Raw genomic sequence first — 112,863 nt, 5'->3', positions numbered from 1 at the left:
CAGGCGCCGAGGCGGCTGCCCAGCGGTCGCACCTGATAATAGGCATCGGACTCTTCAGGCGTGACCTTCACTACCCGGCCTTCGATGCGCACCTGGCGCTCGAGGGTCGGCCAGAAGAAGGTCATGGCGGCAAACGGATTGGCCGCCAGATGCTGGCCCTTGGCACTGTCGTAGTTGGTGAAGAAGGTGAAGCCCTGCTCGTCCAGGCCCTTGAGCAGCAGAATGCGGCAATGCGGACGCCCGCCCGCATCGACCGTGGCCAGGGTCATGGCGTTGGCTTCCACCGGCGCCTGTTCGGTTTTCACCGCATCGGCGAACCATTGGTGGAACAGCGCGAACGGCTCGGCCGGGGCCTGCGCCTCGGTCAAACCATCCCGGGTGTAATCACGACGCATATCTGCCAGAGCTTGGGTCATGGCGCAGTCCTTTTCGTTAGCGGATCACTTTTTGGTGGCGTCGGCAGCGGCGACTTTCTTGTCGGCCGCAGCGGCTTTGGCGGGTGCGGTTTTCTTCGCCGGAGCCTTGGCTGGCGCTTTCTTCGCAGGTGCTTTGGCAGCGGCTTTCTTGGCGGGTGCCTTTTTGGTGGCCGGTACGGCAGCTTTCTTCGCGGCTGGCGCCGGGGTGACTGGTTTGGCCACTGGCTTGACGTCCTGCGCAGCGACCATGGTCACTGGCTTCGGCGCCGGCATGTTGTATTTGCTCAACAGCGCAACCATGGTGTTCTGCGGGGTCACCAGCATTTCCACGCGACGGTTCAGGGCACGGCCTTCAACGCTGTCGTTGGCGGCACGCGGGGCTTCGGAGCCCATGCCGCGCAGCATCAGGCGATCACGCTGCAAGCCGCTGAGGCGGAAGATCGCCGCAATGGCCTGGGCACGTTCTTGACTCAGTTTGATATTGGCTGGCGCAGCACCGCTGGAGTCACTGTGGCCAAGTACCAACACCGCAGTTTTCGGGTCGGCTTCGAGGATTTTCGCCACGCGGGTGAACGGGCCGAGGGTCACTGGCAGCAACATCGCCGGGCGATCCGGGTTGAACGAGCCTTCTACCGGCGCGGTCACGACCAGCACGTTGTCACGGCGTTCGAGTTGCAGATTGCTGTCCTGGATCGCGGTACGCAGGCGTGGTTCGTAGTCGTCGAGCCAGGCTTGAGTGACTTTCGGGTCCGGCATCGGCACGACCTTGGCGGTGTCCTGATCCTTGCCGCCGAACGGCCACCACCATTTGCCGCCCTTGTCGGCCTCGGCTTTGGCCACTTCAACCGGTTTGGCTTCGGGCTTCACTTCCGGCTTGGTGTCGGCCTTGGCGGTCGAATCGTCCGAGCCAAAAGGCCAGTACCATGGGCTGCTGCTTTCAGCCTTGGCTACCGGAGCGGCGGCAGCGGGTTTCAACGGAGCCGGGGCAGGCTCTTTGGCCGCCACCTTGTCGGAAGACCCGAACGGCCACCAGCTACCGCCGTCGGCATCGTTTTTCGGAGTCTGTGCACAACCGGTGATCGCAACACACAGGGCCAGGGCGAGAGTCGTTTTAGCTGACATTGAAAATCCACAAAATGAAGTAATGAAAAATCAGAGCACTTTCGCCCGGATAAACAGACGCTTTGAATCGAAAAACCTGTCGAGGTTCCGGCCCTGGAACCTCTGATGACGCTTTACAGACAAGTGGCAAGCACCCGCGCGAGCTTCTGCGCACGCGGATCCATCAAGACGTACGGCCCTAGGGTATTTGTCACAAAACCAAACGCGACATCATGCTCAGGGTCAGCAAAACCGATCGAACCGCCTGCGCCCGGATGGCCGAACGCCCGTGGGCCGAGGCCGTAAGTGGCGTTGGGCACGTCCGGTTGATCGAGCATGCAGCCCAGACCGAAACGGGTGCGGGTCAGCAGGGTCTTGTCTTCGCCGAGGCTATGCTCGCGGGTCAGCTCTTCGAGCATGTCGCTTTCAAGCAGGCTGCCGTCGAGCAGACCGGCGTAGAAACCAGCGAGGCTGCGCGCGTTGCCGTGGCCATTGGCTGCCGGTTGTTGCATGCGCCGCCACTCCGGTTTGTTGGTGCTGGTGAGCACCGACGGTGGGTTGGTGAAGGCGCGGGTGGTCATGGCGGTCGGTTCACGCATGGTCACTTGCAGAAGACGCTGAGCGGCGGCGTCACCCGCATTGCCCTTGCCCCGGGCGATATGCGCGACACGGTGAAACTCTTCGTCGGCCAAACCGACATGGAAATCCAGACCCAGTGGCTTGGCGATACGGGCGACGATGGATTCACCCGGTCCGCGACCGTCGGCGCGGCGCAACAACTCACCGATCAGCCAGCCGTAAGTGATCGCGGCATAACCGTGGCCAGTGCCCGGCGTCCACCACGGCGCCTCAGCCGCGAGAGCGTCGACCATGGTTTGCCATTCATAAAGGGCTTCAGGCGCCAGCAACTCGCGCAGGGCCGGCAGACCGGCCTGATGGCAGAGCAATTGGCGCAGGGTCACGGCCTCTTTGCCGGCGGCGGCGAACTCCGGCCAGTAGCGGGCGACCGGAACATCCAGTTGCAACTTGCCCTCGGCGACCAGTTGCAGCGCTGTCACGGCGGTGAAGGTTTTGGTGCAGGAGAACAGGTTGGCGATGGTGTCGCTGTGCCAGGCCTCGGCGCCGTCCTTGTCGGCAGTACCGGACCAGAGGTCGAGGACGGTTTCTCCGCCGACCTGAATGCACAAGGCTGCGCCGCGTTCCTGGGGATCGTCGAACAGTGCGGCGAAAGCTTCGCGCACCGCTTCGAATTGAAGCTCGTAATGTCCCTGAATCTGCACCCGCAACTCCCCCGCGAAAACGCTCTACAAAGTGGCCCGCATTGTTCCAGCCCTTGAGGGATTTGGGAACAGCTGCGGGCTGGACGGTTGAATCGGATTTTTGGGTGTGGCGAGGGGGCTTGCCCACTCGCCACAGTGTCAGTCAGTGACCATTGCCCGAATGCCCACCCGCATGCCCTGCACCCGGGCCTTTGCCGGCTTCGCCCTTGCGCCCGCCTTCAGCTTCATGACCGGCGACCGCTGCGGCTTTCTCCGCCTCTTTGCCAAGCTGATCAACCGCCTGCAAATTGCTCTTGCGCACCGTTTCGACAAAGCCCTGATACGGCAGATCGGTCACGCCGACCAAACCAAAGTGCCCGTTCTCGCCATCCAGCAGACGCCCGGTCACCGGTTGATCCAGATACTGGAACCAGTGCACGCCGACAATCGACGGTTCACTCAAGGCCTGTTTGAGGAAGTTGGCATACGCCGCGCCGCGATCCTCTTCCTTGGCCAGTTGCGTCACACCACCCCAGAACGGGCCGCGATCAGTGGAGCCGAAGTTGAACTCGGTAATCAGCACCGGTTTGTCCAATGCATTCAAAGCGGCAAAGTCATAACCGTCCTGCGGTTTGAGCGTGTACATGTTGAAACTCAGCACATCGCAATATTGCGCGCAGGACGCCACGGCTTCCGGGGTGCTGATGGCGAAGCGGCCGCCGAGCAGCAACTGGTTCGGCGCATGCCATTTCAGCGAGTCGGAGATGGTCTTGAAATAGGTGTCGGCGAAGACCTTCTGGAAGTATTTGAAGTCGGCCTCGATTTCCGGGTGTTCCGGGTTCGGCAGCGGCGGGACGAAACCCGGATCTTCCATCAATTCCCACGCCGGCAGATCGATGCCCCAGGCTTTCGACAGCCCCGCCTGATTACGGTATTTGTCACGCAATTGCTTGAGAAACGCGCGTTTGGCCGGCACGTCGGTGGTCATTTTCAAGGTGCCGTAAGCCAGCGCGTAACGGGATTTCGGATCGTCGCCGGGACCGGCCCACGCCAGTTCGTTATCGGCGAAATAGCCGATCAGCCACGGATCATCGCGATGATCGCGGGCAGCGATGGCCACGGCGCGTTCGGTGGCCATGGCGAAACGCGGATCGAACGGGTCGGGCATGCCGCCCCACCAGTCGCTGCCGGTGCTGATGCTGGTGTAATCGCCGACGATCGACAGCGGCAAGGTGTACGGCACGCGGTCGGCGTCAGCCAGCGCATCGGCACTCCAGTTGCCGATCGTGTTGAAACCCCAGGCTTGCAGGCGATCAAGGGTATGGCTGGCCCACTGCTGCTCATCGACCGTGGCTTTGCACGGAGCCGTGACGGTTTGATCGGCAGCTTTTTCAGCAGTCGTTGCCACCGCGTCGGTTTTCGCCGCTTCGGCGACACCGGACTTCGCTTCACTGGCTCCTGCTACAGGTTCTGCGGCTTTCGCTGCCGTTTCTTCCACCGCGCCAGCCTTGGCCGCTTCAGCGATTCCCGCCTTGCTGTCGCTGTCCGGCGCGCAGGGCTCGCCGTAAACCCGCTGCAGGTTGGCGGCATAGAAGTCGTACCAGCGCCCATTGCCGTAGCCCCGGCCCTGATCGGCGCCGTTGCCGCCACGGTTGTCGCCTTCACCAAAGTGAATGGCAAGGGGCTCGCCGGTTTTTGGCAGGGATTCGAACATGTGTTCGCGACCCGCCACGTAGGTCTGGTTGACCTCGGGGCTGATGGTGTTGACGCCGAGGGAGTAAAACGGATGCCCTTCTGGCGTCACCAGATACCAGCGACCGTCGCGTTTTTCCGTGCGGAAGAAGCCGCTGGCCTTAAAGGCCGGGCCTTTGCTCCAGCCGCCGAACTTGTCCAGCGAGGACTTCTCGCGCTCGGCCAGCCAGGTTTTCAGCTGTTGCTGTTCCTTGGCGGCGGCAGATTTGAGTTGTTCGTCAGTGGCGATTTTTTCCGGCCATTTGCTGCGGGTCGACTGACCATAAGCGTCGACCAGATTGCCGTACACCGCTTGCGTGACCGCCTCGCCGTCCTGCACGCCAAAGCGTTCGAGCAGCAGGCTCTGGGCAACTTTCGGCTGATCCATCGACAGACTCACCGATACGATTTGGCTTCGATCAATCTCGCCGCTACTGCTGGCCAGCAAAATGCGTTGACCATCGACGGTCATCGGCATCGGCGGCCCGGCCTTCATGCCCTGGCTCAGTGGCGTAGCCGCTACCAACGGCACCAGCAAGGTTTGCGCCGGGCCGGCCGGCAGGTCGACGCGACTGGTCAGCGTCTGGCCATTGTTGCTCTGGATCTGCACATAGACCGTCACGGCCCAGTTCATCGCACTCTGCAGGCGCAGGCTCATCATTCCGGACTGCGACCAGTCCCAGGCACCGGTCTGCGGAGTCAGGCGCAACGTCGGGCGGGCCACCGGGTTGAACGTCACCCGGCGCAGCACTTCACCCTCAGGGGTTTGTTCGGCGTTGGCTTGCGGCAGGTCGGCGTTTTCCGTGGTGATTTTCACCACGTCGGCGGGACGGACAAAGTTGAACAGCGTCTGCTGGCCAGCAGGCGCCGCCAGCAACGGGGCGGCGAAGATCAAGGCAAACACGGCAGGCAACGAACGGCGGATCATAAGAACGGAGTTCTCCCTAACGACCAAAAGGCCAATGGAAAAGCGTTGGCAGAGAGATAGACAGCGCGGCGGGCGAAATTGCCCACCGGTGTCTCAGGATATTTCACGACGGAAAGGAGGCAACGCATTGAGGATCGCCTTGCCGTAGCGCTGGGTGACCAGGCGCCGGTCGAGCAAGGTGATGGTGCCGCGGTCTTCTTCGGTACGCAGCAGACGCCCGCAGGCCTGAACCAGCTTCAGCGAGGCATCGGGCACCGAGATTTCCATGAACGGATTGCCGCCACGGGCTTCGATCCACTCCGACAGCGCGGCCTCGACCGGATCGTCCGGCACCGAGAACGGAATCTTGGCGATCACTACGTGCTCGCAATACGCGCCCGGCAAGTCGACACCCTCGGCAAAACTGGCGAGACCGAACAGCACGCTGGAATCACCACCATCGACCCGCGCCTTGTGCTTGTTCAGGGTTTCCTGTTTCGACAGGTTGCCTTGAATGAACACTTGCTTGCGCCAGTCGCGGTCGAGACCGTCGAACACGTCTTGCATCTGTTTGCGCGAGGAGAACAGCACCAGCGTGCCGCGCGAACCTTCGACCAGATCCGGCAACTCACGGATGATCGCGGCGGTGTGAGCAGCGGCATCGCGCGGGTCGGCTTTCAGATCCGGCACGCGCAACACGCCAGCGTCAGCGTGATGGAACGGGCTCGGCACCACGGCGGTGACGGCTTTTTTCGGCAGGCCGGCACGCATGCGGAAGCGGTCGAACGTGCCCAGCGCGGTCAGCGTTGCCGACGTCACCAGACAGCCGTAGGCGACGTTCCACAGGCTACGACGCAAGGTTTCGGCGGCGAGGATCGGGCTGGCGTTGACCTCGATGTCGAACAATGAGCCGCTTTCGGCCAGGGTCAGCCAGCGCGCCATCGGCGGGCTGTCTTCCGGGTCTTCGGCGGTGAACGCGGTCCATAGTTCCCAGTTGCCGGAGGCACGGGACAACAGGCTGCCGAACAGCGGATACCACTCTTCGGCCTGATTGCTGGCGATGCCGATGTTGACCTCGCCGTCCATGCCTTCCTTGAGCAGGTCGGTCAGGCGCGTGAACAGGTCATTAAGACGGGCGAAGCCTTTCTTCAGCTCAATGCCCATTTCGCGCATGTGTTCGGGAATGACCCCGGCAACAAAGCGATGGCGAGGCCGCTCACGGCCCTCGACGTCTTCGCCGGGTTTGAAATCGGCAATCTGCTCGCAGGCCGTAAACATGAACTGCTGCTGGGTCTTGATCTCGCGCGCCAGCTCCGGCACTTGCTCGATCAACTTGCCGAGATCTCCCGGCAGCGGATGCTGGGCCAGCAACTTGGTGAGGTTCTTGGCGGTGGTTTCCAGCCAGTCGGCGGTGGAACGCAGGCGTGTGTAATGGGCGAAGTGGCCGATGGCCTTGTCCGGCAGGTGATGACCTTCGTCGAACACGTAAATGGTGTCGCGCGGGTCGGGCAACACCGCGCCGCCGCCGAGCGCCAGGTCAGCCAGAACCATGTCGTGGTTGGTGACGATCACGTCAACCTTGCCCATGCCCTCGCGGACCTTGTAGAAGGCGCACTGGCCGAAGTTCGGGCAATGGCGGTTGGTGCACTGGCTGTGATCGGTGGTCAGGCGCGCCCAGTCGGCGTCTTCCAGCGCATTCGGCCAGCTGTCGCGGTCGCCGTCCCATTTATTGCCGGCAAGCTTTTCGATCATGCTGGTGAACAGCTTCTGACTGGCCTCATCGACCTCGATCTTGAAGCCTTCCTCTTCGAACAGCTGGGCCGTGGCAGTTTGCGCGTGACCTTCCTGCAACAGCATGTCGAGCTTGGACAGGCACATGTAACGGCCACGGCCCTTGGCCAATGCGAAGCTGAAGTTCAGCCCGCTGTTGCGCATCAGGTCGGGCAAATCCTTGTAGACGATCTGCTCTTGCAGCGCGACGGTCGCGGTCGCGATCACCAGACGTTTGCCCGCCAGTTTGGCAGTAGGGATCGCCGCGAGGCTGTAGGCCACGGTTTTACCGGTACCGGTGCCGGCTTCCACCGCGACAATCGCGGGGTCGCCACTGCGCCGGCCTTCGTCGTCGGTATCGATATCTCCGAGGACTTTGGCGATTTCAGCGATCATCAGGCGCTGGCCGTAACGCGGCTTGAGGCTCTTGGCCTCTAGAAAACGCGAGTAGGCGCCCTGGATCGTGGTTTTGAGTTCAGTGCTGATCATTGAGTGTCGGGCGCAAAAACGCTGGATAAATTTTCAGTGGTTCGGTTCGGCGGCTATCATACCCCGCGAATCGATCCCGCGCAGAACGGAGTACCCCAATGACACCTTTTAGCCTCGTTTACCCCCTGCATGTCCTCTCCGCCCTAGTGTGGGTCGGCGGCATGTTTTTCGCCTGGATGGTCCTGCGCCCGGCGGCTGTGAAGGCCCTCGACGGCCCTGCCCGCCTGACACTGTGGGTGGAAGTGTTTCAAGGTTTTTTTCGCTGGGTCTGGGTCGCGGTGATCATCTTGCCGATCAGCGGCGTAGGCATGTTGCATCTGCAGCAGGTCGGTTTTGAGACCGCACCGAAATATGTGCAGGTGATGATCGGGTTATACGTGGTGATGACGGCGCTGTTTATCCGGATTCAGGGGTTGATGCTGCCAGAGCTGCGCAAAGCGGTTGAAGCAAAGGACTGGCCGACAGGTGCGGCGGTGCTCGGGCGTATTCGCCGGGTGGTGGGGATTAATCTGATTGTCGGGTTGCTGCTGGTGGCGATTGCGGCGGCGCGGCCGATGTTCTGAGCCACAGCATTTTTTGAGCTGTGAACACTGCTGTGGCGAGGGGATTTATCCCCGATGGGCCGCGAAGCGTCCCCGCTCTTTAATCCAAAAGCGGGGACTGCTACGCAGTCCATCGGGGATAAATCCCCTCGCCACAATTGAGCCTTGCTGTTCTTTAGAAGCGCTGCACGGTCACGGCACCCGCCGCGCCGACCGGTCCAGGCTGACCATCAGCGCCGGCCTTGCCATTCTTGCCGCCATCGGCGCGATACACCAGGCAGCCCTTGGACTTGCCGCCCTTGCCGGCCTTGCCGCCAACGCCCGCCGGGCCACCGGCACCGCCGGCCACGTTGACCTTGATCAGCTCCGCCGGAAACTCACGCGGCACTTCAAGGCGTACCAGCCCACCCGGAGCACCGGGTTGACCGTCACTGCCGTCACTGCCATCAGCTCCGTGCCCGGCCGAGCCATAAGTGCAGCCCGGATCTTCACCGTTGCCACCGTCCAGTCCGACAAAACCAGGCGCACCGGTGCCGCCACGAGCATCGACCAACAGTTGCGGCGCGTTCAATGCCTTGAACTGCAGATTCAGATTGCGCCCTGCCCGGGCGGCTTTTTCGTAGGTGCCCGGTGCACCGCGTGCGGTGATCTGGCTGCCTTCGCCAAGCTCTGCGCGAGCAACCTTCATGTCCAACGCCTGTGCCCCCGGCACGATGGCGATCCGAGCTTCGTGACCGAGGCGCAATTCACCGACACTCAGTTCAGTGACGTTGGCGGGAATCAGCAAGGTGCCGTAATCGGCCACGTCCAGGCGCTCAAGCTGCAAAGTGCCGGTGTTGTTAGGCAACCGCATAAGGGAGTTGGGTTCGACGCTGACCACTTGGGCACAGGCCAATGGGCTGATGAATGCAGCGAGCAAGCAGAGTTTACGCATGGGAAGAAGCCTCCGGAGCGGCCGGGGCCGGGATGGTTTGCAGGTGGAATACGCCGAACAGCAGGATGCGGCCACGGTCACGCCAAGGGTGCGGACGTCCCTTGAGGCTGCGATTGCACAGCAGCACTTCGAGCACATGAACCGTTAACAGCAGACCGCCGGCCAGATTGACCAACAGATGCAGCGGATGAACAAAGGGTACAAGCTGATTGGCCAGCACCACACAGCAGAACAGCAGGGTCAATAACCGCCCCAGCCCCCAGAACACTTTCATACGCTCCCCCGTGTTGCGAATTATTCTTTGGGCGCACAGTAACGGCTTCTGCGGGGGATAAGCCAGAGGCAAAAATGAAAAAACCTTGCCGAGCCGCCAAATGGCTGCCGGAGCGACGATGATCACCCCGGCAGCTCTAGCTCGCGGACTACAGACACATCCTAGCGATTGATGTGCAGCTCCACTCTGCGGTTTTGCGCGCGCCCTTCGTCGGTCGCGTTATCCGCCACCGGCTCGCTTTCGCCACGCCCTTCACTGGTCAGTTTGTTCGGCGCCAGGCCCTGACTCAGCAGATAAGCCGCGACGCTGCTGGCGCGTCGTTCAGAAAGCGCCTGGTTGTAAGCATCCGATCCTTTGCTGTCGGTATGGCCGATGACTTTGATGCTCACCACGTCGGCATTGCGCAGTTTGTCCATCAACGTATCGAGCTGGGCCTTTGCCGCTGGCGTCAGGTCAGACTTGTCGAAATCGAAGAGCACGTTGCCGGCATCGCTCAAGGTGATGACTTCGGTTTGCGGAGCCGGTTCGACCGGTTTCTGTGCCACCGGGTACTGCGGCAGTGGACAGCCACGGTGATCGACCGGGGTGTTGGCCGGGGTATCGGGGCAACGGTCACGGCGGTCGAATACGCCGTCGCCGTCTTCATCGCCGTCCTGGGCATAACAGATCAGTCCGCCGGTAAGAATCCCCAGCGCCGCGCCGCCACCGGCCCAGCCGCCACTTTCGATGGCGCCGAGACCGCCACCGACCAGCCCGCCGATAAGGCTGCAGATCGGCCACGTACGTTGATTGAGGGGTGCAGTGCCATCGCTGTGGGTGGCGCAACCGGTGAGCACGCTGCCTAGCAGCAGCACCGGCAAGACGGACCTTGAGAAAACAGTCATTGTGAAAGCTCCTGTGTCACCGGCCCATACCGGTTACACAGGAGTAAAGACCCGCATCCGCGACTGCACAAGCCGCGGATGCGAGAGGCCTAGCGGACGATTTTGATTTCGGTACGACGGTTTTGCGCACGACCGTCAGCAGTTTTGTTATCGGCAACAGGCTGGCTTTCACCCAGACCGGACACCGAAACGAAGCTGGCACGTGGCACACCTTGCTGGATCAGGTATTCCACCACCGAGTGCGCACGACGGTCCGACAGTTTTTTGTTGTAGGCATCGCTGCCCACGCTGTCGGTATGACCGGTCACGGTCAGTTGTGCGGTCGAGGATTCCTGTTTCAGGCGTGTGGCGACTTTGTCGAGCACTTGCTTGTCGGGGCCGGTCAGCGTGGCTTTGTCGAACTGGAAGTGCACATCACGAATAACGATGGTTTCTTCCTTGACCACTACAGCCTCTTCAACCACTGGCGCAGGGGCTGGTGGAGGGCAACCGTCAGCGTCGACCTGTACACCTTTAGGCGTGTGCGGGCACTTGTCGCGACTGTCCGGCACACCATCGCCGTCTTCATCGCCATCACCGTGCACCCAGCAATAGGCCGCTGCCGTACCACCGACCACCAACGCGCCATAACCGGCCCATGCCGAACTCTCGGTCGCGCCGAGGCCGGCACCGACAACACCACCGACCGCCGCACAGGTCGGCCAGTCTGTTTTCTGCAAACCTGCGCAACCAGTCAACACACTGGTTAGCAGAATCAAAGGTAATGCTGTCCGAACTATGCTCATCTGGTTTTCTCCTGAGGGATCGGCTTAGAACCGATTCAGGGAGTAAAGACCGGAGTTTTAATCTCCGCCAGCAATAGGCCACTGCTGTTTGCGACCGTGTTCACAGGACTTTGGCGCATTTGTCGCAAACCTGCGCGGCAGGGCTCTTTGCCGCCGCAGTCAGGCAGGCTAGTCTTGGCGGTCTGATTGAGGAGTTTCGATGAACGTCGCCATTTCTTCCCGTACGCCGCAACAGGCGTTGGCCGCTTTGCTGGATCGCTACGCGCCGGCGCGTCTGCTGCTGATCGGCGCCAGTGAATTCCCCGCGCTGAGCGCTTTCAAACAAGCGCATCCAGACACGTGCGTGGCCCACGCCGCGCCCGGCGCCTTGCCGGCGGAACTGGCGGCGCGGCGTTTCGATCTGGCGCTGGTAGTCGACTGCCTGGAGCATTTGCCCAAGCGCGACGGCCTTAACCTGCTGGGCGGTATTCGCAATCTCAACGCCAGCCGCATCGCAGTGCTGGCAGACCTTTCGGCCAGTGGCTGGCAGGAAACCGATTTCTACTCGCTGGCGCTGCAAGCCAGCGAACGCTTCCAGCGTGACGAACAGGTGTTGACCCTGTTTACCTACGATCTGCTTGACTACAAACAAGTCCCCGACTGGCTCAACTCACGGTTCTGGGCCAATCCGGAAAACTTCGGGAAATACTGGTGGTAATGCAATGAGTACAGCCATTTGCCCTTGCGGCAGCGGCAATCTGCTGGATGCCTGCTGCGGTCATTATCACGAGGGCCATCCGGCCCCGTGTGCCGAAGCCCTGATGCGTTCGCGCTACAGCGCCTACGTGCTCGGGTTAATCGACTATCTGGTGGGAACCACCCTGCCCGCTCAGCAATCGGGCCTCGACCGGCAGTCGATCAGTGCCTGGAGCGCGCAGAGCACCTGGCTCGGCCTAGAGGTCGAAAGTTCGGAAGTCTTCGGCGGCCAGCCGGAACACGCCTTCGTCACCTTCACTGCGCGCTGGCACGACGCCCAGGGCGAACACAGCCACCGTGAGCGCTCATCGTTTGTGCAGAACGCCGGCCGCTGGTACTTCATTGATCCGACCGTGCAGTTGAAGCTGGGGCGCAACGACAGTTGCCCATGTGCCAGTGGGCAGAAATTCAAGAAGTGCTGCGCGGGTTACTTTGGCGCTTGAGATCAAAAGCTCGCAGCCTTCGGCAGCTACTACATTGGAATGGGTTCACATGTAGGAGCTGCCGAAGGCTGCGATCTTTTACGGCTAGACTGAGCAACAAAAGGAGCTGCTCCATGTTTGCTCAACGACGCGCACTGCAATCGCTCGCCCTTTGCCTGTTTCTCGGGCTCAGCGGCTGCGCCTCATGGTTCAGCGACGACACCCGCGACCCCGCCGTGCACCTGGTGAAAGTCGAAGTGGTACGGGCCAAACTGCTCGAGCAGAAATTCATCCTGCACTTTCGCATCGACAACCCCAACGACAGCGACTTGACCGTGCGCGGTCTGGAGTACCGCATTCATCTGGCCGACATGCTGCTGGCCGAAGGCGAGTATGAACACTGGATCACCGTCGGGCCGAAGCGCAGCGCCTTTTATAAGGTGCCGATTCGCACCAATCTGTGGCCGCAGGTGAAAGAGGTGGTGAAAATGCTGAAAAGTCCAAATCAGCAGATTCCCTATCGGTTACAAGGCGAAATGGAAACCGGTTTATTCATCGCCCACTACGTGCACCTTGAGCGCAATAGCGTGATAATCCCGGCCGATTTAATTCCGGAGCAACACCGATGACTCAGCAACCTCATGTCCATGGCCCTGACTGCAACCACGATCATGACCATCACCACGATCACGATCACGGCCATGTCCACGGCCCGAACTGCGGCCACGCCCACCAGGAACCGGTGCGCAACGCCCTGAAAGACGTCGGCCGCAACGACCCTTGCCCATGCGGCAACGGCAAGAAATTCAAAAAGTGCCACGGCGCTTGATGCCTTGGGCGAAGAACCTCTTCGCCTGACACACCGCCTTCGCGAGCAGGCTCGCTCCCACATTTGAATGCACCGTGATTCCTGTGGGAGTTGGCTTGTCAGCAATGAAGCCGGCACCTTCAACATTGCTGGCGCCTGTCACCCCGCTATCGCTGGCAAGCCAGCTCCCACAATGGCCGGTGTTTCAGCAATATGGGAGCGAGCCTGCTCGCGAAGGGGCCGGCACATTCAATGAAAGCTTTTCAGCCTGCCGCCAGAATCCGCGCCGAACTGACCACCGTCGCATACTCCCCATGCAAATTCCCCAGCGACATCCCGTGCACGTCTTCAGCCGTACGCAACGTGCCGAAGTAATCGGCCTTGTCGAAGGTGAAGCACGCATCCTCCGCCACCCACGCAGCGAATCCCAGATTGCCTGCCGTGCGCGCCGTGGCCTCCACCGAGTTGTGGGTCGCCACGCCGACGATGACCAATTGCCCGATCCCCGCCTCACGCAACCGCGCCGCAAGCCCGGTGGCACAGAACGCATCCGGCACTTGTTTCTGGATCAGCCACTCACCGTCCCGGGGCAAAAACCTTTGCTGAAACTCCACCCCTTCCTGTTCGGGCCAGAACACCGAGTCCGGTTCACGGGATAGATGCTGCACATGGATGACCGGCCGCTCGCTGTGCCGCCAAAGCCCCAGCAGATCGAGGATTCGCTCCTCAGCCTGCGGATTGTTACGCCGCCCCAAGCGGGGGTGCAGGATGCCTTTTTGCTGGTCGATGATGATCAGTGCAGCGTTGGCCTCAAGTTCCATGGCGGTCTCCTCACGCAAAGTCATTGAATGTGCCGCAGTTTACGCGTGGAGTTGAGATGTTGCGGCGAGGGCGCTTGCTCCCGCTCGGCTGCGCAGCAGTCGCAAGTCCAGACAACGCATTTTTTTGATAAATGGCGGCACAGGGTCTGGGAGTGCTTCGCACTCCAGCGGGAGCAAGCTCCCTCGCCACAAAAACCCGGTTATCCCTGAAGATTTGCAGTTGGTCAGGCAAATCGAGAAATAACCGCTCGCCCCGCTTGCGCGGCCCCCTCCTGCTCACTAACGTAGCGGCTTTATTGCGCCCCCAGCCTCTACACCCCCGCAGGAGCTTTGCCATGGCCTCGCCAGCCCTTACACATTTTCTTCCCCGGTTCGGCGTTGCCGCAGCAGTGACCGGTGTTTTGAGCCTGTCCGGTTGCCAGACCTGGAACGCTCAGGACACCCTCCCGCCCACCTCCGGCGTGCAACCGCTCAAGGGCCTGGCGCAGAACGTTTCGGTACGCCGCAACGCCATGGGCATGCCGTTGATCGAAAGCAACAGCTTCCACGACGCGCTGTTCACCCTCGGTTACGTCCACGCCAGCGACCGCATCAACCAGATGGTCACCCTGCGCCTGCTGGCTCAGGGCCGTCTGGCGGAAATGTCTGGCGCCTCGATGCTCGACGCCGACCGCTACATGCGCGCCGTCAATCTGAAGAAAAGCGCCGCCGAACTTTACAAGGCTTCGTCGCCACGGCTGAAACGCTTTTTCGAAGTCTATGCCCGGGGCGTCAACGCCTACCTGTTCCGCTACGCCGACAAGTTGCCGGGCGACCTGGCCACAAGTGGCTACAAGCCTGAATACTGGAAACCGGAAGATTCGGCGCTGATTTTCGCCCTGCTGAATTTCAGCCAGTCGGCCAACCTGCCGGAAGAAATCTCTTCACTGGTGCTCGCGCAAACCGTGACCACAGACAAACTCGCGTGGCTGACCCCGTCCGCGCCGGACGAGAGTCTGCCGCTGGCCGAAGCCGACAAGCTGCAAGGCCTCAAGCTCAACGGGCAAATCCCCGGCCTGAACGAACTGAGCAACGCCAGCCAGCAACTGTCGACGCTGAACCTGCTCGGCACCACGTCTTCGAACAACTGGGCCATCGCCCCGCAACGCAGTCGCAGCGGCAAGAGCCTGCTCGCCAGCGACAGCCATGGGCCATTGGCCGCGCCGTCGCTATGGAGTTTCGTGCAGATCCGCGCGCCGAAGTATCAGGCGGCAGGTGTGACCGTCGCCGGTTTGCCAATGGTGCTGGGTGGTTTCAACGGCAAAGTGGCCTGGAGCATGACCAGCGTGCTCGGCGATAACCAGGACCTGTTCCTGGAAAAAATCCGCCGTCAGGGCAGCAGCCTGACTTACGAGGTCAACGGCAAATGGCAGCCGCTGGGCGTGCGCAACGAAACCTATTTCGTCAAAGGCCAGCGGCCGATTCGCGAAGCGGTGTACGAAACCCGCCACGGCGCGTTGCTCAACAGTGCTCAGGCTGCGGCGCAAGGCAACGGTTTTGGTCTGGCCCTGCAAACACCGAGCTTCACCGACGACAAATCCCTGGACGCGTTTTTTGATCTGAGCCGAGCGCAGAATGTTGAACGCGCCTCGGACGCGAGCCGCGAGATCCGCGCCATCGCCCTGAACCTGGTCTTCGCCGATGCCAGCAATATCGGCTGGCAAGTCACCGGACGTTTCCCCAATCGTCGTGAAGGCGAAGGCTTGCTGCCGTCGCCGGGCTGGGAAGGTCGTTACGACTGGGACGGTTACGCCGACCCGATGCTGCACCCCTACGATCAGGATCCGGCGCAAGGCTGGCTCGGCACCGCCAACCAGCGCGTCATCCCTCACGGTTACGGCATGCAACTGTCCAACTCCTGGGCCGCGCCGGAACGTGGCGAGCGTCTGGCGGAACTGGCTGGCAGCGGCAAACATGACAGCCGCAGCGTGATCGCCATGCAGTACGACCAGACCACGACTTTCGCCGCCAAGCTGAAGAAAGTCTTCGAAGCACCGGGCATGAAGCAGCCGCTGAAACAGGCAATCGATGCATTGCCGGAAACCGATCGCAGCAAGGCTCGCGAGGCGTTCACCCGCTTGATGGCGTTCGACGGCAAGCTTAGCCCGACTTCGGCGGATGCAGCGATCTATGAACTGTTCCTGCAAGAAAGCATGAAGCAGATCTTCCTCGACGAACTCGGCCCGGAATCCAGCCCGGCGTGGAAAGCGTTTATTGCCAACGGTGATTTGTCCTACGCAGCGCAAGCCGATCATCTGCTGGGACGCGAAGACAGTCCGTTCTGGGACGACATCCGTACGCCGCAGAAAGAAGACAAGGCTGTGATTCTCGCCCGCAGTTTTGCGGCAGCCATCAGTGCTGGCGACAGTCAGTTGGGCGGCGATCACAAAGCCTGGCAGTGGGGCAAACTGCACAGCTACACCTGGAAAAACAGCAATGGTCAGACCGTTCGTGGACCACTGGCGGCGGGTGGCGATCACACGACGTTGAACACCGCAGCGTTTGCCTGGGGTCAGGATTTCACCACTACGCGTGCGCCATCGATGCGCTTTATCGTCGACTTCGGTCAAGCTGAACCGCTGATGGGGCAGAACGGTACGGGGCAGTCGGGGAATCCGGTCAGCCCGAATTACCTCAATGGCATTGATCAGTGGTTGAAAGGGCAATACATCGGCTTGCCGATGCAGCCGCAGAACTTTGATCGGGTGTATGGCAAAAACCGTCTGACCCTGACTCCCGGCAAGTAGCCCCCACGTTGATCGTTCCCACGCTCCGCGTGGGAATGCAGCCCGTGGCGCTCCGCGTCACTGGACGCAGAGCGTCCCTCGAGGCATTCCCACGCAGAGCGTGGGAACGATCGTGCGGTACCCGAAAAATCCATAGAACTTCTGAACCCGCGCAAACCTCATAGCTAACAAGCCCCCCATTTCTGGTAACGACATGGATCTTGTTATCGCCCGCCCCGAAGGTTTGTACTGCCCCGCCGGGGATTTTTATATCGACCCCTGGCGTCCCGTCGAGCGCTCGGTGATCACCCATGCCCATGGCGACCACGCTCGCACCGGCAACCAGCACTACCTTTCCAGCAGCGCCAGCGAAGGGATTTTGCGCGCGCGTCTGGGGCAGGACATCAACCTGCAAACCCTCGCCTACGGCCAGCGCTTGACCCACCACGGCGTCACCTTGAGTTTTCACCCCGCTGGCCATGTGCTCGGCTCGGCACAGGTGCGTCTGGAATACGGTGGCGAAGTCTGGGTCGCTTCCGGCGATTACAAGATCGAGCCGGACGGCACCTGCGCGCCGTTTGAACCGGTGCGCTGCCACACCTTCATCACCGAATCGACCTTCGGCCTGCCGATTTACCGCTGGCAGCCACAGGCGCAGGTATTCAGCGAAATCAATGAATGGTGGAAAGCCAATATCGCCGCTGGCAAAGCCAGCGTGTTGTTCTGTTACTCCTTCGGCAAGGCCCAGCGGATCCTCCACGGCATCGACGAAACCCTCGGCCCGATCCTCAGCCACGGCGCCGTAGAGCCGTTGAACCGTGTCTACCGCGACGCCGGCGTGTACTTGCCGCCAACAATCTATGCCGGTGACGTGAAAAAAAGTGACCCGATCATGCGCGAGGCGCTGGTGATCGCCCCGCCCTCGGCCGGTGGCAGCACCTGGATGCGGCGTTTCGGCGATTTCAGCGATGCCTTCGCCAGCGGCTGGATGCGCCTGCGCGGCACGCGTCGGCGGCGCGGGGTGGATCGCGGCTTCGTGCTGTCCGATCACGCCGACTGGCCCGGCCTGCTCTGGGCGATCAATCAGACCGGCGCCGAGCGGGTGATGGTCACCCACGGTTCAATTGGCGTGCTAGTGCGCCATCTGCGCGAACAGGGGCTCGATGCCCAGGGCTTCAACACCGAATACGGCGATGACGAAGAAGAAAACATCGCCTCTCAACCGACCATCGCCGAGATGCCCGCATGAAAGCCTTCGCCGAGTTGTACGCCGAACTCGACGCCACCACGTCCAGCAACGCCAAACTGGCGGCCATGCAAGCTTATTTTGCCCAGGCCGAACCGCAGGACGCCGCTTGGGCGGTGTACTTTCTGTCCGGTGGCCGGCCCCGGCAACTGGTGCCGGTGCGGATCCTGCGCGAACTCGCTGTCGAGGTGTCCGGGCTGACGCCGTGGTTGTTCGAGGAGAGCTATCAGGCCGTCGGCGATCTGGCGGAAACCATTTCGCTGGTGCTCCCGGAAAATCTGCACAGCTCCGATGCCGGCCTCGCCGAGTGGATTGAAGACAAACTGTTGCCGCTGCGCGGTGAAACCCCGGAATTCCTCTCACGGCAACTGCCGGCACTGTGGGCGCAGCTGGATCGGCCGAGCCTGATGCTGTGCATCAAACTGATCACCGGAAGCTTCCGTGTCGGCGTGTCGAAATTGCTGGTGACCCGCGCGCTGGCCTCGATGGCCGGGCTCGACAGTAAACGTGTCGCCCAGCGTCTGGTGGGTTACACCGACCTGTCCAATCGGCCGAACGCTGCCAGTTATCTGAAGCTGATCGCCGCCGAATCCGCCGACGAACACTCCCAGCGCGGTGGCCAGCCGTACCCGTTTTTCCTCGCACATGCCTTGTCGCAACCGGTTGAAGAGTTCGAGGCGATGATTGGCCCGGCGAGCGACTGGCAGGTGGAATGGAAATGGGATGGCATCCGTGCGCAAGTGGTCAAGCGTGAAGGGCGGTTATGGGTGTGGTCGCGGGGTGAAGAACTGGTCACCGAGCGCTTCCCCGAACTGGATGTGCTGGTCCACGGTTTGCCGGACGGCACGGTGATCGACGGCGAGATCGTGGTGTGGAAAAGCACCCATCCACGCACCGAGGACGCTTTTGATCCGCAATCGCCAGAGCCGCCCGCGGTGCAACCGTTCGCGCTGCTGCAACAGCGGATCGGTCGCAAAACCCTCGACAAGAAAATCCTCGAAGACGTGCCGGTGGTGGTGCTCGCCTACGACTTGCTTGAATGGCAAGGCGAAGACTGGCGCAATCAGCCGCAGGCCAAGCGTCGTGCGCAACTGGAAGAGGTCATCGCCCGCTGCAACAGCCCGGTGCTGTTGGCCTCCCCCGTATTGACCGGCTCAGACTGGTTCGACCTTGCGCGGCAACGTGAGGCGTCCCGGCGCCTGGGCGTCGAGGGCATGATGCTCAAGGCCCGTGACGCCTTGTATGGTGTGGGCCGGACCAAGGACATGGGGGTGTGGTGGAAATGGAAGGTCGACCCGTTCAGTGTCGATGCGGTGCTGATTTACGCTCAGCGCGGGCATGGTCGCCGCGCCAGTCTGTACAGCGACTACACCTTTGCCGTGTGGGACGGCCCGCCCGAATCCAGTCAACGGGCATTAGTGCCGTTCGCCAAGGCCTATTCGGGGCTGACCGATGAGGAAATGCGCCAGGTCGACAGCATCGTACGCAAGACCACGGTGGAGAAGTTCGGCCCGGTGAGCAGTGTGAAACCGAGTCTGGTGTTCGAACTCGGTTTCGAAGGCATTGCTCTGTCGCGGCGCCACAAGAGCGGGATCGCCGTAAGGTTTCCACGGATGCTGCGCTGGCGGCAGGACAAGACTGTGGATGAGGCGGACAGTCTTGCTACTTTGCAAGATCTGCTGGCTTGACCCCCTTTCCAGGGACACTGGTCATTTGAATTGAATGACTACCTGTGGCGAGGGGATTTATCCCCGATCGGCTGCGCAGCAGTCGCAAAACCTGAACATGCAATTCTCCCTGATGAATGCCGGGGGGGGCTTCGCAACCCATCGGGATAAATCCCCTCACCACAGTTATCGCAGCCAGCCAAAAACCTCTACGCCGAGCCGAAATGGTGCAGCGCATTTTCGGCGCCCGTTTCCGTGCACCAATCCCCTCCTCATCTATCAATCCCCGCCTTTTAAAACACTTGTTCGGGACTCTGGTTCGGAAATTGCTACTTTCTATAGGTCGTACGCGTTCCAGTAACAATAATTCTGCGCCACAAGCGCTCATATTGGTTCTTAGGGATTGAATAATGAAAAAAGCATTGCTGACCCTTTCTGCACTGGCGTTGTGCATGGCCGCCGGCTCCGCGCTGGCCAAGGAATACAAAGAGCTGCGCTTTGGCGTTGACCCTTCGTACGCACCGTTCGAGTCGAAAGCGGCCGACGGCAGCCTGGTGGGCTTCGACATCGATCTGGGCAACGCGATCTGCGCCGAACTGAAGGTCAAGTGCAAGTGGGTCGAAAGTGACTTCGACGGCATGATTCCGGGCCTCAAGGCCAACAAATTCGACGGTGTGATCTCGTCGATGACCGTGACCCCGGCCCGCGAAAAAGTCATCGACTTCTCCAGCGAGCTGTTCTCCGGCCCGACCGCTTACGTGTTCAAGAAAGGTTCCGGCATCACCGCCGACGTCGCGTCGCTGAAAGGCAAAACCGTCGGTTACGAGCAAGGCACCATCCAGGAAGCCTACGCCAAGGCCGTGCTGGACAAGGCTGGCGTGAAAACTCAGGCCTATCAGAACCAGGATCAGGTGTATTCCGACCTGACCTCCGGCCGTCTCGACGCGGGCATTCAGGACATGTTGCAAGCCGAATTGGGCTTTCTGAAGTCGCCACAGGGCGCCGACTATGACGTCAGCAAGCCGGTCGACAACGAATTGCTGCCAGCCAAAACCGCTGTCGGTATTAAGAAAGGTAACACTGAGCTGAAAGCGCTTTTAGATAAAGGTATCAAAGCGTTACACGATGACGGCAAATACGCCGAGATTCAAAAGAAACACTTTGGCGATCTGAATCTGTACAGCGGCAAATAATGCCCCGGCGCCCATCCTCGATGGGCGCCTTTTCCATCCGCTCAGGTTGCTGATTTATGTTCGAAACCCTCTTACAAAATCTGGGGCTCTCCGCCTTCAGCCTCAAGGGCTTTGGCCCGTTGCTGTTGGAAGGCACCTGGATGACCATCAAATTATCGGCGTTGTCGCTGCTGGTGGCCGTGTTGCTCGGTCTGCTCGGCGCCAGTGCCAAACTGTCAAAAATCAAACTGGTGCGCCTGCCTGCCCAGCTCTACACCACGCTGATTCGCGGGGTGCCGGACCTGGTGCTGATGCTGCTGATCTTCTACAGCCTGCAAACCTGGCTGACGACGCTCACCGACTACATGGAATGGGAATACATCGAGATCGACCCGTTCAGCGCCGGGGTGCTGACCCTGGGCTTCATTTATGGCGCGTATTTCACCGAGACTTTCCGCGGGGCCATCCTCGCCGTGCCGCGCGGTCAGGTCGAAGCGGCCACCGCCTATGGCCTCAAACGCGGCCAGCGCTTTCGTTTTGTGGTGTTCCCGCAAATGATGCGTTTCGCGTTGCCGGGCATCGGTAACAACTGGATGGTGATGCTCAAGGCCACCGCGCTGGTGTCGATCATCGGCCTCGCCGATCTGGTCAAAGCCGCGCAGGACGCCGGTAAAAGCACTTATCAACTGTTCTATTTCCTGGTCCTCGCCGCGTTGATTTATCTGCTGATCACCAGTGCCTCGAACTTTATCCTGCGCTGGCTCGAACGCCGCTACGCTGCCGGTGCCCGGGAGGCCGTACGATGATCGAACTTCTGCAGGAATACTGGCGAGCCTTCCTTTATACCGACGGCCAGAACATCACTGGTCTGGCGATGACGATGTGGCTGCTCAGCGCCTCGATCTTCATCGGGTTCCTGGTGTCGATTCCGCTGTCGATCGCCCGGGTTTCCAGCCACTTCTACGTGCGCTGGCCGGTGCAGTTCTACACCTACCTGTTCCGGGGCACGCCGCTGTATATCCAGCTGCTGATCTGCTACACCGGGATTTACAGCCTCGCGGCCGTACGTGCGCAGCCGATTCTCGACAGTTTCTTTCGCGATGCGATGAACTGCACGATCCTCGCTTTCGCCCTGAACACCTGCGCGTACACCACTGAGATTTTTGCCGGGGCGATCCGCAGCATGAACCACGGCGAAGTCGAAGCGGCCAAGGCTTATGGTCTGACAGGCTGGAAGCTGTATGCCTACGTGATCATGCCGTCAGCCTTACGCCGTTCGTTGCCGTATTACAGCAACGAAGTGATCCTGATGCTGCACTCGACCACCGTGGCCTTCACCGCGACCATCCCCGACATTCTGAAAGTCGCCCGGGACGCCAACTCGGCGACCTTCCTGACCTTTCAGTCATTCGGCATCGCCGCGCTGATCTATCTGACCATTACCTTTGCGCTGGTCGGCCTGTTCCGCCTCGCCGAACGCCGATGGCTGGCCTTCCTCGGGCCGACACACTAGGAAACCTTGTAATGCGACACCAGATCCATGACCTGTTGGCCCCGCTGCCGGGGACCGCACGACAGATCCACAGCTTCCACTTCGGCCCGGCGCAGGCCAAGGGCAAGGTCTACATCCAGTCTTCGCTGCACGCCGATGAATTGCCCGGCATGCTCGTCGCCTGGCACCTCAAGCAGCGTCTGGCGGAGCTGGAAGCTGCCGGGCGCCTGCGCAGCGAAATCGTGCTGGTGCCGGTGGCCAATCCGGTCGGCCTCGAACAAGTGCTGATGGACGTGCCGCTCGGCCGTTACGAACTGGAGAGCGGGCAGAACTTCAACCGCTGGTTCGTCGACCTCAGCGAAGAGATCGGCAACGCCATCGAAGGCAAGCTGGGCGACGATCCGCAGCACAACCTCGAACTGATCCGCGCCAGCCTGCGCAACGCCCTCGCCCGCCAGACCGCCAGTACGCAACTGCAATCCCAGCGCCTGACCCTGCAACGGCTGGCCTGCGATGCGGACATGGTGCTGGACCTGCATTGCGATTTCGAATCGGTGGTTCACCTCTACACCACGCCCGAAGCGTGGCCGCAGGTCGAGCCACTGGCGCGCTACATCGAAGCCCAGGCGAGCCTGCTGGCCACTGATTCCGGCGGCCAGTCGTTCGACGAATGCTTCACGCTGCTGTGGTGGCAATTGAGGGAACGTTTTGGCGAACACTTCGAGATTCCGCTGGGCAGTTTCTCGGTGACCGTCGAGTTGCGCGGTCAGGGTGACGTCAATCATCCGCTGGCCAGCCGCGACTGCCAGGCGCTGATCGACTATCTGATCCAGTCCGATGCGATCGTCGGCGAGACCAAACCGCAGCCGTCGCTGCCCTACCCCGCCACGCCGCTGGCGGGTGTGGAGCCGGTGACCACCCCGGTCGGCGGCCTGCTGGTGTACACCGCCACGGCGGGGCAATACCTCGAAGCCGGGCAGCAGATCGCCGAAATCATCGACCCGATCCACGACCGGGTCACCCCCATTCATTGCACCAGCGCCGGCGTGATGTACGCCCGTTCGCTGCGACGCATGGCCACTGCCGGCATGGTCATCGCCCACGTCGCGGGCGCTGAAGCCTATCGCAGCGGCTACCTACTTTCGCCTTGAGGATGTCTGTCCCATGTACAAACTGACCGTTGAAGGCCTGCACAAAAGCTATGGCGACCATCAGGTGCTCAAAGGCGTTTCGCTCAAGGCCAAGACCGGCGACGTGATCAGCCTGATCGGCGCCAGCGGCTCGGGCAAAAGCACCTTTTTACGCTGCATCAACTTTCTCGAACAACCCAACGACGGTGCGATGAGCCTTGATGGCCAGAAGATCCGCATGGTCACCGACCGCCACGGCATGCACGTCGCCGACGCCGATGAACTGCAACGTCTGCGCACGCGGCTGGCGATGGTGTTCCAGCACTTCAACCTGTGGAGCCACATGACCGTGCTGGAAAACATCACCATGGCCCCGCGCCGGGTGCTCGGTTGCAGCAAGCAGGAGGCCGAAGACCGCGCCCGCCGTTACCTCGACAAGGTCGGCCTGCCGGCGCGGGTGGCCGATCAATACCCGGCGTTTTTGTCCGGCGGCCAGCAACAGCGCGTGGCGATTGCCCGGGCGTTGGCGATGGAGCCGGAGGTGATGCTGTTCGATGAGCCGACCTCGGCGCTCGATCCGGAACTGGTCGGGGAAGTGTTGAAGGTGATTCAGGGTTTGGCCGAGGAAGGCCGGACCATGATCATGGTGACCCACGAGATGAGCTTCGCCCGTAAAGTTTCGAGCCAGGTTCTATTCCTGCATCAAGGTCTGGTCGAGGAAGAAGGTGCGCCCGAAGATGTCCTCGGCAACCCGAAAAGCGAACGCCTCAAGCAATTTCTCAGCGGCAACCTGAAGTAACGTCGTACACAACCCCCTGTAGGAGTGAGCCTGCTCGCGATGGCGTCATTACATCCAACACTGATGTGACTTACGCACCGCTATCGCGAGCAGGCTCACTCCTACAAAAATCAAACTTGTCCGCCCACCGCGTGGTCACTGGAATAACCCCTCCAGAGCGCGCGCAGCCCGCATGGCGAAATCCTCCGACCTCGCAAAAACCTGGTTCAGCGCTCGCGGCTGGAAGCCGTTCGCCTTTCAGAAACAGGTGTGGGCTGCGGTAAAAAACGGTGAATCCGGAATGCTGCACGCCAGCACCGGCGCCGGTAAAACCTATGCAGTATGGTTTGCCGCACTCAACCGCTTCGCCCGAACAGCTCCCATCGTTGAAACTTCACGTAAACGCAAACCGGTTGCCGAACCACTGACCGTGCTGTGGATCACCCCGATGCGCGCCCTCGCTGCCGACACCGCCCGCGCGCTGCAAACTCCCGTGACGGACCTGGAAATCCCGTGGAGTATCGGCCTGCGCACCGGTGACACCAGCAGCAGCGAGCGCGCCCGGCAGAGCCGACGCCTGCCGACCACGCTGATCACTACACCCGAAAGCCTGACCCTGCTGCTCGCCCGCGCCGACGCGCAAACAGCGCTGGCGACACTGCGCATGATCGTCGTCGATGAATGGCACGAACTGCTCGGCAATAAACGCGGCGTGCAGCTGCAACTGGCCCTCGCCCGCCTTCGTCACTGGCAGCCCGAATTGATTGTCTGGGGCGTGTCCGCCACGCTCGGTAATCAATCCCACGCCGAACAGGTGCTGATCCCACAAGGCGGTGGTGTCAGCGTCCAGGGTCAGAACGAAAAAGCGCTGGCGATCGACACCCTGCTCCCACCCACCCTCGAACGTTTTCCGTGGGCCGGACACATCGGTTTGAAGATGCTGCCGCAAGTGGTCGCCGAACTCGATGTCTGCGCCAGCAGCCTGGTGTTCACCAACACCCGTGCACAATCGGAAATCTGGTATCAGGCGCTGCTTGAGGCGCGACCGGACTGGGCCGGGCTGATCGCGTTGCATCACAGTTCGCTGTCACGCGATACCCGCGACTGGGTTGAGCAGGCCTTGAAGGACGGGCTTTTGAAAGCAGTGGTCTGCACCTCCAGCCTGGATCTGGGGGTGGATTTCCTGCCCGTGGAGCGTGTGCTGCAAATCGGTTCAGCCAAGGGCGTCGCGCGTTTGATGCAACGCGCCGGGCGCTCCGGCCATGCCCCAGGCCGTACCTCGCGGGTGACGCTGGTGCCGACCCACAGCCTTGAAGTGATCGAAGCCGTCGCCGCCCGTGATGCCGTGGAGCAGCGACGCATCGAACCGCGACTGTCGCCGCAAAAACCGCTGGATGTGCTGGTGCAGCATTTGGTCAGCATGGCGCTGGGCGGCGGATTTTTACCCGATGAGTTGTACGAAGAAGTCCGTGGCGCCTGGGCCTATCGTGCCCTGACACCTGCCGATTGGGCGTGGGCGCTGGCTTTCGTACGCCATGGCGGCATGTCTCTGACGGCTTATCCGGATTACCGTCGAGTCGAGCCCGATGAACACGGTGTCTGGCGCGTGCCGGATGCGCGGCTGGCACGCCGGCATCGCATGAGTATCGGCACCATCGTCAGCGACGCGAGCATTCAGCTCAAATTCTGGAGCAAGGGTGGCGGCGGCAAGCAGTTGGGCAGCGTCGAGGAAGGCTTTATTGCACGGCTCAAACCGGGTGACGGCTTTCTGTTTGCCGGGCGTTTGTTGGAACTGGTACGAGTGGAAAACATGACCGCCTACGTCAAACGCAGCACGGCGAAGAAAGCCGCCGTGCCGCGCTGGAATGGCGGCCGTATGCCGCTCTCCAATGAACTGGCGCAAGCGGTGGTGACGCGCTTCACCGCTGCCGCACAGGGTGAGTTTGTCGGGCCGGAAATGCAGGCGTTACGGCCTCTGCTGGACACCCAGGCGCGCTGGTCCGGTTTGCCCACAACCAACGATTTACTGGTCGAGGTGCTGAAATCCCGCGAGGGCTGGCACCTTTTCCTCTATCCGTTTGCCGGACGGCAGGTGCATCTGGGGCTCGCCAGCCTGTTGGCGTGGCGGGTCAGTCAGCGTCAACCGGTGACGTTCTCGATTGCGGTGAACGATTACGGTCTGGAGTTGCTCAGTGCCACGCCAGTGGATTGGTCGCAACAACTCGATGCCGAGCTGTTCGGCACCGATCACTTATTGCGCGATGTTCTCGCCAGCCTGAACGCGGGCGAACTGGCCTTGCGGCGCTTTCGCGAAATCGCCCGAATCGCTGGACTGGTGTTTTCCGGTTACCCCGGCGCGCCGAAAAGCACCCGGCAAGTGCAGGCCTCCAGCGGCTTGTTCTTCGAAGTGTTCAAGCAATACGACGCCGATAACCTGCTGCTGGCTCAGGCCGGGGAAGAGGTCCTACGGGAAGAACTGGATATTCGCAGGCTGGAACAGACGCTGGAGCACATCAATCGGATGAATCTGCAAGTGCATCAGATCAAACGCCCTACACCGCTGGGGTTTCCACTGTTGGTGGAACGCATGCGCGAGAGCATGAGCTCGGAAAAACTGGCTGACCGGATCAGACGGATGGTTGGTGAACTGGAAAAGTCCGCTGACAAGGGTAGCTCTGCATGAACGCGCCCTATCCTGTGCGCCTGGCCGGAGAGGAGTTGTGGCTGCTGCCGGAAAAAGCCTTGTATTGGCCGGCGCAGCAAGCCTTGCTGATCGCCGACGTGCATTTCGGCAAAGCGGCCGCCTATCGCAGCCTTGGCCAGCCCGTCCCCCAAGGCACAACGGCGAGCAATATCGCGGTGATTGATCGACTGCTGGCGAAACTGCCCTGCCGGCAGCTGATATTTCTCGGTGACTTTCTGCATGGCCCCGGCTCCCACGCGGTGGGCACGCTGAGCGCACTGGCCGAATGGCGCTCGCGTCACGTTGATCTGGCGATGACGCTGATTCGCGGCAATCACGACAAACGTGCGGGTGATCCGCCGGTGTCGCTGAACATTCGCGTAGTGCCAGAACCGCTATTGCTCGGCCCATTTTCGTTACAACACGAACCCGATCCGCACCCGGAGCGGCATGTATTGGCTGGCCATGTGCATCCGGTTTATCGGCTGCATGGCAAGGGACGGCAGAGCTTGCGGCTGGCGTGTTTCAGATTGGCCGAGCGCATCAGCCTGATGCCCGCGTTTGGCGCGTTTACCGGTGGTTATCCGGTTGAGCGTGATGATAGCTGCAGGATTTTTGTCATCGGCGACAACGAAATATGGCCAGTCAGTTGAAGTCTTGGCGGACTTCAACTGACTGGCCATTCAATTCCCATAGGGATCAGGCAACAGGTGCCGGTGGTGGCTCGTCAGGCAGAGTCGGCTCACCCGGCTCGGTCGGTTGTTCGTTGGGGGTATCGGGATCAGGCTGACCCGGAATTCCGCCAGCCAGGCTGATGGACGGGTGTGCCAGCAAGGACCAGGCTAAAACGCCAATCTGATTGGGCTCAAGCCTTGCCAGTTCGGCAGTGATATGCGGATCGATCTTCATAGGGCACTCCTCGGCGAAGGCCCGTTTCGGCACAAGCAAAAACGGGCAGTACACTCCATAGAGTGCCTGCCCGCCAAAGAATTCCCGACATCTGCCGGATGGACGACTCAGGTACGCGGCAGAGTCACGCCACGCTGGCCCTGATACTTGCCGCCACGATCCTTGTAGGAAACTTCACATTCCTCGTCGGATTCAAGGAAAAGCATCTGCGCCACGCCTTCATTGGCGTAGATTTTCGCCGGCAGGTTGGTGGTGTTGGAGAACTCCAGGGTCACGTGACCTTCCCACTCAGGCTCAAGCGGCGTCACGTTAACGATAATGCCGCAGCGAGCGTAGGTGCTTTTACCCAGGCAAATGGTCAGTACGTTGCGTGGAATACGGAAATATTCGACGGTGCTGGCCAAGGCGAAGGAGTTCGGCGGAATGATGCAGACGTCGCTGTGGATGTCGACGAAGCTGCCAGCATCGAAGTTTTTCGGATCGACGATGGCGGAGTTGATGTTGGTGAACACCTTGAAGTGGTTGGTGCAACGCACGTCGTAGCCGTAGCTCGACACACCGTAGGAGATCACTCGGCTGTCATCGCTGCCGCGCACCTGGCGCTCGACGAACGGTTCGATCATGCCGTGTTCCTGCGCCATGCGGCGAATCCACTTGTCCGATTTGATGCTCATGGCGGGTTTCCTGAATAGCGAGGTGAAAAATTCTGTCCGGCATCTTACCGGTCGCGCCGCCCGCTTCAAAGTGCGCGCTGCAATTCTCGCCGAACACCCCGTAATTACACGGTATGGCGACGAACCGTCACACCGCCGATCCTTAAAACAGAGAAACCTTTGCAAGAAGCATTGGCACGTTCAGGAAAAAGGGTTAAGGTGGCGTCACTGTGTTGCTTGTGTCACTGAGAATCTCTACACGATATGTTGAATTTCGATCCAACCATCTACAAGAATTTTTCCTGCTCTTTGCACTCAGTCTCGGCCAGGGTTCTTCCTGTTCCGCAGTTATCTTTGTTCAAGGAGTTACACCATGTCTAATCGCCAAACCGGTACCGTTAAGTGGTTCAACGATGAAAAAGGCTTCGGCTTCATCACCCCACAATCCGGTGACGATCTGTTCGTTCACTTCAAAGCTATCCAATCCGACGGCTTCAAAAGCCTGAAAGAAGGCCAACAGGTTTCTTTCATCGCTACCCGCGGTCAGAAAGGCATGCAAGCTGAAGAAGTACAAGTTATCTAACTTGTAGCTTCTTTAGAAAAGAGCCCCGCCCTTAAAAGCGGGGCTTTTTTGTGGGCGCCTGTTTTGTTCAGGCAAAAAAAATCGCAGCCCGTCAAGGCTGCGATTTTTTGTGGGTGGCTTACCAGGCCACGCCAAATCCTGCGGTGTAGCGGGTCTTGTTCAAATCCGCATCATTGGTGCCACTGATGATGTCGCGCTCGGCCTTGAGGTTGAGCGAGGCCCAATCGGTCACCTTGTAACGCAGCCCCATTTCCGCATCCAGCGCGTAATTGGCCACGTCGGATAGCGGCTTGCCGATTTCACCATTGGTGAAGAACTCGACTTTCTTGCCGATCAGGTAACGGTTGTAATCCCACTTCATGGCGACGGAATAGAAGTTGTCCTTGCTGCCATCGCGATACTCGTAATCGGTGCGGTTGAACAACGAGCCCAGCGAGAATGCGCCCAGCTCATCATCCCAGAACTGGTAGCCGGGACCGGTACCGACCACGCGCTGACGCGCCAGCTCTTCGATGTGATCACGCTTGTAGTTCAGACGGCCCTGCCAGAACCATTGATCAGTGAGGAAGCGGTCGAGTGCGTACTCGGCGCGCCAGTTGTCCGTGGTGGTTACGTCGTCCTGCACTTCACGGTTGTATTCGCCCTCGGCGGTGTGACGCCAACGGCCATGACGCGCCGAGGTCTTGAAGCCAATGTCGTAGTCGTCGGTGTCTTTTTCCGCACGCTGATAATCCAGCGCCAGATCGACATTACCCTTCCACACCAGATCCTCGACCACCGGTTTCGGCTTGAGGATTTGCTGAATACTGGCCAGCTCCACGGTTTTCGGCGCTTCACCGTTGGCGAGGGTGACCTTGCCATCTTCGGCCGCCGTCAGCGACTTGGAGACTTCACCGCTGTAGGCATCCTGCTTGACCAGCAAGTGCTGATCGCTGTCCAGCGTCTTGACCTCTTTCCAGTCAATGGTGACCGCACCGGCATATTTGGTCTGGATCAACAGCTTGCCGCCATCGAACACGGTGATGGTGCCGCTCAACTTGTCACCGTTCTTCAACCACACGGTGTCGGCAAGCAAGGGCGTGGACGCACTGAAAACAGCAAGGCACAGCAAGGATCTGGACAACATAAGCGAATCGAAGGCTCAAGTTTGCGAAAAAGGGGTCGGCATTATCCGTAGGAATAATTCCCTGACAAGGACTGACCGGACTATTTCTATTGAGTTCATTTCTCAACTGCCCGATGAGGGATTACGCTTAAGGCAATCAAACGATCATGTTCAGGAACCGTGTACGTGACAGACCCGATCCACGAAGTCGACAGCGAAGCGCAAATCCGACGCACGGCGCTCTACTCGACCCTGGCACAAGTGCCCGAAGGCAAAGTCGTCAGCTATGGTCAATTGGCTGCTCTTGCCGGGCTGGGGCGCGCCGCCCGCTGGGTCGGTCGCACCTTGAGCCAGTTACCCGGCGACACCAAGCTGCCCTGGCACCGTGTGCTGGGCGCCGGTGGTCGGATCAGCCTGCCAGTGGGCAGTCCATCCGGGGATGAACAACGGGCGCGATTACGCATGGAAGGCATCACCGTCCTGAACAATCGTGTGGATATTCAGCGCCATGGCTGGCGTCCGGTAGAGCACAGCGGTTAGAGTGCGCGCTTTGTTTCCGCAATCTTGAGGCAGACTTCAGCCCATGCCCCGTAAAACCTGGCGCGCCGCGCTCGCCGCCTATGCCAGTCCTTCGACGCTCGTGCTGTTGTTGCTGGGTTTCGCCGCCGGCCTGCCGTACATGCTGGTGTTTTCAACGCTTTCCGTCTGGCTGCGTGAAGCCGGTGTGGCCCGGGAAACCATCGGCTACGCCAGCCTGATCGGCCTCGCCTACGCGTTCAAATGGGTCTGGTCACCGCTGCTCGACCAATGGCGCCTGCCGTTGCTGGGTAAACTTGGCCGTCGCCGCTCGTGGCTGGTGCTCTCGCAGGCACTGGTGATTCTCGGTCTGATCGGCATGGGTTTCTGCGATCCGCAGAAGCATCTGTCGTGGTTGATCGCCATCGCCGTTGTCGTCGCATTCGCCTCCGCCACTCAAGACATCGCGGTAGATGCCTATCGCCTGGAAATCGCCGAAGACAACCGCCAGGCCGCCCTCGCCGCCAGCTACATGTCCGGCTATCGCGTGGCGGCACTGCTGGCCACTGCCGGCGCCCTGTTCTTCGCCGAAGGCTTCGGCTCTACAGGCTTCAACTATCAGCACTCGGCCTGGGCCGGCACTTACGCGCTGTTCGGGGCGCTGATGATTCCCGCGCTGCTGACCACGCTGCTGATGCGCGAGCCGCCCGTGCCGCTGCGCACGCAATTGCAGGCCGGGCGCTACACCTTCATGCATCAACTGATGTCGGTGTTTGTGCTGATCATCCTGCTGGTCTCGGTACCGGCGATGTTCACCCAGCTCTACAACACCGATTTCGCCAGCGTGCTGTTCGGCGGTATGAGCCCACTGGATCTGCTGCTTGAAGACCGTGCCTTCCTGCGCGCCATTCTCTATACGCTGCTCACCGGCCTGTGCCTGTCGACCATGGGCCGTCGTGGCCTCGCACCGGTGCTGACGCCGGTCAACGACTTCATTCTGCGCTATCGCTGGCAGGCACTGCTGCTGCTCGGTCTGATTGCCACGTATCGGATGTCGGACACGGTGATGGGCGTCATGGCCAACGTGTTCTACATCGATCAGGGTTTCACCAAGGATCAGATTGCCAGCGTCAGCAAGATCTTTGGTCTGATCATGACCCTCGTAGGCGCCGGCATGGGCGGCCTGCTGATCGTGCGTTTCGGCATTCTGCCAATTCTGTTCATCGGCGGCGCGGCCTCGGCGGCCACCAACCTGCTGTTCGTGATGCTCGCCGACATGGGCCCGAACCTGCAGATGTTGGTAGTGACCATTTCCCTCGACAACTTCAGCTCGGGCCTGGCGACGTCGGCGTTCGTGGCCTATCTGTCGAGTCTGACCAACCTCAAATTCTCCGCCACGCAATACGCCCTGCTCAGCTCGATCATGCTGCTGCTGCCGCGCCTGATGGGCGGTTACTCCGGGGTTATGGTCGAGAAGTTCGGTTATCACAGCTTCTTCCTGATCACGGCCTTGCTCGGCGTGCCGACGCTGTTGCTGATCGCCTTGCACTGGTTCCAGGAAAGTCGCCGCGAAGGCCCGACACCCACGCCCGAGCCTGTGCCGACGCCGGTCGCAGAAGAGTCGTAAGACAAATCGCCAATGGCGGGAGGAATCCCGCCATTGGACCCCTCCGCTGGCCACACTTCTGTACGTCAGCAAAACTCGCCGGTACACTGCTCCGTCATTTCCAGTCATAGCAACCGACAACGGCCAACCATGCGCACCAGTCAATTTTTGCTCGCCACACAGAAAGAAACGCCTTCCGACGCGGTCGTGATCAGCCACCAGCTGATGCTGCGCGCCGGCATGATCCGCAAACTTGCCTCGGGCCTGTACACCTGGCTGCCGATGGGCTTGCGAGTCATGCGCAAGGTTGAAGCCATCGTTCGCGAAGAGATGAACGCCGCCGGCTCTCTGGAAGTGTTGATGCCGAGCACCCAACCGGCCGAGTTGTGGCAGGAATCGGGGCGCTGGGAAGAATACGGCCCCGAGCTGCTGCGCATCAAAGACCGCCACGGTCGCGACTTCTGCGCGGGCCCGACCCACGAAGAAGTGATCACCGATCTGATGCGCAACGAGTTGAGCAGCTACAAGCAGCTGCCGATCAACCTGTACCAGATCCAGACCAAATTCCGTGACGAAATCCGTCCACGCTTCGGCTTGATGCGCGGCCGCGAATTCATCATGAAGGATGCGTACTCGTTCCACGCTGATCAGGCGTCGCTGCAGGTCACTTACGACCGCATGCACGAAGCGTACTGCAACGTGTTTACTCGTCTGGGCCTGAAATTCCGCCCTGTTGAAGCCGACAACGGTTCGATCGGTGGCGCAGGCTCGCACGAATTCCACGTACTGGCCGAGTCCGGCGAAGACGATATCGTCTTCAGCAATGGCTCCGACTACGCGGCGAACATCGAAAAGGCCGAAGCTGTGCCTCGCGAAACCTCGCGTCCAGCACCAGCCGAAGAGTTGCGCCTGGTTGATACACCAGATACCAAGACCATCGCGGCGCTGGTGGAAAAATTCAATCTGCCGATTGAAAAGACCATCAAGACCCTGATCGTGCACGCGGAAGAAGAAGGCAAGCTGATTGCCCTGATCATCCGTGGCGACCACGAACTCAACGAAATCAAAGCGGCCCAGCAACCAGGCGTGGCCAGCCCGCTGGTCATGGCTTCCGATGCCGAACTGCGCGACGCCATCGGCGCCGGCGCCGGTTCGCTCGGCCCGCTGAACCTGCCGCTGCCGATCATCATCGACCGCTCGGTCGAGCTGATGAGCGACTTCGGTATCGGCGCGAACATCGACGACAAGCATTACTTCGGTGTGAACTGGGAGCGTGATCTGCCAGTTCCGACCGTGGCTGACCTGCGCAATGTCGTGGCCGGCGACCCAAGCCCGGACGGCAAAGGCACTCTGGAAATCAAGCGCGGCATCGAAGTCGGGCACATCTTCCAGCTGGGCAACAAGTACAGCAAGGCGATGAAGTGCGAAGTGCTGGGCGAGAACGGCAAGCCGGTTACCCTGGAAATGGGTTGCTACGGCATCGGCGTTTCCCGTGTGGTAGCGGCTGCCATCGAGCAGAACAACGACGCCAACGGCATCATCTGGAGCGACACCCTGGCGCCGTTCCAGATCGCCCTGGTACCGCTGCGTTATGAAACCGAGCAGGTTCGCGAAGCCACCGACAAGCTGTACGCCGAACTGACAGCGGCCGGTTTCGAAGTGCTGCTGGACGATCGCGACAAGAAAACCAGCCCCGGCATCAAGTTCGCGGACATGGAGCTGATCGGCATTCCACACCGGATCGTGGTCAGCGACCGCGGCCTCGCCGAAGGCAACCTGGAATACAAGAGCCGTACCGAAGGCGAGGCGCAAGCGCTGCCGGTGGCTGACGTATTGTCCTTCCTTCAGGCCCGTATCCGCCGCTGAAACCAGATAGAGACGTCATGTTCAAGCGAAACACCTTAGGCCTCGGAGGCGCCACCCTGTGTGGCGCCCTGCTGGTCAGCGGCTGTGCCAATCACATGTCACAGCGCAGCGAGCACGAAGAGCGGGTCGAGCGAAAGTTGCTCGATCACAGCCTGCAGATCGATGTCGGTGAGCCTAAGGAGCTTGAGCTGCCGCAGCGACGCGTGAAGATCAACGAGCAGAAGACGTTCGAAGTCACTGAGTTCGAAGTCACTCGTCGTTACGATCGCTATACGCCTTACCAACCCTGGCGCGAAATCTACGAGATTCCGCTGGGCGCGGTGGCGGTGGTCGGCGGCGTCGGCGCGAACGTGGTCAACGTCTTCGCCCTCGGCAATTTGCCGGACAGCGTGACCAAGGACTGGCTGAGCTACGGTTTCGCCGGGCTCAACCCGTTCATGAACGTGCAGTCCAACGGTCGTGCGCAACAGAACCTGGCCGGCATCGATGAAGTCCAGCGCGACAAGCGCACGGAGTATTCGAGCCTGCCATGGAGCGAGCGTCCGGTGCAGGTCAAGGCCGGCAAGCAGACCTTCGACATGACCACCGATCGTAATGGTGTGCTGCGTCTGAACCTGCTGGACAGTCCGTTTGCCGAAAATGACCTCAATCATGTCGGCAAATTGCAGATCAGCGTCGAAGACGCCAAGGATGACGTGCATTCCGACTCATCCCTGCTGATCAGTAGCCACTTGCGCGGCAAGTTGCTGGAAGCGCACGGGCTGATTTACGACGATCTGGAGGATGACGAAGTGAGCCAGTGGGTTCACCGGGTCAAACGCCTGTCCGAGCTGGGCCTGGAAGAAGAAGCCAGCGAACTGGAACAAAGCCTGATTGAACTGACACGCAACGATCCTGAGTTGCAGACTGAGTTTCTCAAGTCTTTGACCAAGGATGCCGGACGTTTAGTGGCTGATCCGGGACCGAACTAAAAGCTGAAAGTATCGCGGGCAAGCCCGCTCCCACAGTGTTCAACGGTGAAACACAGATTGTGTGGACCCCAAAGTTCCCTGTGGGAGCGGGCTTGCCCGCGATGACCCTCTGGAATTTGTCGCAAAATTAACGCTCAAACAACTCCATCTGCTCAAACCCACCCCGCAAATCCTCCAGCCTCACCCCAACCCCCAACAACCGCACCGGTTTGCCGCCCCGATTGAACGCCTGCGTCAGCATCAACTGATAACTGCCCAAATCCCGCCCTGCCCCGGCCTGCTCCAGCGTCGTCTGGGTAAAATCATGAAACTTCACTTTGACGAATGGCTTGCCCGGTCGATAACTGCTGTCGATCCGCGCCATACGGGTTTTCAGGGTTTCCAGAAGCTCCGGCAACTTGTCCAGGCAACTGCGTAAATCCGGCAGGTCGACATCGTAGGTGTTTTCCACACTGATCGACTGACGGCGACTGTCGTTGTGCACCAGCCGATCATCAATCCCACGGGCCAGACTCCAGAGTCGCTCGCCAAAACTGCCAAATTCGCGCACCAGCGCCAGCTTGTCCCACTCGCGCAATTGCATGCAGTCAACGATGCCCTGTTTGCCCAGCTTGTCGGCCGTGACCTTGCCGACGCCGTGCAGCTTGCTCACCGGCAAGCCGCTGACAAAATCCTCGACCTGGTCAGGGGTGATCACGAACAAACCGTTGGGCTTTTTCCAGTCGCTGGCGATCTTTGCCAGAAACTTGTTCGGCGCCACGCCTGCAGAAACAGTGATGTGCAATTGATTGGAGACCCGACGGCGAATGTCCTGGGCGATCCGTGTGGCACTACCGCCGAAGTGCGCGCTGTCCGATACGTCTAGGTAGGCTTCATCTAGCGACAGCGGCTCAATCAAGTCGGTGTAATCGGCGAAAATCGTGTGGATTTCCTTTGAGGCCTCACGATAAGCGTCCATGCGCGGCTTGACGATGGTCAGATCCGGACACAGCTTGAGGGCGTGTCCCGACGACATCGCCGAACGCACACCATAAGCTCGCGCCTCGTAGTTGCAGGTGGCGATCACCCCGCGCCGATCTGCCGAGCCGCCCACCGCCAATGGCTTGCCTGCCAGGCGCGGGTCATCACGCATCTCGATGGCGGCGTAGAAACAGTCACAGTCGACGTGGATGATTTTTCGCTGAGTCATGTCAGAAAAGGAAACGTGGCAAGCCGGATCGGCAGTATCTCACTGACAACTGTATATAGCACCAGTAGTGCCGAATGTTCTTTTCCCTGTGTAGGAAAAGACCGATGAATTTATTTTCTCAATCGAGAATGCATAGCCAATAGAGCTGAAAGCCTTGCCCCGCCTGCTCCGCGCTCTGCTCAAGCATCCTAAAAAACCGCTAACCGATTGAACCTCAACAGATTTTATCCAGATTGGAGGTTGACACCCCGGCGATCCTCTGTAGAATGCCGACACACAGACGCGGGATGGAGCAGTCTGGTAGCTCGTCGGGCTCATAACCCGAAGGTCGTCGGTTCAAATCCGGCTCCCGCAACCAAACATCAAAAAAGGCTACTCGAAAGAGTGGCCTTTTTTGTGCGCGTCTGTTTTGTCGACAAGCTTCTTATAGGGAGCAGTCGTCAAACAGGAACTCTTTGCATTTCCTAAACTTAACGTGCCACCTGCGACCGTTTGACGCGATTTCACACTTATTTGACCCTTTACGGGATTAGCGGTTGACACCTCGCCGTTCGCCTGTAGAATGCCGCCACACAGACGCGGGATGGAGCAGTCTGGTAGCTCGTCGGGCTCATAACCCGAAGGTCGTCGGTTCAAATCCGGCTCCCGCAACCAAACATCAAAAAAGGCTACTCGAAAGAGTGGCCTTTTTTGTATCTGTTGAAAAAGTCCTTTCGCAACAATGATCTGTCACTGTGCAGTGAACCGCTTGGGATCTTCAGATGTTCTGACTTGCGACTATGCTTGAGTCGCAGGCAAGGCCTCTGCAATCCAGGAACTGCCCTCGCCGATACCCGGTGAGAGGCGTAGTATTTTGTGATTATTTTTTTCTACAGGGATTGGTAACTTGGCTGGATACCTCCATCCTGTCGCGCACAATCCAAGAGGTGATTGATGCGCGCCAACTCGTCTGATCCACAAGACACCGTCACAGCGGAACATCCGATCAAACCCGAGCGCTTGCGCTTGCTGGATCGATTGAGCAAATACCGTCAGCCCATCGGGCTGGGGGTCACATTGCTGTTGTTCACCATAGCGCTGATTGCCTGTCGCCACTTGCTCGTCGAACTCGATCTCGATGCGTTGCACGACTCGATTCTCGACGTGCCGAAACCCGCCCTGCTTGGCGCTTTCGGCGCAACCGTGGTCGGCTTCATTATTCTGCTCGGCTATGAATGGTCGGCCAGCCGCTACGCCGGTGTGACACTGCCACCGCGCATGCTGGCGCTCGGCGGCTTCACCGCGTTTGCGATCGGCAACGCCATCGGCCTGTCGCTGCTGTCCGGCGGTTCGGTGCGCTACCGTTTATATGCACGCTTGGGCGTGGGCGCTTCCGAAGTCGCGCACATGACCTTGTTCGCCAGCCTGTCGCTGGGCTGCGCGCTGCCGCCGCTGGCAGCACTCGCTACCCTCAGCGACCTGCCCGCCGCCTCTCAGGCGCTGGGGCTGTCTGAAGGACTGCTCGGCGCTGTTGCCGGCGCAGTGCTCGCACTGGGCGCGATTCTGGCGATTGGCATCTATCGCCGACGCCTGCCGGAACAACCTTACCGCGACAACCTGTTGGTTCGGGCCGGCCGTCGCACCCTGCGTCTGCCGGGCCGACGTCTGACCTTCCTGCAACTGGTCATCACCGCGCTCGACGTTGCCGCTGCCGCGACCGTTCTCTATCTGTTGCTGCCCGAAGCGCCACCATTTGGCGCGTTCCTGCTGGTGTACCTGCTGGCCCTGGCCGCCGGTGTGCTCAGCCACGTACCGGGCGGCGTCGGTGTGTTCGAAGCGATTCTGCTCGCCGCATTCGCCGACAAACTCGGGGCCGCGCCACTGGCCGCAGCGTTGTTGTTGTATCGCCTGATCTACGTGGTGCTGCCGCTGCTGGTGGCATGTGTACTGCTGCTGATCAACGAAGGCCAGCGTCTGTTTCAAACCCAGACCATGCGCGCGGCGTCCGGTCTGGCGGCACCGATTCTGGCGGTGCTGGTGTTCCTGTCCGGCGTGGTCCTGCTGTTTTCCGGTGCCACCCCTGAAATCGACACGCGCCTGGAGCACATCGGTTTCCTGATCCCGCATCGTCTGGTCGATGCTTCGCACTTCGGCGCCAGCCTGATCGGCGTGTTGTGCCTGATGCTGGCTCAGGGCCTGCGCCGTCGCCTGTCGGCGGCATGGATGCTCACCACCATTCTGTTGCTGGTTGGCGCCCTGCTCTCATTGCTCAAAGGCTTCGACTGGGAAGAAGCCACGCTGATGACACTCACCGCTGCATTGCTCGGTGTGTTCCGTCGCTCGTTCTATCGCCCGAGCCGTCTGACCGAACTGCCCTTCTCGCCGCTATATCTGGTGGCCAGCCTGTGCGTCCTCGGTGCATCGACGTGGCTGCTGCTGTTCGCTTATCAGGACGTGCCGTACAGCCATCAGTTGTGGTGGCAGTTCACCCTTGATGCTGACGCACCGCGCGGCCTGCGTTCGTTGCTCGGCGCCGCCGTGCTGTTGCTGGTGATCGCCCTGACCTGGCTACTGCGCACTGCCCGTCCGGTGATCCATCTGCCGACACCTGATGAACTCGATCGCGCCGCGAAAATCCTTATGGCCTCGTCGCAACCCGACGGCGGCCTCGCGCTGACCGGTGACAAGGCGTTGCTGTTTCACCAGAACGACGAAGCGTTTCTGATGTACGCACGCCGTGGTCGTAGTCTGGTGGCGTTGTACGACCCCATCGGCCCCGGCCAGCAACGTGCCGAGATGATCTGGCAGTTCCGCGACCTGTGCGACATCCACCATGCCCGCCCTGTGTTCTACCAAGTGCGCGCGGAGAACCTGCCCTACTACATGGACATCGGCCTGACCGCGATCAAACTCGGTGAAGAAGCCCGGGTCGATCTGCAGCGCTTTGACCTGGAAGCCAAGGGCAAAGAGATGAAGGACCTGCGTTACACCTGGAACCGTGGCACCCGCGACGGTCTGTCGCTGGAGATCCATGAGCCGGGCCAGGCGCCAATGGACGAGCTGAAAGTGATTTCCGATGCGTGGCTGACCGGCAAGAACGTGCGCGAGAAAGGCTTCTCCCTCGGCCGTTTCAGCGACGATTACCTGAAGCATTTCCGCATTGCGGTGATTCGCTTCGAAGGCCGCCCGGTGGCGTTCGCCAACCTGCTCGAGACTTATAGCCATGATCTGGCCAGTCTCGACCTGATGCGCGCGCACCCGGACGCCCCCAAGCTGACCATGGAATTCATGATGGTCGGCCTGATTCAACACTATAAGAGTCACGGATACGCGCGCTTCAGCCTGGGCATGGTGCCGTTGTCGGGGTTGCAACCCCGGCGTGGTGCACCGCTGACCCAGCGTCTGGGCTCGATGGTTTTCCGCCGTGGTGAGCAGCTGTACAACTTCCAAGGCTTGCGCCGCTTCAAAGACAAGTTCCAGCCTGACTGGGAACCTCGTTATATGGCTGTGCCCGCCGGACTCGATCCGCTGGTGGCGCTGGCCGACACTGCTGCCCTGATCGCGGGCGGCTTGACTGGATTGGTGAAACGCTGATGATTCAACGCTCCCTGAAGTACATCCTGGCCGCACTGATCGTGCTGGCCGTGATTGCCGGCGGCGGTTACTGGTACCTCAAACGTCCGGCACCGGAACCGACCGTAGAACAGCTGACTCCGGCCGATGGCCCGGCCATGACCCGTGTGATTCCCGGCACCAAGCCGAAAGCTCAGGTGCTGGTCGCGGTCAATGACGACCAGAAGCTCAGCGAAAAGCAACTGACTACCCTGAGCCGCAGCGCCTCGGCGCAAATCGTTCAGGTGATTCTGCCCAAGGACTGCCTGCTACAAAGCCGCGCCCTGCAAACCGGTCTGCGCGAACTGAACGGCCCGGCCACGCTGGTCAGCGGTATCGGCCCCGGCGCGGTACTGGCCTGGCGTTGGTTGTCCGAGCAAAAGGACGACAAGGCCCAAGCGATTTCCGTGGACCTGGCACTGGAAAAAGGTGGCTGCACGCACCTGTTGCCAAAATCCGCTGCCCACGGCCACTGGCTGGTGGCCTGGAACGACAACCCGGACGACGCCAGCGCAGGTTTCGTGCGCGATCAACCGAACGCCGAAACCAGCATCAGCGACTACGACATCAACCTGCCGCAAGTGCTGAACAACGAACTGCGCAAGATCCTCGTCGGCGGCGACAAGGCCAACGGCGGTCTGGCGATTCCGGTGGTTGAAGTCCCGGCCGGTCAAGCCAAAGACACCGTGACCCTGTTCCTCTCCGGTGACGGCGGCTGGCGCGACCTCGACCGCGACGTAGCGGGCGAAATGGCCAAGATCGGCTATCCGGTCGTCGGCATCGACACCCTGCGCTACTACTGGCAGCACAAGAGCCCCGAGCAAAGCGCGCTGGACCTGACCGAACTGATGCAACACTACCGGCAGAAATGGGGCACCAAGCGCTTCATCCTCACCGGTTACTCGTTCGGCGCTGACGTGCTGCCGGCGATCTACAACCGCCTGCCAGAAACCGAGCAGCAACGTGTAGATGCAATCATCCTGCTGGCCTTCGCCCGCACCGGCAGCTTCGAGATCGAAGTCGAAGGCTGGCTCGGCAACGCCGGCAAAGAAGCCGCCACCGGCCCGGAAATGGCCAAGCTGCCAGCGGCGAAGGTTGTGTGCATCTACGGCGAAGAAGAGACGGATGAAAGTGGTTGCACGGACAAGACGGCTGTTGGCGAAGCAGTGAAACTGCCCGGCGGCCACCACTTCGACGAGAACTACCCGGCACTGGCCAAGCGCTTGGTGGATCTGATCGAGAAGCGTCAGAGCAAGGACTCGGTCGCCGAAGAGTAATCTGAACCACGCCTACAAAAAGCCCCCGCAACGTCACGGTTGCGGGGGCTTTTTACATCTCGGACGATGAACCCATTCCCCCTGTAGGAGTGAGCCTGCTCGCGATAGCGGAGTATCAGCCACCTATTTGCCAACTGACACACCGCTATCGCGAGCAGGCTCACTCCTACAGGGAACTGCGTATCCGACGTGTAGTTTTGTTTACTTCCAGTCTCGCAATATCAGATGACGCCCACAGACCTTGTAGGCAAACTCCGAAACTCGTATTTGGGCGCTTTGCGGCTCTATTGTGCTGTTTTTTGACGGGATACTCTCCGGACGTCGCTGACCCATTCAGCGATCGGGTGTGGTAACCCGGAGAAACCATCGCAACAGCGCGCCCCTCTAGTTATGGCGGCTGTGCGTGGGACGCTTTCGGGCGTGCCGGTTTCCTTGGTTCCCGGTTTACCACCCTGCGTACAGCTGCCTCCCTTTCGTGTGGTAACGAAAGTCGCGGCGCCTCGAACCAAGGAGTAACACGATGACCGAAACTGATCTGCACGGACTCGCAAACGTTAAAACCATCGGCTTCACCCCTTTCCTCTACAACTCGGATCAAGCGTTCTTCAACGTCCGCTCCGGCATCCCGATCATCGATGCCCTGTCCCAATCCTCCGACCTGCTGTCCCTCGCCAAATCCTTCGCCGAGGACGCGGCATTTATCAAAGACACCGACCGCCACGCTTGGGCTGCGCATTACCTGACGGTGATGGGCAAAGCCTTGATTGATGACGTGATCCAAGCGTTGATGCCGCGACCTGCGCGGACGAAGACCGAATCTGAAGCCGAACTGGCTGACCCGACCTCATAACCTTGTGGGAGCTGGCTTGCCAGCGATGGCGGTGAGTCAGTCGACATTGATTCTGGATGTGCTGGACTCATCGCTGGCAAGCCAGCTCCCACAGGGGATTTGTGGTGGACTTGAGGTTTATGTGCGGGCACAAAAAAGCCCCCGCCAGCCTTGAAGCTGACGGGGGCTTTCAGTTGAGGTGGGGCTTACATCTCGACCTGCGTCCCCAACTCAATCACCCGGTTCAGCGGCAGATTGAAGAACCGCAAGTTGCCATTGGCATTCTTCAACATGAACGCAAACAGCGCTTCACGCCAACGCGCCATTCCCTCAAGTTTCGAAGCAATCACCGTTTCGCGGCTGAGGAAGTAAGTCGTGCGCATCGGGCTGAAATCCAGATCATCCAGATGACACAGCTTCAACGCCTGCGGTACGTCCGGCTCGTCGGTGAAGCCGAAGTGCAGGATCACCCGGAAGAAACCTTCGCCGTGTGCCTCGACTTCGAAACGCCGCGATGGCGGTACACGAGGGATGTCTTCGTAGACCACGGTCAGCAACACCACCTGCTCATGCAACACCTGGTTATGCAGCAAGTTGTGCAACAGCGCGTGCGGCACGGCGTCGGAGCGTGCGGTGAGGAACACGGCAGTGCCCTGCACGCGATGCGGTGGCTGGACGCGGATGCTGCTGATGAAGATCGGCAGTGGCAGCGCGCCTTCGTCGAGGCGGTCGACCAACAATTGCTTGCCGCGCTTCCAGGTGGTCATCAGCACGAACAACGCGATACCGGCGATCACCGGGAAAGCACCGCCCTGAACGATTTTCGGCACGTTGGCGGCGAAGTACAGACCATCCACCAGCAGGAAACCGATCAGCACCGGTACCGCAAGGATCGGCGGCCATTTCCACAGCAGCAGCATCACCGCCGACACCAGAATGGTGGTCATCAGCATGGTGCCGGTTACCGCCACGCCGTAGGCCGAGGCCAGTGCGCCGGAGGATTCGAAGCCGAGCACCAACAGAACCACGCCAACCATCAGCGCCCAGTTCACCGCGCCAATGTAGATCTGGCCCTGCTCGTCGCTGGAGGTGTGCTGGATGTACATGCGCGGGATGTAACCGAGCTGAATGGCCTGACGGGTCAGGGAGAATGCGCCGGAAATCACCGCTTGCGAGGCAATCACCGTGGCCAGGGTCGACAGCCCCACCAACGGAATCAGCGCCCAGCTAGGCGCCAACAGGTAGAACGGGTTACGCGCCGCTTCCGGGTTATCCAGCAGCAAAGCGCCCTGACCGAAGTAATTGAGCACCAGCGCCGGCAAAACCAGAATGAACCACGCACGGGCAATCGGCTTGCGACCGAAGTGGCCCATGTCGGCGTACAACGCTTCGGCACCGGTCAGCGCCAGCACCACGGCGCCAAGGATAGCCACGCCCATACCGGCATGCACCATGAAGAAACGCACCGCCCAGACCGGGTTCAGCGCATGCAGCACTTCCGGCGTATGGCTGATGCCGTAGACGCCAAGGGCGCCCAGCACGAGGAACCAGGTGACCATGATCGGCCCGAACAAAATGCCGATCCGCGCCGTACCGTGGCTCTGAATCAGAAACAACGCGACCAGCACCACCAACGACAGCGGCACCACCCAATGGTCGATGCCCTCAAACGCCAGCCCCAGCCCCTCTATCGCCGACAACACGGAAATCGCCGGAGTGATCATGCTGTCGCCATAAAACAGCGCCGCACCGATCAGTCCGCAAACCACCAGCAACGACCGCAGTTTTTTGCGATGCCCCGCCGCACGCCGCGCCAGTGCGGTGAGCGCCATGATCCCGCCCTCGCCTTGGTTGTCGGCGCGCAGGACGAACATCATGTATTTGATCGAGACGACCCAGATCAGCGACCAGAAGATCAACGACAGAATGCCCAGCACGCCATCGTGATTGACCGGTACGCCATAAGCGCCGGAAAACACTTCTTTAAGGGTGTACAACGGGCTCGTGCCGATGTCGCCGTAAACTACCCCGACTGCCGCGACCAGCATGCTCAGCGGTTTGGTAGCCGAACCCTCGGCGCCTGCCGCATGACTACTTGCCTGACCCATCCAACACTCCTACTTCTCAGAACCGGCTTCTTTGAATGAAGCACTATGCTTTGTGGTGCAGCATGCGCTGTTTTACCTGCTGTTACAGACGTTTTGTTGACTGTAAAAAATTGGTAAAGCTCAACGGCGCGAAGCATAGCGCAGCACTCGTCGTATTTCCCTGCATAAAGCTGGTCAAGTGCGTTACTCACCGCTAGAATTGCGCACTTTTTGATCAGAGGCGCACCCTAAGCGCCCGTCCGTCGGCTTTTCGCATCAGGAAAGCGGCGTCACAAAATACCGAGGTTAGACATGTCCACCACTCCTGCGCCGGCCAATCCAAAGGTTGGCTTCGTATCTCTGGGTTGCCCGAAAGCACTGGTCGACTCCGAGCGCATCCTGACCCAGCTGCGGATGGAAGGCTATGACGTGGTGTCCACCTATCAGGACGCCGATGTCGTGGTGGTCAACACCTGCGGTTTCATCGACTCGGCCAAGGCTGAATCTTTGGAAGTGATCGGCGAAGCGATCAAGGAAAACGGCAAGGTGATCGTCACGGGCTGCATGGGCGTGGAAGAAGGCAACATCCGCGACGTACACCCGAGCGTGCTGGCCGTGACCGGTCCGCAGCAGTACGAGCAAGTGGTCAACGCCGTGCACGAAGTGGTGCCACCGCGTCAGGATCACAACCCGCTGATCGACCTGGTGCCGCCGCAAGGTATCAAGCTGACCCCGCGCCACTACGCCTACCTGAAGATTTCCGAAGGCTGCAACCACAGCTGCTCCTTCTGCATCATCCCGTCGATGCGCGGCAAACTGGTCAGCCGTCCGGTCGGCGACGTGCTCGACGAGGCTCAGCGCTTGGTCAAGTCCGGCGTTAAAGAGCTGCTGGTGATCTCGCAAGACACCAGCGCCTACGGCGTCGACGTGAAATACCGCACCGGTTTCTGGAACGGCGCGCCAGTGAAAACCCGCATGACCGAACTCTGCGAAGCGCTGAGCACCCTCGGCGTCTGGGTGCGTCTGCACTACGTTTACCCGTACCCGCACGTTGACGAGCTGATTCCGCTGATGGCCGCCGGCAAGATCCTGCCGTACCTGGACATCCCGTTCCAGCACGCCAGCCCGAAAGTGCTGAAGTCGATGAAACGCCCGGCGTTCGAAGACAAGACTCTGGCACGGATCAAGAACTGGCGCGAAATCTGCCCGGATCTGATCATCCGTTCGACCTTCATTGTCGGCTTCCCGGGCGAAACCGAAGAAGACTTCCAGTACCTGCTCAACTGGCTGACCGAAGCCCAGCTCGACCGCGTCGGCTGCTTCCAGTACTCGCCGGTTGATGGCGCTCCGGCCAATGATCTGGATCTGGAAGTGGTGCCGGACGACGTCAAGCAGGACCGTTGGGAGCGCTTCATGGCGCACCAGCAGGCGATCAGCTCGGCGCGCCTGCAAATGCGCGTTGGCCGTGAAATCGAAGTGCTGGTGGATGAAGTTGATGAGCAAGGCGCGGTCGGCCGCTGCTTCTTCGACGCCCCGGAAATCGACGGCAACGTGTTCATCGACAACGGCAGCAACCTGAAGCCGGGCGACAAAGTCTGGTGCAAAGTGACTGATGCTGACGAATACGATTTGTGGGCTGAGCAGATCTGATCTGAAGATCAAAAGCCCCTCACCCTAGCCCTCTCCCAGCGGGAGAGGGGACTGATTGAGATGTTCTTTCGAGTTACATCGACCTGTGCTATCCGGTTGAACTCAGGTTTTGAACGGCATGAAGATCTGCTCCCTTCCCCCTCGCCCCCTCTGGGGGAGAGGGTTGGGGTGAGGGGGAGAGATCTTGCTGGCGACAGAAATAGCCAGCCAGACACCGCAACAAATACGAAAAGCCCCGCTCTTTTTACAAGATGCGGGGCTTTTTTACGTCTATCGTTTGCTGAGGGAAGGATCCTCATCAAACAGGGCATAAGAGGCACACAGGCATGCGTCACCATTCGGTCATCCACACGCCGAAACTCAGCGATTATCAGGAACTGACCCGGGTCTGGGAGGCCTCGGTCCGCGCGACCCATGATTTTCTGCCGGACAGCTACATCGAGTTGCTGCGCAACCTGGTGCTGACCCGCTACCTCGACTCCGTGATGCTGATCTGCACCAAGGACGCCAACCAGCGCATCACCGGGTTCGCCGGTGTGGCGGCGGGCAAGATTGAAATGCTCTTTATCGACCCCGACTATCGCGGCCAGGGCCTGGGCAAAAAACTGCTGAACTACGCGCTGCAACATTTGAATGCCGATGAGCTCGACGTCAACGAACAGAACCCGCAGGCCTTGGGCTTTTACTTCAAGCAGGGTTTTGAAGTGATCGGCCGTTCGGAGGTAGACGGCATGGGCCAGCCGTATCCGTTGCTGCATATGCGCTTGCGCCAGAATCAGCAACGCACCTGCAATGGCTGACACACCATAAAACCCTGTGGGAGCTGGCTTGCCAGCGATGCGGACGCTGCGGTCTGCAAGAGATACCGAGGCGATGCCATCGCTGGCAAGCCCGCTCCCACAAGGGATACAGAACACCGTGAAATGGAACCGGGCTTAACCGGCGCCACACAGGTACAATGCCCACCCCTTTTTTGTTACGGCCCTGTCATGACTGACCCGATTCGCCTCTCCAAACGCCTCATCGAACTGGTGGGTTGCTCCCGCCGCGAGGCCGAGCTGTTCATCGAGGGCGGCTGGGTCACCGTGGACGGCGAAGTCATCGACGAGCCGCAATTCAAGGTCGGCGACCAGAAAGTCGAGCTCGACAAGGACGCCAAGGCCACTGCGCCGGAGCCGGTGACCATCCTGCTCAACGCTCCTGCCGGCATGGATGTAGAAACCGCCATGCAGTCGCTCTGCGCCGAAACCCTCAGCGAAGAGCACCGTTTCAGCAAGCGCCCGCTGCGTGGCCACTTCCTGCGCCTGACGGCCAGCGCCGACCTGCAAGCCAAGGCCAGTGGTCTGCTGGTGTTCACCCAGGACTGGAAAATCCTGCGCAAGCTCACCGCCGACGCGGCCAAGATCGAGCAGGAATACATCGTTGAAGTCGAGGGTGACATGGTCGCCCACGGCCTCAACCGTTTGCAGCACGGCCTGACCCACAAGGGCAAGGAGCTGCCGCCGGTCAAGGCCAGCTGGCAGAACGAAAACCGCCTGCGCTTCGCCATGAAAAATCCGCAGCCGGGGATCATTGCCCAGTTCTGCGAAGCGGTCGGCCTGAAGGTCGTCGGCATCCGCCGTATCCGCATCGGCGGCGTCTCGATTGGCAAGGTTCCGGTCGGCCAATGGCGCTACCTGTCCGGCAAAGAGAAGTTCTAAGGCTTCCACTGCCGCCACACATTTCGGCAGCGCGCCTGCGCGCTGCCCACAACGCATCAGGATTATCGACATGATTCACAACGACGTACTGCGCAGCGTGCGCTACATGCTCGACATCAGCGACAAGAAAGTCGTCGAGATCATCAAACTTGGCGGCATGGACGTAACGCTCGCCGACGTGATCACCTGGCTCGACAAGAAAGAAGAAGATGAAGAAGGTTTCGTCCGTTGCCCGGACGAAGTCATCGCACACTTCCTCGACGGCCTGGTGATCTTCAAGCGTGGCAAGGACGAAAGCCGTCCGCCGCAGCCGATCGAAGTGCCGGTGACCAACAACATCATTCTGAAAAAGCTGCGCGTGGCCTTCGAATTGAAAGAAGACGACATGCACGCGATCCTCAAGGCCGCCGAGTTCCCGGTGTCCAAACCTGAGCTGAGCGCGCTGTTCCGCAAGGTCGGCCACACCAACTACCGTCCGTGTGGCGACCAGTTGCTGCGCAACTTCCTCAAGGGTTTGACCCTGCGCGTTCGCGCCGCCTGATGCCCTTCTGCGGTGGCGACTGATGGTCGCCACCGCAGCGCATGACCGTGCATTCCCTTCGAAAATAGTGGCTCCGCTTTTTGCGGCTGGCGACTAGGGTGTATTGATACCTAGCCCTCAGGATTCGCCATGCACCCGTACTTTTCCCTGCAAGGCCGCACCGCTCTGGTGACCGGCGGCACCCGTGGTATCGGCAAAATGATCGCCAAGGCCTTTGTCGAGGCTGGCGCCCGTGTATTCGTCTGCTCCCGGGACGCCGAAGCCTGTCATCAAACGGCCGAAGAACTCAGTGCCTTGGGCACTTGCCAAGGCGTGGCGGCGAATCTGGCGACGGAAGAAGGTGTACAGGAACTGGCCGCACGGCTCGGCGAGCAGATCACGCATCTGGATATTCTGGTGAACAATGCCGGCACCACGTGGGGTGCGCCACTGGAGAGTTACCCGGTCAAAGGCTGGGAGAAAGTCATGCAACTCAACGTGACCTCCGTGTTCACCTGCATCCAACAGTTTCTGCCGTTGCTGCGCAAGGCCGGTTCGGCGGCCAATCCTGCGCGAATTATCAATATTGGTTCGGTGGCGGGGATTTCCTCGTTTGGCGAGCAGGCGTATGCCTACGGGCCGAGTAAAGCGGCGCTGCATCAGTTGTCGCGAATTCTCGCGCGGGAACTGGTGAGCCAGCACATCAACGTCAATGTGATCGCGCCGGGACGGTTTCCGAGCAAGATGACTCAGCATATCGGTAATGATCAGCAGGCACTCGCCGAAGACACCGCGTTGATTCCGATGAGGCGCTGGGGGCGTGAGGAAGAGATGGCAGCGTTGGCGATCAGTCTGGCGAGTACGGCGGGGGCTTATATGACCGGGAATATCATTCCGCTGGATGGTGGGTTCAGCCTCTGAAATCGTCAGTGCGGCCATCGCTGGCAAGCCAGCTCCCACAGGTTTTTGGGTGAACTCAAATTATTCTAACGTCCGAGAATCCTGTGGGAGCTGGCTTGCCAGCGATGGCGCCCGCCTGGCCACCACCAGACTTGAAGCCTGCCGGGTTATCATGCCCACCCTGCCCCGCTTCGAATACACACCATGACTTACAGCGTCTCCCCCATCGGCTTCGTCCGCTCCTGCTTCAAGGAGAAATTCGCCATTCCCCGCCAACCACAACTGGCCCCCGCCGCCCGTGGCGTGCTGGAACTGGTGGCGCCGTTCGATCAGGGTGACGCGGTGCAGGGGCTGGAACAAGTCAGCCACGTCTGGCTGCTGTTCCTCTTCCATCAGGCACTGGAAGAAAAACCGCGCCTGAAAGTCCGCCCGCCCCGCCTCGGCGGCAACAAGTCCATGGGCGTGTTCGCCACTCGCGCCACCCACCGACCCAACGGGATTGGCCAGTCGGTGGTGAAACTGGACAAGGTTGAAGCCAATCGCCTGTTTATCTCCGGCATCGACCTGCTCGACGGCACGCCGATTCTCGACATCAAACCCTACGTGCCTTACGCCGACATCATTGCCAGCGCCTCCAACAGCATCGCCAGCGCCGCGCCGCAGTTGATCGACGTGCAGTGGACGGATGCAGCGTTGCAACAGGCGCTCACCCACGCTCAGCGTCTTGGCGAGCCTCTGGTCGAGCTGATCGAACAGTGTTTGGCGCAAGACCCGCGCCCGGCGTATCAAACCCCGGCGCCGGAACGTGAATACGGCGCACAGTTCTGGGACTTGGATGTGCGCTGGCATTACCCGACGCCGGAGCAGATCCGCGTCCTCGAAGTCATTCCCGCCGAAGCGTAATGTCCAGAAACGAAAAAGCCCCCATTGCCTGAGCAGGCAATGGGGGCTTTTCAGTGGAGCTTACTTCTCGACGAATGCACGCTCGATCAGGTAGTCACCCGGCTCGCGCATACGCGGCGACACGGTCAGGCCGAAGCTGTTGAGTACTTCGCTGGTCTCGTCGAGCATGCTCGGGCTGCCGCACAACATGGCGCGGTCGTCCTGCGGATTGATCGGCGGCAGGCCGATGTCGCGGAACAGTTTGCCGCTGCGCATCAGGTCGGTCAGACGACCTTCGTTCTCGAATGGTTCGCGAGTAACGGTCGGGTAGTAAATCAGCTTGTCACGCAGCGCTTCGCCGAAGAACTCGTTCTGCGGCAGGTGCTCGGTGATGAATTCGCGGTAGGCGACTTCGTTCACGTAGCGCACGCCGTGGCACAGGATGACTTTTTCGAAACGCTCGTAGGTTTCTGGATCCTGAATCACGCTCATGAACGGTGCCAGACCAGTACCGGTGCTGAGCAGATAAAGGTGTTTGCCAGGCTTCAGATCGTCCAGCACCAGCGTGCCCGTAGGCTTCTTGCTGATGATGATCTCGTCGCCCTCCTTGAGATGCTGCAACTGCGAGGTCAGCGGGCCGTCAGGCACCTTGATGCTGAAGAACTCCAGATGCTCTTCCCAGTTCGGGCTGGCAATCGAGTAAGCGCGCATAAGCGGGCGGCCGTTTGGCTGTTGCAGGCCGATCATCACGAACTGCCCGTTCTCGAAGCGCAGGCCCGGATCGCGGGTGCACTTGAAGCTGAACAGGGTATCGTTCCAGTGATGAACACTGAGGACACGCTCGTGGTTCATGTTGCTCATGTACGTTTGACTCCTGGATATTGGCTCTGCGCTTGCTCTAGGCTGAATAAATGCCGATGGTGCGCAATTGCATCGCATTCTAATAGCGCCGACAATATCTGTTAACTGGATTATTAAGATAAGGGTTATCGGTTATATCGATATGCGATTTACTCTCCGTCAACTGCAAGTCTTCGTCGCCGTCGCCCAGCAGGAAAGCGTATCCCGTGCTGCGGGTCTGCTCAACCTCTCACAATCGGCGGCCAGTACCTCTATTACCGAGCTTGAGCGCCAGTCCAGCTGCCAGCTGTTCGACCGTGCCGGCAAACGGTTGAGCCTCAATGCCCTCGGCAAACAGCTGTTGCCACAAGCAGTGGCCCTGCTCGATCAGGCCAAGGAAATCGAAGACCTGCTCAACGGCAAATCAGGTTTCGGCTCGCTGTCAGTCGGCGCCACCCTGACGATCGGCAATTATCTGGCGACCCTGTTGATCGGTAGCTTCATGCAGCGCCACCCGGAAAGCCAGGTGAAGCTGCATGTACAGAACACTGCCAATATCGTGCAACAGGTCGCCCACTACGAAATTGATCTGGGTCTAATCGAAGGCGATTGCAGCCACCCGGACATCGAAGTACAGAGTTGGGTCGAGGATGAGCTGGTGGTGTTCTGCGCGCCGCAGCATCCGCTGGCCAAACGTGGCAGTGCGACCATGGAAGAGTTGACGCATGAAGCGTGGATTCTGCGCGAACAGGGTTCCGGCACGCGGCTGACCTTCGATCAGGCCATGCGGCACCATCGCAGCGCGCTGAATATCCGTCTCGAGCTGGAACATACCGAAGCGATCAAACGCGCGGTGGAATCGGGGCTGGGGATCGGTTGCATCTCGCGCCTGGCACTGCGCGATGCCTTCCGCCGCGGCAGTCTGGTGGCGGTGGAGACGCCGGATCTGGACCTGGCGCGACAGTTCTACTTCATCTGGCACAAGCAGAAGTACCAGACCTCGGCCATGCGCGAGTTTCTCGATCTGTGCCGCGCTTTCACCGCCGGTGTGCAGCGCAGCGACGAGATCGTTTTGCCGACAATCGCTTAAAGCAGAATCACCGCCCACACCAAGGCAATCATGCTCAGCGCGACGAATTGCGCGGCGCTGCCCATGTCCTTGGCGTTCTTGGACAGCGGGTGCAGTTCCAGCGAAATGCGGTCAATGGCCGCTTCCACTGCCGAATTGAGTAACTCGACGATCAGCGCTAACAGGCACACGGCGATCAACAGCGCCTGCTCGACGCGGCTGACATTCAGAAAGAACGTCAGCGGTACCAGCACCACATTGAGCAGTACCAGTTGGCGGAACGCCGCTTCGCCGGTGAAAGCTGCGCGCAGGCCGTCCAGCGAATAGCCGGAAGCGTTGAGGATGCGTTTCAGGCCGGTCTGGCCCTTGAAAGGTGACATAAAGTAGAAACCAACCAAAAAGGAGTGGGAAAGCTAGATCAACAAAAGTCAAAAAAGCGTGAAGACGCCAGCCATTATTGGCTCGGAATTGACTCAAGTTGTTGCAGCAGTAAAGCCGCTTGCGTACGAGTGCGCACATTCAGCTTGCGAAAGATCGCCGTGACATGGGCCTTGATGGTCGCTTCGGACACGCTCAGCTCATAGGCAATCTGCTTGTTCAGTAAGCCTTCGCAGACCATGGTCAACACGCGGAACTGCTGCGGGGTAAGGCTGGCGAGGCCATCGCTGGCGGCTTTGGCTTCGTCGGAGACGGCGACCGCTTCGAATGCCTGCGGTGGCCAGAACACATCGCCATCGAGCACTTTGCGCACCGCTTCCTGAATCACGCTCAGGTCGCTGGACTTGGGAATGAAGCCACTGGCGCCGAACTCGCGGGACTTGACCATCACCGAGGCTTCTTCCTGCGCCGAGACCATCACCACCGGAATCTGCGGATATTGTCCGCGCAACATCACCAGCCCGGAAAAACCGAAGGCGCCCGGCATGTTCAGATCCAGCAAGACCAGATCCCAGTCAGCCTTTTCGGTCAGGCGAGTTTCCAGTTCGGCGATGCTCGCCACTTCCACCAATCGCACATTTGGGCCAAGGCCCAGCGTCACCGCTTGATGCAGGGCGCTACGAAACAGGGGGTGATCATCGGCAATCAGGATGTCGTATGTGGCCATTTTTCAAATGATCCTGTTTTTGATGGCAGACCCGGTGCATTCGGGTCTGGCCAAAGCAACTCAAGATGCGCCTTTCAGGGGGCATCCACAGGGGCACGTTCAACGCCAATAACCAGCAAACACAGCGTTTCAAACCTTGGCCGCACCCTAATCGGCGCCAAGCATGCCCAGCGAAGACGGGGTGGTCAAGCAACACGGCCGCCGCTGCGTACAGTATGGGCCACTATTGGGCCAACTCCGGCTGCGGCTTTCGTATGAAGGGTTGCAACTCGGCATGGGCCGGGGTCGATTCATTCATGTCCAATTGCTGCTTGGCACCGAGGTAATGCTGGCTGAACACATCGAAATAGGCGTCCAGCGCCGACGCGGCGTCACTGTCTCCCGCCAGTTCCAGACACAGCGCAGCGACTTCTGCGGTGCACAGGTGCTCGCTGCGTGTCGAGCGCCGCAAGCGATAGCGCGAGAGTTTGTCGGGCAGCAGACTGAGAATCGGCAAGCGATCAAAGTACGGGCTTTTGCGGAACATCTTGCGTGCTTCGGTCCAGGTCGCGTCGAGCAGAATGAACAGCGGACGCTTGCTGCTATCGAGTTCGACGGTGTTGGTCACCCGCGACGGCTCGACGTATTCGCCGGGGAACACCAGATACGGCTGCCATTGCGGGTCGTTGAGCAGCGCCAGCATCTGCGGATCGGGCTCGGTGCGCGACCAGATGAACGCGTGGTTATCGCGCACCACATCGGCAATCAGCCAACCGGTATTGCTCGGTTTGAACACTTCCTTGCCGGTCATGATCAGGCACACGCCGGATCGGGTTTCGACACTTGGCCGCCAGGCGCACAGGCAATGACTGATGATCACGCGGCAGTCGCGGCAACGCTCGGAGCGAAAGCCCCGCGCCTGAATCGGCTTGATGCCCTCATCCTCGCGCTGATCGCGCAGACGGGCTACGGCGTTGGGGGCATGATTCATCGCGGGCAACACCGGCAGACAGGAAAACTCGACACGAACAGCACTCGGCAAGGCAATAAAGGCCGGCAGTTTAACAGAGCGAAGGGCACAAGCCTGTACCGTCCAGACCGGCTCCCCTATAATTCGCCGCCACTGAACGCACAGCCCCGTGGCTGGTCGAACCACCAGTCACCGAATCAGGAGAGTTTCATGCTGCGCCTTATCGTTCCCACCGCTGCCATTCTGCTGGCGTCGTCCTTCACCGCTCAGGCTGCCTCCCTGAGTGAGCAGAATCTGAACCGAGAGCTGCGCAACGTCGCCGCCCAAAGCAGCGTCGGCACGCCACGCGCCATCAATGAAGACATTCTTGATCAGGGCTACACCGTTGAAGGCACGCAGTTGATCAACCACCTGAGCGTGCAAAAGAGCCACGCCGACAAGATGCGCGCTGACCCTAAAGCCGTGTATTTCCAGTTGGGCGCTTCAGTGTGCAACAACCCGTCGTTTCGCAAGCTGATGGCCAAGGGCGCGATCATGCGTTACGACTTCACGGAAGTGAAAACCAACAAAGCGATCGGCTCCGCCAGTTACCAGGAATCGGATTGCCCGAAAGCCGGCCCGGCGAAGAAGAAGTAATCATCGCGAATTGGCGCGCCGCTGTTCATCCTCGGCGCGCAGTTCGGCCAGCAAGGCCTGTAGATAGTGGGAACGGCGCTCGCCTCCTGCCAGTCGCCGGCAACACTCCTCCTCGAGACTGACTTGATTGGCCTCGGCTGATGCTTTCAGCATTCGATACAACTGCGTATCGATCTCCAGAACCACTCTGGTCATGTGTCCCGCCTCCTTGCTACCCGCAAATCCTTGAATTGCGTGCACCTTGCGTACGGTATTGACGTGAAATTGTCGTACGGTGCCTGTAAATCAGTTAATCAGAGGGTTTGGCGGCCGGTGCACGTTCTGACGAGCGGTGATGTCACTGGCCGAAAAACAGTAAGCGATTGCCAGCCAGGACTTTGCAGCGCAATGATCGATTCAGCGCAACCGCTCGCAAGGGTCTAGATTCAAAGTATTCCGATCAGTCGTTTGCGGCAGGAAAAGGAACTGCCGATTGTGTGTTTTTGCAGCGCGGCACTGACGCCGCTCGTCAGGGCCACCCGCTCTGTGCAGAAGGAGACGTTGAATGCCTTACCAACCGAATGACCTGCTCAACCGTCATTTTCAGGAAAGCGGTCCCGACCTCATCAGCCAGGTCGAAGCACAGCTCAACCGCGTTTCCCCCACCAGCCCGAACATTCCCATCTACCGCGACATGATCCTGACCGTACTGCGCATGGCTCAGGAAGATCACAATCGCTGGAACGCCAAAATCACCCTGCAGGCCCTGCGTGAACTGGAGCAGGCATTCAGAGTGCTGGAGCAATTCAAGGGCCGACGCAAAGTCACCGTGTTCGGCTCGGCGCGCACGCCGGTCGAACATCCGCTGTACGCCATGGCTCGGGAACTCGGTGCCGCGCTGGCGCGCTCGGACATGATGGTCATCACTGGTGCCGGTGGCGGCATCATGGCCGCCGCCCACGAAGGGGCTGGCCGCGATCACAGCCTTGGCTTCAACATCACTCTGCCCTTCGAGCAGCATGCCAACCCGACCGTGGATGGCACCGCCAATCTGCTGCCCTTCCACTTCTTCTTCACCCGCAAGCTGTTTTTCGTCAAGGAAGCCGACGCACTGGTGCTGTGCCCTGGCGGTTTCGGCACGCTGGATGAAGCACTTGAGGTGCTGACGCTGATCCAGACCGGTAAAAGTCCACTGGTGCCGGTGGTGTTACTGGACACACCGGGGGGCACCTTCTGGCAGGGCGCGATGGACTTCATCCGCCAGCAACTGGAAGAAAACCACTACATCCTGCCGACCGACATGCAATTGATGCGGCTGGTCTACACCGTCGAGGAGGCGGTGGAGCAAATCAACCAGTTCTACAGCAACTTCCACTCCAGCCGCTGGCTCAAAGGGCAATTCGTGATCCGCATGAATCACAAGCTCAGCGATCAAGCGCTGGAGCAGATGCAGGAGACCTTTGCCGATTTGTGCCTGAGCGACCACTTCCATCAACACGTCTACAGCGGCGAGGAACACGATGACGCGAAGTTCAGCCATCTGGCGCGCTTGGCGTTTGCCTTCAACGCCAGGAATCACGGGCGTTTGAGAGAGTTGGTCGATTACATCAACGTGCCGGAAAACTGGGCTCATTCCAAACCGCAAACCGCGCAACGCAACCGAGAGCCGTCGAAGGCTATTTAAAACGTAAAAAAAAAACGGCCCGCTATTTTCATAGCGGGCCGTTTTCTTCAATCGTCTTAATCGTCCATGCCTCTGCCGCTGAACAAGCGGTTGATCATCTCCATCGAGAAACCTCGATAGGCCAGGAAACGGCCTTGCTTGGCACGCTCCTTGGCATCAATCGGTAAGTGCCCGGAGAATTTTCGCTGCCAGGTTTCCTGAAGCTGCTCCTGCCAACTGATACCGCTTTCGCGCAGGGCGAGCTCGATATCAGCGCGTTGCAAACCACGTTGGCTCAGTTCCTCGCGAATTCGCAGAGGGCCATAACCGGAACGGGCACGGTAGGAAACAAAGCTTTCAAGATAACGAGCTTCGGAAAGCAGCCCTTCTTCCGTCAAACGGTCGAGGGCTGTTTCGATCATCTCCGCCTCAGCGCCACGCTGACGCAGTTTACGCGTCAGCTCGACTCGACCGTGCTCGCGACGTGCGAGCAGGTCCATGGCGGTTCGCCGCACCGCGACGAGGGTATCAAGTACGAGTGTCATTCAGAGACTTCAAACGTCGATGTCGGCCTCGGCCATATCGTCGATTTTGTCGCGGGTCGCCGAAGCCTTGACGTCTGCTGCTGGTGCCAGCAGTTTGTCACGCAGTTGCTTCTCGAGCTTGGCAGCGATTTCCGGATTGTCCGCCAGGAACTTGGCCGAGTTGGCCTTGCCCTGACCGATCTTGGTGCCTTCGTAAGCGTACCAAGCGCCAGACTTCTCAACGAAACCGTGCAGCACGCCCAGGTCGATCATCTCGCCGTTGAGGTAGATGCCCTTGCCGTAAAGAATCTGGAACTCGGCCTGACGGAACGGCGAAGCCACCTTGTTCTTCACAACCTTGACGCGGGTTTCGCTACCGACCACTTCGTCGCCTTCTTTCACCGCGCCGGTACGGCGGATGTCGAGACGAACCGAAGCGTAGAACTTCAGCGCGTTACCACCGGTGGTGGTCTCCGGGCTACCGAACATCACGCCGATCTTCATACGGATCTGGTTGATGAAGATCACCAGGCAGTTGGCGTTCTTGATGTTACCGGTGATTTTACGCAGCGCCTGGGACATCAGACGGGCTTGCAGGCCCACGTGCATGTCACCCATTTCGCCTTCGATTTCAGCCTTCGGCACCAGTGCAGCCACGGAGTCGACGATGATCACGTCAACCGCGTTGGAACGCACCAGCATGTCGGTGATTTCCAGTGCCTGTTCGCCAGTGTCCGGCTGGGACACCAGCAGGTCATCGACGTTGACGCCCAGTTTGCCGGCGTACTCAGGGTCGAGGGCGTGTTCGGCGTCGACGAATGCGCAGGTCGCGCCGGCTTTTTGTGCCTGAGCGATAACGGACAATGTCAGTGTGGTTTTACCTGAAGATTCAGGACCGTAGATTTCAACGATACGGCCTTTTGGCAGGCCGCCGATGCCGAGTGCAATGTCCAGACCCAGAGAGCCAGTGGAGATGGATGGGATCGCCTGACGGTCCTGATCGCCCATACGCATTACGGCACCCTTGCCGAATTGACGTTCGATCTGACCCAGGGCCGCAGCCAAGGCTTTCTTCTTGTTGTCGTCCATTAAAGTCCTCACGTAATCAATAAGGCCTGACGGCCAACACCTGTATAAGTAGCCAGTATTATTCCACAGCGTTCGCGGATCGCCTACCCCTGATTTTCGATTTCTCGTGCCGCCAGTCGCAGGAGCCCCTCTAGCGCGGCCTTCACCGTTTGTCGGCGGACTTCATCACGGTTGCCGGCGAAGTGTTGAACCTCGCTGGAAACCGCATCGCCCACGCCCCACGCCAGCCAGACTGTGCCCACCGGTTTGTTCGGCGTACCGCCATCGGGTCCGGCCACGCCGCTGACCGCGACAGCGAATCGTGCCAGGCTGTGTTTCTGCGCCCCCAGTACCATCGCTTCGACGACTTCCCGACTGACGGCACCCACCGTGCCGAACAACTCGGCCGGCACATTCAGTTGCTGGGTTTTCTGCCGATTGGAGTACGTCACGTAACCGGCCTCGAACCATGCCGAACTGCCCGGAATCCGGGTGATCGCTTCCGCGATCCCGCCACCGGTGCAGGATTCAGCGGTGGTGACGTGGGCATTGAGCACTTGCAGGCGTCGGCCAAGTTCGGCAGCCAGTTGGGTGATCTCTTTCACGGTGCGCTCCGGATCGTGTGGAATGCCTCCACCGTACACGAGCCGGTTGCGCTTTCAATACACAGACTCATTCAAAATGTGCAGGCGCCAGCGCTCTGACATAGGCCTGACAAGCCTGCAAGGCAATCAGTCCGCGGTCGCCGCTGTCGGTGATGGCGATAATTCGTTGAGCATGCGCCGGGTCAAGTCGGGCGCGTACGGCTGCATGATCCACGCCGCCGGGGCCGGCGGGGGCTGGCAACGCGCAGCCGGCGGCAACGTCGCCGGCATCGAGGAGGACTGACAGGCGCACATCAGCAGTGGCAAGACGATCGCGCAAGCGATCCTGATCACGTTGGGCATCGCTCATCGCTCGAAAGTGGGTTTGTTCACTGGCGGCGAGCCGCTGCTCCAGCGCCAGACGTTTATCCTGCTCTGCCTGTTGCGCAGTGGCGGCGGTCTGGGTCAGATGATTGAGGGTGTCGGCGCTTGACCGAGCCTGCTCCGCCAGTTGCCGGCCGTAGCGCCAGTCCTGAAGTTGCCAGGCGGCAGCAAAAGCACCCACGGCCAGCAACAACAGACCAATTACTCGCCAGGGGATTGGCATAACACCGCCCTCGCCCGCGCCCAGATTTCCAGACGATCCGGCAAGCCGTTCAACCCGCCGTTGATACGTCGGGTGATGGTGTTGAACTGATCGCGGTCGGCCAGTTCGTTCAAGCCGTTCTGCTCCCAGAACCAGGCGGCGGACTCGGCGGCCCATTGCGGCTGCTCCAACAACTCCGGCAAGGACAGCAACCGCTCATCGCCGAATAATCCAACGCTGCATTGGCGATAGTTACTGCGACCGGTGATCTGGATCAGTCCGCGACCGCGGTACTTCTGGCCATCGCCGTCCGCCTCGGGCGTGTTGCCCAGGCGTAGCGCCAGCGTGCCGGTGTCGTATTTGCTCAGATACTGGTTGTTGCCCAGCTCCCGAACGTACTGCAACTGGCCCGACTCGTGACCGATCTGCGCGAGAAACGCAGCGACACGTTTGGGTGAGTCGATGCGACGGCGCGCCATCGCAGAGTTGAGCGCAGAAACAAAAACGCCCGCTTGGCTGCGGGCGTTGGGCATGATGGTTAAAAGGTTGTTTTCGGTTATTTGCATAATGCTTGATCCTCCCTGGATATTGCCCCGATTGAATCACGACGGACGGGCAATGCCTGCCAGCCATTTATTTGCCAGAGTTTTCAGGGTGCCACCCGGAACATCAGCTTCAAGTGTTCCGCCCATTGGCAGTACTTGCCCGCCCGCTAACAGCCACGCCTGATACTCAAGCCAGTCGCGATTGGTTGAATCCTGTGGAATGAATGCTGAGTCTTCAATGCGCAGCACCCCGCAAGCAGTCAGTTGATATGTCATAAGCTCAATCCTAGATTTCAGCGTCCGCTGTCCATTCCAACTGCAAAGTCTGCCCTGGCGCACTGCCGACAGGCGTAACAGTGGCAAACGAAAGACCGCGCTCTGCCACACTTTGGAGAGTGGTACCGGTGCAAGCCTTGCTCATCGCTTGATTCCAGACTTGGTTACTGTTTTCGCCCGGGCAATAGGCGGTTACAGTCGGCTGTACTCGTTTCTGTACCAGAAAGCCGATAGTCATTCCGTACTGGCCGGTATTTCCCGTGGGAATTTGAGTGAAAGTCGCAGTACACGTGTTGGTACCGTTATTCGCTTTTATCGCCAGCCCGTTCACAAAGGATTTTTCAAAATAGCGCTGACAGAGCAACAGTTCTTCTGCGAAGGAACGATATTCGAAGGGAGTGGAAACGGGCCCCTCTTCCAACTGGATCCGGGTCAGATCCACTGTCTGCAATACATTCAGCGGCAAGTCGAATGACAATGTCAGACAATCATTGACTCCCTTCATCTTTCCGGCGATAGCAGGCACTTGGAAGGTTGCGGTGTGTCGAGTCCACGTGGTGTTCAGTTGAAAAACATCTACAACTTTTACAACTGCTTCCGAGCCCCCCGCACCAAACTGCTGGGCAATCGCGACTCTCAATGGTCGAACCGCGTCGGAGCGCGCCCAAAATGTCAACGTAGCGGTTTTACCCGCAAGGGTTCTGACCGACTCGATACTCTGGGACACCTTGTGGGTGGTAGCTCCAGCCCCGGCCGCCGTTTGCTGCCAACGCAGAAAACAGGCCGGTTCGCCAGGAACGTCAGTTTGCCCGAGAGGAAAAACCTGACGACTGATATTCACCGCAGCACTACCGTTCCAGTCGCAGCGAAAGCGATCTGCCACATAACCACCGATGTTCGGGCCTTGGTTGGTCGTTCCGCGCTGCCAGATATCGAACCCGCCATTGATCAGCACATTTCTGCGATACACCTGTACCGGAAATTGTTGCAACGGATCCGGTCTGGATAATTGCCGGATCGCCTGAGCCAATTGATCAGTCTGTAGTTCGTCCGGTTTCAAACCAGCCGCGGTAATCGCGCTGAGTATTTCCTGAGTAACACTGTTGCCCCAGCTCGCTGGGATCAGCGATCCCGGCGTTCCGGCTATCGCGTCTTCGTCAACAAATTTGCCGTCGACCAAGCCGGAGCTGAGGACGCTTCTTGGATAATCCACTTTAATTCCTCTTCAGATCAGCGGCGACTCAGCCGTTCGTTCGCAGCAAGATTTGCAGCCAGTCGGGTTCAACCGGGCGTGAGCGTGCATCCGGGAAATCCGGGTCATTGGGCCACTCGCGTAGTGACTGTCGGTAAGCCAGCAGTTGTTTGAACTCTTCGGCGAGCAGGGTCGTGCCCTCACCGACTTCCAGCTCTTCAGCGTCGCGAAGCACCAACCACTGTGTGTCCTGCAGCACTTTGTTACGCCATGCGCGTTCATGGCTGGCAAGGGCAATCGGGGAAATGACAGGGTCGATCAGCACAGGCTGACCACTGGCACTGGCGCTAATGACTTTGCCACTCGCCTGCCCGGCGAACAGTTCGACGTATTGCGCCTGGGTGATTTCCACCGCCCCTTCAGGCACTTCGGGAAGTGCGCTGTCGACTCGATCAAAGCCGAGACTTTGTGCATAAAAGTAAATCGTCATGGTCAGTACCCCCAAACCAGAATGCGGCCAGCAATTCCCGGCTCGGCCTTCACACTTGAAGCCAGGACGTTGCGCACCCGGGCAGCCACTGTCGTTGTCGTCGAGTTCGCGCCGTCAAATGCCCAAACGGTAACGTTGGAGGCACCCCAACCTGCCGGGTAGCCTTCATTGGCAACACCGCCGAGGACAGCATTGGGAAACCTGATCGGCAGCGACACCGTCATGTTGCCATTCGCATCGGATCCCCCCGTCACCCACTGCACGATCAAACCGCTGGGAAACTTTTGATATCCCGATGTGGCGAACTGTGCGGCGTAATTGGCCGAGTACTTCAGCGCAGCCGTGCCATAAACCACCCACACACCGGACTCTCTGACGAAGTTCGCACTTTCACCATTGTTCATTACGATCGACGCCAGATAAGCCCCTTGCGGACTGATCTGCGTGCCGGTTTTACTGGCCACGGTGACGGGGGCGCTGTTGCGGCAATGCAGGCTGATCGTGGCGCCACTCGGCACCGCAGCGGTATCCGGAAGCGTCACGGTATACGCTGCGTTACCACCCAGACCGATCGAGCAGCCGACATCGGACAAGGTCAATTGCGTGGCGGCGGATATCCCACGCGCACTTGCATAATTGCCCAACGCCCGCTGCACAAACTCGGACGTTGCTGCTGAGCGTCCGCCATCAAACTGCGGGGCGGTCATGAACAATGCCGGACTGCGCAATGCCCCCAGCAACTGATTGTTCGACGACTCATTCGGTGTCAGGCCGGCCGCCTGAACCACGTTAAGAATTTCTTGCGTGACGCTGTTGCCCCACGTCGCCGGGATCAGCGAACCGGGCTTTCCGGCAACCGGGTCTTCATCGACAAACTGGCCGTTGACCAGCCCGACACTGGGCACACTTTTGGGATAGTCCAAGGTTAATCTCCTTGATTGAAATACAGTGGGTGCGCAGGCCTCAGCCAATCACGCTGGCCAGCCAAAGCGGCGCAGATGGCCGGGAATCCGCTGTGGGAAAAAGCGCTGAATCAGGCCAGTCGCGCAGCGCTTGTCGGTACTCGAGCAGTTCCAGATATTGGGAAGCCTTGAGCAAGGTTCCACGCCCCAGTTCCTGCTCATCGCGATGACGAGTGACCAGCCATTCAGTCGCTGACAGGGATGCCTGACGCCAGCTACGTTCCGCTGCCGCAGGCGCTTGATCTGCAACAACCGGCGCCTGGAGGATCACCGGACTTTGCTGCGCGGGCAGTGGTTCGGCAGCTGTCGGCAACTGACTGATCGGCGCGCCGATTTCGACCTCCTGGCCATCCGGCACTCGCACCATCGACTCGACAAAAGACGGCGCGAACAGTTGGCTGATTGCGTAGTCACCGGCGTCGATCCGTTCGACGACCACGCCGTTCTCGATCCGTGCATAAACGGCCATTACTCGTACTCCCAGATTTCACAGAAGGCGTTGCCGCCGGCGCCGCTGACGAATGAACTCGACGGATTTGACGAGCAAGAGCCACTGCCTCCCGAGCCTCGGACGCCTGCGAAACCCGGATTGTGTACGCCCCTGTACGGGCCGCCACCGTCAAACGGGCTGGCAGCTCCGCCTCCGGAGAGCATTCCCCAATTGCCGTTGAACATTGCATAGCCACCGGTGTGACCCCGTGCATTGGCAAGGTTGCCGCCCACGGCGTCTTGCCCCCCTGTGCCACCCTGAACGTACCCCGAGGATGAGGTTGTCGTATCGATGTTCAGGATCTGTGCGCCGCCGCCTCCTGTAACGCTCATGTAGGAGCCGAAGGAAGCCCCACCGCCGACCTGCCCCATCGTAGTGCTGGCAGCTCCACCGGCCCCCAAAGAAACAGGCACGCCGGCAAGCATCTGGGGCGTCACGTCATACAGACTCTCCGCATAGGCCCCCGATCCACCGCCGCCACCGAGACGCAGGTTCCCGGAGGCGACAGATGCACAACCGCCGCCAGATCCACCAGCCCCCACCAGTCGAACACGAATACGTCTGGCCTTGGGGTTAGGCTTGTAAACCGTGATCCCGACCGTCTCGAACTGCCGAACTGCCAGCAGCCGTCCCACCGCATCGGTGATGCCATAACCGGCCAACGTGGTTGGGGTATTTTTCAGTTTGGTAAAGTCGACCGGTGCACCGATTGCGCTGGCCAGTTGATCGGTTCTGGCTTCATCCGGCGTAAGCCCGGCGGCCTTGATCGCATTGAGAATTTCCTGGGTGACGCTGTTGCCCCAGGCGGCGGGGATCAACGAACCGGGCGAACCGGCGATCGGGTTTTCATCGACGAAGCCGCCGTTGACCAGCCCGACCCCGGGAATACTTTTTGGATAATCCATTGCACTGTTCCCTGTGCTGAATCAGTTGGCTACCGCTGTGCCGGGGGCGACCGGCCAGGTAATTTCATCGGGAAATCCTGGCTGTTGTTCGATACGGTTCAGCTCTACGCTGTAGAGTTTCCATTCGATCAGCAGCAGTTGTTCGTCATGATCGGCATCGCCAATATCTTCGGCGTATTGCAGCGGGGCGATGCGCAGGACGGCGTCGCGAAGAAGTTCATCGCGCTTGGTCAGGGTGACTTGCTTACGGTTCTTCAATGAAGCTGCTTCATCGATTTTCCAGGCACCATCGACCCACGAATGAAACCCACCGGGCCATGGCTGCGTGGTGAAGCCTTCAGGCAGATCGCCTAATGCTGTCCAGGTCTCTCGGATCCCCGTGTCGGTGCGATAGACATCACCGCGCAAATCTACTAGCTGCTGCAATGAGCCATTTTCATACGCCCACGCGTATCCACTGGGTGGCGGAGCGAGTTCGATGCTCAACGTGACAGCATTGCCTGGCAGTTGCAGGCCGATACCCGGCACGAGTAGAAAATCGACCGGGCCGGTCAACGCGCCGGCGTCGTCTATTAAGTAATTGAACATGTGCACCTCAGATCAGTTTGATTCGCGCGGGATAGGCAATGTTTCGCGGTCGGGTTTCCGTCGTAAAATTCCCGATGTTGCCGATGTAGGTATCGGAGTCGAACGCAGGATTGGGGTACGTGGTCGCGATGGTTCCGTCGGTTGGGTAAAAGTTGACGTCATTTGAAACGTTCCAGATAGGGTCCGGGATAGACGGCGCCGGCCGACTGGAAGACCCTGAACTGGTGGGCAGGTAGTGGTTATGGCTTTGCAGTGCATGGTTCTGCAAACTGCCGACGACTCGTCCTATATCCACGCCCCGAGTTTCATCGAGGGCTCGCAGAAATTCGCCGCGAACTTCTGGAATTCGAAAGGTCGACGCACCATCGCCACTGGTCCACGCACCTTCTCGGTTCCATCGCGCCGCTTCTGTCGTCAGGGCTCCTGAAGCCTGAGCGAAGTTCCACAACCACGGCCATTCCGCACGCTTGAAAAAATAGCCGTTGAGCAGACCGTAGCCACCGGGATTGAGCGCCATGGTGGTTTCGAACGAAGGGCGGCCCAGAGGGGTGTTGTCGAGGCGACCAACCGGCCACCAACTACCCGCCCCGTCACTGCGCAATTGCCACCAGTCACCGCCCCCCATCAGCACCAGAAACGGATAACCGCTCGCCGACAGGTGTGTATGAAAACGGATCCGGTCGCTGCCTGATGCCTGGACTACCAACCGGTTAACCGTGTTGTCCACACGGCGAACAATTACGTCACGCACACCAAGCCCGGCATCCGCATCGGGAAGCGTGACGGTCATCGCCCCCGCGCTGCCATCAATCAGAACCAACCCCAACTCCTGCGCGTCAAGCAGCTTTGAAGCAGAAATACGGGTGATCAGGGAGCGCATGGGACTAGACTTGCCGACAATTGACTGAATGGCCTTGTACAACTGACCGGTGTCCGTTTCGGAAGCCACCAACCCACCACCGGTAATCACACTCAGGATCTCCTGAGTCACGCTGTTGCCCCACACCGCCGGAATCAACGAACCGGGCGTTCCCGCCACCGGGTTTTCATCGACAAAACGGCCATCGACCAGGCCGACGCTGGGGACGCTTTTTGGATAATCCATAGGTCTTTCGTTCCTCTGAAATAACAAATGAACCGCGTCGCGGCGATCGCTGATGCGAGCCAGTGGCGGTCTGTTTCTGAAAATAAAAAAGCCCACGGTGAAGTGGGCTTGGGCGAGCACAAGGCAGGCTGCAAGCTTCGACAAAAAACGCGTCAAAGTGGCCTTAGGGGTATCCGCGCCAGTTCATTGCATCATGTGCATCACGGTTTGGCCCGGGACTTGGTCCGGGACTTTTTCACAGTGACGTTGCCTGCAACCGACAGCACAGGGCGTCCTGACATGGCTGGAAACTGCGTCGATGAGGGCCAGTTGCGCAGGTCGCGGCGATATTGCTGTAACGCCGCGTATTGCTCGACTGACAGGGTGGTGGTTTCTGCGGTTTCCAACTCGTCGCGGTGCCGTGCAACCATGGGATCCGTTTCGCTCAATTGCGCATCACGCCATTGGCGTTCAGTGACCGTGGACTCTGCCGGCGTAGCGGACGGTGCATCGGCCAGAATGGGAAAGCCATTGGCACGACACACAATCACCTGATTGCGCCTGGATCCGTCGATCAACTCGTTACGGTGTGATGGCGATATCTCGACAGCGTCCTTGGGAATCGACGAATTGATACGAGAATCAAAAAAACCCTGAACCGAAGGGCTCCAATAAATTTTCATAAACGGCCTACTTGCCTATGGCGATGTATTGGGCGCCCAGAGACGGGCTAGAACCCCGGGAAACGAAGGAGGACAAGCTTCGAGGCGAGGCTGCGATATAACCGATCGATCCAGAGGATGCGGTGTAGTCGTTGCACACCATTACTCGAAAAAAGTTCGAGTTGAAGCTGACCGGAAGCGGGGTAATCACGTCTGTCGTGGCGCTATTGATCCATCCCCACTGGATGATCAAACCGCCCATCCAGGAGGGAAAACCGAGGTAACCGGTTCCGCCGTTGTTTGCCAGGCTGAATCCAAGTTTGAGCTTCTTCGGCGTCACCGCCACCGTGTCATCCACGCCGCTCCCGACCTGATCCTGAGTCGCGACTTTCATCATTCCGGCAACGGTTTCGCTGGCCTGGCCGGGTAATCTGTCACTGATGTTTTTTATGATCGCCTGCTGAAGCTGACCATGATTCTGTTCGTCTGGCACGATGGCAGCTGCCTTGATGACGTTGACGATTTCTTCCGTCACGCCATTGCCCCAGGCAGCAGGAATCAACGAGCCCGGTGTGCCGTTGATAGCGTCCTCATCAACAAACTTCCCATTCACCAACCCGGCGCTGGGAACACTCTTCGGATAATCCATGGCTCACTCCCCCCTAGTCATAATTGATATGCACCTTGGTATGCGCCGGCGCACTGCGGTGGATCAGGCATTCCAGCGCCGAGCCCGGATTGACGCCGAAGCGTTCGCCCCAGTAGCTCGCGCCGAAACGCCGGCCGAGCAGCAAGCGGCCGCCGGTGTTGAGCGTCCACATGAATTGCGCTTCCCAAGTGCCGAAATGCGCCGCGCCAAAACGCGCGCGGCCCATGCGTGGGGCTTCGAGTTCGGTGATGCTGGCGTTGGGGTAGCCCTGGCTTTTGGCGATTTCGAGGTAATAACCGACGGCCTGACTGCCGACCGCGAGCAAGCGGCGGCGCACAGCGAGGCGGCGGTCGTCGAACAGTGGCGTGGCGCCGAGGCATGGGTCGGGCAGATCCATCACCCGTTCCCAGTCCGGCACCAGTTCGCTGACGCCGGCGGGGTCCATTTCGTTGAGCAGGTCGGCGGCGCGGGCGTCGAGGCGTGCCAGTTCGACGGCGACGCCTTGCAGGACTTCTTCGAGTTCCGGGACTTGCTCCGGGTCCCAAGCGGGACCGGCGGGCAGCAAGGCGCGCAGTTGCGCCTGGTATTGCGCGGCGGTTCTTATGCCCCCCATACGCAACCTCCGAAAGTCAGCAGTTCGCTCTTGCCGGCAGGCACGTCAGCCGCCGGTGCGGTGAGCGTGTGATCGTATTCGCCGCCGGCGCTGCTGATGGCTTCGCGGATATGGCTGATCAGCAGCGGCACGCCGAGATCGGCCTCGCGGTTGTGCAGATCGCGCAACTGCGCTTCGACCGCCGCACGCACGGCGGTGGTGTCGGGGTTGACGCTTTTGAAGCGATAGACCACCGGCACCTGAATCGGTCGCTGCACATGCACCTCGGCAGTCACCGGACGCAGCGGTTCGATGTAGTCCTGAACCTCGGCCAGTTGCTCATCGTTCGGTACCGGTTGCGGATCGTCGTCGCGCATGATGAACACCGTCACCGTGCCCGGGCCGAGCAAGCCGCCACGGCACCAGGCGCGGGTCACGCCCGGCACTTCCAGCGCCCAGGTTTCATAGTCGCTGGAAGAGCCGCCGTGGGGGATGACGCGATAGGAGCGAATCACCCGCGAGCGCAACGACTCCAGACTTTCTCGCGCCACACCGCCACTGAGCCCCGGCGCCAGAACGACGAAACTGCTGCCGACAACGCCGGCAATCGGTTGCACCGGCGTCAGCGTCAGACCCGCGTCGGCGTTGCCGAGGCTGCCGGCGTCGAGCGCAGCGATCGTGGTGCTGTTGCTGCCATTGCTGGTGGTGCGCGCGGCGGTGACTTTGTAGGTGCGGCCATCATTGGATTGCAGCAACGTGTCAACGTCGAGCACGGCACCCGCCGTCGCAGTAAAACTCACACTGCCGGTGGCCACTTGAGCAGGTTTGCGCGGTTGGTTCAGGCGCAACGCGGCGATGCGTTCCAGGGTCGATTCGTCGGCCTTGTCCGGCAGGATCTGCTCGGCAATCCAGTCGAGATAACCGTACAGACCATAAGCCGCGCCGCCTAAGGTGCGGGCCAGCACTTGCGCATCGGACTGGCGCAGCGAATCGCCGGCCAGGTCGCTTTGGGTGCGCTTGATCAGCACCGGCAGCGAAGGAGTTTCAAACGGCATAGATCACCTGCCAACTGTTATCGGGGTTGATGTCCAGACGTTCGCCGTCGGCCAGGGTCAGGACCGTGCGCAGGTTCAGGCGCTGGGCGTCGAGGCGTTCGCTGATGATGTCGATGGCGCTGCAATGGCCGTCGTCGATCAGCCATTGCAAGGCTTCGCGAGCGTAGAACTCGGCGTCCATCTGGGTCTGTCGGGTCAGCTTGACCCGGCGCAGCAGCCACAGCCGCGAACCGATACGGTCATCGGCGACGGTGGGAAAAGTGTCGCCCCACCAACCGAAACGCTCCTCGTCGTCGAGGGCATCGTCATCGGCGGCGCGGCGCCAGGTAAACAGGCTGATGAGTACGGATCGGGTCAGTGCGGCGTGGAGGTTGGGGCTGATCAGCATCACTTGCCTCCTGCCGGCGCGCCGGTCTGGCCGCTACCGGCCTGCACGCCGACGTGCACGTGTTTGATCTGGCTGATGCCGCCGGCAATCTGATCGCCCGTGGAAACGATCTTGCCGGTCTGGTTGATCACTGGCGTATCGAAGTTCACCGCGCTACTGGCGCGGATGTTCAGCGTGGCGGTGTCGATGTCGATGATCCGTCCGCGCTTGAAGTGAATCCTGTCGCCCTCGTCGGTGTAGATCGCCACTTCGCCGGCAGCCAGCGATTGCAGGCGATAGCGACGGTCGGCGACCACCAGGGCGATGGCGTGGGAACGGTCACCGCCGAGGAACGTGACGATCCCCTCGGCGCCAGCCAGTGGATTGCTGGTGAAGCCATACGGCTCGAAGTGTTCGAGGTCATCGTTCACTTCGCCGGCGGTAAGGCGCATTTGCAGCGATTGCAGCTTGGATGCCGAATTGGCGAGCACGACAGTGCCGCGCGCCAGCAGGCGTGTCAGTAGGCTCATGGTTTGTCCTCAAGGCTTTGCCAACACAAAACCTGTGGGAGCGGGCTTGCCCGCGATGGCGGTGTGTCAGGCAAAGAAGTGTTTGCGGTAACCACCGCTATCGCGGGCAAGCCCGCTCCCACAGGGACCTGTGTCAGGCCTGGTTTTTTTTCGGTGGCGTGGGATCGGGATCGAAGGTGTGCGGCGGCGCCACTTGCAGGGTCGTCACCGAGCCTTGCGCCGACAGCGAGTACGTCACTTTGGAAATCAGCATGTCGCCATCAAACCCGAGTACCGGATCCGTGACCTTCACCAGCGTGTTGTGGCGCCACAGATCGCCGTTGGACTGGCGCCAGCCCTGCACCTGATAGGTGGTGGTCTGCGCACGGCCCATGCGGGTCGCGCTTTCCCACTGGGCACGTTGCTGAGCCAACTCGAAGGTCAGCGCCGTGCCCTCGTTGATGATCGTCGTGCGCCGACGTTTGAAAGACAGATCGGCAGCCGTTGATTCCACTTCGCTGACTGCCGCCCCGCTCTTCTTGTCCGAACCTTTTTGCTGACCGATCACCCGGTATTCGGAGAACACCTGGCTGTGATCCATCGGCGCGTTGGCCGACAAAATGTTCTTGCCCAGCTCCAGCGCATCACTCGCCCGACCGCCACTGCCGGGCTTGGCCAGCACCAGCCGACCCTGCTCGTCATCGGTGGAAAACACCCGGAACAGCGAGAGCAAACGGTCGATCGACTGGAACACCGTTTCGCCCGGCACAATCGTGTGTTTGGCCAGTCGCGCAGTCTCGGGAATCTGGTTGACCACCATCAGCGAGTATTCCATCGCCAAGGCCTGAACGATGCTCAGCAACGGTTGTTCCTGCCATTGATTGGGCCGGTTGGTGGCGGCGCAATCGACCAGATCCTGCGTCCTGGAACTGCCCTCGATGGTCAGGCCGATCTGCCGGCCGTCGTAACGGATCGGTGCCTTGAACACGTACCCCGTAAGCACCAGATCGTTGCCGATCTTTACTTCGCACGGGTCGCCGGGTTTGATCCGCTGATCCACTGTTTGCCCCGGCCATTGCCAGGTGATGTCGAGTTTGAAGGTACGAAACTGGCGCTCCAGATCAGCAGTGATTTCCACGCTTTTCCAGCCGCCGTATTCCAGGTTGTTGACCGTCAGCGTGACGCGGTTGTCCATGTCGCTCATGGTCTACTCCCTGGAGACTTTCACGTCATTGGGTGAAAAGCCCGGATGGTTCATCGCGTTACTCTGAGTCACCTGAGTCACCCGTGTGGCATCGGCAAATTGCTTGTAAGCCACGACCAGCGCCGGCAGGCTTTCCTGGAACGATTTAGTGACCTGTCGCACACCGGATGACGCCACGGCCTTGAGGTGCGCAATCAGCGCTTCCTTCACATCATTGATTGCCTGGTGGTGCTTGGGGTCGGCCTTGTCCAGCATCGGATCGATTGCCACCCCGACAGCCTTTTGCAGCGCTTTCATCTCATCGGTCACCGGCACTTCCTGACGGGTCACCGGTTGGTCCGCCTGATGCGCCACCGAAGGTGTCGACGACAGTTTCACCGCAGGGGCCGCCACTGGCATCGACGCAACCCATTGCGCCACTTTGACCAGCATCGTGTCCTGCACCAGATCGGCCATCGCCTGCGCTGCTGCGTTGGTGTCCTTGCCGGTGGTGATCTTCGGCGCATCAGCCTTGCGGATGGCTTCGAGTTGTTGGGAGACGTCGGCAATCACGCCACGATAGCCCTCCTTCGCGAACGCCTTCAGCTCCTTGATATCACCGAGCAAGCCCTTGAATTCCGCTGCCACTTCCTTGGGCAACTCCTTGACCGCTTTGACCAGTTCGGTGATCTGCCGGTACTGCTCGATCAACGGTTTGAGCTGTTCCTTGATCACCTCGTAAACCCCGGTCAGGCTGTTGCGCAGATTGGCAATGCCGATCCGCGCAGCCTTGATCAGCGTCATCGCCTGCTCGAAGCGTGCCACCGCCGAGCCCAGCAACGTGTCGGCTTTGGCCAGCAAGACTTTCTGGGTACTGACCGTCGCGGTCGGAAACGGCAACGGCTTATCGGGATAGAACTTCAGGGTAAAAGTGACCAGCCCGCCGTCCTGGCGGGTGTGGGTCATGTCGCATTCGCCGACCTTGACTTGCAGGCGTCCCAGCCATGGATGCACCAGTTCACCGCTACCCGCTTCCAGTGCCTTGAGCAGCTTGTCGCGCTGCTCCAGGCAATCGGCACCGATGATGAATGCCGTGATGTCGTGAGTCTTGGCCTGTTGGCCGAGGTCCTCGAAAAACGGCAGGTCACGTTGCGGATACTCATGCAACTGACCTTTGCGACCGACCGGGGTTTTCGCCTGATCGATCCAGAAGCCGACACCGCGAAAGGATGCCGGCAACAAACGGTCACGCCAGTTCATTGGAACCTCCTGCCGATAGCGAGCGATAGCCGATGCGCGACGACAGCGCCAGCCCTGGTTGATTGCTTTGCGGTTGATCGGTGCGCAGTCCGGCCGGCGCATTTTCGAAGCGCACGGTCAGGCCGCCTTCGAGTTGCGTCCGGTTGTTGGCGGCGCTTTGCTGGATCAGAGCGCTGGAAGATTGCGGCAAGGAGCCGCCCTGCAACGCCCCGGTGGACGGCGCTTGAGGGGTTGCGCCAAAAAACGCTGGGGCCAACTCACCTTTGCCTTCGGCATTGGTCTGGCGTTGCGCTTGGGTCAGGGTCTCGACCTTGCCGGTGACCTTGGCGATCAACCCGGCGAAACCACCGTCGAACAGTTCCTTGATCGGCGCGATAACCGTTTGCAGTTTTTGCCACAACTCGCCGAACCACTCGGTGATCGGCCCCCAGCTCTCGATGATCTGATCCAGGGGCTTCCATTCGAACAGGGTGTGCAGAAAATCCACGACCGGCGCGGACAACGCCAGCAGTACATCCCACAGCGCCGAAAATACTTCACCGATCGGCTGCCAGTACTGCGCAATCTGCTCCAGCGGCGACCACTCGAACAGGCTGGTGAAAAAGCCTTTGACCTGTTGCACTGACGTTTGCAGAGCCATCCAGATCGGTTCGAAAAATCCAACGACACCGCCCCAGGCGCTGGTGATCATTTCCATCGGGAAAAAATCGAACAACGTCCGCAAAACCTCTCGGGCGCTTTGCACGGCCGATTGCAGTGCCGCCCACATCGGCTGGAAGTACGCAACGACACTGCCCCAAGCGCTGGTGATCATCTGCATGGGCGAGAAGTCGAACAACGAAACGAAGAACTCTTTAGTCGACTGCGCCACTTTTCGCAGCCCGGCGAACATCGGTTCGAAGTACGTGACAACACCGCCCCACGCACTGCTGATCATCTGCATCGGCGAGAAATCAAACAGGTTTCTGAGCAACGCCATCACCGGCACACTCAAGGCCTTGAGCAGTTCCCAGATCGCCGAAAACAGTCCCGTCAGCGGAGCCCAGTTTTCCAGGATCATGCCGGCGGGCGTCCACGAGAACACCGATTTGAAAAAGTCGATCACCGGCGCAGTGACGGCTTTGACCTTGTCCCATATCCCGGAGAAAAATCCCGCGATCGGTGACCACAGCGCCGCCAGTGCATCCAGCGGGCGCCAATCGAGGATCGAGCGCAACGTCGCCATTGCACTCGCCCCCATGTTTTTCACGCCGTCCCACAGGCCCTTGAAGAAAGCGCTGATCGGCGTCCAGTTGGCATAAATCAAACCGGCCGCCACGGCGATACCCATCGCGATCAACATGATCGGATTGGTCTTGAGCACCATGCTCATCACGTCGAACACCTGAGTCGCCCCGGTGACGGCGGTTTGCATCGCGGAGAAGGCCATCGCCCCCGCCGCCAGGCCTTCGACCAGTTGCGGGTTGTCCGCGAGCAGGCTGCCAACCTGAGTCAGCATCGGCTCAATCCCGACGACCAATGCCGCGACCGCTGGCGCCAGCGCGGTATCGATAGCGCCCGACACCTTCTCCATCGATGCACTGAACACGTTCATGTTCTGCGCGGCGACTTTCGGCGCGGCGGGCAGGTCAACGGTTTTCGCCGTCTCGCTGACTTCAGTCAACTTGCCCTGAAACGCCGCCGCCGATTTGATGCCGTCCACGAACGGCGTGATCACGCTGCCGCCCTTGAACAGACCGCTGATGTCCAGTTTGCCGAGGCCGGTCTGTTCGAGGTTTTTCTTGAAGCTCTCGACCTTTACTCGCAGGGCGCCGAGTTTGGGCGACAGTTCATCGATGCCCGTCAGCAGCACCGGGGTTTTCGCTTTGTTTTCTTCGTCTGCCATCACTGCACCTGCTGCATCGCATTGATCCGTTGCGCGTGCTCCAGCGATTCGCGGAGCACATCCAGTGGCCTGGCCATCATCTGTTCGGGGTCAACCTTCCAGAACCAGGCCAGGTCATAGGCGACGGCGATCAGGTCGGTGATGGCGCCGACGCCGCACTCATGAAAAAACTCGCAACGGCCCAGCTCAACGCGTTGAGGTCAGCCAGATCCAGCTGGTTGACCGACGACGGCGGAATGCCGGCGCACACGGCGATGTATTTGGCCGCGACATCCATGTCGAGGCTGACCTCTTCGCTCTTGTCGATCTTGTACGGCAGCGCCTTGATCGCTCGCACTTCCTGCACCGTCGGGCGGCGCAGGACGAGTTCGGTCAGGGGCTCGCCGTGAGCTTCGATCGCAACTTGAAGCTTCACGGCGCCGCTCATTGCCAGGTCCCCTTGATGCCTTCGAATTTCAGTTCGATGGTGGCGTCATCGCCCTTGGAAACCGGCTCTTCGACCAGGTAGGCACCGGCCAGCACGTAGACTTTGCCGTTGCTGAATTCACAGGTGACGGTGATGTCGGTGCCTTCGATCAGCTTCTTCAGCGGGAAGTCGGCGGTGTGCAGCGCGGTCACTTTGAACGACGGCGCGATGTCGGTTTCCTTGTAGAAACCGGGTACGACGGTTTCGCGTTTGACCGCCATCAGCGGGGCTTCGCAGCCGCCATTGATAGTCAGTTGCGCGCCGTCGACCTTGACGTAGCAGGTGCCTGCAATCAGTTGACCCATGGTGTTACTCCCTTGAATAAAAAAGCCCACGCGAGGTGGGCTGAATGCTTGACGCTAAACGCGGTTATCAAGCCGCGTCGTCGTACTGCAGACGGAATTGGTTGAGCAGTGCGAACACACGCAGACCGTTGATGTAATCCGGCGGGAACAGCACGTTCACGCGGCTCGGGTCCTGCACGTCGCGCTCGACGATCAGGTGCTCGGCGAACAGCTCGGCGTTCTCCACATGGCCTTCCAGTTCGAGCTTGGCGTACTGCGCGATCAGCTCGCCGCGAATGGTCGCTGGCGTCACGATTGGCTGGCCGGCGCCGAAACGGGTGCCGTCGGAGGCCAGTTTGTGCCGACCGTACTTGCTGGTGATCACGCTTTGCAGACGACGCACGATGAACGCCGACTGGTGCATGGTTTCGCTGTCCAGGTAGGAGTTGTCAGCCTGACCGTAGGCGTTTTTCTGGTAGGTGGTGATCGAACGCTGGATGCGCACGTAACCGCCTTCGTAGTAAGCGGTGGCGATGCCGTAGTTGAGCAGCGACTGACGCTCGGTCAGGGTGAAGCGCTCGCTCGCCGGCGCAGGATCGACGCCCGGCAGGCTGCCGCTTTGGGTCGGACGGCTGGCGTCGGCGGAGATGAACACGGCGGTGCGCGCAGCCAGTGCTGCAGCTTGTACCCAGAACGGTTGCGGTACGCCCGGCTCCAGCGCCTGAATGGTCATGTGCTGGTCATTGCGCGCCTGGCCGGCGGCGACCAGCGTGCCAACGGTGCCACGCTTGGCGCTGTAGACGTGACCGAACAGTTGCTTGGCCCAGGACCAGCGACCGGTGCTGTCATCCATGACGGCTTGCCAGGTGTTGAGGGTCGACAGATCCGACCATGGCAATGCGATGAACTCGAAGGGTTCGTCACCCAGTGCCGCCACGGCAGCGATCTGATCCGGCACGCCGGCGCCGCCGGTCATGGCGGTGATTGCGGAGGTCAGGCCGGCCGGGGTTTCTTCGCCGTTGCTCTTGCCCAGGCGATTGAATTGCAGGCTGATGTCGTTGCCGCTATCGCCGGTCCATTTGGCGTTCAGGGTGACCACGCCTTCGGCAGCCACAGCGCTCACCGGCAGATCGGCCGTGGCGTTGATTTTCTGCGCCAGCGCAGTCGCTGCTTGTGCCGCGGTGGCACCGTTGACCACGGTGGCTTGCACACGCACGCCGCCAACATACAGGTTGAGTACGCCAGCCTGAGTGGCGGTGCCGGTCAGGGTCAGTACGCCTTTGGCGATGGCACCTTCAGTGTTGTGCAGCGGCAGGCACCAGATCTCGCCGATCGGGTCGGCCTTGCGGAAGGTTTCGTACATCGAGGCGAGCATCGAGCCCTGGCCACCGATGCTCTTGGCCAGCGCAACGCTGGAAACCAGCACCAGTTTGCCGACTTCAGTCGGGGCAATGTTGTCGTTGACCTGAGCGACGATCAAACGACGCAGAGACGAGCTCGCGCTATTGGCGGCCGAATTGTCCATTTCGGCATAGAACAGCGGAACACGAATGTCCGCGGGGATGTTGCTGAATCCGATCGCCATTATTTGGCTCCCTGTGGTTTAGCCGCTTTTGCGGTTTTGATAGTGATATCGCCGTCGGCCAGACGCCGGCGCCACCAGGCGCTGTCCAGCACTTCACGGCCTTCGAGAGGCAGCAGGTCGCCCGCCTCCGGGTCAGGTACAGCGCGGCCAGCGGCCGGCTGTACGGTGATGCGATTGCTCATGGGGTTACGTCTCCAGAGAAAGTCATTTCCACGCGCCCATCGGGGCCCGGGCGTTTCAGGTTGGGATCGGCCGGGTCGATCGCATCGACCCGCACGGTGGCCCCGGTAAAGGACGACAAACCGTCCAGTTCACGTTCGTGCCAACTCTCCGCAGGCTGACCGGGCAGATTGCGGCCGAGTTGGAACTCGGCAAAAAAACGCAGCCGGTAAAAGACGCGGCTGCTGTTGATCGAGACCAGTTCGCCGCCGTCGTAGACGATGGCGCTGTAGTCCTTGCTCGGCTTGAACCCCACCAGCGCGCGCCAGATTTCAGCGCGCAGGTCATGCAACAGATCCAGCGCTTTTGTAGCGTCGGTTGCGTCAAGTGCGAGGACGATGTCGAAGCGATCGCGGATCGGTTGGCTGGTGAGGTTTTGCGCGGTGCTGTTGCTGGCCAGATCGGCCAGCGGTGTGATGTGGGCCGACGGTGTCGGCAGATCAGGGTTGCCTTGCAGCAACGCCAGATCGACACCGACGGCAATGTGATTGCCCAGGCTTGGGCATTGCGCACGCAGTTGCGTGAGGATCGGGGTGATCTTCATGGTGGTGTTCCGGAATTAGGGGAGTGACCGCAGGACTCATGTAGGAGTGAGCCTGCTCGCGATGGCGGACTTACATTCAGAATCGATGCTGACTGACACACCGCAATCGCGAGCAGGCTCACTCCTACAGGGATATCTGTCGCTGTGAGGTCACGCAGAATCAGGCTTTGGCGTCCGCCTTGGGGTCGAGGCCGGTTGCCTCGATCAGGCAGCGATAGCTTTCCTCACGCTTGCCGCTGGCGGTGACCTTTTCGATCGACCAGCGACCGCGCATGAAGTCTGGCCAGGTGTCATCGAGCACCAACAGGCCTTCGGCAGCCAGCAGCGGATCGCCCGGACAGGTGACCTTCAGCTTGTATTTCTCGCGCAGCATCTTGCGCACTTCGGCTTCGCCGATGGCTTTGGCTTCTTCTTCATTGGCCTGTTTCTGGCGAATGACTTTGTAGGGTGCCTTGCCGGTTTTCACCTCCACCTGCTTGCCGGCATTGGCGTCCCAACAGCAGGTCTTGCAACCCTGATTCTGGGTGCGGGCAGTCTCTTCCAGTGTGGCGCTGATGAAGGCGTGATCACCCGGTCGATTGTTGCTGGTCACCGACAGCCTGACGTCCGGTATCACTTGGCCCGATAGGTTTTTCAGCTGCGCCGGTTTCGCCAGCACGTAGAGGTCGTTGAACGGTTTGGCCACCGCGTCGTACTTCTTTGCCAGTCGCGTGATAAAGCCCATGTCGGTTTCGTTCGACTGATCGACATGGGTGATCCTGATCAGCGCCAGTTCGGGATCGACGCGCGGCGAAAAACCGTGCCGCAAGACCAGCTCGCGAAACAGTCCGCCAAGGGTTGTCGGGCCATGACTGGCCGTGCGCCGTTCCTTGAATCGGGTCTCATCCTTGCCACTGAAAGGCGCTGCGGTCGCCACCAGCGTCAGGCGTAACGGGAACAGCGTCGGGGTCAGTCGAGTCACTTTGAACTGGCCCTTTTCAACCAGCCCGGACTCCAGATAGCCCACCCGCAGGCCGATGGTTCCGCCCAGGGTCGGCAAGCCTTCGAGGCCTTCCAGGTCGATCACCAGTGTCAGCTGATCAGACTCCATCCCGGCAGCATCAATGTGCTCCCAACTGATCAGACGCTGGTTCAGCAAGGCCTGGTTGGCGCCGTAGATTTCGATCGCCGGGGTAAATCCCTGTGCCATGCAACCTCCTTAGTCCCAGGCCAAAACCGGTTTGATTGCGGCGGGTCGGCTGTCGAGTTCCGGCAGCGTCACCCAGATGCCCGCCGGCAAAACGGGGCCGTGTTCGGCCAGGGTCGCATTGAGTTTCCACAACGCGGCTTCGGCCTGATCGTCTGAGCGACCCGACTCGCGGTAGAGCAACAGATTGACCGAATCACCGGCCACGCTTCGGACCTTACGCATTGTTGAACTCCGCTAATTCGAGTACCCACTTGATCACCATCGCGGTGCCGTCATCGATGACCTCGCTCTGGTTTTCCTGAACGCTGTTGATCTGCCACAAACCCCAGTTGCGACCGATGCCGTCGATCAACGGCAGCGGTACTCTCAAGGCTTGCAGCGCACGGAGTTCATCGAGCCGTTCCATGGCCACGGCGTACATCGCGGTGCCGCCGATGGTCAGGGTTTCGGGCTTCTGTCCGGTCTGATGGGACTTGGGTTTGCTGGTGAGGATCTGCAGTTCAGTCCAGCCACCATCGGATTTGCGCGCCAGCGTGCTGTAAGCAAACTCGCGGGACAGGCCGAAGATGAAACTGCCGAGTGCCATTTGTTGTTTCATCAGGCGACTCCATCGGTGAGGGCTGCGTCGCGGCGGGTGGCGAGGGGGTTGGTGCTTATCAAAGGCGTAAAGTCAGAAGTGAAATGCGACTGCATGACCTGCGCGACCATGGCGGTCACTTTTTCAGCACTCACCAGATCGCCGCCACTGAAGTTAAAAGCGGGCGCGTAGGTGACATTCTGGCTCTGCTGATTTTGCGCCTGCACACTGCTCAGGCCGGCGCTGACTTCTGACGGTGGAGCAAGCCGATCAGGCGCGGGTGTCGCAAGCTTTTCACCCAGCGCTTCCCCTTCCTGACTGCCGTAAAAGCTGCCGATGACGCCGCCTAATGCACCACCGATCATCGTACCGATGCCGGGAAGGATGAAGGTACCGATCGTGGCACCGATGCTCGCGCCGGCATAGCCACCGGCCAAGCCGCCCGCTGCCATCCCTACGCCACCGGCGACTTTTTTCGTATCGCCCTCGGCCACGCCTTCGACGACTTTCATGCCGGCTTCGACCATCGTCAATGGCATGCTCAATGGGCCTGCCACCCGGCCAAATCGGGCGCCCTGACTGATCAGGCTGCGCCCTGGAGTGGAGACCAGAAATTTGGCCCGACTCAGGGCGGCGGTTCCGAGGGATCCGGCACTGGCCGAGAGGCTGCCCAACCCGGATCTGATGCTGGCCATTACCGGGCCTGTCCACGTCGCGGCTTGGGACGCCAATGCGCCCAGCGGTTTGCCGCCCTTCATTCCGGCAGCCATCAGAATCAGCGCGCCAGCAAGTGCCGGGGCCTTTTCCGCCACCTCACTCAAGCCATCGGCTGCTCCTCCGACTTTTTCCACCAGGTAGTCAAAGACTGGCAGTACGGTATCGCCGGCGGATGAATAGAGCCGGTCCTTCTGGGCGCCGAAGATGTTCCAGCGTGTCTGCGAAGTATCCGCGAGTGTCAGGGCGGTCTGATCAACCGCCCCTGTGTACTGTTTTTTATCCGCCACCAGTGCAAAGGCGCGCTGCACGTCAGCGGTATTCTCGAGCATTTGCCGAACCGGTTGGGCGACCGAAAACAACGTTGTCGACAGCGCGGATTGCTCATTCGGGGATTGTTTCTTCAGCGCCTCCAGCAACTCCATGATCGCGCCGGGAGCATCGCCCTTCATTTTCTCGGCCAGGGCCTTGGGGTCGAGCTGCAGCTGAGCGAACGCCGCTTTCTGGCTTGCAGAAGCTTTATCCCCGAGTGCCAGGGTCGTCGTGATTTTTTCGAACGCTACGCCCGCATCGGCCTTGTTTACCCCGGCGTTAAGCAACGCCGCAGAAAATGCCGCGGCTTGCTCGGGCGCCATTCCGGCGCCTTTTGCCGATGTGCCGTAAGTGCCCAGAATCGAGCCGATATCAGCGGCAGAAGCGGCCAATCGACTGTCGAGCAAACTGGTCGCGTCGGCCAGATCCAGGGTTTGCGCGCGATTGAGGCTCATCGAGGTACGCCAGCCGATCAACAGGTCCGCGGCATCCAGTGGTTTCATCTCGAACGCGGTCGCCGTGACCGCCGTGTCTCTGGTGAAATCCATCAGGTCGTTTTGCTTGGCGGCTTGATCGATATTGCCTTTGGCATCCACCCGATCATTGCCGACCCCGGCCTTGGCGCCAGCGTAGCCAATGCTTGCCAGCTCAACCGTAGTTGTACCGCCGGCCGCCACTTTCGCCTCGGTGGCCATCTTCTCCAGCGCGACCTGCATCGTTTTGCGTTGGTCGCCTTCAAGCCCGACGACCAGATCGAGCCTCGCCATCGCGGCGTCGAGATTGATGGCCGGTTGCAAAGGCTGATATGGCGCCGTGGCGGCATTCTCACTCGGCGTTTTTTGCCCGGCGCCAAGGGCCATACCGCCCATTTGTGATTGTCGGTCGTTCAGTGCCTGTTGCAGCGAGTGCTGTGACATCAGCACCGTGTGTATCGACCCCAGCACATCCCTGAGCTGAACCTGTTCGGCCGTCAACTGACGCAGCTCGGCGGTGGCATCTGCCAGCGCCAGGCTCAGCCCGGCAAACCCGCCATCCGCTTTCAACGTCAGCTCTGCAACTGCCGAATCGGCGCCTCGTGCGGACATCGCAGCAGACTTCAGGGTGGCCGTGGTGTCGGGTATCCGCCCCTCTCGATTGATCTTCGCGAACGTCAACGCATAGTTATCATCTGCCATGCCGCTCTACTCCTGTTTCACGCCAAGGCGAGTGATCGCTATGTCGTAGCGGCGCAACGCCTTTTCGGCGTCCCATTCCAGAATCTCCGCCTCACTTACCGGGTAAATGAGCGGGACGATATCGAGGATTACTTCGATGTCGCGTTCCGAAAGTAGGCCGCCGGCTGGTTTAAAAAATCGTCTATGCGCACCTGCAATTGCGTCCAGTCCGGGACGGTCAGTTGGGCCAGATCGGGGATCATCAGGCCGGCGCAATGAGCGGTGATGAACTCGGCGCGTTCCTTGGCCGTTTTCAGTTTCTTCATCACTTTGGTGGCGCGCAGCACCGGCATTTCCAGCGACAGCGACGTCACGGTGCGGCCGGTCACGGCGAGCGGTTGCAGCAGTTGCACCTGATCAGGATCTGCGGATTTATCCGCGTCCTCGACCTGCTCGAGAAAGTACGAAGTCGGACGGGTCGACATCTCGTGCACGTACTGGGCGATGCTCACGTAGTCCGGGCGTTTGAGCTGGTCGAGTTCCTTGACCGACAGGCCGGTGGCAAGCAGCGCCAGTTCGAAGAACTGATCGTCTTCGTCATCACCGGCACGCTCCAGCGCTTCTTTCTGCGCGGCGTAGAACAGCGGCTTGAGCTGGATCTGTTCGATTTGCGAGCCGTCATCGCCAGTGATGGGCGACAACAAATCATGCTTGGGTGGCATCCACGACATGAATGAATTCCTTGGTGATTCTTTGGGGGAGTTGTTGCAGTCCCTTGTGGGAGCGGGCTGTTGTGGCGAGGGGATTTATCCCCGATGGGTCGCGAAGCGGCCCCAAGCTGGTTTTACAAAAACAGACTTTGGGCTGCTACGCAGCCATCGGGGATGAATCCCCTCACCACGGGGTCCGCTCCCACAGGTTTTGTGCCCGGTGTGCTTGCCGGATTACGGCATCAGCACCGCACGACGAGCATCACCGAGGATGTCGACGCCGTTGAGCACGAACTTCTGGGTGCGCACGTCGATGTCGATCACCGGCACGCTGTTTTCCAGGCGGTTGTAGGTGCGGCAGGACAGTTCGAGGTTGGTCTTCGGTTTCTCGCCCATCTTCACCGCGGTTTCCTCAAGGGATTTCAGCTTGCCGCCGACGGTGTGGTAGGTGAACCAGGTGTTGCCATCCTGATCCTGGCCGGCTTCACGCACGTTCAGCAGGATGTCGTCACCCAGTTTTACGCCCAGCGCCAGCATCACTTCCGTGCCCATGCCTTGCAGGGTCAGCTTGGCGTTAAGGGCTTTGCCGCCCTTGGTCATTTCTTCGACGATGAAGCGACCGCCGCGCATCTCTTCCATGTCGAATTCGATTTTCGGCGGGGTAAATTCCTCCACGGTCGCCGACAGCGGCAGGCCTTGCAGGGTGGCCGCGATGGCCTGGCGATTGCGGTTGGTAAACATTAGAGAACGTCCTCCAGGAACTGCTCGATGATTTCATCGCGGGCGTTGAGTTGATAAATCATGTGTTCGTTCGGCGCGTAGCGACCGTAGTCGATGACCACGTACCAGGTGCCGTTCTTGTACTTCTCGACGCTGTTGAGTTCCGGGTGCAGATAGACGCTGCCGCCAGGAATGGTTTCGTCGGCGACCAGGGTCTGCAGCCAGTCGTTGATGCGCTTGACCTCTTGATCCATGAACGACTTGGTCAAGTTCTTGGCCATGGCTTTCTGGCCGGCCTTGACCAGCTTGCGGCTGATCGCATCTTCAAGACCGACGTAGCTGATGAACTTGCCGGTGATCGAACGGTTACCCAGCAGCGAGAAGCCGCCAAGCACGGTGCGGGCGTAATAGCTGACGCCGTAGCGGTTGAGCAGATCGCCTTCGGTTGAGGTGTCGAGGATGTTGTATTCGACCACTCGCGAGACGTCCTCGGCGTAGGTCACCTGGTTGCCCGGGCTCTCCCACTGCTTGACCTTGGCCAGCGCGGCAATCGCCAGGCTGGATGGCGCAAGGAAGACGTTTTTCTTCGCAGCTTTCGAGTACACGGCGGGCATGTTGTGCACCACCAGGCAACGGTCGAAACCGAGATCGGCGCCGCCGAGTTCCTGGCTGTACAGCACTTGGTCAGCGACCGAAGCGTCCTTGCCGTCCAGCACCACACGGGCCTTGATGCGCTTGCCGAACGAGGCAAACTCGCTGGCCACCGCTTTGGTGCCGGTGAAGCCCGGCGCGCCGATGATCGTCAGGTCTTCCGGGACACTGCCCAGCGCGGCCAGACCGAGCTTGCGGCCGGTCGCCGGCTCAACACCGCCGATCACTGCGTTGACCGTGTCGGCCGGGGTCGCGCCCGCTTCGACGATCACCACATACACCGGCACCTTGACCACTTTGAGGATCTGGTAAACCGCGTGGTACAGCGTGCCCTCTTCCGAACCGGTCGGATCGAGCAGCGCGTGAGTGGTGAAGCTGTTGATGCGGAACGGGGCGTTACGCGGAATCAGCGGATCGGCCTTCGGCGCGGTGCCGACCAGACCGATGACGTTGTCACCCAGGCCACCCATGGCCTCGGGGGATTCAGTGGCATTGACGGTAATGCCGTTGTGCTCGAAGTTCAGAACCTCAGCCATGTTCAGTCAGCCTTCTTGGCAGCGGCCTTTTTGGCCTGGGTGGTAGGTGTTTTCAGTTCCAGTCGACCAGCGGTGTGCAAAGCACTGGCCTCGACGTCGAGCAGATCAAGGTCTTGACCGACGCTCGACCAGTGCCCACCGCCGGTGGGGAATGGGACGAGCACGGTGTAGGTTTGGCGAGTTGCCATTTTTCGTTTCTCCATAAACGGGAAAGCCCCTCGTGGGGAGGGGCTTTGGCGGGTGTTGAGGTTTTTTTGCGGATAAGAAAACGCCCCGGAGTAAGGGGCGTTTATAGGGGCAGTAGCGAGAGCCATGCAGGCGCTTGAGGACGGTGTGCCGACAACGGAAACTCCCCCGCCTCCGGCCAGCTACGCAATGTGCGACGATAAGACTGCAGCTGACCATATTCCTCCGGAGCCAGCGTCGTGTTCTGACCTTCTTCTTGCTCGTCACGATGCCTGGCGACAATGCCGTCCGTTTCCGCCAGGCGCTGATCACGCCAATAGCGTTCGGCGGTCGCTAACTGTTCGGCTGTCAGTGCAGGCCGTGCTTTTAAAATTGGAAAACCTTGCGGACCAGCCTCGATTATTAGCCCCCGACTCTGCCCGTCCAGCAAACGAAGATGTTCTTCTGCAGTAATCGGTACTACATCGATAGGAACTCGACCGGTAAAACCCGGATCATAAAAGCCATTTTTAGACGGTGAATAGTGCATTGGTCGTCCCTTACTTTCCTTTTGCAATCCAATATATGGCGTTGACATCACTGACAGGCATACCAGTATCCACAAAGGTAAATCCATTAAGCGACATGCCATTGATTACGATTGTTCCTGACGTGATAACCCCGTCCATTCGTTGAGTCATGATTGAAAGAGTGGCTGAAGTGAAAGCGGTAGGATAAACAACTGAAACCGTTCCGCCGGTGTTGTAAGCAGGCAAAAAGCCCCATTGTTCGATTAATCCGCTCGGATCTTTTTTGTATCCATTAGAACCCGTTAGCAAAGATTCAAACATCGGCGAGTACTTCAGCGCGGAATCCCCTGAATCCAGACTCCAGCCAGGCCCAAGCAACAAACGCCTGAACACCGCGAAACTGCCCGGCTTAAGCACAACGCTAGTCAAGTTGGTTGTATTTACGGCTCCGAGCGTTTCCCCTGACCGAGTTTTGACTGTTAGTCCCGCAGTGGTGGTCAGATGTACCATCCCCCCCGGAGGCACGCTGTTCCAATCGGGGAGCGTCGCCGTCAAACCTGCTGTGGTAAAGATCGATAGTTTCCCGACGTCGGCAACAGTCAACTGGGTGTTGGAGTCATAGTTTGTCTGGCCGGCGTAACTACCCAGCGCTCGTTGGACAAACTTCGTAGTTGCCAGAACATCATCATTGCTAAAAACGCTAGCCGTTGGCGCTGTCGGGCTGCCGGAAAACACCGGAGAACTGAGCGGTGCCAAGCCGAAGGTGATGTTTTGAAACACCAAAGCAGTAGTGCCGAGGAGCACAGGGCCATCGGTAACAAGCTGCCAGATCGTGTCGGCTTGAGTTGTACCCTGCTCAACAGATACGGTCAGAGTTGGCGTTACCTTGAGATTTGAGTCGGCATCTTTTGCGCGAACCCAGACTTCATTTGCAACAACGTACAGTCCATTGTCTTTCGATAACGTCTGGTTTTTCACCAGCACTCTGTCACCCGCATGGACGGCGACACCATCAACGGTTTGTGCCGCTTTTAATGCAATATTGCCAGTCGTAGCCACGCGCACCGACTGCTTGGCATCCAGCTTGGCAAGCTCATCCGTCACATACCCCGTGACCCAGGCACGTGTGGCTTTAACCACCGTGTCATCAATCAACAACGTCACCAGCGATGCATTGCTGGTCTCGAAAATCGAGCGAATGTAGAACTCTTTCCCCGAGCCCGACGTCGCCAGAACCGGCTTGAACGACTCCGGATATTTGACGATGGCGTAAAGAATCCCGGTGTCAGTCCACAGCCCCGCTTCACGCACATACCAACCGCCAACGTCAGGCGGGATGGTGACTTCGGCGAGCAGCCAGCTCGGATTCTTCTCGTCCTGGAACAGCGCATTGAGTGGCCCGCGCCAGACTTCACGTGCAAGCGCCGTGGCAGTTGCGGCCGGGTTGTAGACTTTGCCGTCACCATCGCCGACGGAAATCTGCGTCAACTTGATCGGCGTGCCCGCGGCCTTGCACGCCGTTTCGTAGGCAATCCCTGCGTTGGTGAGCAGGGTGTAATAGTCAGCCATTCAGGCCCCCTGAGGATAAATAGTGGATGTTTCGACGGTGTACATGCCAGCGGCCATGAACACCTCTCCCGAGGTTTCCAGCCCTTCGATGAACACCGGATAAACCGTGGTCAGTTCGCCGCAGAACGTCGCGCCGCCGATGACATGAGTACCGAATGCGCTCAGGCCTACAGAGACCGACAGCACATCCCGTTCGCTTTTGGCATCGGCCAGGCGTCGGTCGAGACGGGCGTCGATTTCTTCGCTGTAGGGTTGGTCGCTGAAGGCGCGCACGGAAAAGCTGTAGGGCGCGCCGGGCGGCGTTTGTTCGTACCAGGCGCGGATTTCCGGGCGCAGTTGCAACCCCTTGGCAGCGTTTTCCAGTGCTTTGCGAGTGCCGGCCTGGCGCGCGGTGGGCCAGGCGAGTTCGACGGTCAGGCGCTTTTCCGTTTCCGGTGCGGCGGTGCTCCATTCGGCGACGCCGCGATCCGCTGCGAGATATGGCAGGAACGCGACCGGCGTTTCGCTTGGATTCATCAGTTCGGGGAACGGCGGTGCGATGCGATCCAACAAGGCGCCGAAGCCCAGATCCAGTCCGCGCTCCAGCGCCGAACTGTTGGCCGGCAACAGCGTCGGTCGCTGATTCTGATCACTCATAGTGTCAGCACCTCGACTTCAACCGCCGTGCAGTACGGCGCTTCAAAAGCGCTACACACGACAGGCAATAGCGGTTCGAGAATCTGCAATTGCACGGCGCCAGCGCTGTGCAGCGTGTAGTCGATCCAGCTCGGATCGACCCGCCCTTCAAGGCGATGGCAACTGTCGGCGTAAGCCTGCAATTGTTGCTGCGCGGCGACTTTGGTCAGGCCGGAATCGGGTCCGGAATTGATCTTGGCGACGACGCGGATCTTGTAGCGCTGAATGTCGGCAGCCTTGACGGTGACGAGGTCGGTTTCCGGTCGTACATCCGGTCGGGCGAAGTGCTGACGCACGCCTTCGAGCAACGCTGCAGACGGGGTGCCATCGCCGTCTCGCGACAACACTGTGACCTGCACTTCGCCCGGCGCGGTGCGGCGGCCATTGCCATCCTTGACCTGCGCGGCGAAGCCGTCCGGGTTGAAGGTGTAAGTGACATTCACCACACCGGCTTCAGTGGATTCGACGTTCACCGTCGGCCGCTCGCCGAGGGTGAACACTTCGCGGCGATACTGCATCCGCGAACCCGCCGCCGGTGCATGCGGCGCCAGGTAATAACGCAACCGCGCGTCGTCGTCGCTTTCATAAACCGCTGGCACCGGCGGGAACGCTGCCGGATCGCCCGGGTCGAGCAATTGCCGCTCCAGGCCCATGTCCGCCAGCCGAGCATCGAGGTTGCTGCCGGTGGCCCACCACGCCAGCATCTGCTTGATGCGGGCGTTGTATTTGCGTTCGTGGGTTTGCAACCGCACGCAGAACGCTTCCAGCGCCAGGGTCAGCAGTTCGCTTTCGTTTTCCAGACTGACTTTGAGTTTCACCGCACTGTCCGGCGACCGGGCGCCGACGTATTCGATGACAAAGATCTTGAACTCGGCGAGCAGGTCCTCGAAGGCTTCGACGGTGATCAGCGCGGGTTCGGCCAATTGGTTCTGGCCGGGGATCAACATGCTCATGTCACTACCTCGAAAGTCTGTTGACGGTTTTTCCAGGTGCCGGCGAAACGCAACAGCAGGCCGGCGCCCTGTCGTGTGGCGACGATCACTTGCGGCTGAAAATCGTCGATGCCGTTTTGCTTGTTGTAGAACGCTTGCGCTGCGTGGCTCTGCGCCAGAAGCAGGACGTCATCACCGAGGTTTTGCCCCAGCAACGTGGGGATCAACGAACCATAAAGGGGCCTTTTTTGCCGGGTGCCCAGCGGCGTGGTCAGGGCCCGGGTCGCGCGCTGCACAAATTGCAGCCAGTCGTCGACCGTGGCCCCGCTGTCTCTATCGATTCCGATCATGGAAGGCTTCTTAATCAGGGGCTGATGACGCGGCCCTGGTGATCGACCAAAGGGCCGCTGAAGTGCACGCCCGAAGCGTCGATGGTCAGGCCGACGGCGCCCAGTTGCAGGTTGATTGCCTGTGGGGTCATCGCCAGTTGTGCCGGGCCGATGCTCAGTTGCAACGATTCGCGAGAACCGTTGAACGTCGCCGGACCGTTTTGCCAATGCAAGGTATGCGCGGCATCGTCGTAGCCGCTTTCGCTGCCGTCCTGATGCACTCGACGGGTCAGCGTCGGTACCGTCGAGGTTGGCGGAAAGCGATCACTGTTCAAGCCGAACAACGCCACGCTTTGTGCGCCGCTTTCGCCACTGCCGTAATTGAGTAGCAGACATTGCTCGCCCACGGACGGGATGCGCGACTCGCTCTGTGCGCCTGCACTCGGGTTGAAAAACTTGATGGCCGGCGTCAGCAATCCACCGTGGCTCACCTGACACGTGTTGCTGGCGGCATCGACCGATTGGCAGATGCCGATCCGGCAAAAGCTTTCGGCGCGGCGGTGCAGGTCTTCGATTTCCGCTTCCATTTCGGCCAGCCGTTCGATGATCGGGCCTAGCTGCATGCGCAGTATTGCGTCGAACATCGGTCAGGCCTCCAGCGCGGTGTATTGGTCGGGGTCGTCGATGTTGCTGACTTCCCAGGTGCGGGCAAATTTCGGCGTACCCAGCGGGTCGTCGAGCAAGGTCGGGCCGAGGTAGAGGGTCTGGTTGAATGACAACGTCCAGGTTTTGTATGACTGCTCGGTGCGGATGAGCAATGATGGCAAACCATCAATGTTCATCGGTAGATCGCATTGATCGCCGGGCAAGTTCCAGCGGTTGTCGGTGATCAGGTTCTTCAGCACGGCGATCAGATCGCACGCTGCAAATGCCGTGGCGTTAAGCGCCGGGACGACTTGCAACGACACCGTCATGACATGAGCAATTCGCCCATCAGCGGCGCGCATTCCAGATCCATTCCGGTCGAAGTCGATCAACACCCAGGCCTGATCGCCCGGTTGCGTAAAATCATCGTGATTGCCGACGTTGAGGTTGAGTCCGGCAGTGTTGCGCAGTGTCGTCGCGATGGCTGTGAACAGTTGCGACGGCTGCTGGATCGGTGTGGGCATACATGACCTCCTTTTCAATCGTCCACGCGAAGCCCTGCCGCCAAAATGGCGGCATGGAAACAGTCAAGGTCAAGGCTGGTCGCGCGGCGGGACTTCGCAGACGCCGATGCGCTTGGCGGCCCAGCGTTCATACAGACCGATGGCCACGTCGGCACCGGCCATGGCGGTCAGGCAACCGAATGCTCCGGCGGCCCAGATCGACATGCCGGCGGCATACAACAGCATGATCGCCGAGACGCCGCAGATCATGCAGGCGCCGGAGCGCAGCGCGAGACGGCGCAAAAGCGGCCAGCCGCGAGCGCCCTCCTTGTCAGCGCGCCACATTTCGCCAGACACCCCGCCGACGATGGCAAGGAGGATGACCAGCCAGATCGGCATGTCCGCCAACGCTTGTTGCTCGTTTGTCATGTCACGCCTCCTGGGAGTGAGTTATTCGCTTTTTATGTCCGTTCAAACGACATCTCTGAAAGCGGGCATTACAGGAATGCCCGGAGGAATACACATTAAAATCATGACGACACCGATCTTGCCGCTGAAAGCAAAGACAGCTTTAGTATTTGCCCGTTCTTCGATCGTCTGACTGAGCACAACTTTGCAGACGCGGCTAAAAAGCCGCGCCATTGCATGATGCAATCCCGATATCGGGTTTACCAAAGTGGTGGATTAGAAGGGAGCAACTGGCCAGTTGATTGTATAGGGATAACCAGCTTGGTCTTTAATGTCACTGATTGCGACGCAGTACTGCTTATAGGCAAGCAGCAGTTCGGTCTCGGAACTGCTGGCAACACCCAGGTCGAGTTTGTACTGCAGAGGATTGACCGTCAGCCAACTAGCGGCCTGAGTCAGTAGTTGGCGCACTCGAATATCAAGGACAACGACGTTATCTTCATAGGTCAGCTCAGTGAACACCCAGCCATTGCCAACGTAATTACCCTTCCAGCCCACTTGAACCGGAGTGTCGATAGAGACCTGGACCCAATAACCAGATGGCCCTGGTGGGGTAAATTGCGGCGATTCCTCTGCATCCACAATTTGTACCGCACGGGTGAAAGGTGGGCTGTAAGCGTCAATAAATACGTATCGATTCATCATATTTCCTTGCTACGAAGTTTCATTAAATGTTGTTTTCATCTGCCAACCTTGCGTTAACCGCGACTGGGGAAAACGCCAATTACGACAGGTAGGCATTCCAAAAAGCCCGGTGTTTGAACGCCGGGCTTTTCAGTAATGCGCTCCTTCGCCTTCCTTCAAATCCTGTGTTCAAGAAGGAAGCTGACTGTTCGGCGCTACTGGCGCGGTACGAGTCCATTCAAATTGTTTTTCCGACCGCGGTCCCTGCCCGCCGGATAACTGCTTCTGGTGCTTTACGCTGCACACCCGGGTCAGTTGCCAACCCTCTGAACCGTTGAGGCCGGTTCATCGCTGCCTGTTCTTGTGGAACTAAAGAGCTTTCGTTTCCAGCCGCTTTGTCGAGCGGCTTGGTGGCAATAATATGCATGTATGCATATCCAGTCAATGCGTAAATGCATTTATTTATGCGCGAGAAATGCATGAGCGCATGAAGGCCGCATAAATCAAGGCGTAGAGGGTTTTTCACGGGCGAAAAAAAACCCGCCAATGGGCGGGTTCTATTCGAAAGGGGCGTGGTTAACGGGCGTACATGCCCCACCAGAAGACGTGGCCAAGGATGACGATCTGCTCTTCCTGGATTTCCTGGAAGCTGTAGTCCTCGTCCGGATGCTCATCACGATTGAAGCTGCGCAGACGGATGCCGGTAGGCAGGCGATAGAGTTGCTTCACCCGCAACTGACCATTGTGGTTGATCGCGTACAGATCACCGTCAATGATGTCGCCGATCCCGCACTTGCCTGCGTTCACGCCAACCGTGGCGCCGTCACGCAGTACCGGCAACATGCTGTTGCCGCGCACGGTCACGCACTTGGCCTGATCGAACTGCACACCGTTATGACGCAGGCTGCGCTTGCCGAAGCGCAGACTAGAGCGCTCGCTCTCTTCGATGACGAATCTTCCTGATCCTGCTGCCAATTCAACCTCGCGAAGAAACGGCACCGACACCTCGTCGTCATCGACAGGGGTGTCGTCGTCCCACAGCATTATGTCCTTGAGTTCCGCGTGTACGTCATCACGCGCGGCAACGGCCGACGGCGCAACATCCGCGCGCCCGCGCAACTGATCGGTGCTTACATTGAAGTACTCGGCGATCTTCGAGATGTGTTTATCCGAAGGATCGACGATCTTCCCGCTGAGAATTCGCGAGAGAGTGGATTGAGGCACGCCGGTGCGACGGTGGAGCTCCGTGGGGGAGATCCCGTGCTGGTCGAGCAGTGCTCTTAAGACGGAGGATACGTTGCGTTTTTGCATAACGCGCATAGTGCTTGAAGTTTTTCGCGAAGACAAATGCTGATTTGCATATTTCGTGCATAAATCACAATTTGGCTGAAAAGTGTCAGTGAGCCGTCATGCCTGCGTCGGGCCGACTGCCCATGGTAACCTTGCGCCCATCGCGGAAAAGCCGGGCTGTAGTCCTCGCTTTTGCCCTACATCTTTTAACGAGTTACCTGACAATCCGATGAATAAAGCCGTCTCCGACCTGTCCTCCCACACTCCGATGATGCAGCAGTACTGGCGCCTGAAGAACCAGCACCCGGATCAGCTGATGTTCTATCGCATGGGCGACTTCTACGAGATCTTCTACGAAGACGCGAAGAAGGCCGCCAAGTTGCTCGACATCACCCTGACCGCGCGCGGGCAGTCGGCGGGGCAGGCGATTCCGATGTGTGGGATTCCTTACCATGCGGCGGAAGGTTACCTGGCGAAGCTGGTCAAGCTCGGCGAATCGGTGGTGATCTGCGAACAGGTCGGTGACCCGGCTACCAGTAAAGGCCCGGTGGAACGTCAGGTAGTGCGGATCATCACGCCGGGCACGGTCAGTGATGAAGCGCTGCTGGATGAGCGTCGCGACAACCTGATCGCTGCGGTGCTGGGTGATGAACGTCTGTTTGGTCTGGCGGTGCTCGACATCACCAGCGGCAACTTCACCGTGCTCGAGATCAAAGGCTGGGAGAACCTGCTGGCAGAACTGGAGCGGGTCAATCCAGTGGAATTGTTGATCCCGGATGACTGGCCGAAAGATCTGCCGGCAGAAAAACGCCGTGGCGTGCGTCGCCGTGCACCGTGGGACTTCGAGCGCGACTCGGCGTTGAAGAGCCTCTGCCAACAATTCTCCACTCAGGATCTCAAAGGCTTCGGCTGCGAAACCCTGACTCTGGCCATCGGCGCTGCCGGTTGCCTGCTGGCCTACGCGAAAGAAACCCAGCGCACCGCCCTGCCCCATTTGCGCAGCCTGCGTCACGAACGTCTCGACGACACCGTGGTGCTCGACGGCGCGAGCCGGCGCAACCTGGAGCTCGATACCAACCTGGCCGGTGGCCGCGATAACACCCTGCAATCGGTAGTTGATCGCTGCCAGACCGCGATGGGTAGCCGTCTGCTGACCCGTTGGCTGAACCGTCCGCTGCGCGACCTGACGGTGTTGCTGGCGCGGCAGACGTCGATCACTTGCCTGCTCGACGGTTACCGCTTTGAAAAGCTGCAACCGCAGCTCAAGGAAATTGGCGACATCGAGCGGATTCTCGCGCGGATCGGCTTGCGCAATGCGCGCCCGCGTGACCTCGCTCGCCTGCGTGACGCCCTCGGCGCGCTGCCCGAACTGCAAGTGGCGATGACTGACCTGGAAGCGCCGCACCTGCAACGTCTCGCCACAACCACCAGCACCTACCCGGAACTGGCGGCGTTGCTGGAAAAAGCCATCATCGACAACCCGCCAGCGGTGATCCGTGACGGCGGCGTGCTGAAAACCGGTTACGACAGTGAACTTGACGAGTTGCAATCGCTGAGCGAAAACGCCGGTCAATTCCTGATCGATCTGGAAGCCCGGGAGAAGGCTCGTACCGGCCTGTCCCACTTGAAAGTCGGTTACAACCGCATTCATGGCTACTTCATCGAACTGCCGAGCAAGCAGGCAGAGTCGGCCCCGGCAGACTACATCCGGCGCCAGACGCTGAAAGGCGCCGAGCGTTTCATTACGCCGGAACTGAAAGAATTCGAAGACAAGGCGCTGTCGGCCAAGAGCCGTGCCCTCGCCCGCGAGAAGATGCTCTACGAAGCACTGCTGGAAGATCTGATCAGCCAGTTGCCGCCGTTGCAGGACACCGCTGGCGCTCTGGCCGAACTGGACGTGCTGAGCAACCTCGCCGAACGTGCGCTGAATCTTGACCTGAACTGCCCGCGTTTCGTCAGCGAGCCGTGCATGCGCATCACGCAGGGTCGTCACCCGGTGGTCGAGCAAGTCCTGACCACGCCGTTCGTGGCGAACGACCTGAGCCTCGACGACGACACTCGGATGCTGGTGATTACCGGTCCGAACATGGGCGGTAAATCCACCTACATGCGTCAGACTGCATTGATCGTGTTGCTGGCGCACATCGGCAGCTTCGTACCGGCAGCCAGTTGCGAACTGTCACTGGTGGACCGGATTTTCACCCGGATCGGCTCCAGCGATGACCTGGCCGGTGGCCGTTCGACCTTCATGGTGGAAATGAGCGAAACCGCCAACATCCTGCATAACGCTACTGAACGCAGCCTGGTGTTGATGGACGAGGTCGGTCGCGGCACCAGCACCTTCGACGGCCTGTCGCTGGCCTGGGCCGCCGCCGAGCGTCTGGCGCATCTGCGTGCCTATACTCTATTTGCTACGCACTACTTCGAACTCACCGTATTGCCGGAAGCCGAACCGTTGGTGGCCAACGTGCATCTCAATGCCACCGAACACAATGAACGCATCGTCTTCCTGCACCACGTGTTGCCAGGGCCGGCCAGTCAGAGCTACGGCCTGGCGGTGGCGCAACTGGCCGGCGTGCCGAGTGAAGTCATTGTGCGTGCACGTGAGCACTTGAGCCGTCTGGAAGACACCGCATTGCCGCATGAGGCGCCGAAGCCTGCCGCCAAAGGCAAACCGCTCGCTCCGCAGCAAAGCGACATGTTTGCGAGCCTGCCACACCCGGTGCTGGATGAGCTGGCCAAACTGGATGTCGATGATCTGACGCCACGTCGTGCGCTCGAATTGTTATATGCACTCAAGAACCGGATCTAAGCACTAAAGAACCGGATATAACGCAAACGGCTTCAAGCTGTTAGAATCTCGCGCGGTTTGGGATGCTGCTGGCTAATAGCCTGGCCAGCAGACATCGCTCCCGAACCTGGCGACCCCAACCGTGAAGGGGCAACGCTGCCGCCGCCTGAGGAGAAAATTAGAAATGACCTTCGTCGTCACCGACAACTGCATCAAGTGCAAGTACACCGACTGCGTAGAAGTCTGTCCGGTGGACTGCTTTTACGAAGGCCCGAACTTCCTGGTGATTCACCCGGATGAGTGCATCGACTGCGCCCTGTGCGAGCCGGAATGCCCGGCCGTGGCCATTTTCTCCGAGGACGAAGTTCCGGAAGAGATGCAGGAGTTCATTCAACTGAACGTTGAGTTGGCCGAGATCTGGCCAAACATCACCGAGAAGAAAGAATCGCTGCCGGACGCTGAAGAGTGGGATGGCGTCAAAGGCAAGATCAAAGACCTCGAACGCTGATTTGTTGCGCGTTCGATAAAAAGGCCCTTCGGGGCCTTTTTTGTTTTTCTGCATTTTGCTTTTCTACAGACAAAAAAAAGGGGCGGTTTGACCCGCCCACATTTTTTCCCTATTCCCTGTGTTCCTTTTCATCGTCCTGATGAATCGCGTCCTGCGATGTCCATTCCCCTCATCCTTGAAGGGCGTGTCTGTCCGTCGACACAGCCCTGATACTAAAGAGTTCCCCGCCAGGAGCAACGGGCCGAATACGCTTTGAGGCGCTGTCATAAGCACTTCATATTAGAAAATAAATAAGTAAATCAATAAGTTAAATATGATGAAAGTGGCGAATGGACGTCTACCGCATTGTAAAAATAACGAACACTTACGAAAGAGTAAGTAAAGGCTTACATCTCGAGACTACAAAGGTACTGACACCGATCGAAAGTCGAGCACTAAACGTGTGGCGAGGGAGCTTGCTCCCGCTTGAGTGCGTTTGGGGCTGCTGCGCAGCCCAGCGGGAGCAAGCTCCCTCGCCACAGGCGTATCGTTGAGCCACTAAATAGCGAGCAACAAAAAGCCCCGAACCAGTCGGGGCTTTTGCGGGCGTTGGAGGCGCCTACTGAAACAGCGACTCGCTCGACAGGCCATTCTTCTCGAGAATTTCCCGTAGGCGCTTGAGGCCTTCCACCTGGATCTGTCTTACCCGTTCCCGGGTCAGGCCGATCTCCAGGCCTACATCTTCCAGCGTGCTGCTCTCGTGACCGCGCAGGCCGAAGCGACGTATCACCACCTCACGCTGCTTGTCGGTCAATTCGGACAGCCATTGATCGATGCTCTGCGACAGATCGTCGTCCTGCAGCAGTTCGCATGGATCGGTAGGACGATCATCCGTCAGGGTGTCCAGCAGGGTTTTATCCGAATCCGGACCCAGCGAGACGTCGACCGAAGAAACCCGTTCATTCAGGCCCAGCATGCGCTTGACCTCGCCCACCGGTTTTTCCAGCAGGTTGGCGATTTCTTCGGGTGAAGGTTCGTGGTCGAGCTTTTGCGTCAGCTCCCGTGCAGCCCGCAGGTACACGTTGAGCTCCTTGACCACATGGATCGGCAACCGGATGGTCCGGGTCTGATTCATGATTGCACGCTCGATGGTCTGACGAATCCACCAGGTTGCGTAGGTCGAGAAGCGGAAGCCGCGCTCGGGATCGAACTTTTCCACCGCACGGATCAAGCCGAGGTTGCCCTCTTCGATCAGATCCAGCAGCGACAGCCCCCGATTGACGTAACGCCGGGCGATTTTGACCACCAGCCGCAGGTTACTTTCAATCATGCGCTTGCGTCCGGCGGGATCGCCACTTTGCGACAAACGCGCAAAATGAACTTCTTCCTCCGGGGAGAGCAGTGGGGAAAAGCCGATTTCGTTGAGATACAACTGCGTGGCATCAAGTGCACGCGTGTAGTCGATGTACTTATGTTGTTTAAGTGAAGCGGAGTGTTTGGATTTGGAACGAACGGAAGGTGGAGCAGCCCCTTCATCATTCGACATCGAAGATTCCGAATCGATGCCGGCCTCCATAAGGAGAACCTCATCGTCGATGTCAAACTCCGGCACTTCTTTACTGAGAGCCATTGTTATAGTCCTTTGGTGAGTTCGACCCCAAGCTCAAGCGACGCCTTTATCCTTGGCAGCGCTGGAGCCTGTCCCCTCTACGAGACGGAACAGGCTGGCTTACAAATCAACGTCTTGGCAGGAACTGCAGCGGATCTACAGGTTTACCTTGGCGGCGAATCTCAAAATGCAGTTTCACCCGGTCTGTACCCGTTGACCCCATTTCGGCAATTGTCTGTCCGACCTTGACCTGCTGTCCCTCCCGAACCAACAGCCGACGGTTGTGACCGTAAGCACTGACGTAGGTTTCGCTGTGTTTGATGATGACTAATTCGCCGTAGCCCCTTAAGCCACTCCCGGCGTATACCACCGTCCCATCAGACGCAGCTAAAACAGGCTGTCCCAAATCCCCGGCGATATCAATTCCTTTATTCAAACTACCGTTTGAAGAGAATTTTCCAATAAGAATGCCATTAGATGGCCATCCCCAGCCGGTCGGGGCCGGGCCGGGTGGAGGCAGTGGAGCTGGCGCTTGCTTGTTAGCGACGGACGGTGCTGCGCCCGCAGAACCAGTGGTTGTCGTGGTTGTCGTGCCATTTGCCTGGCGTCGGATTACCGTTGTTTTACTCGACGACGAAGGTGAAGAACTGGCGTTGCTCACCACCGCTGTCGACGTTGATCCGGTGCGGCCATCGAAGCGAATTGTCTGACCCGGGTGGATCGTATACGGCGTAGGAATATTGTTCCGGGCCGCGAGGGCTTTGTAGTCCCAGCCGTAGCGAAATGCGATGGAAAACATCGTATCGCCCGGACGGACTACATACTGCCCGGTCGTGACGGCAGGACGTTGGGCTGCCGCACTGTTGCGATCGACTACCCGGACGTTGCTCGATTTGGTGCTGGAGCAGCCCACCAGCAAGGTGCTCAAGACAAGGCCAGTCACCAGGCGCTGAAAGCTCGTGTTACCCATACGCTGCGCAATGACTGTGAGACTCACCCGCCGCTCCCTTTGTGGTGGCTGAAAAAATTCGGAATGCCGCATTTCGGCATGAGGTGTCGCAAGTATAACGGGCCGAATCGGCTTTACCTTTAATGAAGCGAAATCGCTTCGCGCACACGTTTGCAAGCCGACAATCTGTTGCGTTTAAACCATCGCTGCCGGAGTAAGACCGAGGCGAACGAAAGGAATTCAGCGCCTTTGAAGAAATGCTCAGGCCAGTGGCCCGTTGAGCAAAGGCACGAAGCGAACAGCGCCCAGAACGTGTCGGGAAAAGCCGTGTTCTTCGCGCACGATCAGCATCAGCTGCTGCACTTCCCCCGAACCCACCGGGATCACCATGCGCCCGCCCGGGGCCAGTTGATCAAGCAAGGCTTGCGGCACATCGGTGGCGACGGCGGTGACGATGATGCCGTTGTACGGCGCCAGCGCCGGCCAGCCTTCCCAGCCATCGCCCCAACGGAACACCACGTTGCGCAGATTGAGTTCGACCAGACGCTCCTTGGCCCGATCCTGCAAGACCTTGATGCGTTCAACCGAGAACACCCGCTCCACCAGTTGCGACAAAACGGCCGTCTGGTAACCGGAGCCTGTGCCGATTTCCAACACCTTGTCCAATGGACCGGCCTCAAGCAGCAGCTCGCTCATGCGCGCCACCATATAAGGCTGAGAGATGGTCTGGTTATGGCCGATCGGCAGGGCCGTGTCTTCATACGCACGGTGCGCCAGCGCTTCGTCGACGAACAGGTGACGCGGCGTGCGGCGAATCACTTCCAGCACCTTGGCGTTGGACAGGCCTTCTTCATACAGGCGCTGAATCAAACGCTCGCGGGTGCGCTGGGACGTCATGCCGATGCCGCTGCGCATTCTGTCTTCGTGTTCACGGGCCATCAGCGCAGTCCCTCCAGCCAGCCGTCGAGACTTCTGAAGGCATCGTTGAAGGTGCGATCAAGCTGCAACGGGGTGATCGAGACATAGCCCTGCATCACCGCATGAAAGTCGGTCCCCGGGCCGCCGTCTTCGGCATCGCCGGCGGCAGCAATCCAGTAACCGGCCTTGCCACGCGGGTCAACCACTTTCATCGGCGCTGCCGCCCGGGCGCGATGCCCCAGCCGGGTCAGCTGAATGCCGCGAATATGGTCGAGCGGCAAATTGGGAATGTTCACGTTGAGCACCGTGCGCGGCGGCAAATCCAGCCCGGCATGGGCCTCGACCAGTTTGCGCGCAAAGTAAGCCGCCGTCGGCAAGTTATCCACCTGGCGTGAGGCCAGCGAAAAAGCGAACGACGGAAGCTCAAGAAAACGCCCTTCAAGGGCTGCCGCTACTGTCCCGGAATACAGCACGTCATCGCCAAGGTTGGCGCCGAGGTTGATGCCGGAAACCACCATGTCCGGCTCGCGCTCCAGCAAACCATTGAGGCCCAGGTGTACGCAATCGGTCGGTGTGCCATTGAGGCTGATGAAGCCGTTGGCCAGATATTGCGGGTGCAACGGACGGTCGAGCGTCAGCGAACTGCTGGCGCCGCTTTTGTCCTGCTCCGGGGCGATAACCACGCACTCGGTGTAATCCGCCAGCGCAGCATAAAGCGCGGCGAGACCGGGTGCGGTTACCCCATCGTCGTTAGAAATCAGAATACGCATGGGCTGTCCGTCTGCCCCACCGGCACCAGATCAACGAGTTCGCGCACCAATACAGTGGCGAAGCATCCGGCCGGGAGGACGAATTCCAGTTGCAGAATGTCAGGCTGGGGATAATGCCACGTCAACCCGCCAATGGGCAGCCGCAGGATGCGACGTTCGTGGCTCATGCCGGCGTGAATCAACCAATCACGCAGCTCCGCTTCACGGGCGGCAATCCCCTGCTCCAGATCATGGACAGCGCCAGCGGCGGGCGAGTCACCTTCGCCCCACTGCGGCCCGGTCGGGTGCAGATCGAGAATCGCCAGGCGTGGGTCGCTGCACTCGGCTTCACCGGCCGGGAAAAAACTGCGGCTATCAGTGAATGCGAGCAGATCGCCGACTTGTGCCTTTTGCCAGGTGCCATCGGCGACCCGCGCCGCGAGCACCTGATTGAACAGGAAACTGCGCGCGGTCGAGAGCAGGCGCGAACGCACATTGCGCTGCTCCGGCAAGGCTTTGCGCGCCGCCCACGAACGCGCATCAACGACGTTGCCGCCGTCATGGCCGAAACGCTGGGCGCCGAAATAATTGGGAATGCCTTGTTTGGCGATCAGTTGCAGACGCTCTTCAATGGCAGCTTTGTCGCCGGCAAACTGAGTCAGGCGCAACGTGAAACCGTTGGCCGAATGCGCACCGCGTTGCAACTTGCGTTTGTGGCGGGTGGTCTTGAGGATCTTCAGCGTGTCATTTTCCGCTGCCGTCAGATCGGGGTCAGCCTTGCCTGGCAGTTGCACGCTGAACCACTGACGGGTCAACGCCTGGCGATCCTTGAGGCCGGCATAGCTGACGGTACGCAACGGCACGCCCGCAGCCTTGGCGATACGCCGCGCTGCCTCTTCGGTGTTCAGGCCACGCTTTTCCACCCAGATCCACAGATGTTCGCCATCGCCGCTGAACGGGATATCGAGCACTTCATCGACCTGAAAATCTTCAGCGACCGCTTTCAGTACGGCGCTGCCCAGGGATTCGCCATAGGCACGCGGGCCGAGCAATTGCAGTTCGTTCATGCGCGCAGCAACAAGGCAACGGAGTGCACGGCGATGCCTTCTTCGCGACCGACAAAGCCAAGCTTTTCGGTGGTGGTAGCTTTCACGTTCACTTGATCCAACTCAACTTGAAGATCCGCCGCGATCAGCGCGCGCATCGATTCGATATGCGGAGCCATTTTCGGCGCCTGGGCAACGATGGTGTTGTCGACGTTGCCGACTTTCCAGCCTTTGGCATGGATCAGCGCGACCACATGACGCAGCAGTGCGCGGCTGTCGGCGCCTTTGAATTGCGGGTCGGTGTCCGGGAAGTGTTTGCCGATATCGCCCAGCGCCGCCGCGCCGAGCAAGGCATCGCTCAAGGCGTGCAGCAGGACGTCACCGTCGGAATGAGCGAGCAGCCCGAAGCCGTGTGCAATGCGCACGCCGCCCAGAGTAATGAAATCGCCTTCAGCGAAACGGTGCACATCATAGCCGTGGCCAATACGCATAAAAAAACGCCCCGATTTTTGTCAGGGCGTGATTCTACCTGCATTAATCCCGAAGGGCGCGTGCGTGATGCTGCAAGTGGTCGTCAATGAAGCTTGAGATGAAGAAATAGCTGTGGTCGTAGCCCGGTTGCAGGCGCAGCGTCAGTGGATGGCCTGCCTGTTTGGCCGCTTGTTGCAGCGCTTCTGGCTTGAGCTGGTTGGCGAGGAAGTCGTCGCGATCACCTTGATCGACCAGCAGTGGCAGTTTCTCAGAAGCTTCAGCAATCAACGCGCAGGCATCCCATTCTTTCCACTTCGAACGGTCTTCGCCCAGGTAACGGGAAAAAGCCTTTTGGCCCCACGGGCAATCCATTGGATTGTTGATCGGTGAAAACGCCGACACCGATTGGTAACGCCCCGGATTACGCAACGCACAAATCAACGCACCGTGGCCGCCCATGGAGTGGCCGCTGATACTGCGCTTATCGGACGCCGGGAAATGCGCTTCAACCAGTGAAGGCAATTCCTGCACGACATAGTCATGCATCCGATAGTGACGGGACCAGGGTTCCTGCGTGGCATTCAGATAAAACCCCGCGCCGAGACCAAAATCCCAGGCATTGTCAGGATCACCCGGCACATCAGGGCCACGCGGGCTGGTGTCCGGTGCGACGATGATCAAACCGAGCTCGGCAGCCATGCGCATCGCGCCAGCCTTCTGCATGAAGTTCTCATCAGTACAGGTCAGACCCGACAGCCAGTACAGCACCGGCAACTTGCCGCCCTGCTCTGCCTGCGGCGGCAGGTACACGGCAAATACCATGTCACAACCGAGCACATCGGAGCGATGGCGATAGCGTTTGTGCCAGCCGCCGAAACTCTTCTGACAGGAGATATTTTCCAGACTCATGTAAAGACTCCTACGCAGTCACGGCAGCAAGCCTTCGAGACTTGCGGCCATGTCGCCACGATTGATCAGAAATGAATAACGGTACGAATGCTCTTGCCTTCGTGCATCAGGTCGAACGCCTTGTTGATGTCTTCCAGGCCCATGGTGTGGGTGATGAAGGTATCCAGCGGAATTTCACCGCTCTGGGCCATGTCGACATAGCTTGGCAACTCGGTACGACCACGCACGCCGCCGAACGCAGAACCGCGCCAGACGCGACCGGTGACCAACTGGAACGGACGGGTAGCGATTTCCTGGCCGGCACCGGCCACGCCGATGATCACCGACTCGCCCCAGCCTTTGTGGCAGCACTCAAGCGCTGCGCGCATCAGTTGCACGTTGCCGATGCATTCGAAGGAGAAGTCGACGCCGCCATCGGTCATGTCGACGATCACTTCCTGGATCGGACGATCAAAATCTTTCGGGTTCACGCAGTCGGTGGCACCCAATTGTTTAGCGATTTCGAACTTTGCCGGGTTGATATCGATGGCGATGATGCGCGCAGCCTTGGCCTTCACTGCGCCGATCACTGCAGACAGGCCGATACCGCCCAAACCGAAGATCGCCACGGTGTCACCCGGCTTGACTTTGGCAGTGTTGAGCACGGCACCGATACCGGTGGTGACGCCACAGCCGAGCAGACAGACCTTTTCCAGCGGTGCATCCTTGGAGATTTTGGCGACGGAGATTTCCGGCAATACGGTGTATTCCGAGAAGGTCGACGTACCCATGTAGTGGAAAATCGTCTCGCCTTTGTAGGAAAAACGCGAAGTGCCATCCGGCATTAAACCTTTGCCCTGGGTCGCGCGAATCGCCTGACACAGGTTGGTCTTGCCCGACTTACAGAATTTGCACTGGCCGCATTCCGGGGTGTACAGCGGAATCACGTGATCGCCGACGGCAACCGAAGTCACACCTTCGCCGATGGCTTCAACGATTGCGCCACCTTCGTGGCCAAGGATCGACGGGAAGATGCCTTCCGGGTCAGCGCCGGACAAGGTGTAGGCGTCAGTGTGGCAGACCCCGGAAGCCACCACACGCAGCAGCACTTCACCGGCCTTGGGCATGGCGACATCGACTTCTACGATTTCCAGCGGCTTCTTGGCCTCGAAGGCAACGGCGGCGCGCGACTTGATCATGCTGACTCTCCAGTGAATCCATTGAATAAAAAAGCAGACAAGGAGTGTAATACATGGCCTGACGATGAATAATCCGGACAAAAGCAAAACATTATTGCCACACAGGGATAATCCTGATGTCCGAAAACCGTTGGGAAGGTATTGACGAGTTCGTCGCCGTCGCCGAATGCAGCCAATTCACCGCCGCTGCCGAACGTCTTGGGGTTTCTTCCTCGCACATCAGTCGACAAATCGTACGACTGGAAGAGCGTTTGCAGACGCGACTGCTGTATCGCAGCACCCGACGGGTGACGCTGACCGAAGCTGGACAGACTTTCCTGCAACATTGCCAGCGCTTGCAGGATGGTCGTGAAGAGGCTTTGCGCGCAGTCGGCGACCTGACCAGCGAACCGAAGGGCATGCTGCGCATGACCTGTGCCGTTGCCTACGGTGAACGTTTTATCGTGCCGCTGGTAACGCGGTTCATGGGGCTCTACCCACAACTGCGCATCGATATTGAATTGAGCAATCGCCAACTCGACCTGGTACACGAAGGACTGGATCTGGCGATCCGGTTGGGACGCCTGCAGGATTCGCGATTGGTCGCGACGCGCCTGGCGCCAAGGCGCATGTACCTGTGTGCGTCACCGTCCTACCTCGAACGGTACGGCCGCCCACACAGTTTGTCGGAACTGAGCCGCCACAATTGTCTGATTGGTAGCTCGGACATATGGCAACTGGAGCAAAACGGGCGGGAATTTTCCCAGCGCGTGCAGGGAAACTGGCGCTGCAACAGTGGGCAAGCGGTGCTGGATGCGGCGCTGCAAGGCGTCGGGTTGTGTCAGTTGCCGGACTATTACGTGCTGGAGCATCTGCACAGTGGTGCGTTGATTTCGTTGCTGGAGACGCATCAGCCGCCGAATACCGCAGTGTGGGCGCTGTATCCGCAGCAACGGCATTTGTCGCCAAAGGTGCGCAAACTGGTGGATTATTTGAAGGTGGGGTTGGCTGAGCAGCCGGAGTATCAGGAATGAGTGTTGCGTTGCCCGTAAATGCGCTATCGCGAGCAGGCTCGCTCCTACAGAGGAACGCATTTCAAAATGCAGGAGTGAGCCTGCTCGCGATGGCGATTCAACAGGCACCACAGAAATTCAGTGGCGCTTAGTCCAACGCTGACGCAACCATTCGAGATCTTCCGGTCGGGTGACCTTGAGGTTATCCGCCCGCCCTTCAATCAGACGCGGCGCCAGTCCTGCCCACTCCATCGCCGAAGCTTCATCGGTAATCACCGCATCCGCCACCAGACTATCGGCCAATGCCCGATGCAACGCACCGAGGCGAAACATCTGCGGCGTATACGCCTGCCAGATCACGCTGCGATCCACGGTCTCAACTACCCGACCGTGCTTGTCGACCCGCTTCAACGTGTCGCGCGCAGGTACCGCCAGCAAACCGCCCACCGGATCATCCGCCAGTTCATCCAGTAATTTGTCGAGATCTTCGCGACTCAGATTCGGTCGTGCCGCATCGTGCACGAGCACCCAATCCTCATCATCAGCACCTTGCGCATGCAAATGCAGCAAGGCATTGAGCACCGAGCCGGAGCGCTCGGCCCCGCCCTCAACGCGCTGAATACGCGGATCGCTGACGCAGGCCAGATTCGGCCAGTAAGGATCATCAACCGCAAGACTGACCACCAAACCCTTGAGGCTTGGGTGATCAAGGAAACAGCCAAGGCTGTGTTCGAGAATTGTGCGTCCGCCCAGTTTCAGGTATTGCTTGGGACGGTCCGCGGCCATTCGGGCACCGACGCCCGCGGCAGGAATCACGGCCCAGAAGGCCGGCAGGGAATTGATCATTGGGCCAACTGGTAAAGGGTTTCACCGTCCTTGACCATGCCCAACTCGTGACGAGCCCGTTCTTCAACGGTCTCCATGCCTTTTTTCAGCTCGCTGACTTCAGCGTCCATCACCCGGTTGCGCTCCAGCAAACCTTCGTTCTCGGCATGTTGATCAGCAATCTGCTGATTCAGCTCGGCAACTTGCGCCAGACTGCCATTGCCCACCCACAGGCGGTACTGCAGACCGGCCAGCAGCAAGAGCAAAACGAGAAACAACCAGTAAGGACTGCGCATCGAATATCAGGTATCCAGTGAAAAAAGACAGCCACGCCAAAACTTTGAAGCATCTGATAGCACGAAGCCTGGAAGACCCAGGCTTGTGCTGTTAAGGCATCAGATTAGTGGCAAATCCATCGCTGTCACGACTTTTTCGACACAATCCGGTGTCCTTTTATCAGTTTCCGCTTAACCGCGGAATTCGCTGCGACCGTTGTACTTGGCTTTGCCATTCAACTGCTCTTCGATACGCAGCAGTTGGTTGTACTTGGAAACGCGGTCGGAACGGCACAGCGAACCCGTCTTGATCTGGCCAGCCGAGGTGCCCACAGCCAGGTCGGCAATGGTCGAATCTTCGGTTTCGCCCGAACGGTGCGAGATCACTGCGGTGTAACCGGCAGCCTTGGCCATCTGGATGGCTTCCAGGGTTTCGGTCAGGGTGCCGATCTGGTTGAACTTGATCAGGATCGAGTTGGCGATCTTTTTATCGATGCCTTCTTTCAGGATCTTGGTGTTGGTCACGAACAGGTCGTCGCCTACCAGTTGAACCTTCTCGCCGATCTTGTCGGTGAGGATCTTCCAGCCAGCCCAGTCGGACTCGTCCAGACCGTCTTCGATCGAAATGATCGGATAACGTTCGGTCAGGCCTTTCAGGTAGTCAGCGAAACCTTCCGCGGTAAACACCTGACCTTCGCCGGACAGGTTGTACTTGCCGTCTTCGTAGAATTCGCTGGCCGCGCAGTCCAGGGCCAGGGTCACGTCGGTGCCCAGCTTGTAACCGGCGTTGGCCACAGCTTCCGAGATCACTTTCAGCGCGTCTTCGTTGGACGCCAGGTTCGGTGCGAAACCGCCTTCGTCGCCAACGGCGGTGCTCAAGCCACGGGCCTTCAGCACAGCTTTGAGGTGATGGAAAATCTCGGTGCCCATGCGCAGACCTTCCGAGAAAGACTTGGCGCCAACCGGCTGCACCATGAATTCCTGGATGTCGACGTTGTTATCGGCGTGCTCGCCACCGTTGATGATGTTCATCATCGGCACCGGCATCGAGTAACCACCCGGCGTGCCGTTGAGGTTGGCGATGTGTGCGTACAGCGGCAGATCCTGATCCTGCGCAGCAGCCTTGGCCGCAGCCAGGGACACGGCGAGGATCGCGTTGGCGCCCAGGGTCGCTTTGTTTTCAGTACCGTCGAGCTTGATCATCGCGTGATCCAGGGCTTTCTGGTCGCTTGGGTCAGTACCCAGCAGCAGATCGCGGATCGGACCGTTGATGTTGGCTACCGCTTTGAGCACGCCCTTGCCCAGATAACGGCTCTTGTCGCCATCACGCAGCTCGAGCGCTTCACGCGAGCCAGTGGATGCACCGGACGGCGCGCAAGCGCTGCCGATGATGCCGTTGTCGAGAAGCACGTCCGCTTCCACGGTGGGATTGCCACGGGAGTCGAGAACTTCACGACCTTTGATGTCGACGATTTTTGCCATTGTTGTAAACACTCCAAAGTTGACGAAAACGACGCAGCTAGAGGAAATCTTTTTACCGTCGGCAAGTGGTGTGCAGCGGGCAGCTTGCAGACGACAACGCACATGCCCGAGGGCATGTGCGACAAATCGTGCGGTACTTTACCGGAGAAATGAGTGTTACGCGGTTTCTACCGTCGGAAAACTCTTAACCAGTTCGTCCAAAGCTTTGAGCTGGGCCAGGAATGGCTCCAGTTTGTCCAGACGCAAGGCGCAAGGGCCGTCGCATTTGGCGTTGTCCGGATCCGGATGCGCTTCGAGAAACAGACCCGCCAGCGACTGGCTCATACCGGCCTTCGCCAGATCCAGAACCTGTGCACGGCGACCGCCGGCAGAGTCGGCACGACCGCCCGGCATTTGCAGCGCGTGGGTCACGTCGAAGAATACCGGGTACTCGAACTGCTTCATGATGCCGAAGCCGAGCATGTCGACCACGAGGTTGTTGTAGCCGAAGCTCGAGCCACGCTCGCAGAGGATCAATTGATCGTTACCCGCTTCCACGCACTTGTTCAGGATGTGTTTCATTTCCTGAGGCGCGAGGAACTGGGCTTTCTTGATGTTGATCACTGCATTGGTCTTGGCCATCGCGACGACCAGATCGGTCTGACGCGACAGGAAGGCCGGCAGCTGGATGATGTCGCAGACCTCAGCGACGACCGCTGCCTGTTCAGGCTCGTGGACGTCGGTGATGATCGGCACGCCGAAGGCTTGTTTGATGTCCTGGAAGATGCGCATGCCCTCTTCCAGGCCAGGACCGCGATAAGAGGCCACAGAAGACCGGTTGGCCTTGTCGAAACTGGCCTTGAACACGTAAGGGATGCCGAGTTTTTCGGTGACCTTCACGTACTCTTCGCAAACCTGCATGGCCATGTCACGGCTTTCCAGCACGTTCATGCCGCCGAACAGCACCATGGGTTTGTCGTTGGCAATCTCGATGTCGCCGACGCGGATGATCTTCTGTGCCATCGGGGTTACGCCTTCTTCTGGTGTTGAGCCAACGCTGCTTTGACAAAACCGCTGAACAGCGGATGGCCATCACGCGGTGTCGAGGTGAACTCAGGGTGGAACTGGCAAGCGACGAACCATGGATGATCCGGCGCTTCAACCACTTCAACCAGCGCTGCGTCAGCGGAGCGACCGGAGATTTTCAGGCCGGCTTCGATGATTTGTGGCAGCAGGTTGTTGTTCACTTCGTAACGGTGACGGTGACGTTCGACAATCACGTCCTTGCCATAGCAATCGTGAACTTTGGAGCCGGCTTCAAGCAGGCATTCCTGAGCGCCGAGGCGCATGGTGCCGCCCAGATCGGACGCTTCGGTACGCACTTCGACGGCACCGGTCGCGTCTTCCCACTCGGTGATCAGACCTACAACCGGATGGCCGCTGGCGCGGTCGAACTCGGTGGAGTTGGCGTCTTTCCAGCCCATGACGTTACGAGCGAACTCGATGACCGCCACTTGCATGCCGAGGCAGATACCCAGGTACGGAACCTTGTTTTCGCGAGCGTACTGAACGGCAGTGATCTTGCCTTCCACGCCACGCAGACCGAAGCCGCCTGGAACCAGAATCGCGTCGACACCTTCGAGCAGCGCAGTGCCCTGGTTTTCGATGTCTTCGGAATCGATGTAGCGCAGGTTGACCTTGGTGCGGTTGCTGATGCCGGCGTGACTCATCGCCTCGATCAGCGACTTGTACGCGTCCAACAGCTCCATGTACTTGCCGACCATGGCGATGGTCACTTCGTGTTCCGGGTTCAGCTTGGCGTCAACCACTGCTTCCCACTCGGACAGATCGGCGCTGCCGCATTGCAGACCAAAACGCTCGACGACGAAGTCATCCAGACCCTGCGAATGCAGGATGCCCGGGATCTTGTAGATGGTGTCGGCGTCTTCCAGCGCGATCACCGCACGCTCTTCAACGTTGGTGAACTGAGCGATCTTGCGGCGCGACGAAACGTCGATCGGGTGATCGGAGCGGCACACCAGCACGTCTGGCTGCAGGCCGATCGAACGCAGTTCCTTGACGGAGTGCTGGGTTGGCTTGGTCTTGGTTTCGCCAGCGGTGGCGATGTACGGCACCAGCGTCAGGTGCATCAGCATCGCGCGCTTGGCGCCGACCTCGAAACGCAATTGACGGATGGCTTCGAGGAACGGTTGGGACTCGATGTCACCGACGGTGCCACCGATTTCAACCATCGCCACGTCGGCGTCACCGGCACCCTTGATGATGCGGCGCTTGATTTCGTCGGTGATGTGCGGAATCACCTGGATGGTTGCACCCAGGTAGTCACCACGGCGCTCTTTGCGCAGCACGTGCTCGTAGACACGGCCGGTGGTGAAGTTGTTGTTCTGGGTCATGGTCGTGCGGATGAACCGCTCGTAGTGGCCCAGGTCCAGGTCGGTCTCGGCGCCGTCGTGGGTGACGAACACTTCACCGTGCTGGAACGGGCTCATGGTGCCCGGGTCGACGTTGATGTACGGATCCAGCTTAAGCATGGTGACCTTAAGCCCCCGCGCCTCCAGGATGGCCGCCAATGAAGCCGAGGCAATGCCTTTCCCCAATGAAGAAACAACACCGCCCGTGACGAATATGTAGCGCGTCATGAAAAACCCTAGAAGTCTGCGTTAAAGCGGTACGAGCCGCCGGGGAAAGCGAAGGAAGGCCGAAGCCCCCGATCACCTGCATTAATCACAGTGCACCTTTCAAAAAAACCGCCGCGTTGGGACAGACCGGCAGATGAAACACCGGTACGTTGCTCGCTACACATTTTTTGGAATCGCCCAGCAAAGACTGCTTGGTAATCGGCAACTCCTGCAATTCAGGCGAATCCACAGAAGTTGTATCAAGAAGGGAGCGTAGTCTACCGGAATGCTCCTTTCAGCTCAAACCTTGATCTTCGTCTATTGGCTGCCAATGCAATTTCCAGCCTCCCTGCGCATTGCCATCAAGACCCGGCAGGTTCGCCACCGCGAGCAATTCTTCGCCGCGAAACAGCAGCGGCAATCTGCCACGCACGAAGCCCGGCACCGCACGCTCGTTGAGCAGGCGTTTGAGGTCGCGATGACCCCGCTCGGCCAGATGCATCACTTCGCCGCCCTGCCGATAAGCAATGCGCAGCGGCCCGCGAGGAGTCTGTCCGCTGAACATGACACGCCCGTTATCGGGCAAGCGTAGCGGTGACGCCGGGGCCTGCCAGTCGCTGCCGATCACCGGTGCACGCAGCCAGTCGGCGCTTAGCCACCACAGACGACCGGCGCTGCGGTGCAGCTCACCATCGGCCAGACGCCAGACAGGCGAAGCGCTCTGGGCGGCTTCGTAAAGATTTACCCAACCCGACCAGTGGTCAGTGTCGGGCAGGCGCGTGAGGGGTTCGAGCCAGTGACTCAGCGCATTGCGCTGACGGGCGGCGGACAATCCTGCCAGCGGCGCCAGTTCCAGCGAGGGCAGCCCCAGCCATGCGAATTCATCCGCGGTTTGCGCCTGAGCCAGATCCATTTTTGCCAGCTCATCGAGCAGACCTTGCGCTTCGCGCAGATGCGCAGCGCTACGGGCCATGCTGGCCTGTGCTTGCGGCCAGCGTTCAGTCAGCAGTGGCGTGATTTGCTGGCGCAAATAATTGCGCGAGAATTGCGAATCCTGATTCGACGGGTCTTCGATCCAGCGCAGTTGATGACTGTGGGCGTAGGACTCCAGCTCCGCCCGAGTGACATCGAGCAACGGCCTAACCAAAGCCCCCAGCCCCAACGGACGCTGTTGTGGCATCCCCGAAAGACCGCGCACTCCCGCACCGCGCATCAGACGAAAAAGCAGGGTTTCGGCTTGATCGTCACGGTGCTGGCCTGTCAGCAACACGTCATCCAACTGCGTCACCGAACTGAACACCGCATACCGCGCATCCCGCGCCGCCCGCTCCAGACTGGCTCCCGGCCGCACACTCACCCGCACCACTTGTAACGGAATACCCAACACATCGCATACAGACTGGCAATGCGCCGGCCACGCATCAGCCGCAGCCTGAAGGCCGTGATGGATGTGGATGGCGCTGAGCGTCGGGAGGGATTCGGTTTTTGCCAGATCGGCAAGCAGGTGCAGGAGGACGGTGGAATCGAGACCACCGGAAAACGCGATGCGCCAATGAGTGGCGTTGCGCCACGGCTCAAGATTCAGCAGAAGCCGGGAAGGCAAATCAATCATGGACTGGCCCATATTTAACTCTTTGCCCCAAAACAAATGTAGGAGTGAGCCTGCTCGCGATAGCGGTGTGACAGCCAACACATTGGTTGAATGTTACGCCCTCATCGCGAGCAGGCTCACTCCTACAGGGGTATTGCGTTCGACTTAGAGGCCGTAGCTCATCAGTCGATCGTAACGACGCTTCAACAGCGCTTCGTTATCGAACTTCTTCAGCATCGCCAGTTGCGAGCTCAGCTCGGCACGGATCGACGCAGCAGCAGCGGCCGGATCACGGTGGGCGCCGCCCAGAGGCTCGCCAATCACCTTGTCGACAATGCCCAGACCTTTCAGACGCTCGGCGGTGATGCCCATCGCTTCAGCGGCATCCGGCGCCTTTTCTGCGGTTTTCCACAGAATCGAAGCGCAGCCTTCCGGCGAGATCACCGCGTAAGTCGAGTATTGCAGCATGTTCAGCTGATCGCAGACGCCAATGGCCAATGCACCACCGGAACCACCCTCACCGATAACGGTGGCGATGATAGGGGTTTTCAGGCGCGACATCACGCGCAGGTTCCAGGCGATGGCTTCGCTCTGGTTGCGCTCTTCAGCGTCGATTCCAGGGTAGGCGCCCGGAGTGTCGATGAAGGTCAGGATCGGCATTTTGAAACGCTCGGCCATCTCCATCAGACGGCAAGCCTTGCGGTAGCCTTCCGGACGCGGCATGCCGAAGTTGCGGCGCACCTTCTCACGGACTTCACGGCCTTTCTGGTGACCGATGATCATCACCGGCTGGTCTTCCAGACGGGCGATACCGCCAACGATAGCCGCGTCGTCGGAGAAGTGACGGTCGCCGTGCAACTCGTCGAACTCGGTGAAGATGTGCTCGATGTAATCGAGGGTGTACGGGCGTTTCGGGTGACGCGCAAGGCGTGCGATCTGCCAGCTGGTCAGCTTGCCGAAGATGTCTTCGGTCAGCGTTTTGCTCTTGTCCTGCAGGCGGGAGATCTCATCGCCGATATTCAGCGAATTGTCATTACCGACCAAGCGCAACTCTTCGATCTTGGCTTGCAGGTCGGCGATCGGCTGTTCGAAATCTAGAAAATTCGGGTTCATAGGCGTCCGTCTTGGGTCGTGTCCCAAATGAGCTTGGGCCGGCCGGTTGTCTATTCGCGCCCTACCTTAAGGGAGAGGCGCGCTGAGGTCGAGATTAAAAATTCAGGTTGTGGGCAGGCATTGTGATACCACCTGCCGGTCAACGGTATTGGAGGAAGACGTTGTCTCGCCCGAACTGGTCACGCAGGGCTTGAATCAAGGCATCCGCCGGGTCGATTCGCCAGGTCTCGCCAAACTGCAGCAAGGTCTTCGCATCGGGGCTGGTGTACTCCATGGTAATCGGGCACGCCCCGCGATGACGCTTGAGCAGGTCGCCCAACCAGCGTAGCTGATCGCCCTTCAAGTCCTGGGTTTGCAGCTTCAGACGCAGGCTTTCGGCAAGGTTGGTGCGCGCGTCTTCCATGCTCATCACACGCTTGACCCGCAGACGCAGGCCGCCGGAGAAGTCGTCATTGCTGACCTCGCCTTCGACCACCACCATCGCGTCGGTCTGCAGCAGCGATTGCGCAGAGTGGAAAGCATCGGCAAACAGCGACGCCTCGATCCGCCCCGAACGGTCGTCGAGGGTGATGAAGCCCATCTTGTCGCCCTTTTTGTTCTTCATCACCCGCAGCGCGATGATCATGCCTGCCACGGTCTGCGTATCGCGAGCCGGCTTCAGATCAATGATGCGCTGCCGGGCGAAACGGCGGATCTCGCCTTCGTATTCGTCAATCGGGTGACCGGTCAGGTACAGGCCCAAGGTGTCTTTCTCACCCTTGAGGCGCTCCTTGAGGGTCAGTTCCTTGGCTTTGCGATGGCTCGCATAAACGTCGGCATCTTCCTCGACGAACAGCCCGCCAAACAGGTCGGCGTGACCACTGTCGTGGGTGCGCGCGGTCTGCTCGGCAGCCTTGATCGCCTCTTCCATCGCCGCCAGCAACACGGCGCGGTTGCGGTCGATGTTGGCCTGGTAGGCCTTTTGTTCGTCATGGAAGTACGGGCCAAGACGATCCAGCGCACCGCTGCGGATCAGACCGTCCAGCGTGCGCTTGTTGATACGTTTGAGGTCAACCCGGGCGCAGAAATCGAACAGATCCTTGAACGGACCTTCCTGGCGTGCCTCGGTGATCGCTTCCACCGGGCCTTCGCCGACACCTTTGATCGCGCCGAGGCCGTAAACGATGCGGCCGTCGTCGTTCACCGTGAACTTGAACTCCGAAGTGTTCACGTCCGGCGCGTCGAGGCGCAGTTTCATCGTGCGCACTTCCTCGATCAAGGTCACGACCTTGTCGGTGTTGTGCATATCCGCCGACAGTACCGCGGCCATGAACGGCGCCGGGTAGTGGGCTTTCAGCCAGGCGGTCTGGTACGAGACCAGGCCGTAGGCGGCGGAGTGGGATTTGTTGAAGCCGTAACCGGCAAACTTCTCTACCAGGTCGAAAATGTTACCGGCGAGGTCAGCGTCAATATTGTTGGTTGCGCAACCTTCAATGAAACCGCCGCGTTGCTTGGCCATTTCCTCGGGCTTTTTCTTACCCATCGCCCGACGGAGCATGTCCGCACCACCGAGGGTGTAACCGGCCATGACCTGGGCAATCTGCATCACCTGTTCCTGATACAGGATGATGCCGTACGTCGGCGCCAATACTGGCTTGAGGCCTTCGTACTGGTAGTCCGAGTGCGGGTACGCCAGTTCGGCGCGACCGTGCTTACGGTTGATGAAGTCGTCCACCATGCCGGATTGCAGCGGGCCCGGACGGAACAGCGCTACCAGTGCGATCAAGTCTTCCAGGCAGTCGGGCTTGAGTTTTTTGATCAGCTCTTTCATGCCGCGCGATTCAAGCTGGAACACCGCTGTGGTTTCAGCTTTTTGCAGCAATGTATAAGTCGGTTTGTCGTCGAGCGGGATAAACGCGATATCCAGCGGCGGTTCGTTGACCTTGGCGCGGTCACGGTTGATGGTTTTCAGCGCCCAATCGATGATCGTCAGGGTCCGCAGACCGAGGAAGTCGAACTTCACCAGACCGGCGGCCTCAACGTCATCCTTGTCAAACTGGGTTACCAGACCGTCACCGGCCTCGTCGCAATAGATTGGCGAGAAGTCGGTCAGCTTGGTCGGTGCGATCACCACACCACCGGCGTGTT

The 112,863-nt window shown here is 59.6% G+C and carries 117 protein-coding genes, 2 tRNA genes and 1 pseudogene (2 of these 120 running past the window's edge); 37 read left to right on the top strand and 83 right to left on the bottom strand.

Translation table 11 applies throughout. The annotated features are described in order from the left end of the window. The 5 genes from pdxH to dinG all read right to left on the bottom strand — a co-directional run. Positions 1-416 carry the 5' portion of a pyridoxamine 5'-phosphate oxidase gene (pdxH, locus tag KI231_RS06555; RefSeq protein WP_213027760.1) on the bottom strand. Its footprint begins 232 nt before the window's first position, so 416 of the gene's 648 nt are visible here — the first part of the coding sequence; its start codon is at positions 414-416; its stop codon lies off the left edge, out of view. A gap of 24 nt (positions 417-440) precedes the next feature. Then, positions 441-1,538 (bottom strand): OmpA family protein, encoded by a 1,098-nt coding sequence (locus tag KI231_RS06550; protein ID WP_213027759.1) that lies wholly within the window; start codon positions 1,536-1,538, stop codon positions 441-443. A 113-nt stretch (positions 1,539-1,651) separates the two neighbouring features. Then, positions 1,652-2,797: a serine hydrolase domain-containing protein gene (locus KI231_RS06545; protein ID WP_213027758.1), complete on the bottom strand. Its 1,146-nt coding sequence runs from the start codon at positions 2,795-2,797 to the stop codon at positions 1,652-1,654. 142 nt (positions 2,798-2,939) lie between these two features. Further along, positions 2,940-5,435, bottom strand: coding sequence for a beta-galactosidase (locus KI231_RS06540; protein WP_213027757.1), 2,496 nt, complete (start codon positions 5,433-5,435; stop codon positions 2,940-2,942). A 93-nt stretch (positions 5,436-5,528) separates the two neighbouring features. Next, positions 5,529-7,673, bottom strand: coding sequence for an ATP-dependent DNA helicase DinG (gene dinG / locus KI231_RS06535; RefSeq protein ID WP_213027756.1), 2,145 nt, complete (start codon positions 7,671-7,673; stop codon positions 5,529-5,531). Positions 7,674-7,771: 98 nt separating this feature from the next. Between dinG and KI231_RS06530 the strand changes: the two genes are divergently transcribed. Continuing rightward, positions 7,772-8,236, top strand: coding sequence for a DUF2269 family protein (locus KI231_RS06530; protein ID WP_103306595.1), 465 nt, complete (start codon positions 7,772-7,774; stop codon positions 8,234-8,236). 154 nt (positions 8,237-8,390) lie between these two features. Here the strand turns inward: KI231_RS06530 and KI231_RS06525 are convergent, their stop codons facing one another. From KI231_RS06525 to KI231_RS06510, 4 genes are all read right to left on the bottom strand, one after another. Then, positions 8,391-9,149, bottom strand: coding sequence for a hypothetical protein (locus KI231_RS06525; RefSeq protein WP_103306594.1), 759 nt, complete (start codon positions 9,147-9,149; stop codon positions 8,391-8,393). Continuing rightward, the gene (locus KI231_RS06520; protein WP_103306593.1) at positions 9,142-9,423 is read right to left on the bottom strand and encodes a DUF1145 domain-containing protein; all 282 of its coding nucleotides are present in this window, start codon (positions 9,421-9,423) and stop codon (positions 9,142-9,144) included. The genes KI231_RS06525 and KI231_RS06520 overlap by 8 nt, the downstream gene beginning before the upstream one ends. 161 nt (positions 9,424-9,584) lie before the next feature. Then, complete coding sequence (locus tag KI231_RS06515) at positions 9,585-10,307, bottom strand: PA1041 family peptidoglycan-binding anchor lipoprotein (RefSeq protein ID WP_213027755.1); 723 nt, start codon at positions 10,305-10,307, stop codon at positions 9,585-9,587. 89 nt (positions 10,308-10,396) lie between these two features. Beyond that, the gene (locus KI231_RS06510; RefSeq protein ID WP_103306591.1) at positions 10,397-11,092 is read right to left on the bottom strand and encodes a PA1041 family peptidoglycan-binding anchor lipoprotein; all 696 of its coding nucleotides are present in this window, start codon (positions 11,090-11,092) and stop codon (positions 10,397-10,399) included. A 199-nt stretch (positions 11,093-11,291) separates the two neighbouring features. Between KI231_RS06510 and KI231_RS06505 the strand changes: the two genes are divergently transcribed. The 4 genes from KI231_RS06505 (at position 11,292) to KI231_RS06490 (ending at position 13,078) form a co-directional block, all read left to right on the top strand. Continuing rightward, positions 11,292-11,789, top strand: coding sequence for a DUF6231 family protein (locus KI231_RS06505; protein ID WP_213027754.1), 498 nt, complete (start codon positions 11,292-11,294; stop codon positions 11,787-11,789). Between the two features lie 4 nt (positions 11,790-11,793). Then, positions 11,794-12,270, top strand: a complete 477-nt coding sequence (locus KI231_RS06500; protein WP_213027753.1) for a YchJ family protein — start codon at positions 11,794-11,796, stop codon at positions 12,268-12,270. 113 nt (positions 12,271-12,383) lie between these two features. Next, the gene (locus KI231_RS06495) at positions 12,384-12,878 is read left to right on the top strand and encodes an LEA/WHy family protein (protein ID WP_213027752.1); all 495 of its coding nucleotides are present in this window, start codon (positions 12,384-12,386) and stop codon (positions 12,876-12,878) included. Continuing rightward, entirely contained in the window at positions 12,875-13,078 is a 204-nt protein-coding gene (locus tag KI231_RS06490) for an SEC-C metal-binding domain-containing protein (RefSeq protein WP_003198420.1), read from the top strand. The genes KI231_RS06495 and KI231_RS06490 overlap by 4 nt, the downstream gene beginning before the upstream one ends. Positions 13,079-13,320: 242 nt before the next feature. Here the strand turns inward: KI231_RS06490 and KI231_RS06485 are convergent, their stop codons facing one another. Continuing rightward, on the bottom strand, positions 13,321-13,878 hold the full coding sequence (locus tag KI231_RS06485; RefSeq protein ID WP_213027751.1) for a cysteine hydrolase family protein: 558 nt from the start codon (positions 13,876-13,878) through the stop codon (positions 13,321-13,323). Positions 13,879-14,213: 335 nt separating this feature from the next. Here KI231_RS06485 and KI231_RS06480 point away from each other — a divergent pair, with 335 nt between their 5' ends. The 10 genes from KI231_RS06480 (at position 14,214) to pdeM (ending at position 27,464) form a co-directional block, all read left to right on the top strand. Then, the gene (locus tag KI231_RS06480; protein WP_213027750.1) at positions 14,214-16,664 is read left to right on the top strand and encodes a penicillin acylase family protein; all 2,451 of its coding nucleotides are present in this window, start codon (positions 14,214-14,216) and stop codon (positions 16,662-16,664) included. 193 nt (positions 16,665-16,857) lie between these two features. Beyond that, positions 16,858-17,892, top strand: coding sequence for a ligase-associated DNA damage response exonuclease (locus KI231_RS06475; protein WP_213027749.1), 1,035 nt, complete (start codon positions 16,858-16,860; stop codon positions 17,890-17,892). Then, positions 17,889-19,577, top strand: a complete 1,689-nt coding sequence (locus KI231_RS06470) for an ATP-dependent DNA ligase (RefSeq protein ID WP_213027748.1) — start codon at positions 17,889-17,891, stop codon at positions 19,575-19,577. Before KI231_RS06475 ends, KI231_RS06470 begins: the two co-directional genes overlap by 4 nt. A 389-nt stretch (positions 19,578-19,966) precedes the next feature. Further along, positions 19,967-20,749, top strand: a complete 783-nt coding sequence (locus tag KI231_RS06465; protein WP_159815007.1) for a transporter substrate-binding domain-containing protein — start codon at positions 19,967-19,969, stop codon at positions 20,747-20,749. A gap of 56 nt (positions 20,750-20,805) precedes the next feature. After that, a complete protein-coding gene (locus KI231_RS06460) occupies positions 20,806-21,534 on the top strand; it encodes an ABC transporter permease (RefSeq protein ID WP_103306583.1) in 729 nt (242 codons plus the stop codon). Next, complete coding sequence (locus KI231_RS06455) at positions 21,531-22,241, top strand: ABC transporter permease (protein WP_103306582.1); 711 nt, start codon at positions 21,531-21,533, stop codon at positions 22,239-22,241. Before KI231_RS06460 ends, KI231_RS06455 begins: the two co-directional genes overlap by 4 nt. 11 nt (positions 22,242-22,252) lie before the next feature. Continuing rightward, complete coding sequence (locus tag KI231_RS06450) at positions 22,253-23,371, top strand: succinylglutamate desuccinylase/aspartoacylase family protein (RefSeq protein WP_103306581.1); 1,119 nt, start codon at positions 22,253-22,255, stop codon at positions 23,369-23,371. Positions 23,372-23,384: 13 nt separating this feature from the next. Next, entirely contained in the window at positions 23,385-24,149 is a 765-nt protein-coding gene (locus KI231_RS06445; RefSeq protein ID WP_103306580.1) for an ABC transporter ATP-binding protein, read from the top strand. A 172-nt stretch (positions 24,150-24,321) separates the two neighbouring features. Beyond that, entirely contained in the window at positions 24,322-26,811 is a 2,490-nt protein-coding gene (locus KI231_RS06440) for a ligase-associated DNA damage response DEXH box helicase (protein WP_213027747.1), read from the top strand. Continuing rightward, a complete protein-coding gene (gene pdeM, locus KI231_RS06435) occupies positions 26,808-27,464 on the top strand; it encodes a ligase-associated DNA damage response endonuclease PdeM (RefSeq protein WP_213027746.1) in 657 nt (218 codons plus the stop codon). Before KI231_RS06440 ends, pdeM begins: the two co-directional genes overlap by 4 nt. 46 nt (positions 27,465-27,510) lie before the next feature. Here the strand turns inward: pdeM and KI231_RS06430 are convergent, their stop codons facing one another. Both KI231_RS06430 and dcd read right to left on the bottom strand, forming a co-directional pair. After that, positions 27,511-27,720 (bottom strand): hypothetical protein, encoded by a 210-nt coding sequence (locus KI231_RS06430; protein ID WP_103306577.1) that lies wholly within the window; start codon positions 27,718-27,720, stop codon positions 27,511-27,513. A 107-nt stretch (positions 27,721-27,827) separates the two neighbouring features. Further along, positions 27,828-28,394: a dCTP deaminase gene (gene dcd, locus KI231_RS06425; protein WP_007904652.1), complete on the bottom strand. Its 567-nt coding sequence runs from the start codon at positions 28,392-28,394 to the stop codon at positions 27,828-27,830. 352 nt (positions 28,395-28,746) lie between these two features. Between dcd and KI231_RS06420 the strand changes: the two genes are divergently transcribed. Then, positions 28,747-28,956, top strand: a complete 210-nt coding sequence (locus KI231_RS06420) for a cold-shock protein (protein ID WP_002554837.1) — start codon at positions 28,747-28,749, stop codon at positions 28,954-28,956. A 118-nt stretch (positions 28,957-29,074) separates the two neighbouring features. Here KI231_RS06420 and KI231_RS06415 read toward each other — a convergent pair whose 3' ends face one another. Beyond that, positions 29,075-30,082 (bottom strand): DUF481 domain-containing protein, encoded by a 1,008-nt coding sequence (locus KI231_RS06415; RefSeq protein ID WP_103306576.1) that lies wholly within the window; start codon positions 30,080-30,082, stop codon positions 29,075-29,077. Between the two features lie 165 nt (positions 30,083-30,247). Between KI231_RS06415 and KI231_RS06410 the strand changes: the two genes are divergently transcribed. The 4 genes from KI231_RS06410 (at position 30,248) to KI231_RS06395 (ending at position 35,020) form a co-directional block, all read left to right on the top strand. After that, a complete protein-coding gene (locus tag KI231_RS06410; RefSeq protein ID WP_213027745.1) occupies positions 30,248-30,601 on the top strand; it encodes an MGMT family protein in 354 nt (117 codons plus the stop codon). Positions 30,602-30,644: 43 nt separating this feature from the next. Next, a complete protein-coding gene (locus tag KI231_RS06405; protein ID WP_213027744.1) occupies positions 30,645-32,204 on the top strand; it encodes an AmpG family muropeptide MFS transporter in 1,560 nt (519 codons plus the stop codon). 129 nt (positions 32,205-32,333) lie between these two features. Then, positions 32,334-34,049, top strand: coding sequence for a proline--tRNA ligase (locus KI231_RS06400; protein ID WP_103306573.1), 1,716 nt, complete (start codon positions 32,334-32,336; stop codon positions 34,047-34,049). A gap of 17 nt (positions 34,050-34,066) precedes the next feature. Beyond that, positions 34,067-35,020 (top strand): hypothetical protein, encoded by a 954-nt coding sequence (locus KI231_RS06395; RefSeq protein ID WP_103306572.1) that lies wholly within the window; start codon positions 34,067-34,069, stop codon positions 35,018-35,020. Positions 35,021-35,147: 127 nt separating this feature from the next. Here the strand turns inward: KI231_RS06395 and dinB are convergent, their stop codons facing one another. Next, positions 35,148-36,209 (bottom strand): DNA polymerase IV, encoded by a 1,062-nt coding sequence (gene dinB, locus KI231_RS06390; RefSeq protein WP_213027743.1) that lies wholly within the window; start codon positions 36,207-36,209, stop codon positions 35,148-35,150. Positions 36,210-36,490: 281 nt separating this feature from the next. On the opposite strand from dinB, the gene KI231_RS06385 reads away from it, so the two are divergent. The 5 genes from KI231_RS06385 (at position 36,491) to KI231_RS06365 (ending at position 41,927) form a co-directional block, all read left to right on the top strand. Then, a tRNA-Met gene (locus tag KI231_RS06385) sits at positions 36,491-36,567 on the top strand. 219 nt (positions 36,568-36,786) lie between these two features. Next, positions 36,787-36,863: transfer RNA gene (locus tag KI231_RS06380), tRNA-Met, on the top strand. 279 nt (positions 36,864-37,142) lie between these two features. Continuing rightward, a complete protein-coding gene (gene mprF / locus KI231_RS06375; protein ID WP_103307398.1) occupies positions 37,143-39,782 on the top strand; it encodes a bifunctional lysylphosphatidylglycerol flippase/synthetase MprF in 2,640 nt (879 codons plus the stop codon). Further along, positions 39,782-41,077: a virulence factor family protein gene (locus KI231_RS06370; protein ID WP_213027742.1), complete on the top strand. Its 1,296-nt coding sequence runs from the start codon at positions 39,782-39,784 to the stop codon at positions 41,075-41,077. The genes mprF and KI231_RS06370 overlap by 1 nt, the downstream gene beginning before the upstream one ends. 520 nt (positions 41,078-41,597) lie before the next feature. Next, positions 41,598-41,927, top strand: coding sequence for a DUF3077 domain-containing protein (locus KI231_RS06365; RefSeq protein WP_213027741.1), 330 nt, complete (start codon positions 41,598-41,600; stop codon positions 41,925-41,927). Positions 41,928-42,112: 185 nt separating this feature from the next. Here KI231_RS06365 and KI231_RS06360 read toward each other — a convergent pair whose 3' ends face one another. Beyond that, a complete protein-coding gene (locus KI231_RS06360) occupies positions 42,113-43,954 on the bottom strand; it encodes a potassium transporter Kup (RefSeq protein WP_371919341.1) in 1,842 nt (613 codons plus the stop codon). A 351-nt stretch (positions 43,955-44,305) separates the two neighbouring features. On the opposite strand from KI231_RS06360, the gene rimO reads away from it, so the two are divergent. The 6 genes from rimO (at position 44,306) to tsaA (ending at position 49,666) form a co-directional block, all read left to right on the top strand. Beyond that, complete coding sequence (rimO, locus tag KI231_RS06355; protein ID WP_103307392.1) at positions 44,306-45,643, top strand: 30S ribosomal protein S12 methylthiotransferase RimO; 1,338 nt, start codon at positions 44,306-44,308, stop codon at positions 45,641-45,643. Between the two features lie 326 nt (positions 45,644-45,969). Next, complete coding sequence (locus tag KI231_RS06350) at positions 45,970-46,443, top strand: GNAT family N-acetyltransferase (RefSeq protein WP_103302960.1); 474 nt, start codon at positions 45,970-45,972, stop codon at positions 46,441-46,443. A gap of 189 nt (positions 46,444-46,632) precedes the next feature. Next, positions 46,633-47,343 (top strand): rRNA pseudouridine synthase, encoded by a 711-nt coding sequence (locus tag KI231_RS06345; protein ID WP_213027740.1) that lies wholly within the window; start codon positions 46,633-46,635, stop codon positions 47,341-47,343. Positions 47,344-47,413: 70 nt separating this feature from the next. Then, complete coding sequence (locus KI231_RS06340) at positions 47,414-47,884, top strand: YehS family protein (RefSeq protein ID WP_213027739.1); 471 nt, start codon at positions 47,414-47,416, stop codon at positions 47,882-47,884. A gap of 129 nt (positions 47,885-48,013) precedes the next feature. Further along, positions 48,014-48,784, top strand: coding sequence for an SDR family oxidoreductase (locus tag KI231_RS06335; RefSeq protein WP_213027738.1), 771 nt, complete (start codon positions 48,014-48,016; stop codon positions 48,782-48,784). A gap of 183 nt (positions 48,785-48,967) precedes the next feature. Beyond that, positions 48,968-49,666 (top strand): tRNA (N6-threonylcarbamoyladenosine(37)-N6)-methyltransferase TrmO, encoded by a 699-nt coding sequence (tsaA, locus tag KI231_RS06330; protein ID WP_103302964.1) that lies wholly within the window; start codon positions 48,968-48,970, stop codon positions 49,664-49,666. A 60-nt stretch (positions 49,667-49,726) separates the two neighbouring features. On the opposite strand, the gene fpr is transcribed toward tsaA, so the two are convergent. Next, positions 49,727-50,506 carry a ferredoxin-NADP reductase gene (fpr, locus tag KI231_RS06325; protein WP_003184787.1) on the bottom strand — a complete coding sequence of 260 codons (780 nt, stop codon included), beginning with the start codon at positions 50,504-50,506 and terminating at the stop codon, positions 49,727-49,729. Between the two features lie 142 nt (positions 50,507-50,648). Between fpr and KI231_RS06320 the strand changes: the two genes are divergently transcribed. Continuing rightward, on the top strand, positions 50,649-51,575 hold the full coding sequence (locus KI231_RS06320; protein WP_103302965.1) for a LysR family transcriptional regulator: 927 nt from the start codon (positions 50,649-50,651) through the stop codon (positions 51,573-51,575). Here the strand turns inward: KI231_RS06320 and KI231_RS06315 are convergent. The 3 genes from KI231_RS06315 to KI231_RS06305 all read right to left on the bottom strand — a co-directional run bounded on the left by KI231_RS06315 (position 51,572) and on the right by KI231_RS06305 (position 53,629). Next, entirely contained in the window at positions 51,572-51,934 is a 363-nt protein-coding gene (locus tag KI231_RS06315) for a diacylglycerol kinase (protein ID WP_042557932.1), read from the bottom strand. The two genes, KI231_RS06320 and KI231_RS06315, sit on opposite strands and share 4 nt — an antisense overlap. Before the next feature lie 74 nt (positions 51,935-52,008). Beyond that, positions 52,009-52,659 carry a response regulator transcription factor ErdR gene (gene erdR, locus KI231_RS06310; protein WP_103302966.1) on the bottom strand — a complete coding sequence of 217 codons (651 nt, stop codon included), beginning with the start codon at positions 52,657-52,659 and terminating at the stop codon, positions 52,009-52,011. 223 nt (positions 52,660-52,882) lie between these two features. Next, positions 52,883-53,629, bottom strand: a complete 747-nt coding sequence (locus KI231_RS06305) for a tRNA-uridine aminocarboxypropyltransferase (RefSeq protein ID WP_103302967.1) — start codon at positions 53,627-53,629, stop codon at positions 52,883-52,885. 189 nt (positions 53,630-53,818) lie between these two features. Between KI231_RS06305 and KI231_RS06300 the strand changes: the two genes are divergently transcribed. Further along, a complete protein-coding gene (locus tag KI231_RS06300) occupies positions 53,819-54,244 on the top strand; it encodes a PA3611 family quorum-sensing-regulated virulence factor (RefSeq protein ID WP_034154935.1) in 426 nt (141 codons plus the stop codon). Here KI231_RS06300 and KI231_RS06295 read toward each other — a convergent pair whose 3' ends face one another. Further along, positions 54,245-54,439 (bottom strand): hypothetical protein, encoded by a 195-nt coding sequence (locus KI231_RS06295; RefSeq protein ID WP_103302969.1) that lies wholly within the window; start codon positions 54,437-54,439, stop codon positions 54,245-54,247. Positions 54,440-54,788: 349 nt separating this feature from the next. Between KI231_RS06295 and KI231_RS06290 the strand changes: the two genes are divergently transcribed. After that, positions 54,789-55,907, top strand: a complete 1,119-nt coding sequence (locus KI231_RS06290) for an LOG family protein (RefSeq protein WP_213027737.1) — start codon at positions 54,789-54,791, stop codon at positions 55,905-55,907. 56 nt (positions 55,908-55,963) lie between these two features. Here KI231_RS06290 and recX read toward each other — a convergent pair whose 3' ends face one another. From recX to KI231_RS06060, 47 genes and pseudogenes are all read right to left on the bottom strand, one after another. Beyond that, positions 55,964-56,431, bottom strand: a complete 468-nt coding sequence (gene recX / locus KI231_RS06285) for a recombination regulator RecX (protein WP_103302971.1) — start codon at positions 56,429-56,431, stop codon at positions 55,964-55,966. Between the two features lie 9 nt (positions 56,432-56,440). Continuing rightward, positions 56,441-57,499, bottom strand: a complete 1,059-nt coding sequence (gene recA, locus KI231_RS06280) for a recombinase RecA (protein ID WP_103302972.1) — start codon at positions 57,497-57,499, stop codon at positions 56,441-56,443. Between the two features lie 83 nt (positions 57,500-57,582). Further along, positions 57,583-58,083 carry a CinA family protein gene (locus KI231_RS06275; RefSeq protein ID WP_103302973.1) on the bottom strand — a complete coding sequence of 167 codons (501 nt, stop codon included), beginning with the start codon at positions 58,081-58,083 and terminating at the stop codon, positions 57,583-57,585. Positions 58,084-58,150: 67 nt separating this feature from the next. Beyond that, positions 58,151-58,669, bottom strand: coding sequence for a lysis system i-spanin subunit Rz (locus KI231_RS06270; protein WP_213027736.1), 519 nt, complete (start codon positions 58,667-58,669; stop codon positions 58,151-58,153). Further along, the gene (locus KI231_RS06265; protein WP_213027735.1) at positions 58,648-59,214 is read right to left on the bottom strand and encodes a glycoside hydrolase family 19 protein; all 567 of its coding nucleotides are present in this window, start codon (positions 59,212-59,214) and stop codon (positions 58,648-58,650) included. The genes KI231_RS06270 and KI231_RS06265 overlap by 22 nt, the downstream gene beginning before the upstream one ends. Positions 59,215-59,250: 36 nt before the next feature. Further along, positions 59,251-59,469: a hypothetical protein gene (locus KI231_RS06260; RefSeq protein ID WP_103302976.1), complete on the bottom strand. Its 219-nt coding sequence runs from the start codon at positions 59,467-59,469 to the stop codon at positions 59,251-59,253. Between the two features lie 10 nt (positions 59,470-59,479). Beyond that, on the bottom strand, positions 59,480-60,682 hold the full coding sequence (locus KI231_RS06255) for a carbohydrate-binding protein CenC (protein WP_213027734.1): 1,203 nt from the start codon (positions 60,680-60,682) through the stop codon (positions 59,480-59,482). Between the two features lie 28 nt (positions 60,683-60,710). Then, on the bottom strand, positions 60,711-61,151 hold the full coding sequence (locus KI231_RS06250; protein ID WP_213027733.1) for a phage tail assembly chaperone: 441 nt from the start codon (positions 61,149-61,151) through the stop codon (positions 60,711-60,713). 2 nt (positions 61,152-61,153) lie between these two features. Beyond that, a complete protein-coding gene (locus KI231_RS06245; RefSeq protein WP_213027732.1) occupies positions 61,154-62,074 on the bottom strand; it encodes a gp53-like domain-containing protein in 921 nt (306 codons plus the stop codon). Between the two features lie 40 nt (positions 62,075-62,114). Next, positions 62,115-62,582 (bottom strand): phage tail assembly chaperone, encoded by a 468-nt coding sequence (locus KI231_RS06240; protein ID WP_213027731.1) that lies wholly within the window; start codon positions 62,580-62,582, stop codon positions 62,115-62,117. Continuing rightward, on the bottom strand, positions 62,582-63,508 hold the full coding sequence (locus tag KI231_RS06235) for a glycine-rich domain-containing protein (protein ID WP_213027730.1): 927 nt from the start codon (positions 63,506-63,508) through the stop codon (positions 62,582-62,584). The genes KI231_RS06240 and KI231_RS06235 overlap by 1 nt, the downstream gene beginning before the upstream one ends. Positions 63,509-63,529: 21 nt before the next feature. Continuing rightward, positions 63,530-64,096, bottom strand: coding sequence for a tail fiber assembly protein (locus tag KI231_RS06230; RefSeq protein WP_213027729.1), 567 nt, complete (start codon positions 64,094-64,096; stop codon positions 63,530-63,532). Between the two features lie 7 nt (positions 64,097-64,103). Then, on the bottom strand, positions 64,104-65,201 hold the full coding sequence (locus KI231_RS06225; protein ID WP_213027728.1) for a phage tail protein: 1,098 nt from the start codon (positions 65,199-65,201) through the stop codon (positions 64,104-64,106). A 200-nt stretch (positions 65,202-65,401) separates the two neighbouring features. Beyond that, on the bottom strand, positions 65,402-65,731 hold the full coding sequence (locus KI231_RS06220; RefSeq protein ID WP_213027727.1) for a phage tail assembly chaperone: 330 nt from the start codon (positions 65,729-65,731) through the stop codon (positions 65,402-65,404). A gap of 139 nt (positions 65,732-65,870) precedes the next feature. Then, complete coding sequence (locus KI231_RS29925; RefSeq protein ID WP_249412103.1) at positions 65,871-66,491, bottom strand: gp53-like domain-containing protein; 621 nt, start codon at positions 66,489-66,491, stop codon at positions 65,871-65,873. A 13-nt stretch (positions 66,492-66,504) separates the two neighbouring features. Further along, positions 66,505-67,104: a YmfQ family protein gene (locus tag KI231_RS06210; RefSeq protein ID WP_201234980.1), complete on the bottom strand. Its 600-nt coding sequence runs from the start codon at positions 67,102-67,104 to the stop codon at positions 66,505-66,507. Beyond that, positions 67,092-68,138, bottom strand: a complete 1,047-nt coding sequence (locus tag KI231_RS06205; RefSeq protein WP_103302987.1) for a baseplate J/gp47 family protein — start codon at positions 68,136-68,138, stop codon at positions 67,092-67,094. The genes KI231_RS06210 and KI231_RS06205 overlap by 13 nt, the downstream gene beginning before the upstream one ends. Next, positions 68,128-68,526, bottom strand: coding sequence for a phage GP46 family protein (locus KI231_RS06200; protein ID WP_103302988.1), 399 nt, complete (start codon positions 68,524-68,526; stop codon positions 68,128-68,130). Before KI231_RS06200 ends, KI231_RS06205 begins: the two co-directional genes overlap by 11 nt. Continuing rightward, the gene (locus KI231_RS06195; RefSeq protein WP_213027726.1) at positions 68,526-69,035 is read right to left on the bottom strand and encodes a phage baseplate assembly protein V; all 510 of its coding nucleotides are present in this window, start codon (positions 69,033-69,035) and stop codon (positions 68,526-68,528) included. Before KI231_RS06195 ends, KI231_RS06200 begins: the two co-directional genes overlap by 1 nt. A 133-nt stretch (positions 69,036-69,168) precedes the next feature. Further along, entirely contained in the window at positions 69,169-70,218 is a 1,050-nt protein-coding gene (locus KI231_RS06190) for a phage baseplate assembly protein (protein ID WP_213027725.1), read from the bottom strand. A 3-nt stretch (positions 70,219-70,221) separates the two neighbouring features. Continuing rightward, positions 70,222-71,457 carry a DNA circularization protein gene (locus tag KI231_RS06185; protein ID WP_213027724.1) on the bottom strand — a complete coding sequence of 412 codons (1,236 nt, stop codon included), beginning with the start codon at positions 71,455-71,457 and terminating at the stop codon, positions 70,222-70,224. Next, positions 71,444-73,342: a phage tail tape measure protein gene (locus tag KI231_RS06180; protein WP_213027723.1), complete on the bottom strand. Its 1,899-nt coding sequence runs from the start codon at positions 73,340-73,342 to the stop codon at positions 71,444-71,446. Before KI231_RS06180 ends, KI231_RS06185 begins: the two co-directional genes overlap by 14 nt. Before the next feature lie 130 nt (positions 73,343-73,472). Next, complete coding sequence (locus KI231_RS06175) at positions 73,473-73,769, bottom strand: phage tail assembly protein (protein ID WP_007908778.1); 297 nt, start codon at positions 73,767-73,769, stop codon at positions 73,473-73,475. Beyond that, complete coding sequence (locus tag KI231_RS06170; protein ID WP_007908779.1) at positions 73,766-74,113, bottom strand: phage tail tube protein; 348 nt, start codon at positions 74,111-74,113, stop codon at positions 73,766-73,768. Before KI231_RS06170 ends, KI231_RS06175 begins: the two co-directional genes overlap by 4 nt. A 67-nt stretch (positions 74,114-74,180) precedes the next feature. Continuing rightward, complete coding sequence (locus tag KI231_RS06165; RefSeq protein WP_213027722.1) at positions 74,181-75,677, bottom strand: phage tail sheath subtilisin-like domain-containing protein; 1,497 nt, start codon at positions 75,675-75,677, stop codon at positions 74,181-74,183. After that, complete coding sequence (locus KI231_RS06160; RefSeq protein WP_213027721.1) at positions 75,677-75,859, bottom strand: DUF2635 domain-containing protein; 183 nt, start codon at positions 75,857-75,859, stop codon at positions 75,677-75,679. Before KI231_RS06160 ends, KI231_RS06165 begins: the two co-directional genes overlap by 1 nt. Beyond that, positions 75,856-76,440, bottom strand: a complete 585-nt coding sequence (locus KI231_RS06155) for a phage tail terminator protein (protein ID WP_213027720.1) — start codon at positions 76,438-76,440, stop codon at positions 75,856-75,858. The genes KI231_RS06160 and KI231_RS06155 overlap by 4 nt, the downstream gene beginning before the upstream one ends. 160 nt (positions 76,441-76,600) lie before the next feature. Then, entirely contained in the window at positions 76,601-77,629 is a 1,029-nt protein-coding gene (locus KI231_RS06150) for a phage tail protein (protein ID WP_103302996.1), read from the bottom strand. A gap of 9 nt (positions 77,630-77,638) precedes the next feature. Beyond that, positions 77,639-77,851, bottom strand: a complete 213-nt coding sequence (locus KI231_RS06145; protein WP_103302997.1) for a tail protein X — start codon at positions 77,849-77,851, stop codon at positions 77,639-77,641. Then, complete coding sequence (locus KI231_RS06140) at positions 77,844-78,227, bottom strand: phage tail protein (RefSeq protein ID WP_213027719.1); 384 nt, start codon at positions 78,225-78,227, stop codon at positions 77,844-77,846. Before KI231_RS06140 ends, KI231_RS06145 begins: the two co-directional genes overlap by 8 nt. Beyond that, a complete protein-coding gene (locus KI231_RS06135; RefSeq protein WP_213027718.1) occupies positions 78,227-80,407 on the bottom strand; it encodes a phage tail tape measure protein in 2,181 nt (726 codons plus the stop codon). Before KI231_RS06135 ends, KI231_RS06140 begins: the two co-directional genes overlap by 1 nt. A 128-nt stretch (positions 80,408-80,535) precedes the next feature. Next, positions 80,536-81,117: a phage tail assembly protein gene (locus KI231_RS06130; RefSeq protein WP_213027717.1), complete on the bottom strand. Its 582-nt coding sequence runs from the start codon at positions 81,115-81,117 to the stop codon at positions 80,536-80,538. Between the two features lie 213 nt (positions 81,118-81,330). Further along, entirely contained in the window at positions 81,331-81,837 is a 507-nt protein-coding gene (locus KI231_RS06125; protein WP_213027716.1) for a phage major tail tube protein, read from the bottom strand. Continuing rightward, a complete protein-coding gene (locus tag KI231_RS06120) occupies positions 81,837-83,003 on the bottom strand; it encodes a phage tail sheath protein (RefSeq protein ID WP_103303003.1) in 1,167 nt (388 codons plus the stop codon). Before KI231_RS06120 ends, KI231_RS06125 begins: the two co-directional genes overlap by 1 nt. A gap of 2 nt (positions 83,004-83,005) precedes the next feature. Continuing rightward, a complete protein-coding gene (locus KI231_RS06115) occupies positions 83,006-83,191 on the bottom strand; it encodes a hypothetical protein (RefSeq protein ID WP_003222199.1) in 186 nt (61 codons plus the stop codon). A gap of 101 nt (positions 83,192-83,292) precedes the next feature. Further along, the gene (locus KI231_RS06110; protein WP_213027715.1) at positions 83,293-83,718 is read right to left on the bottom strand and encodes a phage tail assembly chaperone; all 426 of its coding nucleotides are present in this window, start codon (positions 83,716-83,718) and stop codon (positions 83,293-83,295) included. 10 nt (positions 83,719-83,728) lie between these two features. Continuing rightward, positions 83,729-84,019, bottom strand: coding sequence for a gp53-like domain-containing protein (locus KI231_RS30290; RefSeq protein ID WP_502937319.1), 291 nt, complete (start codon positions 84,017-84,019; stop codon positions 83,729-83,731). 450 nt (positions 84,020-84,469) lie between these two features. Next, positions 84,470-85,267: pseudogene (locus KI231_RS30285) on the bottom strand (phage tail protein); the annotation flags it as partial. Further along, the gene (locus KI231_RS06100) at positions 85,268-85,903 is read right to left on the bottom strand and encodes a phage tail protein I (protein WP_213027713.1); all 636 of its coding nucleotides are present in this window, start codon (positions 85,901-85,903) and stop codon (positions 85,268-85,270) included. Beyond that, positions 85,900-86,895 (bottom strand): baseplate J/gp47 family protein, encoded by a 996-nt coding sequence (locus KI231_RS06095; protein ID WP_213027712.1) that lies wholly within the window; start codon positions 86,893-86,895, stop codon positions 85,900-85,902. Before KI231_RS06095 ends, KI231_RS06100 begins: the two co-directional genes overlap by 4 nt. Next, the gene (locus KI231_RS06090; protein ID WP_201234995.1) at positions 86,892-87,224 is read right to left on the bottom strand and encodes a phage baseplate protein; all 333 of its coding nucleotides are present in this window, start codon (positions 87,222-87,224) and stop codon (positions 86,892-86,894) included. Before KI231_RS06090 ends, KI231_RS06095 begins: the two co-directional genes overlap by 4 nt. Before the next feature lie 14 nt (positions 87,225-87,238). Further along, a complete protein-coding gene (locus tag KI231_RS06085; protein WP_213027711.1) occupies positions 87,239-87,847 on the bottom strand; it encodes a phage baseplate assembly protein V in 609 nt (202 codons plus the stop codon). 3 nt (positions 87,848-87,850) lie between these two features. Next, positions 87,851-88,372, bottom strand: a complete 522-nt coding sequence (locus KI231_RS06080) for a hypothetical protein (protein WP_213027710.1) — start codon at positions 88,370-88,372, stop codon at positions 87,851-87,853. A gap of 69 nt (positions 88,373-88,441) precedes the next feature. Next, positions 88,442-88,780 carry a phage holin family protein gene (locus KI231_RS06075; protein ID WP_103303010.1) on the bottom strand — a complete coding sequence of 113 codons (339 nt, stop codon included), beginning with the start codon at positions 88,778-88,780 and terminating at the stop codon, positions 88,442-88,444. Between the two features lie 255 nt (positions 88,781-89,035). Then, a complete protein-coding gene (locus KI231_RS06070) occupies positions 89,036-89,461 on the bottom strand; it encodes a tail fiber assembly protein (RefSeq protein ID WP_213027709.1) in 426 nt (141 codons plus the stop codon). A 220-nt stretch (positions 89,462-89,681) separates the two neighbouring features. Continuing rightward, positions 89,682-89,870 (bottom strand): hypothetical protein, encoded by a 189-nt coding sequence (locus tag KI231_RS06065; protein WP_141233098.1) that lies wholly within the window; start codon positions 89,868-89,870, stop codon positions 89,682-89,684. Positions 89,871-90,019: 149 nt separating this feature from the next. Further along, positions 90,020-90,763 (bottom strand): LexA family transcriptional regulator, encoded by a 744-nt coding sequence (locus KI231_RS06060; protein WP_213027708.1) that lies wholly within the window; start codon positions 90,761-90,763, stop codon positions 90,020-90,022. Positions 90,764-90,962: 199 nt separating this feature from the next. On the opposite strand from KI231_RS06060, the gene mutS reads away from it, so the two are divergent. Together mutS and fdxA are read left to right on the top strand one after the other, a co-directional pair. Then, positions 90,963-93,545: a DNA mismatch repair protein MutS gene (gene mutS / locus KI231_RS06055; protein WP_213027707.1), complete on the top strand. Its 2,583-nt coding sequence runs from the start codon at positions 90,963-90,965 to the stop codon at positions 93,543-93,545. A gap of 163 nt (positions 93,546-93,708) precedes the next feature. Then, positions 93,709-94,032 carry a ferredoxin FdxA gene (fdxA, locus tag KI231_RS06050; RefSeq protein WP_007908827.1) on the top strand — a complete coding sequence of 108 codons (324 nt, stop codon included), beginning with the start codon at positions 93,709-93,711 and terminating at the stop codon, positions 94,030-94,032. 598 nt (positions 94,033-94,630) lie between these two features. On the opposite strand, the gene rpoS is transcribed toward fdxA, so the two are convergent. The 8 genes from rpoS to KI231_RS06010 all read right to left on the bottom strand — a co-directional run bounded on the left by rpoS (position 94,631) and on the right by KI231_RS06010 (position 101,840). Then, positions 94,631-95,641, bottom strand: coding sequence for an RNA polymerase sigma factor RpoS (rpoS, locus tag KI231_RS06045; protein ID WP_008081736.1), 1,011 nt, complete (start codon positions 95,639-95,641; stop codon positions 94,631-94,633). Between the two features lie 106 nt (positions 95,642-95,747). Then, positions 95,748-96,617, bottom strand: coding sequence for a peptidoglycan DD-metalloendopeptidase family protein (locus KI231_RS06040; protein WP_213027706.1), 870 nt, complete (start codon positions 96,615-96,617; stop codon positions 95,748-95,750). Positions 96,618-96,830: 213 nt separating this feature from the next. Then, on the bottom strand, positions 96,831-97,466 hold the full coding sequence (locus tag KI231_RS06035; protein WP_169841266.1) for a protein-L-isoaspartate(D-aspartate) O-methyltransferase: 636 nt from the start codon (positions 97,464-97,466) through the stop codon (positions 96,831-96,833). A 41-nt stretch (positions 97,467-97,507) separates the two neighbouring features. After that, entirely contained in the window at positions 97,508-98,257 is a 750-nt protein-coding gene (gene surE / locus KI231_RS06030) for a 5'/3'-nucleotidase SurE (protein WP_103303015.1), read from the bottom strand. Next, positions 98,245-99,303, bottom strand: a complete 1,059-nt coding sequence (gene truD / locus KI231_RS06025; protein ID WP_213027705.1) for a tRNA pseudouridine(13) synthase TruD — start codon at positions 99,301-99,303, stop codon at positions 98,245-98,247. The genes surE and truD overlap by 13 nt, the downstream gene beginning before the upstream one ends. After that, complete coding sequence (gene ispF / locus KI231_RS06020; RefSeq protein WP_020795989.1) at positions 99,300-99,773, bottom strand: 2-C-methyl-D-erythritol 2,4-cyclodiphosphate synthase; 474 nt, start codon at positions 99,771-99,773, stop codon at positions 99,300-99,302. Before ispF ends, truD begins: the two co-directional genes overlap by 4 nt. A 43-nt stretch (positions 99,774-99,816) precedes the next feature. Beyond that, entirely contained in the window at positions 99,817-100,662 is an 846-nt protein-coding gene (gene fghA, locus KI231_RS06015) for an S-formylglutathione hydrolase (RefSeq protein WP_213027704.1), read from the bottom strand. Between the two features lie 65 nt (positions 100,663-100,727). Then, entirely contained in the window at positions 100,728-101,840 is a 1,113-nt protein-coding gene (locus KI231_RS06010; RefSeq protein ID WP_007908835.1) for an S-(hydroxymethyl)glutathione dehydrogenase/class III alcohol dehydrogenase, read from the bottom strand. A 116-nt stretch (positions 101,841-101,956) separates the two neighbouring features. Here KI231_RS06010 and KI231_RS06005 point away from each other — a divergent pair, with 116 nt between their 5' ends. Continuing rightward, entirely contained in the window at positions 101,957-102,853 is an 897-nt protein-coding gene (locus KI231_RS06005) for a LysR family transcriptional regulator (protein ID WP_103303020.1), read from the top strand. A 117-nt stretch (positions 102,854-102,970) separates the two neighbouring features. Here the strand turns inward: KI231_RS06005 and ispD are convergent, their stop codons facing one another. From ispD to dnaE, 8 genes are all read right to left on the bottom strand, one after another. Further along, entirely contained in the window at positions 102,971-103,678 is a 708-nt protein-coding gene (ispD, locus tag KI231_RS06000; protein ID WP_213027703.1) for a 2-C-methyl-D-erythritol 4-phosphate cytidylyltransferase, read from the bottom strand. Continuing rightward, a complete protein-coding gene (gene ftsB, locus KI231_RS05995) occupies positions 103,675-103,953 on the bottom strand; it encodes a cell division protein FtsB (protein ID WP_007908838.1) in 279 nt (92 codons plus the stop codon). Before ftsB ends, ispD begins: the two co-directional genes overlap by 4 nt. Before the next feature lie 171 nt (positions 103,954-104,124). After that, complete coding sequence (eno, locus tag KI231_RS05990) at positions 104,125-105,414, bottom strand: phosphopyruvate hydratase (RefSeq protein ID WP_213027702.1); 1,290 nt, start codon at positions 105,412-105,414, stop codon at positions 104,125-104,127. Between the two features lie 156 nt (positions 105,415-105,570). Next, a complete protein-coding gene (kdsA, locus tag KI231_RS05985; RefSeq protein ID WP_103303022.1) occupies positions 105,571-106,416 on the bottom strand; it encodes a 3-deoxy-8-phosphooctulonate synthase in 846 nt (281 codons plus the stop codon). A gap of 5 nt (positions 106,417-106,421) precedes the next feature. Then, positions 106,422-108,053: a CTP synthase gene (pyrG, locus tag KI231_RS05980; protein WP_103303023.1), complete on the bottom strand. Its 1,632-nt coding sequence runs from the start codon at positions 108,051-108,053 to the stop codon at positions 106,422-106,424. A 274-nt stretch (positions 108,054-108,327) separates the two neighbouring features. After that, complete coding sequence (gene tilS, locus KI231_RS05975) at positions 108,328-109,656, bottom strand: tRNA lysidine(34) synthetase TilS (RefSeq protein ID WP_213027701.1); 1,329 nt, start codon at positions 109,654-109,656, stop codon at positions 108,328-108,330. A gap of 132 nt (positions 109,657-109,788) precedes the next feature. Next, on the bottom strand, positions 109,789-110,736 hold the full coding sequence (locus KI231_RS05970) for an acetyl-CoA carboxylase carboxyltransferase subunit alpha (RefSeq protein WP_038357918.1): 948 nt from the start codon (positions 110,734-110,736) through the stop codon (positions 109,789-109,791). Between the two features lie 139 nt (positions 110,737-110,875). Further along, positions 110,876-112,863 carry the 3' portion of a DNA polymerase III subunit alpha gene (gene dnaE / locus KI231_RS05965; RefSeq protein WP_213027700.1) on the bottom strand. Its footprint extends 1,534 nt past the window's final position, so only the last 1,988 of its 3,522 coding nucleotides appear in the window; the start codon falls outside the window, past its right edge — the gene reads right to left on this strand; its stop codon occupies positions 110,876-110,878.

This window comes from Pseudomonas sp. Seg1 (genome assembly GCF_018326005.1).
Lineage (GTDB): Bacteria > Pseudomonadota > Gammaproteobacteria > Pseudomonadales > Pseudomonadaceae > Aquipseudomonas.
The sequence above is the reverse complement of the archived record's forward strand: the minus strand, read 5'-3'. Positions and strand labels throughout refer to the sequence as shown.

Bases quoted from the DNA above. Each gene is read 5' to 3' on its own strand.
- KI231_RS06295 (WP_103302969.1), bottom strand. From the start codon at position 54,439: ATGACCAGAGTGGTTCTGGAGATCGATACGCAGTTGTATCGAATGCTG.
- KI231_RS06260 (WP_103302976.1), bottom strand. From the start codon at position 59,469: ATGACATATCAACTGACTGCTTGCGGGGTGCTGCGCATTGAAGACTCA.
- KI231_RS06450 (WP_103306581.1), top strand. From the start codon at position 22,253: ATGCGACACCAGATCCATGACCTGTTGGCCCCGCTGCCGGGGACCGCA.
- KI231_RS06520 (WP_103306593.1), bottom strand. From the start codon at position 9,423: ATGAAAGTGTTCTGGGGGCTGGGGCGGTTATTGACCCTGCTGTTCTGC.
- KI231_RS06120 (WP_103303003.1), bottom strand. From the start codon at position 83,003: ATGGCTGAGGTTCTGAACTTCGAGCACAACGGCATTACCGTCAATGCC.
- KI231_RS29925 (WP_249412103.1), bottom strand. From the start codon at position 66,491: ATGGATTATCCGAAGAGTGTTCCCAGCGCCGGGTTGGTGAATGGGAAG.
- KI231_RS06010 (WP_007908835.1), bottom strand. From the start codon at position 101,840: ATGATCAAGTCGCGCGCCGCCGTTGCCTTCGAGGCCAAGAAGCCGCTG.
- KI231_RS06085 (WP_213027711.1), bottom strand. From the start codon at position 87,847: ATGTTCGACGCAATACTGCGCATGCAGCTAGGCCCGATCATCGAACGG.
- KI231_RS06345 (WP_213027740.1), top strand. From the start codon at position 46,633: ATGACTGACCCGATTCGCCTCTCCAAACGCCTCATCGAACTGGTGGGT.
- KI231_RS06090 (WP_201234995.1), bottom strand. From the start codon at position 87,224: ATGATCGGAATCGATAGAGACAGCGGGGCCACGGTCGACGACTGGCTG.
- KI231_RS06110 (WP_213027715.1), bottom strand. From the start codon at position 83,718: ATGCACTATTCACCGTCTAAAAATGGCTTTTATGATCCGGGTTTTACC.
- KI231_RS06185 (WP_213027724.1), bottom strand. From the start codon at position 71,457: ATGAACTGGCGTGACCGTTTGTTGCCGGCATCCTTTCGCGGTGTCGGC.
- KI231_RS06070 (WP_213027709.1), bottom strand. From the start codon at position 89,461: ATGAATCGATACGTATTTATTGACGCTTACAGCCCACCTTTCACCCGT.
- KI231_RS06485 (WP_213027751.1), bottom strand. From the start codon at position 13,878: ATGGAACTTGAGGCCAACGCTGCACTGATCATCATCGACCAGCAAAAA.
- KI231_RS06270 (WP_213027736.1), bottom strand. From the start codon at position 58,669: ATGCCAATCCCCTGGCGAGTAATTGGTCTGTTGTTGCTGGCCGTGGGT.
- rimO (WP_103307392.1), top strand. From the start codon at position 44,306: ATGTCCACCACTCCTGCGCCGGCCAATCCAAAGGTTGGCTTCGTATCT.
- KI231_RS06395 (WP_103306572.1), top strand. From the start codon at position 34,067: ATGTTCAAGCGAAACACCTTAGGCCTCGGAGGCGCCACCCTGTGTGGC.
- KI231_RS06540 (WP_213027757.1), bottom strand. From the start codon at position 5,435: ATGATCCGCCGTTCGTTGCCTGCCGTGTTTGCCTTGATCTTCGCCGCC.
- KI231_RS06135 (WP_213027718.1), bottom strand. From the start codon at position 80,407: ATGGCAGATGATAACTATGCGTTGACGTTCGCGAAGATCAATCGAGAG.
- KI231_RS06350 (WP_103302960.1), top strand. From the start codon at position 45,970: ATGCGTCACCATTCGGTCATCCACACGCCGAAACTCAGCGATTATCAG.
- KI231_RS06470 (WP_213027748.1), top strand. From the start codon at position 17,889: ATGAAAGCCTTCGCCGAGTTGTACGCCGAACTCGACGCCACCACGTCC.
- mutS (WP_213027707.1), top strand. From the start codon at position 90,963: ATGAATAAAGCCGTCTCCGACCTGTCCTCCCACACTCCGATGATGCAG.
- KI231_RS06300 (WP_034154935.1), top strand. From the start codon at position 53,819: ATGCTGCGCCTTATCGTTCCCACCGCTGCCATTCTGCTGGCGTCGTCC.
- KI231_RS06130 (WP_213027717.1), bottom strand. From the start codon at position 81,117: ATGTCGTGGATGCCACCCAAGCATGATTTGTTGTCGCCCATCACTGGC.
- KI231_RS06465 (WP_159815007.1), top strand. From the start codon at position 19,967: ATGAAAAAAGCATTGCTGACCCTTTCTGCACTGGCGTTGTGCATGGCC.
- KI231_RS06460 (WP_103306583.1), top strand. From the start codon at position 20,806: ATGTTCGAAACCCTCTTACAAAATCTGGGGCTCTCCGCCTTCAGCCTC.
- recA (WP_103302972.1), bottom strand. From the start codon at position 57,499: ATGGACGACAACAAGAAGAAAGCCTTGGCTGCGGCCCTGGGTCAGATC.
- KI231_RS06005 (WP_103303020.1), top strand. From the start codon at position 101,957: ATGTCCGAAAACCGTTGGGAAGGTATTGACGAGTTCGTCGCCGTCGCC.
- KI231_RS06195 (WP_213027726.1), bottom strand. From the start codon at position 69,035: ATGAGCCTACTGACACGCCTGCTGGCGCGCGGCACTGTCGTGCTCGCC.
- KI231_RS06060 (WP_213027708.1), bottom strand. From the start codon at position 90,763: ATGCGCGTTATGCAAAAACGCAACGTATCCTCCGTCTTAAGAGCACTG.
- dinB (WP_213027743.1), bottom strand. From the start codon at position 36,209: ATGACTCAGCGAAAAATCATCCACGTCGACTGTGACTGTTTCTACGCC.
- KI231_RS06340 (WP_213027739.1), top strand. From the start codon at position 47,414: ATGATTCACAACGACGTACTGCGCAGCGTGCGCTACATGCTCGACATC.
- KI231_RS06155 (WP_213027720.1), bottom strand. From the start codon at position 76,440: ATGAAGATCACCCCGATCCTCACGCAACTGCGTGCGCAATGCCCAAGC.
- KI231_RS06500 (WP_213027753.1), top strand. From the start codon at position 11,794: ATGAGTACAGCCATTTGCCCTTGCGGCAGCGGCAATCTGCTGGATGCC.
- KI231_RS06365 (WP_213027741.1), top strand. From the start codon at position 41,598: ATGACCGAAACTGATCTGCACGGACTCGCAAACGTTAAAACCATCGGC.
- KI231_RS06265 (WP_213027735.1), bottom strand. From the start codon at position 59,214: ATGCAAATAACCGAAAACAACCTTTTAACCATCATGCCCAACGCCCGC.
- KI231_RS06205 (WP_103302987.1), bottom strand. From the start codon at position 68,138: ATGCCGTTTGAAACTCCTTCGCTGCCGGTGCTGATCAAGCGCACCCAA.
- KI231_RS06150 (WP_103302996.1), bottom strand. From the start codon at position 77,629: ATGGCACAGGGATTTACCCCGGCGATCGAAATCTACGGCGCCAACCAG.
- KI231_RS06170 (WP_007908779.1), bottom strand. From the start codon at position 74,113: ATGGGTCAACTGATTGCAGGCACCTGCTACGTCAAGGTCGACGGCGCG.
- KI231_RS06315 (WP_042557932.1), bottom strand. From the start codon at position 51,934: ATGTCACCTTTCAAGGGCCAGACCGGCCTGAAACGCATCCTCAACGCT.
- KI231_RS06190 (WP_213027725.1), bottom strand. From the start codon at position 70,218: ATGAGCGACATGGACAACCGCGTCACGCTGACGGTCAACAACCTGGAA.
- KI231_RS06140 (WP_213027719.1), bottom strand. From the start codon at position 78,227: ATGAAACAACAAATGGCACTCGGCAGTTTCATCTTCGGCCTGTCCCGC.
- fdxA (WP_007908827.1), top strand. From the start codon at position 93,709: ATGACCTTCGTCGTCACCGACAACTGCATCAAGTGCAAGTACACCGAC.
- KI231_RS06335 (WP_213027738.1), top strand. From the start codon at position 48,014: ATGCACCCGTACTTTTCCCTGCAAGGCCGCACCGCTCTGGTGACCGGC.
- KI231_RS06440 (WP_213027747.1), top strand. From the start codon at position 24,322: ATGGCGAAATCCTCCGACCTCGCAAAAACCTGGTTCAGCGCTCGCGGC.
- KI231_RS06230 (WP_213027729.1), bottom strand. From the start codon at position 64,096: ATGTTCAATTACTTAATAGACGACGCCGGCGCGTTGACCGGCCCGGTC.
- KI231_RS06115 (WP_003222199.1), bottom strand. From the start codon at position 83,191: ATGGCAACTCGCCAAACCTACACCGTGCTCGTCCCATTCCCCACCGGC.
- ftsB (WP_007908838.1), bottom strand. From the start codon at position 103,953: ATGCGCAGTCCTTACTGGTTGTTTCTCGTTTTGCTCTTGCTGCTGGCC.
- KI231_RS06035 (WP_169841266.1), bottom strand. From the start codon at position 97,466: ATGACGTCCCAGCGCACCCGCGAGCGTTTGATTCAGCGCCTGTATGAA.
- KI231_RS06080 (WP_213027710.1), bottom strand. From the start codon at position 88,372: ATGCCCACACCGATCCAGCAGCCGTCGCAACTGTTCACAGCCATCGCG.
- recX (WP_103302971.1), bottom strand. From the start codon at position 56,431: ATGACACTCGTACTTGATACCCTCGTCGCGGTGCGGCGAACCGCCATG.
- KI231_RS06455 (WP_103306582.1), top strand. From the start codon at position 21,531: ATGATCGAACTTCTGCAGGAATACTGGCGAGCCTTCCTTTATACCGAC.
- KI231_RS30290 (WP_502937319.1), bottom strand. From the start codon at position 84,019: ATGTTTGAATCTTTGCTAACGGGTTCTAATGGATACAAAAAAGATCCG.
- tsaA (WP_103302964.1), top strand. From the start codon at position 48,968: ATGACTTACAGCGTCTCCCCCATCGGCTTCGTCCGCTCCTGCTTCAAG.
- KI231_RS06420 (WP_002554837.1), top strand. From the start codon at position 28,747: ATGTCTAATCGCCAAACCGGTACCGTTAAGTGGTTCAACGATGAAAAA.
- rpoS (WP_008081736.1), bottom strand. From the start codon at position 95,641: ATGGCTCTCAGTAAAGAAGTGCCGGAGTTTGACATCGACGATGAGGTT.
- KI231_RS06240 (WP_213027731.1), bottom strand. From the start codon at position 62,582: ATGGCCGTTTATGCACGGATCGAGAACGGCGTGGTCGTCGAACGGATC.
- KI231_RS06125 (WP_213027716.1), bottom strand. From the start codon at position 81,837: ATGTTTACCAACCGCAATCGCCAGGCCATCGCGGCCACCCTGCAAGGC.
- KI231_RS06290 (WP_213027737.1), top strand. From the start codon at position 54,789: ATGCCTTACCAACCGAATGACCTGCTCAACCGTCATTTTCAGGAAAGC.
- KI231_RS06400 (WP_103306573.1), top strand. From the start codon at position 32,334: ATGCGCACCAGTCAATTTTTGCTCGCCACACAGAAAGAAACGCCTTCC.
- KI231_RS06100 (WP_213027713.1), bottom strand. From the start codon at position 85,903: ATGAGTGATCAGAATCAGCGACCGACGCTGTTGCCGGCCAACAGTTCG.
- fpr (WP_003184787.1), bottom strand. From the start codon at position 50,506: ATGAGCAACATGAACCACGAGCGTGTCCTCAGTGTTCATCACTGGAAC.
- KI231_RS06200 (WP_103302988.1), bottom strand. From the start codon at position 68,526: ATGCTGATCAGCCCCAACCTCCACGCCGCACTGACCCGATCCGTACTC.
- KI231_RS06160 (WP_213027721.1), bottom strand. From the start codon at position 75,859: ATGAGCAATCGCATCACCGTACAGCCGGCCGCTGGCCGCGCTGTACCT.
- KI231_RS06405 (WP_213027744.1), top strand. From the start codon at position 30,645: ATGCCCCGTAAAACCTGGCGCGCCGCGCTCGCCGCCTATGCCAGTCCT.
- KI231_RS06495 (WP_213027752.1), top strand. From the start codon at position 12,384: ATGTTTGCTCAACGACGCGCACTGCAATCGCTCGCCCTTTGCCTGTTT.
- KI231_RS06225 (WP_213027728.1), bottom strand. From the start codon at position 65,201: ATGGATTATCCAAAAAGCGTCCCCAGCGTCGGCCTGGTCGATGGCCGT.
- KI231_RS06145 (WP_103302997.1), bottom strand. From the start codon at position 77,851: ATGCGTAAGGTCCGAAGCGTGGCCGGTGATTCGGTCAATCTGTTGCTC.
- ispF (WP_020795989.1), bottom strand. From the start codon at position 99,773: ATGCGTATTGGCCACGGCTATGATGTGCACCGTTTCGCTGAAGGCGAT.
- KI231_RS06475 (WP_213027749.1), top strand. From the start codon at position 16,858: ATGGATCTTGTTATCGCCCGCCCCGAAGGTTTGTACTGCCCCGCCGGG.
- KI231_RS06525 (WP_103306594.1), bottom strand. From the start codon at position 9,149: ATGCGTAAACTCTGCTTGCTCGCTGCATTCATCAGCCCATTGGCCTGT.
- ispD (WP_213027703.1), bottom strand. From the start codon at position 103,678: ATGATCAATTCCCTGCCGGCCTTCTGGGCCGTGATTCCTGCCGCGGGC.
- KI231_RS06490 (WP_003198420.1), top strand. From the start codon at position 12,875: ATGACTCAGCAACCTCATGTCCATGGCCCTGACTGCAACCACGATCAT.
- fghA (WP_213027704.1), bottom strand. From the start codon at position 100,662: ATGAGTCTGGAAAATATCTCCTGTCAGAAGAGTTTCGGCGGCTGGCAC.
- KI231_RS06065 (WP_141233098.1), bottom strand. From the start codon at position 89,870: ATGCATATTATTGCCACCAAGCCGCTCGACAAAGCGGCTGGAAACGAA.
- KI231_RS06235 (WP_213027730.1), bottom strand. From the start codon at position 63,508: ATGGATTATCCAAAAAGTATTCCCGGGGTCGGGCTGGTCAACGGCGGC.
- KI231_RS06370 (WP_213027742.1), top strand. From the start codon at position 39,782: ATGATTCAACGCTCCCTGAAGTACATCCTGGCCGCACTGATCGTGCTG.
- KI231_RS06165 (WP_213027722.1), bottom strand. From the start codon at position 75,677: ATGGCGATCGGATTCAGCAACATCCCCGCGGACATTCGTGTTCCGCTG.
- KI231_RS06305 (WP_103302967.1), bottom strand. From the start codon at position 53,629: ATGAATCATGCCCCCAACGCCGTAGCCCGTCTGCGCGATCAGCGCGAG.
- eno (WP_213027702.1), bottom strand. From the start codon at position 105,414: ATGGCAAAAATCGTCGACATCAAAGGTCGTGAAGTTCTCGACTCCCGT.
- mprF (WP_103307398.1), top strand. From the start codon at position 37,143: ATGCGCGCCAACTCGTCTGATCCACAAGACACCGTCACAGCGGAACAT.
- KI231_RS06515 (WP_213027755.1), bottom strand. From the start codon at position 10,307: ATGACTGTTTTCTCAAGGTCCGTCTTGCCGGTGCTGCTGCTAGGCAGC.
- erdR (WP_103302966.1), bottom strand. From the start codon at position 52,659: ATGGCCACATACGACATCCTGATTGCCGATGATCACCCCCTGTTTCGT.
- kdsA (WP_103303022.1), bottom strand. From the start codon at position 106,416: ATGGCACAGAAGATCATCCGCGTCGGCGACATCGAGATTGCCAACGAC.
- KI231_RS06415 (WP_103306576.1), bottom strand. From the start codon at position 30,082: ATGTTGTCCAGATCCTTGCTGTGCCTTGCTGTTTTCAGTGCGTCCACG.
- pyrG (WP_103303023.1), bottom strand. From the start codon at position 108,053: ATGACGCGCTACATATTCGTCACGGGCGGTGTTGTTTCTTCATTGGGG.
- KI231_RS06530 (WP_103306595.1), top strand. From the start codon at position 7,772: ATGACACCTTTTAGCCTCGTTTACCCCCTGCATGTCCTCTCCGCCCTA.
- tilS (WP_213027701.1), bottom strand. From the start codon at position 109,656: ATGGGCCAGTCCATGATTGATTTGCCTTCCCGGCTTCTGCTGAATCTT.
- KI231_RS06250 (WP_213027733.1), bottom strand. From the start codon at position 61,151: ATGACGATTTACTTTTATGCACAAAGTCTCGGCTTTGATCGAGTCGAC.
- KI231_RS06550 (WP_213027759.1), bottom strand. From the start codon at position 1,538: ATGTCAGCTAAAACGACTCTCGCCCTGGCCCTGTGTGTTGCGATCACC.
- KI231_RS06095 (WP_213027712.1), bottom strand. From the start codon at position 86,895: ATGAGCATGTTGATCCCCGGCCAGAACCAATTGGCCGAACCCGCGCTG.
- KI231_RS06175 (WP_007908778.1), bottom strand. From the start codon at position 73,769: ATGAGCGGCGCCGTGAAGCTTCAAGTTGCGATCGAAGCTCACGGCGAG.
- dinG (WP_213027756.1), bottom strand. From the start codon at position 7,673: ATGATCAGCACTGAACTCAAAACCACGATCCAGGGCGCCTACTCGCGT.
- KI231_RS06075 (WP_103303010.1), bottom strand. From the start codon at position 88,780: ATGACAAACGAGCAACAAGCGTTGGCGGACATGCCGATCTGGCTGGTC.
- KI231_RS06430 (WP_103306577.1), bottom strand. From the start codon at position 27,720: ATGAAGATCGATCCGCATATCACTGCCGAACTGGCAAGGCTTGAGCCC.
- KI231_RS05970 (WP_038357918.1), bottom strand. From the start codon at position 110,736: ATGAACCCGAATTTTCTAGATTTCGAACAGCCGATCGCCGACCTGCAA.
- KI231_RS06480 (WP_213027750.1), top strand. From the start codon at position 14,214: ATGGCCTCGCCAGCCCTTACACATTTTCTTCCCCGGTTCGGCGTTGCC.
- KI231_RS06445 (WP_103306580.1), top strand. From the start codon at position 23,385: ATGTACAAACTGACCGTTGAAGGCCTGCACAAAAGCTATGGCGACCAT.
- KI231_RS06180 (WP_213027723.1), bottom strand. From the start codon at position 73,342: ATGGCAGACGAAGAAAACAAAGCGAAAACCCCGGTGCTGCTGACGGGC.
- KI231_RS06320 (WP_103302965.1), top strand. From the start codon at position 50,649: ATGCGATTTACTCTCCGTCAACTGCAAGTCTTCGTCGCCGTCGCCCAG.
- surE (WP_103303015.1), bottom strand. From the start codon at position 98,257: ATGCGTATTCTGATTTCTAACGACGATGGGGTAACCGCACCCGGTCTC.
- pdeM (WP_213027746.1), top strand. From the start codon at position 26,808: ATGAACGCGCCCTATCCTGTGCGCCTGGCCGGAGAGGAGTTGTGGCTG.
- KI231_RS06210 (WP_201234980.1), bottom strand. From the start codon at position 67,104: ATGGGGGGCATAAGAACCGCCGCGCAATACCAGGCGCAACTGCGCGCC.
- KI231_RS06360 (WP_371919341.1), bottom strand. From the start codon at position 43,954: ATGCTGGTCGCGGCAGTCGGGGTAGTTTACGGCGACATCGGCACGAGC.
- truD (WP_213027705.1), bottom strand. From the start codon at position 99,303: ATGAACGAACTGCAATTGCTCGGCCCGCGTGCCTATGGCGAATCCCTG.
- KI231_RS06510 (WP_103306591.1), bottom strand. From the start codon at position 11,092: ATGAGCATAGTTCGGACAGCATTACCTTTGATTCTGCTAACCAGTGTG.
- KI231_RS06505 (WP_213027754.1), top strand. From the start codon at position 11,292: ATGAACGTCGCCATTTCTTCCCGTACGCCGCAACAGGCGTTGGCCGCT.
- dcd (WP_007904652.1), bottom strand. From the start codon at position 28,394: ATGAGCATCAAATCGGACAAGTGGATTCGCCGCATGGCGCAGGAACAC.